Below are 115,343 nucleotides of genomic sequence, written 5' to 3' on the forward strand. Positions count from 1 at the left end.
GGCGGGGGCGGCAGCGGACTTCTCAGCGGGGGCGCTGGGAGCCTTCGCGGCGGGAGCCTCTGCGACGGGGGCCTCTGCAGGCGCGTCGGCGGCGGCCTGCGCACGGGCTGCGGCTGCAGCCTCCTGCGCGGCCTGGGCCTGGGCCTGGCGCTCGGCGACCGACATCGGAGGAGCCGGCGCCGGAGCGGGCGGCTTCGCCGGACCGGGGACCGGAGCGGACGGACGCGCGCCGGAGGGGCGCGGCGCGCCGGGGCGGGCGCTGGTGGCGGTCGGGGCCGGCGCGGCGGTTCCCGCGCTGCCCTGGAGTGCCTGGCGGAGCTTGCGGGCCACGGGGGGCTCGATGCTCGAGGACGGTCCCTTGACGAACTCGCCCAGTTCTTTCAGCTTTGCAAGTGCGACCTTGCTATCGACGCCGAGTTCGGCTGCGATCTCGTGTACGCGTGGTTTTGCCACTTCTCTCCTGTCTTGGGCCTGCGCCCAAGACGGGGCAGGCCATCACAAACGGACGGATCTCATTTCGAGCCGCTCATCAGTCGTTGCTCATGATCAGTTCACGGGCCGTTCTGCCTGTTCTCTCTGCGATGCGACCGTGCCCTGCGTCGATTCCCCGTGAGGAGGAACCGGGCCGGTCGGACCGCGGGTGATGTACCGCTCCAGCTCGCTCGAATCCACGCTCTCGCGCGTCTTGAACGCTCTGGGGAACGCGTGGCGCTTCACCGCGCGTTCATAGCAGTCGTACGTGTCGTGCAGCCACGCTCCCCGACCCGCACGAACAGCGCGCGGATCTACCGCGAGGGAGTTCGAATGGAGGACGAGCCTCAGAAGAGAGACCCGGGGGGCGCGCAGACGGCAGCCGACGCACGTTCTGACGGGTTCCACTCTACTCCCTCGACTCCGGGAGCGCTTCCCCGCACGGCCGATGCTCGGGGATCACTCCCCGTCCATCACCGAATCGGGCTGGATGTCGATCTTCGCGCCGGTCAGCTTCGCGGCGAGTCGGGCGTTCTGACCCTCCTTGCCGATGGCGAGCGAGAGCTGGTAGTCGGGGACGAGCGCCCGCACGGCCTTCAGGCTCTGGTCGATGACGAAGGCGCTGGTCACCTTGGCCGGCGACAGGGCGCTGGCGACGAAGGTGGGCAGATCGGAGGAGTAGTCGACGATGTCGATCTTCTCGTTGTTGAGCTCGGCGGTGACGGCGCGCACGCGCTGCCCGAGCTCGCCGATGCACGCGCCCTTGGCGTTCACTCCGGGCTCTGTCGCGCGGACCGCGATCTTGGTCCGGTGGCCGGCCTCGCGGGCGAGCGAGACGATCTCCACGACTCCGGAGGCGATCTCGGGGACCTCGAGCGCGAACAGCTTGCGCACGAGCGACGGGTGGGTGCGCGAGACCTGGACCGAGGGGCCCTTCGGCCCGCGGCTGACGCTGGTCACGTACACGCGGATGCGGCGGCCGTGGCTGTAGTCCTCGCCCGGCACCTGCTCCTCGGGAGCGAGGATCGCCTCGATCGAGCCGAGGTCGACGTGGATCATCCGGGGGTTGGGGCCCTGCTGGATGACGCCGGCGACGATGTCGCCCTCGCGCCCCTTGAACTCGCCCAGGACCTTCTCGTCGCCGATGTCGCGCAACCGCTGGTTGATGACCTGCTTGGCCGCGAACGCGGCGATGCGGCCGAAGTCGCGCGGCGAGTCCTCGGACTCGCCGATCACCGCTCCCTCCTCGTCGACCTCGGGCACGAAGACCGAGACGTGGCCGGTCTTGCGGTCCAGGTGCACGCGGGCGTCCACGGCGGTGGCCTTGTCGGCGTCGTCCGCCTGCCCGATGTGCTTGAGGTAGGCGGTGAGGATCGCCTGCTCGATGATCTGCACGAGTTCCTCGAAGGGGATCTCGCGCTCGCGCTCCAGGAGGCGCAGAACGCTCAGGTCGATGTCCACGGCGGGCCTTTCTCTCTATTCACTTGGCGTCGCACAGTGCGACCACGTCGAAGTCTCGCCCGACGCCGGGCGATCACCGGCCCCCGGAGGAGCCCGGCTCGCACGTCGGGACCATTGATCCTACCGGACCGCAGCGCACGGCGCCCCGGGGTCAGGCTCCGAGACGGCCGAGCGCCTCGGCGACGGGGAGCTGCTCCCGCTCCCCGGAGCGGCGGTCCCACAGCTCGACGATCCCCTCGGCGGCGCTGCGGCCGGCGATGACGATCACCGGCACGCCGATGAGCTCGGCGTCGCCGAACTTGACGCCCGGGGAGACCTTGGGCCGGTCGTCGATGAGCACGTCGCGGCCGGCGCTCTCGAGCGAGGCCCCGACCGACTCCGCGAGCGCGAGCGCCGCCGGGTCCTTGCCCGTGGCGATCACGTGCACGTCGAAGGGCGCGACGTTCCCGGGCCAGATCAGACCGCGGTCGTCGTGGTTGCTCTCGGCGATGATCGCGAGGATCCGGGTGACTCCGATGCCGTACGAGCCCATGGTGACGGTGACGAGCTTGCCGTTCTCGTCCAGGACCTTCAGCCCCAGCACCTCGGCGTACTTGCGGCCGAGCTGGAAGACGTGGCCGATCTCCATGCCGCGAGCGGTCTCGATCGCGCCGGAGCCGTCGGGTGCGGGATCTCCCGCGCGGACGTCCGCGACCTCGACCACGCCGTCCGCGGTGAAATCGCGTCCAGCGACCAGGTCGAGGACGTGCTTCCCGGCCGTGTTGGCCCCGGTGATCCATGCGGTGCCGTCGACCACGCGCGGGTCGAGCAGGTAGCGGACGCCGGTGGTCGATTCCTCGCCGAGCACGGCGCCCGCGGGCGACCAGGGACCGATGTAGCCCTTGACCAGGCCCGGGTGCTTCGCGAAGTCGGCCTCGGTGGCGGCCTCGACCTCGGCGGGGGCGAAAGCGACCTCGGCGCGCTTGAGGTCGATGTCGCGGTCGCCGGGCAGGCCGACGATGACGAGCTCGCGGGAGCCGTCGAGAGCGATCAGCGCGAGGACGACGTTCTTGAGGGTGTCGGCCGCGGTCCACGCCCGGCCGTCCGCGCGGGGCTCGCGGTCGTTCGCGAGGTCGACCAGGGTCTGGATGGTGGGGGTGTCGGGCGAGTCGAAGACCCGGGCCTCCGGCTGCCCGTCGATCGGCAGCGCCTCGGGGACGGGCGTGCGGTACGCCTCGACGTTGGCCGCGTAGCCCCCGGCCGAGCGCACGAAGGTGTCCTCGCCGACCGGGGTCGGGTGCAGGAACTCCTCGCTCCGCGAGCCGCCCATCGCGCCGGCGTCGGCCTGCACGATGACGTACTCGAGTCCGAGACGGTGGAAGATCCGCTCGTACGCGTCGCGCTGCAGCTGGTAGCTCGCCTCGAGACCGGCGTCCGTGTGATCGAACGAGTAGGCGTCCTTCATGGTGAACTCGCGACCGCGCAGGAGCCCGGCACGCGGACGCGCCTCGTCGCGGTACTTGTCCTGGATCTGGTAGATCGACAGGGGCAGGTCCTTGTAGGAGGAGTAGAGGTCCTTGACCAGGAGGGTGAAGAACTCCTCGTGGGTGGGGGCCAGCATGTAGTCCGCGTCCTTGCGGTCCTTCAGCCGGAACACGCCGTCGCCGTACTCGGTCCAGCGTCCGCTCGCCTCGTAGGGCTCGCGCGGCAGGAGCGCGGGGAAGTGCACCTCCTGGGCGCCGGCCGCCTCCATCTCCTCGTGGATGATGCGCTCGATGCGGCGCTTCACGCGCAGTCCGAGCGGGAGCCAGGCGAAGACGCCCGGGGCCTGGCGGCGGATGTAGCCCGCGCGCACGAGGAGGCGGTGGCTCGCGACCTCGGCGTCCGAGGGATCCTCTCGGAGGGTGCGGACGAACAGGTGCGAGAGACGGGTAACCACGAGGGACGATCCTATCCGCAGGCCGCGCGCGGGTGCGCGCGGTCAGTCGGGGATCCGCGAGAAGACGAGGCTGCCGCCGGTCCCCTCCAGCACGATGTCCTCGGGGGTACCGCCGATCGCGACGGGCGCCGACAGCAGTGCGAGCAGCCGGATCTCGGCGGGTCCGGGACGGTCCTCGCACTCGTCCCGCCAGGCGGGCTCCTCCTCGGGGACGAGCAGGGCGTCGTCGATGGTGAACGGCGCGGTCACGCTCGAGCACTCCGTGCCGACGACGAGCGTCTCGTAGCCGTCGACCCTCTCGGTGCGCAGGCGCACCCGCGCGTCCTCGACCCAGGCGGAGTAGGGCCCCTCCCCCGACGCCGCCGTCAGCACCCAGCGGTCGCAGCCGAACGGGTCGGCCGAAGTGGGGCGATCGGTGCAGCCGTCGATCCCGGCGGCCGAGGCGGGCCGGAGCGACGCGACTCCGGCCGCCGCGAGGCTGGCCGCGACGATGATCAGGGCGAGGCGGAGTGCGGGGCGGACCATCGCGATCCGCTCCCGCTCCGGCTCAGTTCGCGCCGACGGTGACGACCGGGGCGCCGGTCGAGGTGTCGTCGGCGGGCATCTCGGCGGCGAGGCGGTTGGCCTCCTCGATGAGGGTCTTGACGATCTCGGCCTCGGGCACGGTCTTGATGACCTCGCCCTTGACGAAGATCTGGCCCTTGCCGTTGCCGGAGGCGACGCCGAGGTCGGCCTCGCGGGCCTCGCCCGGTCCGTTGACGACGCAGCCCATGACCGCGACGCGCAGGGGGACGCTCATGCCCTCGAGACCAGCGGTCACGTCGTTGGCGAGCGTGTAGACGTCGACCTGGGCGCGGCCGCAGCTCGGGCAGGACACGATCTCGAGCTTGCGCTCGCGGAGGTTCAGGGACTGCAGGATCTGCAAGCCGACCTTGACCTCCTGGGCGGGCGGGGCCGAGAGCGACACGCGGATGGTGTCGCCGATGCCCTCGCCGAGCAGGATCCCGAAGGCCGTCGCCGACTTGATGGTGCCCTGGAACTCGGGGCCCGCCTCGGTGACGCCGAGGTGGAGCGGCCAGTCGCCGCGTGCAGCGAGCTGGCGGTAGGCCTTCACCATGACGACGGGGTCGTTGTGCTTGACCGAGATCTTGAAATCGTGGAAGTCGTGCTCCTCGAAGAGGCTTGCCTCCCACACGGCGCTCTCCACGAGGGCCTCGGCGGTCGCCTTGCCGTACTTCTGCATGAGGCTCGGCTCGAGCGAGCCGGCGTTGACGCCGATGCGGATCGAGACGCCCGCGGCCTTCGCGGCAGCCGCGATCTTGCCGACCTGGTCGTCGAACTTGCGGATGTTGCCCGGGTTCACGCGGACCGCCGCGCAGCCCGCGTCGATCGCCGCGTACACGTAGTTGGGCTGGAAGTGGATGTCGGCGATCACCGGGATCTGGCTCTTCTTGGCGATGATCGGCAGCGCCTCCGCATCGTCGCGGCTCGGCACCGCGACGCGGACGATGTCGCAGCCGGAGGCGGTGAGCTCGGCGATCTGCTGGAGCGTCGCGTTGATATTCGTGGTCGGGGTCGTGCACATCGACTGCACGCTGACTTGGGCGTCGCCGCCGACCAGGACCTTCCCGACCTTGATCTGACGGGACTTGCGGCGGGGGGCGAGGGTCTCGGGGACCTTGGGCAAACCCAGATTCACTGCTGGCACCCGCCCATCGTACGCGCGCCGCCCGACCCTCCGTCCGCTCGCCGCGTCTTCCCAGCCGCCGCCTCCTCCCCCGGCCCTCACCGAGGGAACCCCACCCCGTCGAGGGAGCCCGCTCCTCCTGGTTCCCTCGACCTTCCGAGGTTCCCTCGCGCCCCGGCGCGGTCGCGCCGGCCGGGACGCCGGGCGAGGACCGGCGTCACCGTCAAGGCGAACGGGCGAATCGCGTCCCAGCGATTCGCCCCAGCCGCCCGCACCCCGCTCCACGGAACGCAACAACCCCGAGGAGCCGACCGCGGAACGCCGGGCGAGGACCGGCGTTCCCTAGAAGAGCTGGATCGGCTTCACGATGTCGGCGTAGATGAGGAGGGCGCTCATGCCGCCCAGCAGCAGCACGACCGCGTAGGTGAGAGGGAGGAGCTTCGCGATGTCCACGGGTCCGGGGTCGCGTCGGCCGAAGAGCTTGGCGATGCGGCGGCGCAGTCCCTCCCAGAGGGCGCCGGCGATGTGGCCGCCGTCCATGGGGAGCAGCGGGACGAGGTTGAAGACGAACAGCGCGACGTTGAGCGAGGCGAGCACGCCCACCATGGTCTGCACCTTCGACACCACCGGCAGCTGATCGGAGGCGGCGATCTCGCCCGCGATCCGGCCCACGCCGACCACGCTGATCGGCCCGTTCGCGTCGCGCTCCTCCGGCCCGAACGCGGCCTGCGCGACGTCGAGGAGTCGCTGCGGGAGATTGAGAATCACGCCGACGACGCTCGTGACGTTCTGCCACACCGTCTCCGGCACCGCCGTGATCGGCTGCTGCACCAGCGCCTGGGAGGGCGAGATGCCGATGAAGCCGACGGTCTGCGTCCGGACTGCGCCGGAGTCGTCCAGGACCGCGTTCCCCGCGTCGTCCGTGACCGCGACCTCGTTCTCGGCGGGTGTGATAGTGAGGGTGAGGGGCGTGCCGTCCCGGTCGACCTCGACGGCGAGCGGCACTCCGGCCGACTCGCGGATGATCGGGGTCAGGTCGTTCCAGCTCGAGACCGCGGTGCCGTCGATCGACACGATGGTGTCGCCGGGCAGCAGCCCCGCCGCCGCGCCGGGCGCGAGCGGGTCGTCGGGCGAGCAGCTCTCGGCGCTCGTGTCGGAGGCGGGCACGACGCACTGCGAGACCGAGGAGATCGTGGACGTGTTCTGCGCCACTCCGATCCCGCAGAGGAGCACGGCGAAGAGCACGGTGGCGATCACGAGGTTCATGAACGGACCGCCGAACATCACGATCACGCGCTTCCAGACCGGCAGCCGGTAGAAGGCGCGGTGCTCCTCCCCCTCGCCGATCGTCTCGGCGCTGGCGGCCCGGGCCTCGTCGATCATGGTGGAGTAGGCGCCCCGGCGCGGCTCGGGAGCGGACTCGTTGCCGTTCAGGCCGTTGAAGAAGCCGGTGCTCGACTCGGCGACCCGGTCGCCGGGGTTCTTGGGCGGGTACATGCCGATCATCGCGATGTAGCCGCCGAGCGGGAGCGCCTTGATCCCGTACTCGGTTTCGCCGCGGCGCCGCGAGTAGATCGTCCGGCCGAAGCCGATCATGTACTGCGTGACCTTCACCCCGAAGAGCTTGGCGGGAACCAAGTGCCCCACCTCGTGCAGGGCGATCGAGAGGGCCACGCCCACGGCGATGATGACGACGCCGAGGACGAAGAGCAGCACGGATTCCACCGACACACTGTAAGCCGGTGCCGGTCGCCCCCGCTGGGCGGGCGCTGGAGGAACCCGATGAGCCGGGGGGCCGCCTAGGCCGTCGCGATCCGCTCGTCCGCGGTGCGCCGCGCCCACGTCTCGGCGGCGGCGAGCGACTCCCGGGTCAGCGCCCCGTCGACGGAGTGGGCGTCGACGACGGCCTCCACGGTCGCGAGGATGTCGAGGTAGCCGATCCGTCCGGCGTGGAACGCCTGCACGGCCTGCTCGTTCGCGGCGTTGAACACGGCGGGGTAGGACGCTCCCGCCGCTCCCACCTTCTTCGCCAGGCGCACCGAGGGGAACGCCTCCTCGTCGAGGGGCTCGAAGGTCCAGGAGTGCGCGCGGGTCCAGTCCAGCGGCACGCCGACTCCGGCGACGCGGTGCGGCCAGTCGAGCCCTAGGGAGATCGGCAGGCGCATGTCCGGCGGCGACGCCTGGGCGATCGTGGAGCCGTCGACGTACTCGACCATCGAGTGCACGACCGACTGCGGGTGCACGGTCACGTCGATCCGCTCGTACGGGATGTCGAAGAGCAGGTGCGCCTCGATCACCTCGAGGCCCTTGTTGACGAGGGTCGACGAGTTCGTGGTGACGACCAGGCCCATGTCCCACGTGGGGTGGGCGAGCGCCTGGGCCGGAGTCACGTCGCGGAGGGAGTCGCGGTCGCGTCCGCGGAAGGGCCCGCCGGACGCGGTCAGGACGAGGCGGCGCACCTCGCGGTGCTCGCCAGCCAGCAGCGCCTGGGCGATCGCGGAGTGCTCGGAGTCGACCGGCACGATCTGCCCGGGTGCCGCGAGCGAAGTGACCAGCTCGCCGCCGACGATCAGCGACTCCTTGTTGGCGAGCGCGAGGCTCCGCCCCTCCTCGAGCGCCGCGAGGGTCGGACCGAGGCCGACCGAGCCGGTGATGCCGTTGAGGACGACGTCGGCCTCGACGCCGCGCACGAGCTGCTCCGCCTCGACCGCGCCGAACGCGGTGTGCTCCACGCCGAAGGCGCGGGCCTGCTCGGCGACCGTCGCGCGGTTCGACCCGGCGGCCAGGCCCACGACCTCGAAGCGGTCGCGGTTGGCTCCGATGACGTCGAGTGCCTGCGTTCCGATGGACCCGGTCGAGCCGAGGATGATGACCCTGCGCATCCGCCCATCCTGGCACGCTGCGCAGGGCCGCTCCCGGGTCAGCTCACCGCGAGGATGTCGATCACGAAGACGAGCGTGTCGGTGCCCGAGATGCCGGCGTTCGCGTTGCCCGCCTCACCGTAGCCCTGGGCCGGCGGGATCACGACGACGACCTGCGAGCCGACGGTCTGACCCACGAGCGCCTTCTTGAAGCCCTCGATCACGTCACCGGTGCCGAACGACGCCGGAGTGCCCGTGCCCCAGCTCTGATCGAAGACCTCCCCGGTGCCCCACACGGTGCCCTGGTACTGCACGATCAGGCTGTCGCCGTCGGCCACGACGGCCCCGTCGCCCTTCTTCAGCACGCCCAGCTGCAGCTCGGCGGGCGGATCCGTCTCGGGGATCGTGACGGTCGGCGCACCGTCCTCGGCGAGCGCCACCGTCGGCAGCCCGTCGACGGGCGGCTGCGGCTCACCGGTGGCCGCGGTCGGCACGATCGACTCGACGTCGATGACCATGACGATGGAGTCCTCCGCCGCGATGCCGAAGTCGGCGCTGCCCGCGTCGCCGAACGCATCGGCCGGCGGCACGACGGCGACCACGCGGGAGCCGACGGTCGCGCAGTTCACGGCCTTGACCAGACCCGAGAGGTACTGCTCGGTGTCGACGGCGAACGCGGCGCGGCCGCCGGACGCGTAGGTGCTCGCCGAGAACTCGGCTCCGCTGGTCGCGTTGTAGAGCGTGTAGTCGACCAGCACCGTGTCGCCCTCCGCCACCTCCTCGCCCGTGCCCTCGATCACGACCGTGCGCTCGGTCTCGTCGACCTGGAGGGGGGACGGGAAGACGGTGATCGGCTTCGTCGCGAAATCGCCGCTCGTCTCGACGGTCGCCGAGGCGTCGCCCTCCGAGACGCAGCTGAGCGGAGTGGGCGACGCGCTCGGCTCCGCCTCCTCTGCTCCGCCGGTGCAGGCCGTGAGGCCCAGGGTCGCGCCGACGACGGCGAGGATCGCGAATGCTCTGCGCACGGGGGTGCCTTTCCTGCCCGGTGGAGCCGGACGACGTTCGAGGGACGCCTCCATGCTCCGTCACGCGCCTAGGGACGACCTGGACGCGCGGCGCCGGACCCCTCGTGCAGGAGCGCCGCCTAGCATGGGGGCATGCGTGAATTCTCGGTCCCCCAGTCCCGCGCGCTCGTCACCGAGCTCCCCGGCCCGCGCTCGATCGCCCTCCAGGAGCGCCGCGTCAAGAGCGTCTCGCGCGGCGCGGGCACCCTCGCGAACATCTACATGGACCACGCCTCCGGCGCCGTCCTGGTCGACGTCGACGGCAACCGCCTCATCGACCTGGGCTGCGGCATCGGAGTGACGACCATCGGCCACGCGCACCCCGCCGTCGCCGCCGCGGCCGCCGCCCAGGCCGAGAAGCTGACGCACACGCTCTTCACGGTGACCCCGTACGAGAACTACGTCCGCGTCGCGGAGAAGCTCGCCGAGATCACCCCGGGCGACTTCGAGAAGCACTCCATCCTCGTCAACTCCGGCGCCGAAGCGGTCGAGAACGCGGTCAAGATCGCCCGCAAGTACACGGGCCGCCGCGCCATCGCCTCGCTCGACCACGCCTTCCACGGCCGCACGAACCTGACCATGGCGATGACCTACCGCCCCTACCCCGAGCGCGCGGGCATGGGTCCCTTCCCGGGCGAGATCTACAGCCTCCCGATCAGCTACCCCTTCCGCGACCCCGAGGGCATGACGGGCGAGGAGGCCGCGGAGCGCTCGATCGACTACATCCGCACCCACATCGGAGCACAGGAGCTCGCGGCCCTCTTCGTCGAGCCGATCCAGGGCGACGGCGGCATCATCATCCCGGCGCCCGGCTATTTCCAGCGCCTCTCCGAGTTCTGCACCGAGAACGGCATCGTCTTCGTCGCCGACGAGATCCAGGCCGGCATCGCCCGCACCGGCACGTGGTACTCGATCGAGCACCACGGAGTCGTCCCGGACCTGATCACCACCGCGAAGGGCATCGCGGGCGGCTTCCCGCTCGCCGCCGTCACCGGCCGCGCCGAGATCATGGACGCCGTGCAGCCCGGCGGCATCGGCGGCACCTTCGGCGGCAACCCCGTCTCCACCGCCGCGGCGCTCGCCACCTTCGAGGCGATCGAGTCCGAGGGGCTCCTCGAGGAGGCGCAGCGCGTCGAGCGCGCCCTGTGGGCCCGCATCGGCGACTGGGCCGAGCGCTTCCCCGTCGTCGGCGAGGTGCGCGGCAAGGGCGCCATGTTCGGCGTCGAGCTCGTGCACCCCGGCACCAAGAAGCAGAACCCGGAGGCGCTCGCCGCGATCCTGAAGCACGCCACCGCCAACGGCGTCATCCCGCTCGACGCGGGCAGCTGGGACAGCGTCCTGCGCATCATGCCGAGCGTGGTCATCAGCGAGGAGCTGATCGACGACGCGATGTCCGTCATCGAGGAGGCGCTCGCCCGGCTGAGCTGAGCGCCGCTCCTCCCGCCGGTCGTGTCCCCGGACATGACCGGCGGGGCATGCGTCCGGCGGTAACGTCGTGCGAATGCGGACCGACGACGACCACGACGCGCCGACCCCTCCCGGAATCGGTCCCTCGGCGCGATTCGCCCGCTTCGCGATGGGCGGCATCGGACGGATGGTCTACCGGCCCATCATCGAGGGGCGCGACAACGTCCCCCTCACCGGTCGGGTGATCCTCGCGAGCAACCACCTCTCGTTCATCGACTCCCCCGTCCTCACGCTCCTGGCGCCGCGGCCGGTGCAGTTCCTGGCGAAGGCGGACTACTTCACGGGGACCGGCGCGCGCGGGGCTCTGTCACGCTCCTTCTTCACCGCCGTCGGCGCCGTGGCGGTCGAGCGCGGTGCGGGTCAGGCCGCGCAGGAGGCGCTCGACCTGGGCCGCGCGATCCTCGAGCGCGACGAGGCCTTCGCCGTCTATCCCGAGGGCACGCGCTCGCGCGACGGCCGCCTGTACCGCGGGCGCACCGGAGTCGCGTGGCTCGCGCTCACGACCGGCGCACCGGTCGTCCCCGTCGGCCTCATCGGCACGCAGGAGCTCCAGCCGGTGGGGTCGAAGATCCCGCGCCTGCACCGCATCACCGTGCGCTTCGGCGATCCGCTCGATCTCTCGCACCACGGATCGGCCGACTCGGGCCGGGCGCGCCGCCACGCCACCGACGAGGTGATGACGGCGATCCACGCGCTCTCGGAGCAGGAGGCCGCGGGCGTCTACAACGAGTCGCCGCCGACGACGACCGCCGAGCGCATCCGCCGCGCTCTGCCGCACGAGCGGCGCTGAGGCCGGGCGGACGGCTCCGTTCAGCCTGCGGCCACCGTCTCGGGCTCGTGCTCGACAGGGAAGGCGACGGAGTTGGCGATGAAGCACAGTCGCGCCGCCTCCGGATGCAGCGACCGGGCGAGCTCGATCATCGACGCATCCGCCACCGTCACCCGGGGGCGCAGCGTCACTGAGGCGAAGCGGCCGCCGTCGCCCTCCTGCACCATGCGGCCCACCGCGTCGTCGACGTAGTCGGTGACGACCACTCCGTTCTTCACGGCCACGTGCAGGTACGAGAGCAGATGGCACTGCGAGAGCGCGGCGAGGAGCAGCTGCTCCGGATTCCAGCGGTCCGGGTCCCCGCGGAAGGGCTTGTCGGCCGAGCCGAGGATCACCTCGCGCCCGTCCGCGCGCACCGTGTTCTGCCGGCCGTAGTCGCGGTACCCGCTCGTGCCGGTGCCGCGGTTCCCCTCCCAGACGACGGAAACCGCGTAGTGGTGATCGATCTGCATCGGATTCCTTCTTCCGTTCCCTGGATCGAGCCGGTCTCGTCCGTCTGGACCCCTTGCCGCGGAGGACCCGCGGGTAGGATCGCAGGACCATGACAGACACGCTCGCCCCCCAGGTTCCCACGTCGGCAGTCCCGCAGGAGAGGCTCGTCGCCACCGAGATCCCCGGGCCCCGCTCGAAGGCCCTGCACGAACGACGTCTCGCCGTCGTGCCCACCGGCGTGGGCACCGCTCTCCCCGTGTACATCGACCGCGCGCACGGCGCGATCCTCGTCGATGTCGACGGCAACCGCTTCATCGACCTCGGCGCCGGCATCGGAGTGACCACGATCGGTCACACCGACGACGAGGTCGTCGCCGCCGCGACCGAGCAGCTCGGCCGCCTCACGCACACCCTCTTCACGGTCACGCCCTACGAGCCCTACATCCGCGTCGCGGAGCTGCTCGGCGAGCACACCCCCGGCGACTTCGCCAAGAAGACCGTCCTCGTCAACTCGGGTGCCGAGGCGGTCGAGAACGCGGTCAAGATCGCCCGCAAGCACACGGGCCGGCCCGGTGTCGCGGTCCTCGACCACGCCTACCACGGCCGCACCAACCTGACCATGGCGATGAACTTCAAGGCGCTGCCCTACGGCCTCGGCTTCGGGCCGTTCGCGAGCGACATCCACCGCGCACCGAGCTCCTACCCGTACCACGACGGGCTCTCGGGGGCCGAGGCCGCCGAGCGCACGATCTCGTACCTCGAGAAGACGGTCGGGGCGTCCGCCCTCGCCTGCCTCGTCGTCGAGCCCGTGCAGGGCGAGGGCGGCTTCATGGTGCCCGCCGACGGGTACCTGCCCGCACTGCAGGAGTGGTGCACCGCGAACGGCATCGTCTTCGTCGCCGACGAGATCCAGTCGGGCATGGCCCGCACCGGCGCCTGGTTCGCCAGTGAGCACTTCGGTCTCGTCCCCGACCTCGTCCTGTCGGCCAAGGGCATCGCGGGCGGCCTGCCGCTCGCCGGGGTCACGGGACGCGCCGAGATCATGGACTCCGCCCAAGCCGGCGGGCTGGGCGGCACCTTCGGCGGCAACCCCGTCGCGGCCGCCGCCTCCGTCGCCGTCTTCGAGCGCATCGAGCGCGAGGGTCTGCTGGCCGAGGCCGACCGCATCGGCGCCCGCCTCGGTGCCGCGCTGCGCGAGCTGCAGGAGCAGTACGACATCATCGGCGACGTCCGCGGCATCGGCGCCATGATGGCGATCGAGCTCGTCCTGCCCGGAACGGCGACGACCACGAAGATCCCGAACGCCGCCGCGGTCACCGCGATCACCGAGTACGCGGCGTCGCACGGCGTCCTCGTCCTGAGTGCCGGGACCTACGGCAACGTGGTGCGATTCCTGCCGAGCCTCGCGCTCACCGACGACCTGCTCGACGACGCCGTGTCCGTCCTGCGCGAGGCCTTCGCGACGCTCTGACCCTCCGTCCCCGCACCCGACGGCCCGGGCCCCCGCACAGGAGGCGCCGGGCCGTCGGGCAAGATGGGGGGATGTCTGCAGGAACCTTCACCGTCGCGGAGTCCGTCGAGCTCGCCGTCGTCGAGCGCTCGGGCTTCGTCGAGTCCCGCCATGCCGGCTCGGCCGTGCTGCTCGACACGGACGGCCGGGTCTCCCGCACGCTCGGCAACCCGTCCGCTCCGATCCTCCCCCGGTCGTGCCTCAAGCCCTTCCAGGCCCTCGCTGTCATGACGGCGGGCGTCGAGCTGAGCGGCGCGGAGGCGGTCATCGCGACGGCGAGCCACGCGGGGATCCCGCAGCACGTCGCCCTGGTTCAGAACCTGCTCTTCCGTGCCGGGCTCGATCACACCGCGCTGCAGTGCCCCGCCGACTGGCCGAGCGACTCGGCCACCCGCGCGCAGCTCCTGCGCGCCGGCGCGACGCAGGATCCGCTCTACATGAACTGCTCCGGCAAGCACGCGGCCATGCTGCTGGCCTGCGTCCCGAACGGCTGGAGCACGGACGACTACCTCGAGCGCTCCCACCCCCTGCAGCAGCACATCGTCGACACGATCGAGCGGCTGACGGGCGAGCGCGTCGCCGGCACCGCGATCGACGGCTGCGGTGCTCCCGTGCACGCCCTGCCGCTGACCGCGCTGGCGAAAGGGATCTCCCGCATCGTGTCGTCCTCCGCGGCGTCGCCCTTCGGCCTCTACCGCCAGGCGGGCGTCCTCACGAACGCGATCCTCGAGAACGCCTGGGCCCTCGACGGCCCCGGCCGCGACAACACCGTTGTCATCGAGCGGCTCGGCCTGGTGGCGAAGCTCGGGGCGGAGGGCGTGCTGGTCATGGCCTCGCCCGACGGCACCACGGTCGCACTGAAGATCCTCGACGGGAGCCTGCGCGCGGCGACGGTCGTCGCGCTCAAGCTCCTCGTCGAGGCCGGTGCGGTGGAGCGGACGGCGGCGAACGAGGTCCTCGTGCGGCTGAACCCGGTCGTCACGGGCGGCGGGCGCCCGGTCGGCGCGATCCGCGCCTCCTACGTCTGACGCCCGCTCACTGCAGCCGGGCGATCCGCTTGGCCCTCGCGGCCGAGGACACCTGCGTGACGACCACGATCACGATCGCCAGGAGGAACACCGCCGACGCGATCACGTTCGCCTCGGCCGGGATCCCGCGGGCCGCCGCGATGTAGATGTACTTCGGGAACGTCGTGACGGATCCGGAGTTGAAGTTCGTGATGATGAAGTCGTCGAAGCTCAGCGCGAACGAGAGCAGGGCCGCGGCGAGGATGCCGGGCAGCAGGAGCGGGAAGGTGATCCGCCAGAACACCTGGCCCGGCGACGCGTAGAGGTCGCGTCCCGCCTCCTCGAGCTTGGGGTCGAGGCTCGCCACGCGGGCCTTGACCGTCACCACGACGAAGCTGATGCAGAACATCGTGTGCGCCAGGATGATCGTCACGAGCCCCTTCTCGGCCCCGACCGTGAGGAACTGCGCGGCGAGTCCGGCACCGAGCACGACCTCGGGGGTGGCCATGGGCAGGAACAGCAGCAGGCTGATCGCCGAGCGGAAGCGGAAGCGGAAGCGCACGAGGGCCAGGGCGATCATGGTGCCCAGGGCGGTGGCGAGCACCGTGGCGACGGCGCCGACGAGGAGGCTGTTGCCGAACGCGGTCATGACCTCCTCGCTCGTCCACGCCGAGATCCACTTGTCGAAGGTGAATCCGCGCCAGGCGATGTTGCTCTTGCCCGAGTCGTTGAACGAGAAGACGAACGTGTAGGCGATGGGGATGAGCAGGAAGATCAGCGCGAGGGCCGTGTAGACCCCGAGCCCGAGTCCCGTGAAGCGGCGCGGACCGCGGACGGGAGCCGGTGCGGGCGCACCGAGGGCCTCCTGGGCGCTGGCGACGGGCCGGTCGGCGGTGGCGGTCACAGCAGGTCCTCCGTTCCACTTCGCTTCACGTAGAAGCCCACGATGATCAGGATCACGGCCATCAGCACGATCGAGAGGGCTGCGGCGGCCGGGTAGTTCTCGAGTGTCAGGAAGTTGGCCTCGATCGCGTTGCCGACCATCGAGGTCTGCGAGGAGCCGAGGAAGTCGCGGCTGGCGTTGATGTAGTCGCCCGCCGCGGGGATGAAGGTCAGCAGCGTCCCCGACACGATCCCGGGCATCGACAGCGGCACGGTCACCTTCCAGAAGACGGACGCCGGATGCGCGTACAGGTCCGACCCCGCCTCCAGGAACCTGGTGTCGAGCCGCTCGAGCGTCGTGTACAGCGGCAGGGTCATGAACGGGATGAAGTTGTAGGTGATCCCGAAGACGACGGCGATGGGCGTCCCGGTCAGGTGCCCGTCCGCCGGCAGGATCGCGACGGCCTTGAGCCCCTGCACCAGCGGGCTCTCGTCGGCGAGGATCTGCTTCCAGGCGAGGGTCCGCAGCAGGAAGCTGATGAAGAACGGCGCGATGACCAGCGTCAGGAGCAGGTTCTGCACCAGCGGCCACGGCCGCGCCTTGACTCCGATGAAGTAGGCGAGCGGATAGCTGATCACGAGCGCGAGGACGGTGGCGATCAGGGCGTAGCCGAACGAGCGGACGGCGTGCGGCCAGTAGTCGGCCATCACGACGAGGTAGTTCTGCCAGGCGAAGCCGGGGGCGTACTCGCCGATGTCGCCGTCCGGGATCTCGGCCTGGAACGAGGTGAGCACGAGCGAGATCAGCGGCGCCAGGAAGAAGAGCAGCATGTACGCGATGCCCGGCAGCAGAAGCACCAGCGCGAGCGTCGAGCGCCTGCGGACGGGCGCGTCGAGCGGGTTCGCCGGACCGGAGGCGAACGCGGCGAAGGCCATGCCTACGCTCCCCCGGCTCGCCCGGCCAGCAGGCCGCGCTTCTGCAGTGCGATCGCCCGGGTCGAGTCGTCGGCGTCGAACCGCGGCACCGACCCCGGCTCGTCGGCGAGGCCGAAGCCGTGCTCGGTGCTCCAGCTGACCCACACCTGGGCGCCCTCGCCCACGACCGGTCCGAAGACCATGTTCTGGGCGAAGACGACCACGGGTCCGAGTCCCGGCATCTGGATCGTGTACTGGGTGCTGACCCCGCTGAAGGAGACGTCGACCACGATGCCCGGCCCGAGGACGTTCCGATCGGGCAGATCGCCGGGCGCCTCTGTCAGCAGCAGGAGCTTCTCGGGGCGGATGCCGATGGTCACCTCGCCGCTCGTGCGCGCCGAGCGGGCGGAGGGGACCGTGATCCGGTGCCCGCCGGCCTCGACAGTGAGGGCGCGGTCCGTCGACCCGACGACCTCGCCGGTGAAGAGGTTCGACTGACCGAGGAAGTTCGCGACGAAGGCGGTGCGCGGGAGCTCGTAGAGCTCCTCCGGAGCGCCCATCTGCTCGATCCGGCCCTTGTTCATCACCGCCACGGTGTCGGCCATGGTCATGGCCTCCTCCTGGTCGTGCGTGACGTGGAGGAAGGTGAGACCCACCTCCTCCTGGATCGACTTGAGCTCGAGCTGCATCTGCCGGCGGAGCTTGAGGTCGAGCGCTCCCAGCGGCTCGTCGAGCAGCAGGAGCGCCGGGCGGTTGACGATCGCCCGGGCGAGGGCGACGCGCTGCTGCTGCCCGCCCGAGAGGGAGGAGGGACGTCGCTGCGCGAGGTGGTCGAGCTCCACGAGGCGGAGCGCCTCGTGCGCCTTGCCGACCGGGTCGTCGATCCGCCGGCGCTTCAGGCCGAAGGCGACGTTCTCGAGGATCGACATGTGCGGGAACAGCGCGTACGACTGGAAGACGGTGTTCACGGGCCGCTGGTAGGTCTTGGTGGCGGTGACGTCCTCGCCGCCGATCAGGATGCGGCCGGCCGAGGGCTCCTCGAGCCCGGCCACCAGGCGCAGGGTCGTCGTCTTGCCGCAGCCAGACGGGCCCAGCAGCGCGAAGAACGATCCGGCCGGGATGGTCAGATCGAGCGAGTCGATGGCGGTGAAGCCGGGGTACTGCTTGCTGATCCCGACCAGCTGGAGGTCGGCGCCGCTCTCGGCGAAGGTTCCCGTCGCCATCAGATGCCCAGCAGCACTTTCTGGAACTCGGCCTGGTAGTCCTTCTCCTCCGACGCGCTGAGCGTGCGGAACACGTGCGCCTGCGACAGCGTCTGCTCGTCGGGGAAGATCAGCTGGTTCTCCGCCAGCTCCGGGTCGATGCTCTCCATGGCGTCCTTCGCTCCGTCGACGGGGGTGATGTAGTTGACCCAGGCGGCCACCTCGGCGGCAACCTCCGGCTCGTAGTAGTAGTTCATGAGGGCTTCCGCGTTGGCCTTCCGCTTCGAGCCCATCGGCACGACGAACGTGTCGTTCCACAGCGTGCCGCCGGAGTCGGGGAGTGCGAACTCCCACTTGTCGCCCGCCTCCGCGTTGATCAGGGTGATGTCCCCGGACCAGCAGATGGCGGCGAGGGTGTCCTCGTTCTGCAGATCGTTGAGGTAGGCGTTGCCCTTGATGTTGCGGATCTGACCGTCGTCGACCTGCTTCCGGAAGACGTCGATCGCGTTCATGAACTCGTCGTCGCCCCACGATCCGGCGATGTCGGTCCCCTGCGCCTGCATGATCAGGCCGATCGTGTCGCGCATCTCGCTGAGCACGCCGACGCGTCCGCGCAGCTCCGGATCCCACAGGTCCTCGACGCTCGCCAGCCCGTTCGGCAGCTTCTCCTTGTTCCAGCAGATGCCGGCGAAGCCCGCCTGCCAGGGGAGCGAGAGGTGGCGGCCCGGATCGAAGTCCGGGTTCGCGAGGGACGGGCTGAGGTTGGCGAGGTTGGGGATGTTGGCGTGGTCCAGCTCCTGGACGAAGCCGCGGCGGACGAGCCGCGAGACCATCCACTCGGTCAGGCACACGGTGTCGGCGCCGATGTACTGCCCGAGCGCCAGCTGGTCCTTGACCTTGCCGTAGTAGGAGTTGTTGTCGTCGACCGCGACGTTGTAGGTGACCGAGATGCCGCTCTGCTCCTCGAAGGCGAGGAGGGTCGGGTACGCGCCGTCGTCGTCCTCGTCGAGGTAGGCGGGCCAGTTGTCCCAGACGAGCCTGGGGTCGTCGGCGGATCCGTCGGCGGCGGCCGTGGGGGCCGGACGGCTGACCGGCGCGCACGCGGCGAGCGCGAGGGCGCCCGCCCCGAGACCGAGACCGCCGAGGACCGCGCGACGTGAGAGCATCGCGCGCCGCTCGCGCTCCCGGGAGCGGGCGACGGCGATCGCCTCGCGGAGAACGGGATCCCTCGGGAGGGGACGGGTCATGGCTGCGGCTCCTGACTTCGTCGGTGCGGCGGGAGGCTCACCGGCGTGAACGTGGGGAAATACTGGCACAGCGCTCGAGGCCTGTCGACGCGCAACAGACGAAACCGGACATTCGGAAACATGATCGTCACGAATTCCGCGCTTCGGAGCCCTCCTGACCACGGATTCCTCCGGTACGGCCGATCTCGGGCACAGCGTCGGGCCACCGCGCCCTGCGGACCTCCCCGTGCTGCTCGACGAGGAAGGATCCCGGAGCGCAGAGCGGAGGATCGGGCAGCGGTCCGAGGAGGATCCGCGCCTCCGTCGGCGGGACGTCGAGCACGACCAGCCCGCTCCGACGCGCCAGGGCGAGGAGTGCGCGAGCGGACGCCCACTCCGCGGCGGTCCCGACGACGACCCCGTCCGGGAGCGCGCCGTCCGAGGCGAGCGCCTCGGGCACCCTGCTGGTCGCGCACCACGCCAGCATCCGCGACCGCAGCGCGACCGGAGCGTTCGTGACCACGACCACCGGCGCCGCGTCGAGCGGGACGGGCTCCGGCCTCCGCCGCACCCGGGCGGCGTGCGGGGTCGACGGGGCGAAGACCTGGACCCGTTCCCCGTGCCACCACCCCCCTCCCGGCGGCAGGTCGGGACGGTACGGCTCCCCGTCCCCGGCGAGCAGCTGGTGCTCCTGCCTGCTCGCGGTGCGCAGCAGGAGGACGTCGTCGACTCCGCCTCGGAGCGCCGCGATCCCGTCCGTCGTCCGGCGCGCCGACAGCACGATCCTCCGTCGGCCCGAGCGCACCGCCGTCTGCAGGGCCTCGAGCAGTCGTCGCCTCCCCTCGTCGGCGCAGCGGCGCAGCAGCAGGTCGAGATCGTCGATGACGACGGGCCCCTCGCCTCCCGTGACCGAGTCCCACACCTCCTCGAGGTCGTCGGGACCGAGGACCGCCTGCCCGGGGATCTGCACGGCGAGCTGCCGAAGAGCGGTGGAGCGTCCGGAGCCCGCTGCCCCGAGGACGAGGAGCGAGGACCCGGTGAGCTCGACGACGTCCTGCCTCTGCTCACTCGGCCTGTCCACGACTCCGAGGAGCAGCCGTCCGGCCTCCGGCGCAGGAGCCGGCAGGAGGAAGGGCAGCGGATCCAGCCACGGACGATGCACCGGCACCTCCCGGTCCGCGGGCAGCGCGGCCCGGACCGCGTCGCCCGTGCGGGGCAGTGCCGCTTGCACGAGAGTGCTCCGTCCACCGTGCGAGACGATGCAGCGGCCCGGAGTGCGGTGCGGGATCCGGGCGGCGGCGTCGCTGCCCACCAGCGATCGCGAATCGGCGGCGTCGTGCACACGAAGAGCGATGCGGAGGCCGCAGTTGGCGGCGACCGCATCGCGCACGACGCCGACCGGCCGCTGAGTGCACAGCACGAGGTGCACTCCGAGCGACCGGCCTCGGGCGGCGATGTCGGCGAAGGCCCGGTGCAGATCGGGAGAGCGCTCGAGGACGACCGCGCACTCGTCCACGACCACGACCAGTCGCGCGAGCGCTCCCACGGGCAGCCGCGCGATGTCGGGAACCCCTCGCTCAGCCAGCAGCCGCTCGCGGCGGCGCAGCTCGGCGGCGACGCTGGCGAAGGCGCGGTCGGCGCCGTGCTGATCGAGATCGGTGATGACGCCGGTCACGTGCGGCAGCGTCGCCAGCGGAGCGAAACCCGCGCCGCCCTTGAAATCGGCCAGCAGGAAGGTCACCGCCGCCGGACCGTGCCGCGCCGCGAGGGCGAGGACCCATGCGACGAGGAGCTCGCTCTTGCCGCTCCCCGTCGTCCCGCCCACGATGGCGTGGGGCCCGTCCGCGACCAGATCGATCTCGACCGCTCCCGCGGGTCCCGTCCCGAGGACGACCGGCAGCCCGTTCTCGCCGCCCACCCGCTCGAGCGCACCGAGGTCCGACAGGCTCACGGACTCCGGTAGCGCTCGCTCGCCGGCCCGACCGGCCGAGCGGGCGAGGGCCTCCGCGAACCGCAGCGCCTCGCCGGCCGAGACGTAGGCCACCGCCAGCTCCTCGGCGCGACCCGCGCTCTCGCGGCCGACGACGCGGTCCGGACCGCGTCCACCGAGCTCCAGGACGCAGCGGCACGACGAAGGGAGTTCGGACGCCGACCTCGCGAGGACGAGCAGGTCCGCCCCTCCCGCGGGCGTCGCGTCGGCGCCCATCTCCCACACCTGCCACTGGACGACGGACGTCTCCCCTCGCACGTGAGGGGCGGACCGGAGGCAGTCCCACTCGCGCCCCGGAGGGAGGACGATCCCGAGCTCGTCCGGAGCCACCAGCTCCAGCGCCTGGAGCAGGAGCCCCCGCGCGACGGCCCGCGCGACGACGAGCGGCCCGACGATCCCGATGCCGGCCGAGAACGGGACTCGGAGCGGCGCGTCCGCGATCGACCGGATGTCCCCACCCTCCGCCGCGACGACCGTGCCCCGACCGAGGACCGGCTCGAACTCCCTCGCCCTCCGCCGCCAGCGGGCGTCGGCCGGAAGTCCGCCGCGCAGCACGGCTCTGGCGTCGGGGGCGGCGATCCTCATCGCCTCGAGCTCCTCCCGGGCCCGCGCCGCCTGCGCCGCGTCGTAAGCCCGCAGCTCCTGGTCGTACCGCTCCGCCTCCCGCCGCACCGTCCGACGCCGGACCCTCGCCGCGTCCAGGGAGGAGGCGATCACCACGACCGGGCCGAGCGCGGCGAAGGCGAGCATCATCGGCGAGCGGGTGACCGCGTACAGCACGACCGCCGAGAGGACGGGGGCGAGCGCCGCGACCCAGGGGAAGGACGGGCGCGCCGGAGCGGAGGGCCGTATCGGAGGGCGGGGTGCTGCCAAGCGGATCGGGAGGGTCATCCCCCCATCAGAACGGAGGACGCCCGCGCGTGGGAGGTCAGCGGGTGATCGGGGGACGGCTGGTGCCTGTGGAGGAGCCGTCGACCCGCTCGACGGCCATCTCGACGGAGGAGAGCAGCACCCGGCTGCCGATCTTCGCCCGGTAGCGGCGCCCCGCCTCCAGCGGGAGCGGTGCCTGCGTCGGAGCGACCAGCACCGTGCCGTTCGCCGACCACCGGTCCCTCACCCACAGCCCGCCCTCGTCGAAGCCGAACTCGAGGTGCGTCTTCGACAGCGACCGGGTCTCGTCGGGGATCGCGAGGATGTGGCGCACGTTCTCGCCGGGATCCGGCAGCGGCTGCCGTCCGACGAGTCCCGTGCCCGTCACGATCGCGTGATGACCGGTCCCGAAGGACAGGCGGACGAGGCCCTGGACCGGAGGGGCGAGAGGCGCGCCGGGTGCCGGTCGGCGGTGGCGCCCCGGCGCGAGCCCGGGCAGCCAGGCGCGGCGCGAGGGATCGAGCACCGTCGTGTCGCCGGACGACGTCGGGCTGGAGAGCCCGGGGGTCGCGTGCGTCGCCACCGGGCTGCCGCACTCGCCGCAGAGGATCGCGCCCGAGGCGAGGGTGGAGCCACACGTGCTGCAGATCACCGAGAACGCCCTTTCCGTCCTCCATGCTATCCGGCGTCCGCCGCCCACCGCCCGGACGGCGAGGATCAGCCCGGTTCGCCCGTGACGTCGAGCACGTCCACCACGATGACGGTGACGTTGTCCCGGCCGCCGTTCTCGAGCGCGGCGTCCATCAGAGCGTCGACCGCGTCCTGCGCACTCGTGGTCGAGGAGAGGAGGTGCTCGAGACCCGCGTCCGTCAGCTCCTTCGTCAGTCCGTCGGAGCAGAGCAGAAGCCGCGAGGGCGCGATCACCGGCACGAGCCGGTAGTCGGGGACGGGAGCCTCGTGGAAGCCGACGGCCCTCGTGATCACGTTGCTGTGCGGATGCACGTCGGCCTCGTCGCGCGAGATCAGCCCGGCGTCGACCAGTTCCTGCACGACCGAGTGGTCGACGGTCAGCTGCACCAGCGACCCCTGGACCCACAGGTACACCCGGGAGTCGCCGATGTTGAAGACCGACCAGTAGGGCTCGCCTCCGACGGCGGTCAGCGCCGCTCCGGTGACGGTCGTGCCGGTGCCGCGGTCGGCCGACTGCGACTGGCGCGCGATGTCGCTCACGGCGTCCCGCAGAGCCCGGTCGATCTCCTCGGCGCCGACCGTCGCTCCGGTCGCCGCCGTCGAGAGCCGGGAGACGACGGCGTCGCTCGCCACCTCGCCCGCCGCGTGGCCGCCCATGCCGTCGGCGACCGCGAAGAGCGGGGACTTCGCCAGGTAGCTGTCCTCGTTGCCGCTGCGGACGTGGCCGGTGTGCGTCCTCGCGGCCCAGCCCAGCGTCACCTCCGCCGACGGCGCATCGGAGCTCCACGCCGAGACGGGGACGGTGACGGAGGCGCGGCCGCGGCCGATCTGCGTCATCGCGTCTCCTCGTCTGCGCTGCACCGCCCGCGAGCGGCGGAGGACCCTCCGATGCTACTTGCTGACGACGGGGCGGCAGAGCGCTCTCCCGGCCGAGCGCGCGGCCGGAGGCGACCGCCCCGGGAGCGGGTCGCACTGCTTCTCCGGACGACGGTGGAATCCGTGCACGGACGGGGGCCGAGCGTGCGGATTCACTTGCCGCGGTACCTCTTGACTGCCAGGATCGTCGCATGAGCCCCAACCGTCCTCCTTCACAGCGCCCCGTCCAGCTCGACGACGTGTCGAAGGCGATCATCGAGCAGCTGCAGGCCGACGGGCGCCGCTCGTACGCCGAGATCGGCAAGGCCGTCGGTCTGAGCGAGGCAGCGGTCCGCCAGCGGGTGCAGAAGCTCACCGAATCCGGCGTGATGCAGATCGTCGCCGTCACGGATCCGATGCAGCTCGGCTTCTACCGTCAGGCGATGATCGGCGTCCGTGTCACCGGTGACACGCGCGACGTCGCCGACCGCCTCGCCGCGATCCCGGCCGTCGACTACGTGGTCCTCACCGCGGGCACCTTCGACATCCTCGCCGAGGTCGTCTGCGAGAACGACGACGACCTCATCGCCCTCCTCAATCAGGAGATCCGCTCGCTGCCGGGAGTCCTCTCGACCGAGACCTTCGTCTATCTCAAGCTCCACAAGCAGTTCTACAACTGGGGAACGCGGTAAGCCATGACCGATACAGCCTTTTCCACCGACGCCCTCGAGTCGGGCGACGCCGTCAGCGGCACCGACGCACCGAGCGGGGTCGACGACGCCGCGCTCCAGAAGAAGGCGAAGGACCACCTCTGGATGCACTTCACCCGGCAGTCCGTGATGGACTCGGGCGCCGGCGTCCCCATCATCACGCGGGGCGAGGGCCACCACATCTGGGACAGCACCGGCCGCAAGTACTTCGACGGCCTGTCCGGCCTGTTCGTCGTCAACGCGGGCCACGGGCGGCGCCGCCTCGCCGAGGCCGCCGCCAAGCAGGCGTCCGAGCTGTCCTTCTTCCCCCTGTGGTCCTACGCGACCCCCTCCGCCATCGAGCTGGCGGACCGTCTGGCCGACCACGCGCCGGGCGATCTCAACCGGGTCTTCTTCTCGACCGGAGGAGGCGAGGCCGTCGAGACGGCCTTCAAGCTCGCGAAGCACTTCTGGAAGCTCCAGGGCAAGCCCGGCAAGCACAAGGTGATCTCGCGCTCCGTCGCCTACCACGGCACTCCGCAGGGAGCTCTCGCCATCACCGGCATCCCCGCGATGAAGTCGATGTTCGAGCCGCTGGTCCCCGGAGGATTCCGCGTGCCCAACACGAACTTCTACCGGGCCCCGCAGCACGGGGACGACCTCGAGGCGTTCGGCGTGTGGGCAGCGGACAGGATCGAGGAGATGATCGAGTTCGAGGGTCCGGACACCGTCGCCGCGGTGTTCCTGGAGCCGGTGCAGAACTCGGGAGGCTGCTTCCCGCCCCCTCCCGGCTACTTCCAGAGGGTGCGCGAGATCTGCGACCGCCACGACGTCCTGCTCGTCTCGGACGAGGTGATCTGCGCCTTCGGCCGGATCGGGCACATGTTCGCGTGCGACGAGTACGGCTACGTCCCGGACATGATCACCTGCGCGAAGGGGATGACGAGCGGCTACTCCCCCATCGGAGCGACCATCGTCAGCGACCGCGTCTACGAGCCCTTCCGGCACGGCCAGGTGTCGTTCCCGCACGGCTACACCTTCGGCGGGCACCCGGTGTCGGCGGCGGTCGCGCTCGAGAACCTCGACATCTTCGAGGAGGAGAGGCTCAACGAGCGCGTCCGCGAGAACTCGCCCGTGTTCCGCTCGACGCTCGAGAAGCTGCTCGATCTGCCGATCGTCGGCGATGTGCGCGGAGCCGGGTACTTCTTCGGCATCGAGCTCGTGAAGGACAAGGCGACGAAGGAGACCTTCGACGAGGACGAGTCCGAGCGGCTGCTCCGAGGGTTCCTGTCGAAGGCGCTCTTCGACGCTGGCCTGTACTGCCGCGCCGATGATCGGGGCGACCCGGTGGTGCAGCTCGCGCCGCCGCTCACCGTCGGCCCGAAGGAGTTCGACGAGATCGAGCAGATCCTGCGCGGCGTCCTCACGGAGGCGTGGTCGCGGCTCTGAGCGACGAGCGCGCCGCGGAGTCACGCGGCGCGCTCCTGCCCGACCAGCCACGGTGAGCGCTCCCCGCGCCCGAGTGCCGCGAGCAGTCGCCGTGCGCTCTCCTCGTGCGGATCCGTCCGTCCCGCCTCCCCTGCCACGCGCGCGGCCTCCTCAGGATCGCCTGTGGACCAGTGCAGGACGGCGAGCAGGACGAGCACCGCGGCCCGCTCGGTCCTCGGAGTGAGCTCGGCCACCGCCGCGACGAGGGTGATGGCCGAGAGGAGTGCGGCCCGCGGCGTCACCGCACGCGGCTGGGAGACCAGCGAGAGGGCATGGCCGACCCAACCGGGACGCTGCGCACTGACGATCAGCGCGGCCGTCAGAGCAGGTCTCGGGAGGCGGGCTCCGCCCTCCGCGGTTCGCCGCAGCAGCCCGTCGACACTGCCCCGGAGACGCGCGGGCAGCTCCGCTCGAGGATGACGGTCGAGCAGCGCGTCGACGTGCTCCGAGACCGACCGCGCCTGCTCCGGCGCCTCCCCGATCGCACCGGTGGAGGATCCGTCGATCGGACCGTCGTCCGCGTCGAGGACCTGGACCACGTCGACCGACAGCTCCCGAGCCCGTCCCCGGAGCGCTGCCGCGACTCCCTCGCCTCTGCGCGCGCTCGAGGTGTAGACGACGGCGACGACCGAGTCCGCCCGACCGAACCGTCCGAGCGCCCCGAGGAACGCCCCGACCGAGGGAACAGGGTCTCCGCAGGGCAGGTCGAAGCGCATGGCTCCGGTCGTCGACCCGTCCCGCACCGGCAGCAGGACGACGCTCTCGCGAGGACGGAAGCCGACGAGTCGCGGCACCTGTGCGAGGGCTCGGCGGTGGAGGAAGGAGGCGGTGGTGTCGTGGAGAGTCATGGCTGCAGAGTGGCGGGCCGCACGCGGCGCCGCTCGTCCGCTCGGCCGCCTCCGAAGACGGCCGGGCCGAAGGCGCTCCTGTGGAGGAGTCCCGGCCGCCCGCTGCGCCCTCTTCTCCGATGAGCGCGTGCGGCGCCACACCGCACTCCCCTGGCTCCTCCCCACACGCCCTCCGCCCGACCTGTGCACCGATGTCCGATTCCCGCCGGTCGCGGCGGGGACCCGTCGGTACTCTCGTGGCATGAGAACGACTCCCCTCCTCGTCCGCCGCACGACGAGCCCCCTCGGCAGGATCGAGGTGGGCTCTGACGGCGAGTCCCTTGTGTCGCTCGCGATCGCGAGAGCCGACGAGCTCCCCCACGACCACCTCCGCGAGTCGGACGATCCCGTCCTCGACGCGGCCGTGACCCAGCTCGACGAGTACTTCACCGGGACCCGCACGACCTTCGATCTGCCTCTGAGCCTGCGCGGCACGGTCTTCCAGCTTGAGATCTGGCGGGCGCTGCAGGGTCTGGGCTGGGGGGAGATCACCTCGTACGGGGCCCTGGGCGCCGCCACCGGGCGGCTTCGAGCGGGGCGCCCGATCGGAGGAGCCGTCGGTCGCAATCCGATCCCGATCATCATCGGCTGCCACCGCGTGCTCGCGGGCGACGGGCGCATCACGGGCTACAGCGGCGGCGAGGGCGTGCCGACGAAGGCCTGGCTGCTCGATCATGAGGGGATCCCCCACCGATGACGACGGCCGACGGCGTCCTCGTCGGCGAGGACGGCCTCGCCCGCTGCGCCTGGTCGGGCGAGGACCCGGAGTACCGCCGCTACCACGACGAGGAGTGGGGGTTCCCGCTCCACGGCGACCGCCCGCTCTTCGAGAAGATCTGCCTGGAAGGATTCCAGGCCGGTCTGTCGTGGATCACGATCCTCCGCAAGAGACCGAGGTTCCGACAGGTCTTCCACGACTTCGAGCCGGACGCCGTGGCTCGGATGGACGGCGACGACGTCGAGAGGCTGATGGACGACACCGGCATCATCCGCAACCGCGCCAAGATCATCGCGACGATCGAGAACGCCCAGGCCGTCGTGGCGCTGCGCGAGCGCGACGGCGAGGGCGCTCTCGATCGCCTCGTCTGGTCGTTCCCGGACGAGCGCACGGCCTCGGCACCGGTCTCCCTCGATCAGATCCCCACGAGGACCGCGTCCTCGCTGGCTCTCGCCCGAGCGCTCCGGAAGGCCGGGTTCCGTTTCGTCGGCCCCACCACCATGTACGCGCTGCAGCAGTCGGCCGGCATCGTCGACGACCACGTGAGGGGCTGCTTCCGCGCGCTCGGCTGAGTCAGGCCTCGGGAACCACCAGATCCAGTTCGCCCGTCGACTCGTTCAGGGAGAGCTCGAATCCTCTGCCCGCCGACCACGCCGCGAGCTCCGAGAGCGAGTCGGTCTCGACGGCGTCCTCCGCGAGCGCCCGCACGAAGAGCCCTTTGCTCAACTTGTTGAAGTGGTTCAGGTTGCGGAGCAGCCCGTCGGCGCCGCGCGAACGCACCCGGACGAAGAACCGGCCCTCCCCGCTCGCCAGCGGGCCGAGGGCCGCGTAGGCCTCGCTCCGGAGATCGAGCACCAGACCTTCGAGCGAGGACAGCGCCGCGCCCGCCGACCCGGCCCACCACCTCTTGAGCGGCTTCCCCGGGATCCGGGAGTCGTGCGACAACCGGTAGGCGGGAATGGGGTCCAGCGCGGCGACCGGACCCCAGAGCGCCGACTGGATGAGAACCGTCCGCGCGAGGAACGATCGCGCCGCCCCGTCGAGGGTCTCCGCACCGAGCGAGTCGTAGAGGACTCCGTCGAACCGGTCGATCGCCGGCATCGCCGGAGCGAGGGGAAGCTCCGCGTTGCGCTCGATCTCCCCGCTCTGCCGCGGGCTGAGCTTCAGAGCCCGGGCCGACGCCTCGCGATCGGCCGAGAGCTCGACCAGCGCGTCGCGCAGCTCGCGTCGGAGCGACGAGAGCTCCGGGAACGCGAGCGCCTCGAAGGCGAACGCAAGAGCGCCCCCGGGGCGCTTGGTCTCGGACGGCGGCAGCAGGACGTGCACGGTGCTCCTTCGGTTGCTCGCGCCCCGCTGGGCGCACGACGGAGGGGCCGGGCGATCGTGATGATCGCCCGGCCCCTCCGGTGCCGCGGTGAGCGGCGGTGTCTCAGACGAGCGCCGCCTCGCGGGCGACGACGGTGACGACGTCGTTCTCGACGGACAGGAATCCGTCATCGGCCTGCGCGGTGATGCGCGAACCGTCGACCGCGGTGACGCGGACCTCACCACTGGCGAGGATCGCCAGCAGCGGCTCGTGCCCGGCGAGGATTCCGATCTCGCCCTCGACGGTGCGGGCCGTGAGCTGCTTCGCCTCTCCCGACCACACCTCCGCGTTGGCGGAGACGACGCTGACCTTCAGGGTCCCGGCCATGATCAGCCGTTCTCCTTCTGGATCTGGACCCACTTCTCCTCGACGTCCGAGATCGAGCCGACGTTGAAGAACGCCTGCTCGGCCACGTGGTCGAACTCGCCCTTGGTGATCGCGTCGAACGACTCGATGGTGTCCTTCAGCGGCACGGTCGATCCCTCGACGCCGGTGAACTTCTTCGCCATGTACGTGTTCTGGGAGAGGAACTGCTGGATGCGGCGCGCACGCGACACCGTGATCTTGTCCTCTTCGGAGAGCTCGTCGACACCGAGGATCGCGATGATCTCCTGCAGCTCCTTGTTCTTCTGCAGGATCTGCTTCACGTTCGTCGCCACGCGGTAGTGGTCGGCGCCCAGGTAGCGGGGGTCGAGGATCCGCGAGGTCGAGGTCAGCGGGTCGACGGCCGGGTACAGGCCCTTCGACGCGATCTCGCGCGAGAGCTCGGTGGTGGCGTCGAGGTGCGCGAACGTGGTCGCCGGCGCCGGGTCGGTGTAGTCGTCCGCGGGGACGTAGATCGCCTGCAGCGAAGTGATCGAGTGTCCGCGGGTCGACGTGATGCGCTCCTGGAGCACACCCATCTCGTCGGCGAGGTTCGGCTGGTAGCCCACCGCGGAGGGCATGCGGCCCAGCAGGGTCGACACCTCCGAGCCGGCCTGGGTGAAGCGGAAGATGTTGTCGATGAAGAGCAGCACGTCCTGCTTCTGCACGTCGCGGAAGTACTCCGCCATCGTGAGCGCCGACAGGGCGACACGGAGGCGGGTTCCCGGCGGCTCGTCCATCTGGCCGAAGACGAGGGCGGTCTTGTCGAAGACGCCCGCCTCCTCCATCTCGGCGATGAGGTCGTTGCCCTCACGGGTGCGCTCGCCGACACCGGCGAACACCGACACTCCACCGTGGTCCTGCGCGACGCGCTGGATCATCTCCTGGATGAGGACGGTCTTGCCGACGCCCGCTCCACCGAACAGACCGATCTTGCCGCCCTGAACGTACGGGGTGAGGAGGTCGATGACCTTGATGCCGGTCTCGAACAGCTCCGTCTTCGACTCGAGCTGGTCGAACGCCGGCGGCTTGCGGTGGATGGGCCAGCGCTCGGTGATCTCGAACGACTCGCCGTTGATCTTGCCATCGGCGTCGGCGTTGAGCACCTCTCCGATGACGTTGAAGACCTTGCCCTTGGTCACGTCGCCGACGGGGACCGAGATCGGCAGGCCGGTGTCGTGCACCTCCTGACCGCGGACGAGTCCGTCGGTCGGGTTGAGCGAGATGGCGCGGACGAGGTCGTCGCCCAGGTGCTGCGCGACCTCGAAGGTCAGCTTGCTCGAGACGCCCTCGACCTCGACGTGCGTGTAGAGCGCGTTGTAGACCTCGGGGATCGCGTCGTGGGGGAACTCGATGTCAACGACGGGGCCGGTGACGCGGGCGATGCGGCCGATGGCCCCGCCCGACGTCCCGGTCGCCGCCTCAGGTGCGGTCAGTGTCATTGCTTCTTCCTTCTTGGTCTCACCGCACCCGGGGCGCGGAGTTTCGTGTCTGGGGAGGAGAGCCGTCTACTTGGCGGACGACAGGGCGTCCGCGCCGCCGACGATCTCCGCGATCTGCTGCGTGATCTCGGTCTGGCGGGCGTTGTTGGCGAGACGCGTGTAGGTCTTGATCAGCGTGTCGGCGTTGTCGCTCGCCGACTTCATCGCCTTCTGACGCGCTGCGTGCTCCGACGCCGCCGACTGCAGCATCGCGTTGAAGATCCGGCTCTCGACGTAGACCGGGAGGAGGCGGTCGAGGACCGTCTCGGGGTCCGGCTCGAACTCGTACAGCGGGTAGAGGTCGCTGTTCTGGTCCTCCGCGCCCTCGACGACCTCGAGCGGCAGCAGACGGACGACCGTCGGCTGCTGGGTGACCATGCTGACGAAGCGGTTGTACACGAGGTGGATCTCGTCCACGCCGCCCTCTTCGTCATCGAGGTTGTACGACTCGACGACCGCGTCGGCGATCTCCTTCGCCGTCTCGAACACGGGCTGGTCGGTGCCTCCGGTCCAGACGCGCACGCTGGGGCGCTTCCGGAACGAGAAGTACGCGTTCGCCTTGCGGCCGACCAGGTAGAAGACGACCTCCTTGCCCTCGCTGCGCAGCAGCGAGGCCAGCTCCTCCGCCTCCTTGAGCACGCTCGAGGAGAAGGCTCCTGCGAGTCCGCGGTCGGAGGTGAAGATCACGATCGCGGCCGTGTCCAGCTTCTCGCGCTCGGTCGTGAGCGGGTGCTCGACGTTCGAGTAGGTCGCGACGGCCGACACGGCCCGCGTGATCGCGTTCGAGTACGGAGCCGCGGCGGCGACGCGGTTCTGCGCCTTCTGGATGCGCGAGGCCGAGATCAGCTCCATGGCCCGAGTGATCTTCTTGGTCGTCTGGGCCGAACGGATCTTCGACCGGTAGACCCGAAGTTGCGCTCCCATGTGTCTCCTGTAGTCCTTGTGTGACGAATCGCCGGGGTGCCGCTGTTAGCGACGGCCCTTGACGATCTTCTCCTGGCCGACCTCGTCGGCCGAGATCGCCTGGTGCTCTTCGCGCCCGACCGAGGCGAGGGGCTTGCCCTCACCGGTCTGGAACTCGAGCTTGAAGCCGTCGACGGCACGGGACAGCTCGGCGACGACGTCGTCCGAGAGCACGTTGGTGTCGCGCAGCGTGGAGAGGACCTGCGTGTTGCGGCCCAGGTAGTCGAGCAGCTCGCGCTCGAAGCGCAGCACGTCGGGGACGGGCACCTCGTCGAGCTTGCCGTTCGTGCCGGCCCAGATCGAGACGACCTGCTCCTCCACGGGGTACGGCGAGTACTGCGGCTGCTTGAGCAGCTCGGTCAGGCGTGCGCCGCGGGCGAGCTGACGACGGGACGCCGCGTCGAGGTCGGACGCGAACATCGCGAAGGCCTCGAGCGAGCGGTACTGGGCGAGCTCGAGCTTGAGCGTTCCCGAAACCTTCTTGATCGACTTGACCTGAGCGTCACCGCCGACTCGCGAGACCGAGATGCCCACGTCGACCGCGGGACGCTGGTTCGCGTTGAAGAGGTCGGACTGCAGGAAGATCTGGCCGTCGGTGATCGAGATCACGTTGGTCGGGATGTACGCCGAGACGTCGTTCGCCTTGGTCTCGATGATCGGGAGGCCCGTCATCGATCCGGCGCCGAGCTCGTCGGACAGCTTCGCGCAGCGCTCCAGCAGACGGGAGTGCAGGTAGAAGACGTCACCCGGGTACGCCTCGCGCCCCGGCGGGCGGCGCAGGAGGAGCGACACGGCGCGGTACGCCTCGGCCTGCTTCGACAGGTCGTCGAAGATGATCAGGACGTGCTTGCCGCCGTACATCCAGTGCTGGCCGATGGCCGAGCCGGTGTAGGGGGCGAGGTACTTGAAGCCGGCGGGGTCGGAGGCCGGGGACGCGACGATCGTCGTGTACTCCATGGCTCCGGCGTCCTCGAGCGCGCCCTTCACCGAGGCGATGGTCGAGCCCTTCTGGCCGATGGCGACGTAGATGCAGCGCACCTGCTTGTTGGTGTCGCCCGACTCCCAGTTGGCCTTCTGGTTGATGATCGTGTCGATCGCGATGGCCGTCTTGCCGGTCTGGCGGTCGCCGATGATCAGCTGACGCTGACCGCGGCCGACGGGGATCATCGCGTCGATGGCCTTGATGCCGGTCTGCAGCGGCTCGTGGACCGACTTGCGCGACATGACGCCGGGAGCCTGGAGCTCGAGAGCGCGGCGGCCCTCGGAGGCGATCTCGCCGAGTCCGTCGATCGGGTTGCCGAGCGGGTCGACCACGCGGCCGAGGTAGCCGTCGCCGACGGGGACGGAGAGGACCTCGCCGGTGCGGGTGACCTCCATGCCCTCCTCGATGCCGGAGAACTCGCCGAGGACGACGACGCCGATCTCGTTCTCGTCGAGGTTCTGGGCGAGGCCCAGGACGCCGTTCGAGAAGCGGATGAGCTCGTTGGCCATGACGCCGGGGAGTCCCTCGACGTGGGCGATGCCGTCGGCGGCGTCGATGACGTAGCCGACCTCGGTCGTGGAGGCCTTGCCCGGCTCGTACGACGAGACGAAGTCCTTCAGCGCGTCGCGGATCTCATCCGGGCTGATGGTGATATCTGCCATGGGAATTCCTATTCGTTGGGTCCGTGCGAGCCGAAGAGGTCGTCGGGGCCTGACCTGGATGGTGCGGGGAGCGGGAGTGGCGCGAGCCGCCCCCTGAGGATACGTGCGCCCGTCAGGACGCGAGCTGGAGCTTCAGGTCGGAGAGCCGTGCGGACACGGTCCCGTCGATGACCTCGTCGCCGACCTGCAGCCGCATCCCGCCCAGGAGGGAGGGGTCGACGAGCATGTTGACGGAGACCGGACGGTCGTACTGCCGCGAGAGGGCGGTCCGCAGCCGGTCGAGCTGGTGCGGAGCGAGCGGCGAGGCGACCGAGACCGTGGCGATGGTGAAGCCGCCCTGGTCGGCGACCACGCCGGCGGCGAAGCGGACGAGCTCCGGCACGCGGCGACCGCGCGGGTGCGCGATCAGCTGCCGGAGGATCGCCAGCGTCTCGGCCGACGCCTTGCCCTCGAGGAGCCGCTGGATGAGCGACACCTTCGAGTCGGCGGCGGCGAGCTTGCTGCCGAGTGCCAGCTCGAGTCCGGCGTCGGACGAGACGACCGCGCCGAACATCTGCAGCTCGCGCTCGATCGAGACGCCCTCGGGTGCGGAGGAGGCGATCGCACGGACCCCCACCTCCTCGATCCCGGCGACTAGGTCGCTCGGGCTCGACCAGCGGTGTCCGGCGATGACGGTGAGCAGGCGCTTGGCAGCGACGTCGAAGGGGGCGAACACGCGGGCCACGAGGGCACGCTTGCTCGCCGCCTCGACGCTCGGGTCCGAGAGGGCCGAGCGAAGCTGCGCCTGCGAGTCGATGACCCGGGCCGCTTCGAAGAGCTGCTGAGCCGCCTCGAGCGACACGTGGCCGTGGAAGGCGGAGAGCTCCGCCTTCGCGGAGGCCAGAGCCTGTCGTGACGCGCTCCCCATCAGCTGTTCGCCTTCTCCGAGGCCTCGAGGTCGGCGAGGAAGCGGTCCACGATGGCGGACGCCTTCGCGTCGTCGTTGAGGCTCTCGCCGATCACGCCGGAGGCGAGATCGATGGCGAGCGTTCCGACTTCGGAGCGCAGGGCGACGACGGCGGACTGGCGGTCCGCCTCGATCTGGGCGTGCGCGTTGTGCAGGATGCGCTCGGCCTCGGCCTGAGCCTGCTCCTTCTTCGCCGCCACGATCGCGTTGCCGTCGGCGTTGGCCTTCTCGCGGATGACTCCTGCCTCGGCACGCGCTTCCGCGAGCTGAGCGGTGTACTTCTCGAGAGCGGCTTCCGCCTGGCGCTGAGCCTCGTCGGCCTTGGCGATGTTCCCCTCGATGGCGGCGGACCGCGCGTCGAGCATCTTCTGGATGCGCGGCAGAACCAGCTTCCAGAAGAAGAACAGGAGGATGAGGAAGATCACCCCCGACCAGAAGAAGTCGTAGAACTCCGGGATCAGAATGACCGCGGGGACGTCACCTTCTTCCGCAGCGATGTTCACAGCGGTGCTGAACACGACTACGCCGCGAAGATGAAGTAGGTGGCGAGGCCGATGAGGGCGAGCACCTCGGTGAACGCGATGCCGAGGAACATCGTGGTCTGGAGGCGGCCGGCCATCTCGGGCTGGCGCGCCATGGCCTCGACGGTCTTGCCCGCGACGATGCCGACACCGATGCCGGGGCCGATCGCTGCGAGGCCGTAACCGACCGTCGCGATGTTGCCGGTGAGTTCGGCGAGAACGGTGACTGAGTCCACGAGTGGGTCCTTTCAGTGGGGTGATCGTGTGAACGGGTGGGAGCCCGTGAGTTGTGGTGTCAGTGCTCCTCGGCGACGGCCAACTGGATGTAGACCGCTGCGAGGAGAGTGAAGATGTACGCCTGGAGGACGGCGACGAGCAGCTCGAAGAGCGTGAAAGCGCCTCCGAAGGCGAAGGTCACGACACCGAAGAGCTTGAAGCCCGGGTCGACCTGCGAGCTGAAGAGGAAGAACTGCGTGGCCGAGAAGCACAGCACCAGCAGGAGGTGTCCGACGATCATGTTCATCACGAGTCGGAGGGCGAGCGAGAGCGGACGGATGATGAACGTCTGCAGGAGCTCGATCGGCGTGAGGATGAAGTAGATCAGGAACGGCGCTCCGGGCGGGAACAGGGCGTTCTTGAAGAAGCCCATCCCGCGGTCCTTGATGCCGGCGTAGATGAACGTGACGTAGGCCACGAGACCGAGGAAGAGCGGCATCCCGACGACCGACGTTCCCGCGATGTTGAGGAACGGCACGATTCCCGTGAGGTTCATCGCGATGATCGCGAAGAAGATCGTCACGAGGATCGGGAGGAAGCGACGGGCGTCCTTCTCACCGAGGATGTCCTTGGCGATCGTGACGCGCACGAAGTCGAAGGCCATCTCGACGACGCTCTGGAAGCGTCCCGGCACGATGCGCATCTTGCGCGTCCCGAGCCAGAAGAACAGCATCAGCGCGATGACCGCGATGAAGCGGACCAGCATGACGCGGTTGATCTCGAAAGGGGTTCCCTCGAAGAGGAAACCGGGCGGGAAGAACTCCGAGATCGACGGGGTGTGGAAGTCACTCTCACCGGTCGAGGCAGAGACCAACAGGGTCACAGCGTTAGCAAACAGCGCTAGCTCCTGGAATTCGGGGCGTGGCACGCGGCAGCCGGATGATCTTCATCATTCGGACACAACGCTCTCGCGACGACGAAAGGTGGGGGTCTTTCCGCTCGGACGGCGTTCGTACTCGACGACCGACATCAACGATGAGACGACCTGAGGACGGGCACACGTTCGCCTGCGGATTCGTTCCTACTGTAGCAACAGAACGGCCTGAGAGCCGAATCGTGTCGCTCTCAGAAAGCGCACGGGTGGCGCTCACCTGGCGATGTCGCTCACGTTCGGCATCCGCGAGCGCGACACCACGAGGACGTCGATCGCGAGCGAGCCGAGCACTGCGACGATGATCGTCACGAACATGGCCGTGCTGTTCAGCCACGGCTGGTCGCGGAGGACCAGTGCGGCGATGACGAACAGCACGAACTTCGCCAACCACATGCCGAGCACGACGGCGAAGAAGCCGCCGATGTCGAGCCGGTTGGCGACCAGGATGCTGACTGCCGTGAGCGCGACCATCACTCCGCCGATGACCGCTCCGACGAGCGCGCCGATCGCGCCCTCTCCCCCGGCGACGAGGGCGCCGATGATCGCACCGACGACGGCGAGAGCGGCGATGAACGCGCCGCCGAGCACGAGGGTGCGGCGCAGGATCGGCACCGAGGCGGGCTGGGGGCGGGTGGTGGCCGGGATGTCTCCGGTCATGATGCTTCCTTCCGCGCCGTCGAGGGCGCTGCGGTGTCCCGGCCGAGCGGCAGGCCGACCGGAGGGTCGACCGGGTCCGCTGCGGACGCGCGGTCGAGGGGATCGAGGACGGGCGACGCCTCCGCCGACTGGGCGGCGGCTTCGAGCCGCTTGCGCCGGCTCAGCGGAGCGAGGGTGACGACGGTGCAGGCGACGAGGCCGACGCCGAGGAACGCCAGCGGGATCCAGATCACGTCGACGACGAAGATCAGGAGGCAGCCGAAGGCGATGACGGCGGTCCAGGAGTAGAAGATGAGGACCGCGTGCAGGTGCGAGTGGCCCATGTCGAGGAGCCGGTGGTGCAGGTGCTTCCGGTCGGCGCTGAAGGGCGACTTGCCGGCGCGGAGCCTGCGGAACACGGCGAGGCCGAAGTCCATCAGCGGCACGATCAGGATCGCGAACGGCAGGATGATCGGGATGAACGCCGGGAGCAACTCCTTGGCCTTCAGCTGCGCCGGGTCGATCTGACCGGTGACCGCGACCGCCGCCGTGGCCATGAGCATGCCGACGAGCAGCGCTCCCCCGTCGCCCATGAACATGCGCGCGGGGCGCCAGTTGATCGGCAGGAAGCCGGCGCACGCGCCGACCAGCACCACCGCGATGAGCGACGCGAGGTTGAAGTAGTCCGTCGGCGAGGTGCGCTGGACCAGGAGGTAGCTGTAGAGGAAGAAGACGCCGTTCGCGATCAGGGCGACTCCGGCCACGAGTCCGTCGAGCCCGTCGATGAAGTTGAGGGCGTTGGTGACGAGGACGATCGCCAGCACGGTGATGATCAGCGACATCCAGGGCGAGCCGACCGTGAGGCCGCCGATCGGCAGCGAGACGATCTGCACGCCCTTCCAGGCGATCAGCCCGGCCGCGATCAGCTGCCCGGCGAGCTTCGTCGTCCAGTCGAGGTCCCAGATGTCGTCCGCCACGCCGATCAGCACGATGAGGAGGCTGGCCCCGAGGATCGCGAGGATCGGCTCGGGATTCGCGAAGACGAGACGGAAGTACGGCACCTGCGAGGCGATGCCGAACGAGACGACCATCCCGAGGAACATCGCGATTCCGCCGAGGCGCGGCGTGGGCCGCGTGTGGACGTCGCGAACCCTGATCTTCGGGTAGAGCTTGAACCTGAGCGCGAGCTTCCAGATGATGAACGAGAGCGCGAAGGTCACGCCCGCGCACGCGAGCGAGACCAGGACGAAGGCGATCACGGGCTACTCACCCGGGGCGGAGTCGGGGCGCGCGGTGCCGCTCGCCGCCGGCTCGTCCTGCAGGCGCGCGCCCGAGGCCCAGTCGGGCCGGGCGGAGGGAGCGGGCTGCTCGACCTCGGGCTCCATCGGCAGCGAGGCGTCGAACGACTCCCCCGTGGGCTCCGCCTCGGCGACCACCGGAGCGGGGGTGACCTGCGCCGACTCGTCGGGCAGCAGGTCCCCGACGACGTCGCGGATGCTCTGCGCCGAGACGACGCCCTGGCGCAGGATGCGCAGCGTCCCGCCCTCGAAGCTCAGAGCGGTGGCGTCGATGATCGTCGACGACTCGCTGGCTCCGGCCGGGCGCTCGGTGTAGCCGGTGCCCGCGGCACCCGCGTCGAGGTAGACGTCGACCGCGTCGCCCAGCTGCTCGAAGGCCTCCTGCGCGGTGGTGGCGGAGGGACGGCCCGTCTTGTTCGCTGAGGAGACGGCGAGCGGACCGGTCTCGGCGAGCAGCTCGAGCGTGACGGGGTTGTTCGGCATCCGCAGCGCGACGGTGCCCTTGGTCTCCCCCAGGTCCCAGACGAGCGACGGCTGAGCGTGGAGGACGATCGTGAGCCCGCCGGGCCAGAAGGCCTTCGCGAGCTCGCGCACCGGCTCCGGCACGTTCTCGGCGAGAGCGTCGAGCGCGGCGACATCGCCGATCAGGACGGGCGGAGGCGACTGCCTCGTCCGCCCCTTCGCGTCGAGCAGGCGCTGCACGGCCGCGGCGTCGAAGGCGTTGGCCGCGACTCCGTAGACCGTGTCGGTCGGCAGCACGACGAGCTCACCGCGTCCGATCGCCGTTCGCGCGAGCCGGGTGCCGGTGAGGAGGTCCGTGTCGACGGAGCAGTCGTAGATGCGTGCCATAACGCGGCAATGATACTCGGCAGCCCCCGTCCCGCCGCCCCGTCCTCGGCCGAGTCGGCGCTCGTCACGCTCTCCTCGTGGCGACGGCGAGGTCATCGAGGCGCGATCCAGGAGGTGCTCGAGCCGTGCCGACCGCGGGGGGAGGCAGTGCCGACCCGCTCCGGCAGCCGTCGAGCCGCCGACTCGCGCCGACGTCGCACCACGATCGGTGCCGGGCTCCTGAGCTGCTGGACAGCAGACGTCCGCTGCGGGAGCGCTGCTACCAGGAAGAACAGGACGCCGGGGAACGGCGCGAGAAGGAGGTCGAACGAGAACGTCAGCACCAGGAAGAGGATGAGGAGCGATCGCCGCGTCGAATCCCCCGTCGCGAGCAGCACCGCGCACAGTGCCGCGAAGAAGCCGAGCCCGACGACCCCCTGAGTGGCGAGCAGGTAGACGATCCAGTTGTCGACGACCTGGAAGTTGTAGGGCGAGTACAGGATCCCGGATGTGTAGAGACTGATCTCCGATCCGACGCCGGAGCCGAACAGCACTTCGACGTCGGAGCGCCCGAGGACCGTCGGCAGTGATCCCCAGGACGAGGCGCGCTGCTCGTACGAACCGGAGTCGATCGTCGCTGCGACGATCGACCCGAGATAGGAGGAGAATGTGAGGGCGGCTCCGACTGCCGTGAGGAGTACGGCGGCGTTCCTGACCAGACCGCTGCGCTTCGACTCGGCGATCAGCCAGAACCCGCACGAGATCAGGACGGCCGCGATCACACTCCGCGTTCCGGACATCGCCAGCCCCGTCACGAGAACGACTCCTGACGCGATCCGCGCCGCGGGTCCGAGCCGCACGGCATCGGTCACCACGACGAGCAGCCCGACCGCGCAGGCGACCGCGAAGAAGATGGGGTGGCCGAGAGTGCCCTGCCCGCGCGGGAAGGCCCCGTCGAAGAGGGGGTTCGGTCGCGGATCGTCGTTGCGGTACCCCCACACCGGCTCGATCGAGTTCACCGCCCAGTAGGAGCCCAGCGCTACTTCGACGAGGACGAGCACGAGGACGATCCGGAGCAGCAGAGCGACCTCGTCGGACGAGAACGAACCGACGACGACAGCCACGAGAACGCAGGCGAGGCCGTAGCTCGCGATCCTCACCAGCGGATAGGTCTCGGCGATGAGCACCGAGCCGACGAGCACCACCGACCACCACGACGCCGCCAGGAGGTAGGCGCGTGATCGCCTGCCCGGCAGGGCGGGGACCCGGACGAGGGAGATCATCGAGGACGCGCTGAGGAAGGCGAGAGCGTAGGACAGCATCGCGCCGGACTGGTTGTCGTTCGAGAACACGAAGAAGACGGCGAGCGCCGCACCCAGGACGATCGGTCGGGCGACGGCGCGCGGGATCAGGAGCGCGAGGATCAGCCAGACGACGGCCGCGACCAGGACAGCGAGGAGGGTGTCGGCGCTCATCGTCGGGCTCGTCGCTCGAGTTCACCGAGGAAGCACTCGAACTCGCTCGTCACGTACTGCTCGAGCGACGCGCTCGCACCCGTGTAGTCCGACGGCTCCTCCGCGAGCAGTCGGCGGAGCTGGGAGGCGAGGCGGAGCGGATCCTCGGGCGGCACGGTCCTCAGTTGATCCCCGACGAGGTCGCGGATCTCATCGAGAGCCGGACTCTCCCGAGTCACCACGACGCGCCCGGCGGCGAGGCCCTGCCAGACCTTGTTCGCGATCACGGAACCGGCCTTCTCCGATCCCCCGAAGACGCCGAGCACCACGTCGTGCTCGGCGAGCAGCCGGTCGAGCTCCATCACAGGGACGGCGTCGAGGAAACGGCACAGGTGCGCCGCTCCGCCCTCGTCCGCGAGCCGCCGCATGTCCTGGACGCCCCCGTCGTGCTGGGCCGTCCCGACGAAGGTGAACCGCACGTCCTCGTCTCGAAGCTCGATCAGAGCTCGGACGATCGTGGGGACCCCGTGGAGGGGCAGGTACGAGCCGTAGAAGAGCACTCGGAGCGGTGACCCCTCGGAGTGAGGGCTCGCGGAGACCCAACCGGGAGCTCCGACGGGCAGCGACAGCGCCACCTGCCGACGTCGGCCACCGCTCCGGATCCTGGCTGCACGGACCCGCGTGTCGACCAGGACGACGTCCGCCAGGGCGACCGACCACCAGTCGATGAGCCGGTAGATCCACGCGCGCAGGGACCTCGGCGAGCGCGCACCCCAGTCCAGCACCGTCGTCTCGTATCTGAAGACGAAGCAGTCGACGACCAGGACCGCGCGACGCGCCTTCGCGACCGCCCAGGCGAACGGGACGAAGGGCAGGGAGAACTCGGAAACGACGATGACGTCGGCGCCCCTCGAATCGATGATCAGCGATCGCAGGTCGACGAGTGCTCGGCGGACGAGCGAGGTCGCCCGCGAGCGATCGTGCACTGCGACGCGGTGGCCCGCGGAGCGCAGGGAGGACCTGATCCGCGAGTTGCGCGGGTAGGAACGGTCGTCGACGCGGTACTGCAGTATCGAGAGCGGCTTCACTGTTTCTCCTCAGGGGTCGGGTGTTCGTCTCCGGGGACACGGCTCTGCTCCGCGCGCATCCGCACGAGTCGCCGTCGCAGGACGACCACCTGTACGAGGAGGACGGCGGCTTCGGCCGACGCCTCCCCGAGGACAGCGCCGAGAGCCCCGTGCGAGGCCGCGAGGAGCGGCACGAGAGGTAGTCCGAGCGCGGCGCCCGCCAGCGCGCTCCAGGTGATCCCCGAGACCCGCCGCACCGCGACGAGTGCGAGGCCCCCGGTTGCTCGCGACACGCTGACGAGGAGGATCAGCGCTCCGCCGACGGTCGTCTCGCGGTGGGTCAACTCGACGACCCCGGAGAACAGCATCTCGGCGAGAGCCGGGCCCGCGAGCGCGAAGAGCAGACCCGCGACCGCACCGATGCCGGCATTGATCGCGATCGCCCGAAGAGACCGCGACACCCGGATGTCGCGGGTGGCACCACCGCCGACCCAGCCCTGCATCGCGTTGGGGAAGGCCTGCAGACCGGTCAGGAGCATGCGCTGCGACCTTTCCAGCGCTCCGAAGACCGCGACGGTGCCGGCGGGTGCGACGGCGCTGACGAGGGCGACCGGCAAGGCGATGTAGACCGCGCTCAGCGCTCGCGCGCTGAGCGCGCTGAACTGAGCTCGTGTCGCGCGGAGCACGTGCCTCCAGCCGAAGGAGCGCAGGTCCCTCCACCGTGTGCCGACGACCCTCATGCCGAGCAGTGGGCAGCAGACGGCGGGAAGCACGGAGGCGGCGACGTACAGCCAGAACGGCCCGCCGAGCGCCATGCCGACCGCCGAAGCGAGCAGGAGCGAGAGGCGTGGGAGGGACTCCACGAGGAGGACCAGCGACGGACGGCCCATCCCGATGAAGACCCAGACGGTGTTGAGGCTCCCGAACGCACCGGAGACCGCGATCAGGGCGGCTTCGACCCTGTGCCCCGGCTCGACCAGCGCGACGGCCGCGACGACGAGGAGGAGGGATGTCGGCAGGAGGACGAGCGCTTTGGTCAGCGTCGAGAGCGCGACCGTGCGGGCCCGGTTCCGCGGCTTCTGCCGGGAGACGCGCTGGGCTCCGTTGACGCCCCAGCCGAGCTCGACCAGCACCGCCCCGGCCGAGCCCAGCGATTGAGCAACCACGAGCGCCGCGAACGTCTCCTGTCCGAAGCGGCCCGTCACGATCGGCAGCACGAGGAGCGGGGCGACAGCGTTGAGCAGCGGCAGCAGGACGAAGCCCAGCACCCGACGCGCTGTCGCACGGCCGACCGGCCGACGGCGACGGGCCGACGCGGTGCTCACGTCCTGTCGCCCGGGGAGGAGGGACTGCGGTGGTGCCGACGGACGATCCGGAAGCGCGCCAGAGCGATCAGGCTCGGAGCGATGAGGATCGCGTCCGTCGCATAGCGCCGGCCGAGCCGCCGAGGCTCGGATACCAGCCGGTGCAGCCATTCCAGACCGAGCTTCTGCAGGATCATCGGCGCACGGACCGCCGTGCCCGCGAGGAAATCGACAGCGGCTCCGACCCCGAGGGAGACGGCCCCGCTCCCGCCTGCGCGCAGAAGTGCCGCCTGGACCTCCTCCTGCTTCGGTGAGCCGAGGCAGAGTGCGAGGATCTGGACGCCCTCTGCGCGGAGGCGGGCTGCGAGGGCTGCCAGATAGGCCGGATCGTCGAGGTCGCTGCTGCTCGGGCCCTCCGCCAACCTGATGACGATCCCGGGGAACCGCTGACGCAGAGCATCCGCGGCTCGCGCCGCTACTCCCTCCCTCCCGCCGATGATCGCGAGGGCCAGGCCCTCGACGGCAGCTCGTCGGCAGACCTCCGTGAACAGGTCGATACCGGTGACGCGGGTGGCATCGGAGTGGCCGTAGCCTCGCGCGAGCCACACGAGAGGAGCGCCGTCGAGGACCACCAGCGCCGCGCGTCCGTAGTGCCGCCGGAACGCCTCCGAGTGCTTCCACCGCACGAAGTGATCGGTGTTGGGCGTGACGACGAGCTCGTCCCGGCCGCCCCTCGCCAGCTCGAGGACGGCGTCGGCGGCCTGATCGAGTGACGTGATGCTGGCGGGCATCCACTCGAGACGGCCGGTGATGTAGGAGGTCATCGGTGCGTTCCTCTGCGATCGCGAGTACTCACGGGAGCGGCGGGCGCGACGGCCGGGCGGATCATCCGTCACCGCCGCTCCGGCTCGCCACGCGGCGAGCGGTGTCGTGGATGCGGAAGAGCGCTCGACTGAGCGCGGCGAAGAGCACGGGTGCGTGCTTGAGCACGAGCGCGAGGAGCAGGAGTCTGGGCCGACGGGCGGAGCGGAGGAGATGGACGTCCTGCAACGCCGCTGAGCCGAGGGCGACGCCACGGCGGACGAGCTCCGCATCGGAGTTCTGGCGGATGGGAGTCAGCGCGACGGGGATCGCGTAGAACCAGGTCGTGAACCAGTCGCTCAGCCGAGTCGGCACCTCGTCGAAGACCCTCTCGAGCGCGGCATCCATCTCGTGAGCGCACGTGAGCAGATTCCCGAGGTCCGGGTTCCGGCGGCGGGTGATGGACGAGGCGGTGTAGAGGTAGGAGTAGAGGACCTCGGGGATGAAGAGGACCCGCTGCGCCTCCTGCACGGCCCGCAGGACACCCACGAAGTCGGACTGCGACGACAGCAGCGGGAACTGCTGCTCGTGGAGGATGCTCCGGCGGAACAGCTTGTTCCAGAGGAAGCCGTGCATCCTCCCGAGCGCCATCCGCTCGAGTGCGGTCTCGGACGAGACGAGCTCTCGGCGCGCGAGACCGTCGATCACCCGTCCCGACCGGTCCGCTCCGATCCTGTAGAGCGCACGGCAGACGACGATGTCCGCCGACGCCCGCAAGGCCTCCTCGCGCAGGGTCCGCAGGATGCGCGGTTCCCACTCGTCGTCGACGTCGACGAACCAGACGAAATCGGTCGTGCTCTCGAGGAGAGCCCGGTTCCGAGCAGCCGCGACGCCTCCGTTGGACTCGAGGCGGATGAGCGTCGCTCCGCTCCGACCGTCGACCCACTCCCCCAGCAGACGGTGGGTGCCGTCCGTCGATCCGTCGTCCACGAGCACGACCCGGTCGCCGATCCCGAGCGTCTCGCCGAGTCGGACGAGGAAGGAGGGCAGGCTCTGCTGGGCGTTGTGGCACGGAGCGATGACGGTGACGCCTCCGAGCGCTGTCATCGTCGCCGTCCGATCAGCCGGTACGCGGTGAGGATCGGAGCGAAGACGACGTCCTGGGATGCACTGTCCTCGACCCAGCGCTCGGCTCGGGCGGCGGAATCCAGGAGGGCTTCCGGATCGGCGAGGACCTCGTCGAGCAGATCGCCGATCTCGGAACCCGATGCGTCCGGCGAGAACGTCACTCCACGCCCGTCCCCGAGGAGGGCGGGCACTCCGCCGACCGCTGTCGCGACGACCGGACGTCCACGAGCCATGGCCTCGAGGAGCACGAGTGGGGTCCCCTCCCACTTCGACGTCGACAGGAGGAGGTGCGCGCGGTCGAGCTCGCCGACGATGTCCGCGCTCGCTCCCGCGAGTTCGACGATGCCGGCCGCCCGCACGCGTTCCCTGAGGCGCTCCTCGAGCGGACCGTCGCCCACCCACCGCCCGACGACGCGTCGACGGGCGGCCAGGTGCTCGACAGCACTGATGAACCGTTCGGGGTCCTTCTGCTCCGTCAGCCGCCCGATCCCGAGGATGCGCAGCGGCTCGGCAGCGAAGTCGGCAGCCGCCGAGCTCTCGGTCGACAGGTGGGCAGGAGCATTCCCCGTGGCGACGACTCGTGATGCCGGACGGTGGAAGTCGGTCACCACCATGGTGCGGATCGAATCGGAGACAGCGAAGACGCGGCGGGAGCGATACGAGAGGAATCGGTGGTCCCGCGTCGGAAGGTCGGTGTGCGCGTGCTCGACGACCGGAACGCGCCTGACCGTGCCGACGAGGTGGGCGAGGAGCGCCTGCCGCCGCTGGTGCGCGTGCAGAAGATCCGGCGAGAAGGCTCGGACTGCTGCATCGAGGGAGAGGAGTTCCCTGACGAACGAGGAGCGGTGCTGCGGCACGACGAAGGTCGGGGCTGTCAGACCGGCGGCGAGCGGGCCGTCCGCTCCCCAGAATCCGGGTCGGCAGTCGTGCTTGCTGCTCCACAGTCCCAGAGAGAGCGCGACGCGCTGCGCTCCGCCGTTCTCGAACGTGTCGAGGACGTGGAGGATGCGCAACGGTCGGCCGCCGCGGGGCGTCACCGTCCTCCTCCTGTCGACCGAGGCGCGGCCGTCGGGAAGTACCGGGCCAGATCGGCCACGAAGTTCTCGACGTCCTCCTCGATGAGGTGCGGGTCGATTCCGAAGACGCCCGAGAGGTCGCGGACGATGGCAGCGCTCGACTCCCCGTGCACGAGGGCTCGGCGCCAGATCTCGTAGCCGCTGCTGGAGAGGACGACCGGAGCCTCGTCGGGACGGCCGAGATCGAGCACGTAGACGTCGTCACCATCGGATTCCACGACGAAACCCGCCGACGGCGCCTGACCGTCGTTCGACCGAGGCGACCGCGGGTCGTCGACGGCTGCCGCCGGGGCTGCGACGGCTGTCTCGCCGAGGTGCTCCGCGGGCGGGATCACGGTTCGGTCTCCGCTCCGCTCGTCGGCCCGTCCGAGCCGGGCGACCTCGCGCAGATCGGCGACCGCGGAGGGCAGGCGCCGGAGGCCTCGGAGGGAGCGCTCGGCTCTGATGCGCAGACGGACGATCGATCGGGGGCGCTCGACGAGGGCAGGGTGGCTGGCTTCCAGGTCAGCGCGAGTAGGGAAGACCGCGCGTGCGATCAGCAGGCCCTTCAACCGCCACGGAGCGATCGCGATCGCATGCAGCCAGTTGAAGGTGTGGCGGTCCGACCGACGGCGCACCTCCCAGAGGGACTGACCTGTCCGATGCGCGGGGTCGGCGTCCGCCGGCACTCCCCATTCCTCGAGCAGCACCGCCAGGGGGCCCTGGGCGCCGAGCTCGACGGAGGCGTCCCGCACCGCCTCTCGATCCGCCGCGGACCAGCCGCCCACGAGGACCGCGAGCCGCTCGACGGCGGCGCGCGAGTCCGCCGAGCGGCCGCTGCGCAGGTGGTGGAGCGCATGGACGACGACGTGATGGGCCCGGTCGGGAACCGGAACCGCCGACTCCTCGTACGGCATGAGGACTCGGGACGCCCAGATGGACTCGAAGACGGTGCTCTCCGCGGACAGCGCACCGGGGAAGGATCGGTGCACGTCGATGTCGCAGGGCCACCAGGGGTGAACGAGAGTCACCGAGTGGTCGATGAAGAGCGTCCAGCTCAGAGCTTCGGGACGACGAGCCCACCCTGCTGCGCGGAGAGCGGCGAGCGCGGCCTCGAATCGCCTCGGGTCGACCCAGAGATCGACGTCGGCCGAGCTGCGCGGCGCGCGGATGCCCTGCCACGCGAGCGCCTCGCCTTTCACGATGAGCCCCCTGACTCCGGCCGATGCCGTCAGATGCAGTGCGAGGACTGCGGCGAGCCGGAGCGCTACGCGCTGCGGCAGAACATGGTTGCCGGGTCGGTCGTCACGCATGGACGATCTCCAGGGCTGCGGTGAGGACCTCGTCGGCGTGGTCAGCCCACGTGCGCTCCGCGGCGATCTCCTGCGCACGCCGGGACAGCAGACTCCACTCGGCCGCCACCCTCGCGAGCGCGGCCGAGTAGTCGTCCGCTGTCGCGTCCGCCTCCACGACGACACCGGCGCCGTCTTCGCAGAAGGCCCCCAGTCCGGTCTCGCGCGTCACGATGATCGGCAGGCCGGCGGCCATCGCCTCCATCCCGGCGCGCTGCTGCCCCTCCTCCCTGCTGAGGAGGACCATCGCGTGCGAGCGGCGGAAGATGTCGGCCACGCCGCTGGGACTCTGCCGTCCCACCGACCGCAGCTTCGCGTCGAGGGAGTCGAGCGATCGTCTCCTCTCCGCGACGAGAGTGATGTAGTCGACGTCCTCCAGCCTCGCCAGACGGTCGACCCGATCGATCCCCGTCCGCCACTCCGGCTCGCCCAGCGTCACGAGCCGGAGGGGTCCGTCCGGACGTTCGGGGAGGTCGACGGACACAGGAGGGAACCCGTAGCCGCTCACGACGACCGGGACCGAGCCCCAGGCGGGGTCGGCCGCGATCGCCCGGGTCGGAACCGTCACCGGGAAACGGGCGTACTCCTGCTGCCCCCGCCGGACGGCGGACGCAGAGGGGCGCCAGGAGCCGGGAGGCGAGTCGACCAGCAGCCGGGCCTGCGTGCGCACATGGGGGCCGCTCCTGACGAGGACGGTCGCTCTCGGGAGCCGGGTGCGTGGTCCGAGCTCGTGAGCCGCTCCGGCCCAGACGACGAGGACGTCGGCGTCCGCACCGGCGACGACGCGGGCCGCGAGGCGACTGAAGAGAGCGAGCCGCGCCGTCTGGAAGGCACCGTGGGACGACGTTCGCCCTGCGATCCCGACGTGGACCGGCCGGACGTCCGCTCCCGGGAAGGCCTCCGGCTCCGACGTCACGACGACCACCCGGTGGCCCTGCTCGCTCCACGCACGCTCGAGTTCCGGCGCGTGCCACGAGCCGGGCACGACCAGGAGGATCGTCAGGGCCGGCCTCGCCGTCGTCGCGGTCACGCCGCGACCGCCGAGCGGATCCGGGCGAGCCTGGAGCCGAGGTACCGCCGCTCGAGCGGCCGCAGGACGCGGACGGAGGCCTCGACAGCGTCGAGCTGCTCGGTGACGTGCTCGGGGGCCCCTCCCCTCGGAAAGCCGGCGCGACGCCAGGCGAACCAGGACGGGACGAACCTGAGCGTCTGCGCGCCGAGCCGGCCGAACGCCTCCTCGACGAGCGAAGTGTCGCTCTTCGAGCGGTTCCAGGTCGGGTCGACCGTGATCTGCCCCGAATGGCGGAGGTAGAGCACTGTGGGGACCGCGTCGCGGATCAGACGGTGCCCGGCGGTGCACGCCCGGAGGTAGAGGTCGAAGTCCTCCGCCGCGACCGCCCGGTACCCTCCGAGGCCCCTGACCACGTCCGTCCGCGCGGTCATCGTCGGATGCATGAAGGGGTTCTCGAGGAGAAGAGCGAGGGGCACCGCGGCCGTCGAGAGCGCGGGGAAGAGCTGCGGCCGCAGGATCGGGAGGGGCGGCTTGCGCACCACGACAGGAGAGAAGACCGCATCCACGCCGGTCGCGAGGAGGCCCAGCTGACGTCGGAACCTCCAGGGGAACGCGCGATCGTCCGCATCGAGAACGGCGAGGACCGGGGTCCGCACCTCGTCGAGCAGGGCGTTGCGGGAGCCCGGGATGCCCAGCGGGGAGCTGTCGTCGAGGAGCCGCACGCGAGGATCGCCCGCTCGTCGGACGATGTCACCCGTCCGGTCCGAGCTCCCGTCGTCGCGGACGAGGATCCTCCCGCTCGATCCGAGCGCACGGAGCAGGCTCCGGATCGATCCCCCGATGGTCGCTTCCGCGTTCCGGGCGGTCATGCAGACGGTCACAGCATCCACGCGGCCAACGCCTCCTCCTGACTGCGCTCAGGCGGAGAGCGCAGACGAGGGGACGCTAGGGCCGAGCGTCCCGCAGTCGAATTCCTGGCGTGAATCGCGACGCGGAAAGAAGCAGCAGGAGCTGCCGACGGAACGACCGGGCGCGGAGGTCCGTCCCGCCCCGCGACGCCGAGGACGACAAAAGGTGCCGAATCGGCTCACGAGCATCGGGAAACGCGTCGTGCGTGCGATTCTTCGCGACGGACAGGGTGCAGATCCCCTCGGAAGGCGTGGCATGCGAATCCTCCACCTCAACGACACGCTGACGAACTCGGCGAACGGCATCAACAACGTCGTCGTCGATCTCGCGATCCGACAGGCGCAGCAGGGGCACACGGTCCACATCGCCTCTGCGGGCGGTGACTTCACCCCGCTCGTCGAGGCGTACGGGGTGGAGACCTCCGTACTGGACTTCCGGCGCCGGTCTCCTCGTGCCCTCCCCCTCCTGATGCTGCGGTTGCGCACGCTCCTGCGGGCGTTCCGAGCGGACGTCGTCCACTCGCACACCCTCACTCCCGCCCTCCTCGCTGCGCTCGCAGCCCCGCTGACGCCCCGCGTCGCCACCGTGCACAACGAGTTCCAGCGCGGGGTGGGCGTGATGGGGCTCTCCCACGTCGTCGTATGCGTGAGCCGAGCGAACGAGCGGGACTTCGGACGTCGGCTGCTCTGCTGGGGTCGCACCACGACCATTCAGAACGCGCCGCTCGGATCCCCCCGCCGGGAGGGAGCGGTCGCCCCTGCACCGCTCGAGGGGACCGCCGTCATCGCGGTCGGATCGATCACACGCCGCAAGGGATCGGATCTCGTGGTCGAGGCGTTCGGGCGAGTGGCCTGCACCCGACCAGACGCGCACCTCTACTTCGTCGGCAACCTCGACGAACCCGACGTACTCGCTCCTGCGCGCGGCCAGGAGTGGGAAGACCGCATCCACCTGGCGGGCTCGGTTCCCGATCCTCGCGCCTACATGCTCGGCGCATCGATCGCCGTCGCCGCCTCTCGGCGCGAGCCGTTCGGGCTCGTCGTCATCGAGGAGCGCGAAGCGGGACTCGCCTGCGTCGTGAGCTCCGCCGACGGCCTGCCCGAGGTCGCAGGCTTCGGCGCCGCCGCTCGGATCTTCCCCTCGGGCGACGTCGACCGGTTGGCCGCCGAGCTCGCGCTGCTCCTCGACGACGAGGAGGTCCGAGAGGAGTACGCCGCTCGCGCAGTTCTCGACCTCGATCATTTCGACGTCTCACGGATGACCCGCGAGTACCTCGATGTCTACGGTGCGCTCCTCGAGCGCCGCTTCCCGCGGCGGCGTCCGTTCGAGAACAAATCGAGACGCACCTAAAGAAAAGCACTGTCAGCGCGCTCAACCTGCCGGTTTCTCGCTGGAGGCCACGCCCAGCCGAAGTCGAGCCCGACGCACCTTTTCGGCACCTGCTCGGATGGTTCCGGTCGAGTGCTGCAGCTGCCTTGCTGCAACCCGGCGCGCTCCTCCGGACGCCGCCCAGGCGGCCTCGATCCCCCCGGTCGTCGCCCCGCCGCTCCGCCGATGACTCGCTTGTGAGCGGATCCTGCTCGTCACGACCGGCTGCAGGACCCCTCTGAAACGGCTTCCTGAACGCGAGTCGGCGCCCTTCGGGGAGTGACACCTCGCTGCGGGCCGTACCTGCGCTAGCGTCGATCCCGAGCGAATCCGCCTCCCCCTCCCCCTCCTTTCTTTCTCCACAACGTGCAGGAGTACTCGTGCGAATCCTCGTCACCGGCGGCGCCGGCTTCATCGGCAGCAACTTCGTCCACCTCACCCTGAGTGAGCGTCCGGACGTCCAGATCACGGTGCTCGACAAGCTCACCTACGCGGGCAACCGCGACTCCCTCGCTCCGGTCGCCGACCGCATCACCCTCGTCGAGGGCGACATCATCGACGCGGAGCTCGTCGACCGGCTCGTCGCCGACTCGGACCTGGTCGTGCACTTCGCCGCCGAGTCGCACAACGACAACTCGCTGAACGACCCGAGCCCGTTCCTCGAGACGAACATCATCGGCACGTACACGCTGCTGCAGGCAGTGCGGAAGCACGACATCCGCTACCACCACATCTCGACCGACGAGGTCTACGGCGACCTGGAGCTCGACGACCCGGCGAAGTTCACCGAGCAGACGCCCTACAACCCCTCGAGCCCCTACTCCTCGACCAAGGCCGGCAGCGACCTGCTCGTGCGCGCGTGGGTCCGCTCCTTCGGCGTCAAGGCGACGATCTCGAACTGCTCCAACAACTACGGGCCGTACCAGCACGTCGAGAAGTTCATCCCCCGCCAGATCACCAACGTGATCGACGGCATCCGCCCGAAGCTCTACGGCGCCGGCGAGAACGTGCGCGATTGGATCCACGTCGACGACCACAACAGCGGCGTCTGGGCGATCATCGAGCGCGGCGAGATCGGCGAGACCTATCTCATCGGCGCCGACGGCGAGAAGAACAATCTCGAGGTGGTCAAGCTGATCCTCGACGAGTTCGGCCTCGCCGAGAACGCTTTCGACCACGTTACCGACCGCCCCGGCCACGACCTGCGCTACGCGATCGACTCGACGCGCCTGCGCACCGAGCTCGGCTGGCAGCCGCGGTACACCGACTTCGAGTCGGGGCTCGCGGCGACCGTGAAGTGGTATCGGGAGAACGAAGCGTGGTGGCGTCCGCAGAAGGCGGCGACCGAGGCGAAGTACGCGGCCGGGTGACCGAGCGCGCGGAAGATCGCGAGGCAGCGATTCATCGGACGCGTCTTCTGATCATCTGCGGCGCATCAGTGGCCACACTCCTCCTCATCTTCGTCCTGTTCGACCCTCTCGGCTCGAGCTCGGCGCTGCAGTTCCTCCGCATAGTCGAGGCACATGATCCGAGTGGAATAGCGAAGGCGGTAGGCGGAGCCACGATCGCCGCGCTGACGCTCGCCTCCTCGTCTGCAGCAGCGACAGGGACACTCTGCGCCGCGGGTGCCCGACCGATGCGTACTGCCCCCTTGCTCGTCTTCTTCCTGCTGAGCGCCGGAGCAGCCGAGGCAGTAACTGCTCGATCATCTCCTGGCGGGGTTCTCCTGGGGATGTCGTCCCTCCTCGCCGGTTCGGTCCTCGGTGGTCTGATCGGTGCATCCACGGGAGCGTGGTTGCGCAGACGTCCTACTTTCGGCTTGTTCCGCACGCTGTGGCGAGGCTGGCTCGTCTCGACCATCAGCACCACCGCGGGGCTCGCACTGATTGCTGCGACTGCCGTGCCGCTCTTCGTGCATCCGGCGCTCGACGATGTCGGCGATGTGAACGCCATCGTCGTCCTCGGGCCGGTGACGGACCGCCGGATGGACGGTGCGCTCGCGCTGCTGTCAGAGCATCCGGGTGCGGTGCTCGTCCTCTCGACGACACGAGATGGAGACGGCTCCTTCGCGCGCCCCGAATGCGCGGCGCGGAACGGTAAGCGCGTCCTGTGCTTCACGCCGTCCCCCTTCACTACGCGCGGCGAGATCGCGGAGGTCAAGGAGCTGACCCGGGAGTACCGCTGGAGCTCGATCGCGCTCCTGACGTCGACGCCACACGTGGCTCGCGTGAGGGTGATCGCCTCGATGTGCCTTCCCGCGCCGGCGAGTGTCGCATCGGTCGAGGGTCCTCGCACGACGAGCGCGTGGACGCTCGCGGTCGCTTATCAGACGATCGCCTTCGTCAAGCTGCTCCTCGTGCGTTCCTGCTGAACACAACAGGTCCTCGGCCTGCAGCCGCGAAAGAGGAACCCGCAGGAGAAAGTATGCGCCGCGATGCCACTGATCCTGGGGGTCGACAGCAAAGAAACCGTTGCGGCAGTGAAAGGAGTGAGCACTGCTCCGGTTCGCTTGTCCCACTCGGGGGCCATGCCTCGCGGTCACCGACGACCGCCGAATCCTAGCGTTGAAGAGTGGACACAAAGACGAAGTCAGATTCGGGTTCTCGCCGTTCCTTCCTTCTCTATGGAGGAGTAGCAGCAGCTACAGCCGTCGTGGCAGCTCCTGCAGCATCGGCTCTCGACGAGACGATTCCGGCGACCCGTGTCAACGGGATCCACAACTACTTGGAATTCGCGGGGACGACGGATGAGGACAAACTCCGCGCGGCGATCGAATACTTCGTCGCGGCCAGGCAGGAAGTCACCATCACGGTTTCGAAGAGCTTCAAGATCACCCGGACCCTCGTGGTGGACTCTTCCTACATCTCGCTCGAGTTCACTTGCGGGCCGCTCAACGCAACGGCGATCACGAACGGTCCGGCCATCGTGGTCGTCGGCAGCGCCACGTCGGGATACCCGAACACTCGAGCGGCGATCACTGGCCTGCGGCTCCTCGGGCCGGGGTCCGCCGCCGCCAGCAGCGTCGGCATCCTCTTCAACACGGACAGCACGACTGCCGCAACCACCCGCGGGCTCGGGCTTTGGGGCCTCGAGGTGACGGGTTTCGGGACAGGTGTCTCGTTCGAGAACGACGCCTTCCTCATCAGCTTCTACAATTTCCACATCTACCGTTGCAAGACGGCGGTCTCGATGCCGGCCGGCAAAGTGAATTACGGTGAGAACATCAAGTTCATCGGTGGCGGAATCGGGACCAGTACCGTCGGTGTCTATAACGCGAATCCCGACGGAGAGCTGCATTTCGTCTCCACGTCGATCGACTTCTGCGTGCAGGCGGTGAAAGTCGACGCTGGGCGTGTAATTCTCCATCAACCTCACATCGAGATCAATGAGAGCGGATCGAGCTCGACTCTTTCGCAATTCGTGACCGGAACGAACACCGCCGCGCAGATCTCGATCTCCGGAGGACATCTGTTCTTCCATCAGACACCGATGGCGAACTTCTTGTTCGAGACGAACGCAGGAGGCTGGGGCGGCGGGATTCAAGTGCACCAGCTGTCCCTCTTCAACACCCAGATGAAGTCGGGATATCTGGTAGGCGGCACGGGCAAAGTGCGAATCAGCCAGCACATCACGTCCGACGGGAATGGAAGCGGATCAGGTCAGGGCTCGATCCTCCATTCGAAGGCAGCGAACAAGCTTGTGGACGGTACCTTCACACTGGGTTCGTCGGTCGATGCCTTCATCAACAGCACCGACGCCACGACAAGGACGACCAGCCCGTACATGACGCTGACGACAAACGGGAATCAACTGCTGATGACCCGGATCACCGGCGGTCTGGGACCCTCCGTCGCCATCGACGTGCCTGTCACCGCGGGGCTACTCTACGGCGTAGATTTCACAATCGCCGGCTCATCATCGACCGGCACCATGTACGTCTCGGAATCATTCGTGGCAGTGACGGGAACGTCCCCGATCGGCATACCCGTGGTCGCCCGCAGCAACGCCAGACCGGTGTCGAACTTGGATCTTACTGGCGCGAATTCGCAGGCGCCGTTCCGGAAGACTTATCCGCAGACGACGTGGAACCGGGTCGCGCCCGCCTGGGCGACCCATTTCCGGCTGCGGTTCACGTTCGGGTCGGTGACGGCTGGAGTGACGCGCTTCTCTGAGATCGTCATCACCGAACTCTGAAGGGGGCCACTTCCGACCCTGTCGCTGCAGGTCGGGCTGGTAGGATCGATTATCCTCGTCGCCGCCGATCGAGGCCGCCCTCACCGCACCGTCCGCCGCGCACTGGCCGGACCTGGAGGTGGATCGGAGCGCCCAGCCCTCGTCGAGGCATCGGACCGCACCCAGGACGACATCCGACGACGACTTGGCCCAAGGAGAAGCAGACCTATGGTTCGCACCCTGTTCTCGGTCAAGAGCTTCTCAGGCTCGAGCAATCCCTACGTCCGACTTCTTGTCGAGTCGTTGCCGACCGACGTCGTAGCGACGCCATTCTCGTGGCGCACCGCGTTGCTCGGCCCGTATGACGTGCTGCATGTTCACTGGCCTGAGTATCTCTTCCGCTCTCGGCGCGGCGCGCGCCGTGTCGTGAAGTCGGCGCTAGCACTCGGACTGATCACGCGAATCATCATCCGCCGTACTCCTGTCGTCCTGACGGTACACAACCTGCGCCCGCATGAGACGGGAAGCTCAATCGAGGCCCTCCTCGCGCAATGGCTCGAGCGCCTCACCGACATCCGCATCTACTTGAACGAGTCCGAGGAGAACGATCTGGCGCGCGGCGTCGTCGTCTTGCACGCCGCGTACCCGGAACGGCCCCGCGCCGACGAGGAACGGGACGCCGCACGGAAAATCCTGTTCTTCGGACAGCTCAGGCCTTACAAGGGTCTCGAGGATCTTCTCGCGGCGTTCCGAGAGGTGAGCGACGGCGAATTGGTCATCGCTGGTGCGGCGGCTGTGCCGGAGTATGCATACGACATCGAGCGAGTAGTGACGGCCGATGAGCGCGTCGAGCTCCGGATTGGGCATCTGAGCGACGACGAATTGGCAGAACTCCTTCACTCGTCCGACCTGGTCACGCTGCCCTACAAGTACCTCTACAACTCGGGAGCCGCGGTGATGGCACTCGGAGCGGGAAAGACGATCCTCGTGCCATCTAGCGGGTCAACGCGAGCACTTGCACGAGAGGTCGGAGGAGAGTGGGTCTCGCTCTTCGATGCTCCGTTGGCGGCGGCCGATTTGGAGGCGGGCCTGGCATCAGCTGCCTCCCATGGTGGATCCGATCGTCCGAACCTGTCGAAGCGTGAGAGCTCGCTCGTAGGCAACCTGCACGCCGCGGTGTACGAGGCCCTCCTCGCCGCAGGACGCGGAGGTCCGGGACGGTCTCGCCGCCGGGCTGACGCACTGCGCCGCATCCGTGCGGACCGCCGGTTTCGCGAACACTCCGAGCTCAACCGTTGACCGGCGGAGAAGACGCTTCATGAGTGTCGGCAGGACCGCCGCGCGTGGCGCCAAAGTCACGCTGATCGGTCAGTGGTCCAAATTCGTCCTCCAGACAGGAAGCACCGTCGTCCTCGCTCGCCTCCTGGCACCGGATGATTACGGTCTGTTCGCCATGATCGTCGCGCTCGCGGGCCTGGCGACGCTGCTCGGAGACTTCGGACTGTCAACGGCTTCCATTCAGGCAAAGGAGATCACGCAGCATCAGCGGAGCAATCTGCTCTGGTTGAACATCCTCGTCGGCCTCGTCATCGCTACCGCGTTCTTCTTCGCTGCCCCGGCCATTGCCAACTTCTACGGCAGGCCAGAGCTGGCCGACATCGCACGCGTTCTCTCGGCGAATTTCATCCTGCAGTCGGTAACCACGCAGTTCGTGGCCAATGCCTCTCGAAATTTGCGATTCAAGCTCTTGGCCATCGCCGATGTCGTCGCCCAGGCCTTGGCGTTCGCCGCGGCCGTCGCGATCGCAGTCCTGGGAGGCGGGGTGTGGGCCCTCGTCTTCCAGCAATTGACGATCTCAGCAGTGCTCCTCGCCGTCGTGGTATCCACCTCTCGCTGGCTCCCGAGCCTTCCGCATCGCGCGCCCATGCGGCCTCTCCTGACGTTCGGACTCAATACCTTTGGCGTTCAGGCGATCAACTACGTCAGCGCCAATGTCGACACCGTCCTTCTCGGGAGGTTCTGGGGGCCTCAGGCTCTCGGTTTCTACACCACCGCCTACCAGCTCTTCCGGCTTCCGGTGCAACAGATCGCGGCCCCGATGTCGCGCGTTGCATTACCGGTTCTCTCGCGGAGCCAAGACGATCTACCCGCGATGAATCGCTATCTCCAGCGCGCTCAGACCTTCATCGTCTACGTGCTTGGCGCGGCGTTCTTCCTTGCCGCTGCGCTGGCTCCACCACTCGTTGAGCTCGTGCTCGGACCGCAGTGGGGCCTCTCCGCGACACTTTTCGCCATACTCGCGATCGGCGGCCTATTCCAGTCGATGGGTTACGTCTACTACTGGGCATTCGTGTCACTCGGCTTGACGGGATTGCAGCTGCGATACTCCCTCATCACGCGCACTTTCATGGTGTTGCTGATCGTCGCGGGCGTTGCGTTCGGCTCGGTCGGCGTAGCAGTCGCCGTCGCCCTTGGACTTTTCCTGAACTGGCTCGTGCTGAGCATCTTCCCGATGCGCAAGACCGGTCTGGATGTTGGGGCTCTCATGCGACGCGCCGCACTGCCGATGCTCGTTCACGTCACGGTGTTCGCCGCCGTCTTCAGCGAGCGGTGGTTCCTGACCGCCGGCCTCATCTCGCCCGCTCAACTCGCTATCGGAGTGATGACCGGAATCGCCTGCTATGCGATCTGGTTCCTGCTCTGCAAACCAGTCCGCCGCGGTGTCCTCGAGACCGTCGCCGTCGTCAGGAAGGCTCTATGACCCGCCTCCGATCCGTTCCCGTGTACAGCTGGAATCCAGGACGCAACACGCTCCCCTTCTTCGAGCGGTATCCGATTGGCCGGCGTGTGAACAACTTCGGCGATCTCCTCGGCCCCGTTGTGGTCCGTCGGATCCTTCAGGAGCGCAAGGTGGGACCGGCACTGCTCCGGCCCGGCCGCGGCACAGTGCTCGCCGTAGGGTCCGTGATGCACAAGGGTCGCGACGGTGACATCGTCTGGGGGACGGGCGTGAACGGCAAGGTGGCGGTCTCCACCCACCGGTTCCATCGACTCGACCTCCGCGCCGTGCGCGGTCCTCGTTCGCGGACATGGCTGCAGGAGAACAAGGGGTTGGAAGCGCCTGCCGTCTACGGTGATCCCGCATTGCTCCTCCCCCAGCTCTTCCCTCGTCTTCGAGCCGCAGCGACGACGAAGCGGCACAGGCTCGCCGTAGTCCCGAACCTCAACGAGATCGACCGCTTCCGCGCACATCCCGATTTCGTCGACCCGCAGCGACCTCTCTGGCAAGTGCTCGAGAGGATCGCGAGCAGCGAGGTCGTCGTCGGCTCGTCCCTGCATGCGATCGTCGTCGGCGAGGCGCTGGGGATCCCCGTCGGGCTGATCTCATCCCGCGAGGAGCCTCCCTTCAAGTACCAGGACTACTTCGAGGGGACGGGGCGGACTGAGCGGGAGTACGCGATGTTCGAGGACTTCGACGGCGCGCTCGCTCACGCGTCGAGTATCCGCACCGATTCGTACTCTCCACTTGCCTCATGGGATGCGCGGCCACTGCTCGAGGCGTTCCCGATCGACCGCTGGCGTCGGAGCTAACCGTCTGAACGGCCCGGTGCGCCCATTACGCCGTCGAGGAAGGCGAGGAGGTCGCCAGCTCGACGGTGCCATCCATAAGCCTCGGCGAAGGCGGATCCTGACTCATTGGGACCGGCGAGGGCGGCTTCGAGCGCCGCCCGGAGTCCAGCTTCCGCCTGAGCGACGTCGTCATAGAGCCAGACTCCTGGAGCCGCTCGCGAGCGGAGGGCAGGAGAGCTCGACGAAACGATCCGAAGACCGGCCGCGAGGTACTCGAAGTACTTCATCGGGCTTCGGCCGGCATTTCCCGGATCGTCTGACAACGGAAGCAGCCCGACGCTCGAGTGCGCCAGCAGATCGGGAGCGTCCGCGTACGGCACAGGCCCGAGCAGTTCGACGTTCGGGGGCATCGGCCCAACGTCTTTCGGCGTCGGTCCCGCGAGTCGAAATGGAACGCTTGGGAACGCCGACGCCAGAGTGCGCACAGCGTTCCAGTCGAAACGGTGGTCGAGTGCGCCGAGGTACACGACGCCTGCTCGCGCTGTTTCGCCGCTCACGAACCGCTCGAACTCCACCCCGTTCTCGAGGATCAGAGTACGCAGCGGCGCATCGGCCCCCTCCGAGACAGCGTCCAGCACGGGCTCCGAGGTGGCGACGAGCGCGTCCGCCCGCCGTAAGACGTCGAGCTCGGCCTCTCGGAGCACGGGATCGAAGTGCGCATCCGTCGGACGGTAGACGACTCGGCGGGGCGCAAGGAGTTCGATGAGCGGTGGTCCGAGCAAGGGCTGATCGATGATGAGCACGTCGGGCCGCTCCGGCACGCTCGACGAGCGCCACGGACGCAGAGCAAGCTTCAGAGCCCGCGCCCGCAAGCGCGGGGGAACGACGCCCAGCGGCGCGGCGAGAAGCGGTTCGACGTGAACGACACCTGCTGCATCCGTTGCCGGCCCGCGAAGGGAGAGCTTCAACCGACTCCGAATCTGGGGGTCCTTTGCTCGCGCAAGATGCAGCACGGAGGTAGGAGTGGACAGGTGCGTCACCGAGTGACCCCGCCGGGCGAGCTCTCGGGCCAAATGATGGCTGCCCACTCTGAAGACGCCCACTTCGGCCGTGTGACTGGCGAAGACGATCCTCATGACCGCGAGTCGACTCGATCGACGGCCCGCGTGAGAACAGCCGAAAGATTGCGACGCTGCTCTGCTAGGGGTTCGACAGCGTTTCCCACTCGGCGCCAGTAGTCCGCGGGGTCCTCACTGAGTTCGATGATTTGGTCCCGGACGAGAGATGGATCGAAATCGAAGGCGTTGTGGACGTATCGGTCGATGCCCAGATCGCCGTAAGCCCCCCATCCCTTGCGCTCATAGCTGAGATGGATGCTCGGCACGCCGCTACGGATGGTCTGAATGCTGCCGTGCAGTCGCACCGAGACGACGACACTCGGTCGCCTCGCAGCAGAAGAGCTGACCGCATCGCGGAGAAGGCGGAACGGTCCTCGATAGCCAAGCCGCTCATAGAACTCAGGATCGTTGTTGCCTCGTGCCGTCGCCTGCGCGAGGAGTTCGGTGTTCGGCTCGCTCGCCAGCTCATTGATCCGCGCCTCGTAGGAGCGGAGGCGGGAACGGCTCGACGACAGTGCGCGCGCTACGATGCCGACCGGTCCAGCCGCGCCGGCCGCCACCGTCGTGCTGAGGTCGAGTTCGTCGGGCAGTCCAAGCAGCGCCATGTCCGGTGCGCGATGAACATTGGTCAGACCGGAGAGTTGCTGGACCGACCTGTCGTCCCGCGCGAACACCCCCACTGCCCGTTTCAGACGTGCCGCTATGAGGCGGCGAGTGCCGAGGTTCAGCGGACCGATGCTCTGAGGCAGATAGACAAAGGCCGCACGATCACGCCGTCGAGGCATCTGCACGAAATTCGTACACATCATCTTGATGACTTCCACCGGACCCTTGGTTCGGAGGTATCCGCCACCGACCCCGACCACGAGGTCGGCCTCCTCGATGACACGCGCGTAGTCCGGGCTCCGCCGACCGGTAAGCAAGGCCGTCCCTCCGCGCCGCAGGGTTTCCAGGCTGCCAATGCTGCGCGTGCCACCTGCCAGAGGGTGAATGACCTGCTCGTAGCGGTTTGCATCGAAGCTCTCAGGATCCAGAGCCACGAGGGTGATGATCGCTCCTGGCACAGCCGAGAGCACGAGTGCCCTGGCTTCTTCGACCAGAAGGCCGTCGCCCGAGTTCGTCGTGCTGTACGCGTGGATGATAGCGACCTTCATCGAGCAGCCTCCTCGAAGACGCGCGCGTGCGCCGCGATCGACCCGGACCATTGGAACCGCTGGGCGTTCGCGATCCCCCGCCTCCGCAGATCGTCGCGGAGCCCTGAATCGCCGACGACACGACGCATCTCCGCGGCGATCGCGTCCGCATTGATGGCGGACAACACGAGGGCGGCATCGCCCGCTACTTCAGCCAGGGAACCGCGGTCGCTGCAGATCACCGGGACACCGCAGGCCATGGCCTCCACGACCGGGAACCCGAAGCCTTCGTACGTGGACGGGAAGCAGAAAGCAAGAGCGCCTCGCAGGAGCGGAACGAGCGCTTCGTCCGACACGCGCCCAAGGTATGTGACACCTCGCGTGCCCTTCACGGTGCGAAGGATCGCCTCGCTATCCCAAGCAGGTGCGCCGGAGACGACCAGCGGAACGCCCGTCTCGTCGAACACCTTCGACGCTGCTCTGCAGAGCTCGATCACGTTCTTCCGCGGGTCCAGATTTCCCATGTAGAGGAAGTACGGACCTTCGACTCCCAACTGCGCGCGCTCGACACTGTCGCGCTCGCCGGCGCGTGTGTTGAAAGTGTTGTGATCGATGCCGTGCGGGATGACGACGGTCTTCGCTGCAGCTTCAGGAGCGACGACGGCGATATCCCGAGCAGAGGACTCGGAGACAGTGATGATCGTTGTCGCGACTGCAGCCAGGCGACCTACCCGAGCACGCCACACTCGGTCCGAGTTCTTCTTGCGCACGTCGGCAACGTGCAGCGTCGCCAGTCCGTGAATGGTCCCAACGATGGGGAGACGCCCGGGGACCAGCGGTCCCGTGTCGGCGGGGAAATGGAGCACGTCGATGCCCGAGGGTTTCAGGAGTGGCATCGCCAGTCCCTCGAAAAGACCGTAAGCGGCGCTGCGCGCCTTACCACCTTCGAGAGGGGGGCGAGCGAGCACATGACTCACTCCTTGCTCCGCCAGCCCGCCGTATACGGTGCGGGCGTAGCGGGTGTTACCGCCCACCTGCTTGTCGAGGACGCGTGCGGAGACGAGAACTGTGGTCATGACTTCCTTCCACGAGGGGACGCGGACGATTCGCCGCGGTAGAGCTGTTCCAGAGCCCGGGCTTGAACGTTGCGGGAGTTCTGAGCGAGCGCAACTCCCGCTCCGGCGATCAGGCGGGACCGTCCTGCCTCGTCAGCGAGAACCGACCAGTGCGCGGTGAGATCCTGCGGTGACTGGACGACAAGTGGGAGCTGCAGCCCGTCGAACGCAGGGATGTTCCGCACGACCAGGGCCAGCCCCATCGCGTGCGCTTCGAGCACCGCCATCGGCATCCCTTCCCACTGCGCCGAGTGCAGGTAGACGTCCGACTCGCCAAGACGCTCAAGCGTTTCCTCACGACTCAGCCAGCCGGTCAGTCGAACGCCTGCCGCGTCGAGAGCCGCGCGCTCGGGCCCATCCCCTCCCCCGACCCACGTTGCCTCGACCGGGTGGCCGGCCGCCCGGAGCGCCTCGACGGCGTTCGCGAAGAAGATCGGATCCTTGTGGCGCGACAACCGACCGGCTCCCACCAGCCGCACAGGGGCACCCACGCTCTGTCGACGGACCGGACCGGGCACCGGTGGCACGGCGTTCGGGACGTGCACCACACGAGCGCTGCCGAGGGACCAACGACTCAGTCGCGCCTCGCGGGGCGAACATGCGGCGAAGGCCGACGTATTGAGAGCGAGTGCCGCCTCGACGAGGCGGTACATGATCCGAGCGGGCAACACCAGATCACGGCGCTCGAACCCGTAGCAATGCGGGGTGTAGACGATCGGACGCCGTCGGGTGGCCCGAACGGCGAGGCGTGCATAAGCCCCCCCGAAACTCGAGTGCGCGTGGACGATCGCGTCGGGTGTCTCGTGAAGCGCAGACCGGAGTGCCCGTATTCGCGCGACGTGCCCCGCGGGCAGGGCGGTCACTCCTCCGAACGGCGCGAACGCCCGGTCGGGAACGGGCGAGTCCTGCCGTGGCGAGTAGACGAGGCGGTGGTCGAACATCGGAGTGGCCGCCACATAGTCGGCGATGGCCGAGGCGGTACCCGCGCCGAAGCTCTCCGTCACATGGACGACTATCGGCCGCTCTGGTCGGCCGTCGTCCGCTGGAGTGGATCGGCTCGTCACGTTCTGCGCCCTTCCGGCTCGCCCGAGCCGTTAGAAGCCCCGGTCGGTGTCGACGGGAGTGGTGGAGTGAGAGCCCCGACCACTCACACGACCCAACAGCAGGTCTGCGAGAGCGATCATAACCGACCGCCCGACGCATATCTCGGACCACCTCCGGGGGACGGCGACCCCCTGGCTACACTGAGAGCCAGGCTGGCCTGGTAGCCGCCAGCGGGAGTGATCGGCGGACGATCAGGTCGGAGACTGGGCACGCATGGGTAGAGCGAGCACGATGATCGGCGGAGGATCGGCAGGCAGAGCGCCCCTGGGTAGGACCTCCTTCGCGCGGGCGACGACCGGTAGAACGTCGAGCGAGGCCGTGAGATTCGACGCCGTGCAACGCTTGCTCTTCCTCGCGATCGTTTTCATGCCCTTCCAGCAGGCGCTCACCATCAGGGTGGGCTTCCCCCTGAAGATCACCGAGATCGCTGCGGTGCTGGCGGTGGGGCTGTCGGTCGTGACGGTTCCGAAGGCGAGGCACTCTCCCATAGGCCGCGAGATCGTGTCCTGCATCGGCGTTCTGGTCGTGCTGGCCACCGGCTGGGCGCTTGTGTTCAAGCGGCCCGAAGTGGCGACAGCCTACGGTTACGACCTCGGGTTCACGAACGACATGCTCCTTTATTGCGGCTACGCCCTCCTCGCGCTGACAGTTTGGTGGTTCATCGGCGGGCGATTGGCCCCCAGCGACATGGAGCGGGCACTCGGACTCGCCGTCCGCCTGGCTTTCGTGTACTGCCTGGTGCAACTGGCGCTCCACTTCGCTGGCGCGCCGTTCCCCTCCTTCCTCAACTCGACCACGCAGAACGGGGCGACTTTCGGCGTCAGCCTGCCTCGCAATGGACCGTTCCTCGAGGGCAACTACCTCGGCTTCTTCGCGGGTGTCGCGCTCTTCGCCTGCCTTCGCCGCCGAGACAAGCTCGGTAGTGTTCTTGCGGTCGCCTGCCTCATCTACTCGCAGTCGACCTCGGCCCTGATCGCCACCGTAGCGGCGGCGATCCTGACAGCGACGTTCCGTCCACAACGCGGGGTGGGAGTTCAGATCTTCTCTGTCGCCGCGCTCGGCACACTGCTCGTCCTCGCCGTCCCTGATCTGCAGAGGTTCATCCTCGCGCAGCTCTCGAAGCTTGGCTTCGTGAGCGATGCGGTGGACGTTGGCACGAGGTCGCTCCTTGCACGATCCCAATCGACCAACACAGGCTTCGCAATGGCGCTCGACAATCCTCTCTTCGGTGTCGGTCCCGGGCGCTTCGGGTTGTGGAAGGACGACTACTCGGAGGTCGTGCAGGGGCTGACCTCCCTCCGCGCTTCGCGAGGACTGGCGAACAACGCCTACGCGCAACTCGGTGCCGAAACGGGCGTGATCGCCCTGTCGGCGTTCGTACTTCTCCTCCTGATCCTCATCCTGCGCGGCTATCGGCGCAGCGGGGTCGCGCTGGGCTTGGGCATCTTCCTCGCCGTAGCCCTGACCTCCGCTCCCTCGTGGACGGCACTCACCGTGTGGATCGCGCTCGCCTACGCGGCCTCCCTCGCCTCCGAAGCCGTTCCTGGCGCAGCGGACTTTGCGAGGCCGCGTCGCCAGCCGTTTAATCGCACGCCGCGAATCGCTCGATCGTGAATGCGCCTACTCGGACGGTGGACCTGACGGTCGACGAGGCAGTCCATCTCGCACACGCGCTGGCCGCTCATCTCGCCGAGTCGCAAGGGGTGCGCGCGCTGTTCATCAAGGGACCGACCGCTCATGCTCAGGGGATCCGAGAACGGCGTGTCTCGAGTGATGTCGATGTGATCGTCCACCCCCTTGATGTCGATGCCTTCGTGACGGCGCTGACCGGCCACGGTTGGAGAGTTCGCCCGGAGCGCTTCGCGCCGCGAGCCTATCCGGTGCACTCGATCACACTGTTCCACCCTCGGTGGCCCTGCGATATCGATGTCCATGATCGGTATCCCGGGTTCTTCGCAGATCCGGAGCGCGTCTTCGACGTCCTGTGGGAAGCGCGCGAGTCGGTGGAGATTGCTCACCGAGGAGTGACCGTGCCGTCCCCGATGGCCGGCGCCATCATCGTCGCGCTCCATGCACTCAAGGATCCGCTCCTCGCTCGCAGCGCCTCGGAGGCTCGTGGTGTGATCGCGTTGCTGGGCTCGCTCGATGAGCCCTCGCGTGACGACCTGATTCGGCTGGTCGAGCGAACCCGTAGCGTCTATCCGCTCCGGACGATTCTCGACGCCGTGAACATCAGGGCGACCGACGATCTGACGGCGGCGGAGCGCCGCATCTGGGAGCTTCGAGTCGCAGGGACGGGACGGTCGAGTTATCACTGGGCGCTCGCGCTCGCTGAGGCGTCTGCAATGCGGAAACTCGGTCTAGTCTTCTCTGCGCTCGCCACCGCCCTTGCTCTGCGCCAAGATCCTGCCGAGACGGCGCCCCTCTCCACGAGCGGTGTCGAATCAACGGCCGCTCGCCGGTCGTGGAAGGAAGCGCTCGACTTCGTGCGCCTCGTACGCTCGCTGAGCACTGATGCGGCACGACGTAATCGAAATGCCCGGACGAAATCATGAAGAGCTCCGAGCGGTCGCTGCGAGCCGATGAGACATGGTCGAGATCGAGCAGCATCGCGTATGTGGAGAACGCGACACGCGTGGTCCTCCTAGAGCTCACCACGGATCCACCGGTTCCGCTCGTGCTCGAGGACACCGCTCTGGCCATCTGGCAGGATCTCGAGGACCGCCCTACGACGCTGATTCTTCTCGAGCGGCTCGCCGAAAGGTTCGGTCAACCAGTGAATGTCATCGAACAGGACGTCCGCCGATTCCTGAGCGAGCTGCTCGACTCGAGAGTCGTCGTGCGCTCCTCTGCGACGAGCTGAGGGATTCTTCACGTCCGCGCACCGTGCGTGAGGTGCGTCGCCCCATAGTGACGGCAGCGACCGTTTCGTACTGTTCGACCATGGGTGCAACGGCAGGGCAACGAGACAGAAGAACACTCCTGAAGCTGTCGACCGCAGTCGGCGCGAGCGCCGTGCTCGCCGTCTCGGGATCCGACTCAGCGGCCGCCGCCAACGCGTTCCCCTCGGAACGTCTTGACGGCATCCGCGATTCGACCGAGTATCCGGGTGCGACTGCGGAAGATCGTCTGCGTGCGGCGCTTGCTGCGTTGAGCGGTCTCGGATCGGAGGGGACACTGACGGTCTCCGAACTCGTCGTCCTCACCTCTGCCGTGACGATCGACGTCTCTCTGGTTTCGGTCGAGTTCGTCTGCGGGGTGGTCGACGCGACAGCCGTGGTCGGCGCCGCTCTCGTCCTCACAGCGAGCACGGCTTCGGACGACGCGCCCAACACCCGCGCGAGCCTCCGAGGCCTCCGCTTGCGAGGTCCAGGCCGTTCCACCGTCGGCTCCGTCGGCATCGACATCACCTCTCCTGCAGGGGTGCGCGGAATCGGTGTCTTCGGTCTCGAGGTGATGGGCTTCGAGACCGGGATCCGAATCGGTGCGGGTGCCGAGCACCTGCGCTTTTTCTCCCCCGGCGTCGAGGACTGCGGCACAGGCATTCAGATCTCAAGTGCAGGCGCTGGCACCAATGTCGCGATTGTGGGAGGTTCGGTGCGCGGATGCGCGACAGCACTCTCCTCCTTGGCATCCACAGGAGAACTCCACACCACCTCGCTCGCGATCAGCGGCTGCGACCGCGCAGCTATGGCTGCAGATGGCGTCATCACGCTGCACTCCGCGACTGTGCGCCTCGCTCCGCTGAGCACGTCGAGCCCGTTTTCGACGGGACCCGTCAGCACCGCGAGAATCAGTGTCAACGGAGGAACCGTCTCGTCGACCGGACCGTTGTCGGCACCTACAGTCTTCGATACCGCCCATACGAAGTGGGGCGGCGGGATTGTCGTGACCGGAACGTCCTTGCGGAGCGTCGCCTCGTCGTCGGGCTACCTTGTCGGAGGAAGCGGCGCCGCGCGTCTCGCTGAGGTCGCGGTCCTCGATGATGCGTCCTCGCCTTCGACTTCACTCCTCGTCCACCGCGCCGCGAATCGTCTGGTGGACGGCCTCTTCGACCTCGCCTCGGTCGTGGACGCCTACTTGGACGGCCTGGACGCCACTAACCGAACATCGAGCCCGTCCGCCACGCTGATCACGGCGTCGGGACGGCTCGTCATCCGGCGTTCAGGGGGCGGCGCAATGTCCGTCTCGTTCGACGTGCCGTGCAGACCCGCTCGCATCCTGGCAACGGACATTGTGATTGGGCAGATCACCTCCGCCGGCGCGGCGACGATCCGTGAGTCGTTTGTCGTCGCGCCGGGAAAAGACACCCGAGGTATCCCGGTCACACGTCGCTCGGTCGAGGTATCGGAGCAACGAGTCGATCTTCCGACTGCCGCCGCAGCTATCCCGTTTCGGGTACCTCCCGTCGCAGGCGTCGACCGTCGCGCGCCCTCGTGGGCATCGCATTTCCGCGTCACGATCGTCCTGGACGAGACGGGACTCGGGACGCTCGGCCTCACTGAGGTCGTGATCACCGAGCTGTGATCGTCGGTCGCAGCCAAATCCTGGCGCGAGCCCTCACTTCGCCTCGAAGTGCGCGGCCTTGTCAGTGAGCGTCGTCGCCGGGGGCGACGACCGCCTGTACGGTTCGAGCGAGCAGCGCCAGATCGCCCGTGAACGACCAGTTCTCGACGTAGTAGAGGTCGAGCCGGATGGCATCCTCCCACGACAGTGTGGACCGGCCACTCACCTGCCACAGTCCGGTCATGCCCGGCTTTACGTTAAGTCGACGACGAGCCACATCGTCGTACAGCTCGACTTCGCCCGACACCTGTGGACGGGGCCCCACGAGGGACATCTCACCGCGGAGGACGTTGAAGAGCTGGGGGACCTCGTCGATGGAGTACTTCCGGATGAACCGCCCGATGCGGGTGATTCGAGGATCGTCCTTGATCTTGAACAGCGGCTTGTCGGAAGTGCCCTGCTTGGCCAAGAGATCGGCGAGCATCTCGTTCGCGTCCACGACCATCGACCGGAACTTGATCATTCCGAACGGTTGCCCGTTCATCCCGATTCGGGTCTGACGGTAGAAAAGAGGGCCCGGACTCGTCAGTTTGATGGCGAGAGCGACGGCCGCGATGAAAGGCAGGAGGAGGAGGATGATCCCGAGCGAGCCCACGATGTCCAGAGCGCGCTTGCTGGCGCGCTTGCTTCCCTCATAGCGGGGCGTCTCGATATGCACGAGGGGGAGTCCGGCGACCGGTCGTGTATGAATTCGTGGGCCGCTGATGTCAGTCAGGCTCGGCGCCATGACGAGGTGATGGCGGCCGGGCTCCAGGTTCCAGCTCAGCCGGCGGATCCGTTCGGGTGGTAGGTGATCGCTGCTCGTGATGATGACCGTGTCGGCACCCGTAGCGTTCAGGACCTCCGGCACCGCGTCCACGGTGATGTTGTCGAAAACCGGCACTCCGAGCTCGTTGAGCTCCGCGCTTCCGATGCCCTCGGGGATGCAGACGCCGACCACCCGGTAGCCCGCACCTGGTGTCCGCACGAGTTCGCGATAGGTGTGCTCGACTGTCCGTGGCGAGCCCACCAATACCACTGACGAGGAGTAGTCACCGGTGGCTCGCTGACGACGGAGCCAAATCCGCCACAACCCTCGGGTCAGCCAGAGGAGCAGGAGGCCGAGAGGGAGAGCGGTGATGATGTAGCCGCGCGCGAAATCGATCTTGCCGAGATACGCGACGCACGTAATGACCGCGAACAGAAGAAGAGTCGCATCCAGGATCCGCTTGTACTCGGTCACCTCCGCGCCGAGCACCCGATCGTCACGGGTCGCGTAGAACTTCAGCAACGCCGTCCAGACCACGACCAGGACCGCGGACACGATCCAATAGTTGGCGAGCAGTTCGGCGATGTCGGACTGATTTCCCGCGACGTACAACTCGTGGCTGTCGATGCCGAGCCAGAAGAACTGGCTGCTGAACACCGACACGACGATCACGAGCACGTCTGTGACCACGAGCCGACGGGCGAAGGCTCGGGACCACGAGACGCGGCTCTTGAGGAGTGGGGTCGAAACTGATGGCATCGTCCGCGCCTGGTCCAACAATGCGACCGTCCGTTTCTCTGCTGGGTCGTGGGAGGAGCTCAGAGCAGTGTCGAGGATAAGCAGTTGACTGTGTCCGACCGCCTGGGCCTACACCACTGTAGCCAGCAACCGCTAGCGGTAGCGCGAATTGAGGCTTCGTCAAGCGCGGTTCCCCTCATGCGGGCGACGTCATCTCTCCGCGTCCCACAATCGATGACGGTCGGACAGCGTTGTCTCCACCAGAACGGGCCCCCTCGTTCACTCCGCGGTGGGCGGGAGCTGCGTCAGCGCACCGCCAACGTCGAGCGGTCCCGACCGGTCAGGTCGCGCTGCGTAGTCGCTCCGCGCCACCCGTCCGCCGTCAGGAGCGCCCGGATCTCCGAACCCTGCAACTCCCCGTGCTCGATGACGAGCACTCCCCCGGGGCGCAGGAGACAGCGCGCGGAGTTCGAGAGCTGGCGCACGACGTCCAGGCCGTCCTCTCCCCCGTACAGGGCCGCCGGCGGATCGTAGAGCCGCACCTCGGGGTCCCGCGGGACCGCCGCGGCAGGAATGTACGGCGGATTGGAGACGACGACCGACACCGTCCCGTCGAGTTCAGGCAGCGCCTCCGCCAGATCCGCGAACACGATCCGCGCGTTCTCGAGGCCCAGCCGGTCGCGGTTCCCGCGCGCCCAGATGAAAGCCTCGACCGAGTTCTCGACCCCGATGACGCGGGCGTGAGGCACCTCGTGCGCCAGAGCGAGCGCGAGCGCACCGCTGCCGGTGCCCAGGTCGACCGCGAGGGGTGACGGGTCGGCGACCGACCGCAGGGCGTCGATCGCGAGCTGTGCGACTCCCTCCGTCTCGGGGCGCGGCACGAAGACGCCGGGGCCGACCGCGAGCTCGATGCTGCGGAACGGGGCGACTCCGGTGATGTGCTGGAGCGGTTCGCGGGCGGAGCGGCGCTCGACGAAGCGGTCGAACGCATCGACCGTCGTCCCGTCGAGGGAGAGGCCGGTGATCAGGCGCGCCTGCAGCTCGCCCCGGCCGAGGCCCAGGAGGTGGCCCAGCAGGAGCTCGGCGTCGATCTCGGCGTTCGGGACGTGCGCTCGGGTCAGGCGCGAGACCGCGTCGGCGAGCAGGGCGCGGGCGTCCACGGAGGTGGTCACCGCAGTCACGACTCCTCGGAGCCGATCTCGGCCAGGCGGGCCTCCTCGTCGGCCTGGATGGCGCTCTCGACGACGGGATCGAGCGCTCCGTTCATGACGCCGTCGAGGTTGTACGCCTTGTAGCCGGTGCGGTGGTCGGCGATGCGGTTCTCGGGGAAGTTGTAGGTGCGGATGCGCTCGGAGCGGTCCATCGTGCGGATCTGCGTCTTGCGGGCGTCGGAGGCCGCCGCGGCGATCTCCTCCTGCTGGCGGGCGAGGATGCGGGCGCGCAGCACGCGCATGCCGGCCTCGCGGTTCTGCAGCTGGCTCTTCTCGTTCTGCATGGAGACGACGATGCCGGTCGGGAGGTGCGTGATGCGCACCGCGGAGTCGGTCGTGTTGACCGACTGTCCGCCGGGGCCGGATGAACGGTAGACGTCGATCTTGAGGTCGTTCTGGTTGATCGCGACCTCCTCGGGGGCGTCGACCTCGGGGAACACGAGCACACCGGTCGTCGACGTGTGGATGCGGCCCTGCGACTCCGTCACGGGGACGCGCTGCACGCGGTGCACGCCGCCCTCGTACTTGAGGTGCGCCCACACGCCCTGCGAGGGGTCGGTGGCGTTGCTCTTGATCGCGACCTGCACGTTCTTGTAGCCGCCGAGGTCGGACTCGTCGCGGTCGAGGATCTCGGTCTTCCAGCCCTTCGCCTCGGCGTAGTGCAGGTACATGCGGAGCAGGTCGGCGGCGAACAGCGCGCTCTCGGCTCCGCCCTCTCCGCCCTTGATCTCCATGATCACGTCGCGGCCGTCGTCGGGGTCCCGCGGGATCAAGAGGCGGCGCAGCTTCTCCTGGGCGACACGGAAGGCCTCCTCGAGCTCGGGGACCTCCTCGGCGAACGCCTCGTCCTCGCGGGCGAGCTCGCGGGCGGCCTCGAGGTCCTCCCCCGACTGGATCCACGCGGCGTGGGCCGCCTTGATCTGGCTCAGCTCGGCGTAGCGGCGGTTGACCTTCTTCGCTCGGGCCGCGTCGGCGTGCAGTGCCGGGTCGGAGAGCTGCGTCTGCAGATCCTCGTGCTCGGCGAGGAGGACGCTGACGGATTCGAACATGAGGGGCCTGGCTTCCGGAGAGTGGTGGGAGAAGTAGGTCTCGATACGCCGCCTTCGGCGGCTACTCGACCAGCAGGAACGGTGTCGGTACGTCCGTTTCGGCGGACGTGCCGACACGCCCCCGGGGACGCGAAAACGTCCGCGGCCGCCCCGGGGTGGGGGCGACCGCGGACGTCGGGGCGCTAGTGGTGGCCGTTGCCGTGACCGGCGGTGGTCGGGCCGACGGCGGACTTCGAGACCTGCATCAGGAACTCGACGTTCGAGGACGTCTCCTTCAGGCGGGACAGGATGATCTCGAGCGCCTGCTGCTGGTCGAGGCCGGCGAGGGCGCGACGCAGCTTCCAGGTGATCTTGACCTCGTCCTGGCTGAGCAGCATCTCCTCGCGGCGGGTGCCCGACGCGTTGACGTCGACCGCCGGGAAGATCCGCTTGTCGGCGAGGTGGCGCGAGAGGCGGAGCTCCATGTTGCCGGTGCCCTTGAACTCCTCGAAGATCACCTCGTCCATCTTGGATCCGGTCTCGATGAGCGCGGTGGCGAGGATGGTGAGCGAGCCGCCGTTCTCGATGTTGCGCGCCGCGCCGAAGAACTTCTTGGGCGGGTACAGCGCCGAGGCGTCGACACCACCCGAGAGCACGCGGCCCGAGGGCGGCGCGGTGACGTTGTAGGCACGGCCGAGGCGGGTGATCGAGTCGAGCAGCACGACGACGTCGTGGCCCAGCTCGACGAGGCGCTTCGCACGCTCGATGGCGAGCTCGGCGACGGTCGTGTGGTCCTCGGCCGGGCGGTCGAAGGTGGAGGCGACGACCTCGCCGCGCACGGTGCGCTGCATGTCGGTGACCTCCTCCGGACGCTCGTCGACCAGGACGACCATGAGGTGCACCTCGGGGTTGTTCTGCACGATCGCGTTGGCGATCTGCTGCAGGACGATGGTCTTGCCGGCCTTGGGCGGCGCGACGATCAGGCCGCGCTGTCCCTTGCCGATCGGAGCGACGAGGTCGATGATCCGCTGGGTCAGCTTGCCCGGCTCGGTCTCGAGGCGCAGGCGCTCGGTCGGGTACAGCGGCGTGAGCTTCTGGAACTCGACGCGCGCGGCGGCCTCCTCGACGGTCTGGCCGTTGATCGAGTCGACGCGGACGATCGCGTTGTACTTCTGGCGGCCGCCGCCCTCGCCCTCGCGGGGCTGGCGGATGGCGCCGACGACCGCGTCGCCCTTGCGCAGGTTGTACTTCTTGACCTGGCCGAGCGAGACGTAGACGTCGCTGACACCGGGCAGGTAGCCGGTCGTGCGCACGAAGGCGTAGTTGTCGAGCACGTCGAGGATGCCGGCGACGGGGATGAGGACGTCGTCCTCGCCGATCTCGGGCTCGAAGTCGTCTCCGACGGTGGTGCCGCGGCGCTTGCGGTCGCGGTAGCGGCTGCGGCGGCCGTCCTCGCCCTCGGCCTGCTGGCCGTTCTGCGAGTTCTGGGCCGGGCCGTTCGACTGCGCGGGAGCGGCCTGGTTGCCCTGGCCGCCGTTCTGCGGCTGGTTGCCGCCCTGGCCGTTCTGGCCGTTCTGGCCCTGCTGGTCGGCGCCCTGGCGGTCCTCGCCGCGGTTGCGGTTGCGGTTGCGGCGGTTGCGGCCGCGGCCGGTGCCCTGCTGGTCGCCGTTCTGCTGGTCGCCCTGGTTCTGATCGGAGTCGCCCTGCACGTCGGTCGATTCGTCGGAGGACGACTCGGCGGCGTCGGACTGCTCCGGCTGCTCGTTCTGGTCGGCGCTGCCACCGCGGCTGCGGCGACGGCCGCGACGCTCGCGCTGACCGCCCTCGCGGTTCGAGTCGTCGGACTCGGGCCCGTTGGGGAGCTCGATCTCGATGACCGGCTTCGCGGCCTGCTCGGCCTCGGTGGCCGGCTCGATCACGGGGAGGTCCGGGATGAGTGACTCGACGCCGGTGCCGCCGGGGATGTTCAGGTGCTCGCCCGCGGCGACCGTGCCGCTGGACGCGCGACGCGAGCTGCGGCGGCGAGGGGTGCGCTCGGCGGGCTCGGCGACCGGCTCGGCGGCCGCGGGCAGCTCGATCTCGACCGGAGCCGACTCGACGACGGGCGCCGGCGCCTCGTCGGCGGTGGGAGCGGCCTGCTCGAGCACGTCGGCCGTGTCGGCCTCGGTGCTCTCGACGGGCGGCTCGAGCTCGGCCGGGGCCTCGACGACCGGAGCGGCCTGCTCGGCCAGGTCGGCGGGCTCGGCCTCGACGCTGGCGGCGTCGACGACGGGCTCATCGGCCGCCGCGGCGGCGCGGAGGTCGGTGATCGCCTGGACGAGCTCGCCCTTGCGGAGCTTGGAGGCTCCGCCGAGACCGAGGCTCGTGGCGAGCGCCTGGAGCTCCGCGACGCGGAGTGCCGACAGGTCGGCATTGAGTTCCACGGTGGAGCCGTGGGTGTTGACATCTGTCACTGGAGAGGGTTCCTTCCCCCCGGGAACGACTGCTCACCGGGAGAGCTCATCGACCGTGCGGTTCCATCGCGTGTTCTGATCCACGCGATGCTCTCGGTCGAACGCGCGAACCCCCCTCGGTACTCGCAGAGGGGGCACGATCGACCGGACGCTCAACTGCAAGAGAAGCAGGAGGACGCCCTTCACACGATGTGATGGCCGTGATTATCGGGACGATCCCTCGGACAGATTCCGCTCGTTACGCGGTTCCTCGGGATGCAATGCCCACTGTAGCACCCTTGAAGTCGACGGCCAGCATGTGGGCGCGCCACGGCGAGTGCGCCTCCTTCTCGACCAGTTCGGCCGCCTCGAGGCGCTGCGCGGGGTCGCTGCAGAGCACGAGGACGCTCGGGCCTGCACCCGAGACGACGGCGGCGTAGCCGTGCGAGCGGAGGAGCGCGATGAGCTCGGACGTCTGCGGCATCGCGGCGGCGCGGTAGTTCTGGTGCAGCTTGTCCTCGGTGGCCGCGAACAGCAGCTCGGGGCTCTGGATCAGCGCGGCGATCAGGAGCGACGAGCGCGACACGTTGAAGACCGCGTCCTCGTGCGGCACGCTCTGCGGCTGCAGGCTGCGGGCGAGCCGGGTCGACATCTGGTGCTCGGGCACGAAGACGACGGGCGACACTCCGCGGTGCACCATGAGTCGCTTCGAGCGCGGCCGCAGCGGGGCGTCGTCCGCGCCCGAGGGCTCGACCCACGCGATCGTCAGACCGCCGAAGAGGGCGGGCGCGACGTTGTCGGGGTGCCCCTCCATCTCGGTCGCGATACGGAGGAGGTCGTCGGCGTCGAGCTCGACGACACCGTCGAGCAGGCCCTTGGCGGCCATGATGCCCGAGACGATCGCGGCGCCCGAGGAGCCCATCCCGCGACCGTGCGGGATGATGTTCCGCGCCGTCACATCGATGCCGGGCATCTCCTGCTGCTGGTCCTTGAACGTGTAGGCGATCGCCTGCACCACGAGGTTGGTCTCGTCGGTCGGGACCTCCCCCTCGCCGACACCGTGCACGGTCACCCGCGCGCCGGTGGCGGAGACCGCCGTCACGTCGAGCTCGTCGTACGACGAGAGCGCCAGCCCGAGCGTGTCGAAGCCCGGCCCCAGGTTCGCGGAGGTCGCCGGGACCTTGACGTGGACGGTGCGGCCGACGGGAACCGCCGAGGTCATGCGCCGGCCAGCCCCAGCACGTCCGCGATCGCGGCGGTGTCCACCGGCACGACGGTCGGAGTGATGTCGGAGCCGTCGGCGGTGCGGAGGGCCCACTGCGGGTCCTTGAGTCCGTGGCCCGTGACGGTGAGGACGACGGTCGCGTCCTTCGGGATCGCGCCGGCCTCGGCGCGCTCGAGGAGGCCCGCGACGCTGATGGCGGAGGCCGGCTCGACGAAGATCCCGACCTCGCCCGCGAGCAGGCGGTAGGCCTCGAGGATCTTCTCGTCGCTGATGGCGCCGAAGTAGCCGTCGCTGACGCTGCGCGCGTTCAACGCGAGCTCCCACGAGGCCGGGTTGCCGATGCGGATCGCGCTGGCGATGGTCTCGGGGTGGCGCACGGGCGCGCCGTGCACGATCGGCGCGGAGCCCTCGGCCTGGAAGCCGAACATGCGGGGCAGCTTCGTCGCCTCGCCGCGCTCGAGCTCCTCGGAGTAGCCGCGGAAGTACGCGGTGTAGTTGCCCGCGTTGCCGACGGGGACGATGTGGAAGTCGGGCGCGTCGCCCAGGACCTCGACGACCTCGTACGCGGCGGTCTTCTGACCGGCGATGCGGTCGGGGTTCACCGAGTTGACCAGGTGCACGGGGTAGTTCTTCGCGAGGTCGCGCGCGATGTCGAGGCAGTCGTCGAAGTTGCCCTGCACCTGGAGCAGCTGCGCGTTGTGCGCGATCGCCTGGCTGAGCTTGCCGAGCGCGATCTTGCCCTCGGGCACGAGCACCGCGGCGGTGATGCCGGCGTGGGTCGCGTACGCGGCCGCGGAGGCGGACGTGTTGCCGGTCGAGGCGCAGATGACGGCCTTCGCACCGTGCTCGACGGCCTTCGAGATCGCCATGGTCATGCCGCGGTCCTTGAAGGAGCCGGTAGGGTTCATGCCCTCGTACTTGACCCAGACCTTCGCGCCCGTGCGAGCCGAGAGAGCCGCTGCCGGGATGAGGGGCGTGCCGCCCTCGCCGAGCGTGATGACGGGGGTCGCCTCGGTCACATCGAGGCGGTCCGCGTACTCGTGCAGGACTCCGCGCCACTGCTTCGCCATCTCAGGCTCCTTCAACTCGTAGAACTGACGTCACGGCGCCGACGAACCCGTGGGACTGCAGCGCGGTGACGGTGGCCGCGAGATCGGACTCTGCCGCCGCGTGCGTGCCGATGACCAGGGTAGCGGTCGGCTCGATGCGCTCCGCACCGGCCGGCGCCTCCTCGAGCGGGTCGCTCGTGGGCGGGGTCTGCACGAGGGTCTCGACCGACACCCCGTGGTCGGCGAACACGCCGGCGATCTGGGCGAGCACTCCGGGGCGGTCGAGCACCTCGAGCGTCACCTGGTAGCGCGTCGTGACGTGCCCGATGGGGAGGACGGGCAGCCCCGAGCTCGCACTCGTGACCAGCCCAGGGCCGCCGACGACGTGGCGGCGCGCGGCCGAGACGACGTCGCCGAGGACGGCCGAGGCGGTCTCGATGCCGCCGGCTCCGGCTCCGTAGAACATCAGGCTGCCCGCGGCCTCGGCCTCGACGAAGACGGCGTTGTTCGCGCCGTGGACGGCGGCGAGGGGGTGCGAGCGGTGCACGAGCGCCGGGTAGACGCGGGCCGAGACGCCCTCCTCCCCCGTCTTCGCATCGATGAGGCGCTCGCAGATGGCGAGCAGCTTGACGACGTAGCCGGAGTCGCGCGCCTGATCGACCTGCTGCTTCGTGATCCCGGTGATGCCCTCGCGGTGCACCATCGTGACCGGCACGTCGGTGTGGAAGGCGAGGCGCGCGAGGATCGCCGCCTTCTGCGCGGCGTCGTAGCCCTCGATGTCCGCGGTGGGGTCGGCCTCCGCGTAGCCGAGCTCGGTGGCGCGCGCCAGCGACTCCTCGAGCGTGGCGTGCTCGGTGTCCATCCGGTCGAGGATGTAGTTCGTCGTGCCGTTGACGATGCCGAGGATGCGGTGGACGCGGTCTCCGGCCAGGCTGTCTCGCAACGGCCGGATGATCGGGATCGCGCCGCCGACGGCCGCCTCGTAGTTGAGCTGGGCGCCCACCTGGTCGGCCGCCTCGAAGAGCTCGTTGCCGTGCGCGGCGAGCAGCGCCTTGTTGGCGGTGATCACGTCGGCTCCGGACGAGATCGCCTTGAGGATGTAGCTGCGCGCGGGCTCGAGGCCGCCCATCAGCTCGACGACGATGTCGGCACCGAGGATGAGCGCTTCGGCGTCGGTCGTCAGGTACTCGCGGGGGATATCGGCGGTGCGGGGTGCGTCGAGGTCGCGCACGGCCACTCCGGCGAGCTCCAGCGGAGCGCCCACGCGCTGGGCGAGCTCGTCGCCGTGGTCGAGGAGGAGGCGCGCGACCTGGGCACCGACGGACCCGGCACCCAGGAGGGCGACCCGCAGGCTGCGGTACTCGATCATCGGGTGGTGGCCTTTCGTTCGATGCCGGCATCGCGGCGGAGGAGGTCCTCCTCGGTCTCGCCGCGCACGATGACGCGGGCCTCCCCGTCGCGCACGGCGACGACGGGAGGGCGGCCGAGGTAGTTGTAGTTGCTCGAGAGCGACCAGCAGTAGGCGCCGGTCGCGGCGACGGCGAGCAGGTCGCCGGGGTGCACGTCGGCCGGCAGGTACTCGTCGTGCACGACGATGTCGCCCGACTCGCAGTGCTTGCCGGCCACGCGCACCAGCGCGGGCTCGGCGTCGGAGGCGCGGTTCGCCAGGCGGGCGGAGTAGTCGGCACCGTAGAGCGCGGGGCGGGCGTTGTCGCTCATCCCGCCGTCGATGCTGACGTAGCGGCGGACGCTCGTGGAGTGCTCGCCGCCGACGACGACGTCCTTGATGGTGCCGACCTCGTAGAGGGTGAGGCCTGCGGGTCCGATCAGCGAGCGGCCGGGCTCGATCGCGATGTGCGGCACGGGGATGCCGCGGGTCGCGCACTGCTCGGCCACCGCGTCGGCGATGGCGGCGGCGATCTCCTCGATGGGGGTGGGATCGTCGGCGCTCGTGTAGGCGATGCCGAAGCCGCCGCCCAGGTTCAGCTCCGGCACGGGACCGTCGGCGAGCAGCGCCGCGTGCACCTCGAGGAGCCGCGAGGCCGACTCGGCGAACCCGGCGGAGCCGAAGATCTGCGAGCCGATGTGGCAGTGCAGGCCCAGGAAGCGCAGGCTCGCGTGCGCCCGGATGCGGGCGACGACGGCGGGGCAGTCGGCGAGCGAGATGCCGAACTTCTGGTCCTCGTGCGCGGTGGCGAGGAACTCGTGGGTGTGCGCGTGGACGCCGCTGTTCACCCGGAGGCGCACGTTCTGCACCCGGCCGTGCCGCTCTGCCGCCGCAGCGATGCGCTCGATCTCGATGAGGCTATCGATGACGATCGTGCCGATGGCCGCCGCGACCACGCGGTCGATGTCGGCGACGGACTTGTTGTTCCCGTGGAGACCCATGCGCGCGGGGTCGACACCCGCGGCCTGCGCGACGGCGAACTCGCCGACGCTGCAGGCGTCGATGTTCAGGCCCTCCTCGCGCATCCAGCGCGCGACCTCGGTCGAGAGGAAGGCCTTGCCCGCGTAGTAGACCGTGACGTCGGTGCCGATGCGGCCGAGCTCGCGCTCGAAGGCCTCGCGGGTCCGCACCGCTCGACGGCGGGCGTCGGCCTCGTCGACGACGTAGAGGGGCGTGCCGAACTCCTCGGCGAGCCGATCGGCCGTGACTCCCGCGACCTCGAGGACACCGTCCAAGCGGCGCCGCGCGTTGTCGGACCAGACCGCCGGCGCGAGCGCGTTCGCATCGTCCGGCTGCTCGAGCCACTCGGGCGCGAGCGGATGACGCGGGGCACGGACGTGCGCGTCGTCGTTTTCCACGGGTGAGACCTCACAGGAGAGAGTGGGAGCGTCACTGCGTGGCGAGCGAGTCCGGATTGACCCCTGAAGCCAGCAAGTTCGTTGAGTGCTGTCGGTGTTCGCCCGCAGGAGACGCGGGCACAGGGCTCCGATCCTACCGGGCGGGTGCGCCCGCCCGAGTGCGACCGGGCCGTCCGCTCAGGGGCAGACGCCGTTCTCCTGCTGCTCCGGGTCGCTGAGGAAGGTCGGAGCGAGCGCGAAGTCGGCGTTCAACGACTCCGCAGCGACCTGCACGCCCGTGAGGGTGAGCCCCTGCGGGACGGAGTCGGCGATGCAGACGGAGCGAGGGCCGAGGAGGCCGTCGGCCACTCCCCCGAAACGCTGCTCGACATCGGCGGCGGTCAGCGTGGTGCCCGCGACGGTCACCTCGGACGGAGTGAGCTCGATCGCCCCGTCCGCCGCGCCGAGCTCGATGCCCACTCCGGCCGCCAGCGAGAGTCCGAGCACCTCGACCGAGGTGTTCACGCGAACGAGCGGTGCGTCGAGGGTCACGGAGTCGATCGGCACCTCGCTGCGCGCGGAGACGAGGGAGGTGACGGAGGCGGGATCGAGGGCGACGGTCGCGGTGCCGGAGTCGAGGGCGCCGGTCCCGCTCGCGGGGACGCCCTCGAGGGTCACGTCGATGTCGCCGTTCAGCTCGCCGAAGGCGACGTCGTCGCTGCGGACGTCGAGGCGGTCGAGCGTCCCGGAGACGAGCTGCGGCAGCACCGCCCATCCGGCGACGTGGACCTCGACCGGGTGGTCGGCCGGCAGCGACAGCGCATCGCGGACGCTCGCCGCCGCGGTGTCGGCGACCGCGCGGCGGGCGAGCGCGTCGCCCACGACCGCCGCGACGACGAGCAGCACGAGCACGACGGCCACGACCACGACGGCGAGGAGTCCCCGACGTCGTCGGCGGGGGCTCTCCGAGGCGCTCACATGCGGTCCGGAGCGGTGACGCCCAGCAGCGAGAGCCCATTGCGCAGGACCTGGCCCGTGGCCTCGTTCAGGCGCAGCCGCGTCGAGTGCACGGCCTCGATCGGGTCCTCGCCCTGGGGCACCACGCGGCAGTTGTCGTACCAGCGGTGGTAGAGCCCTGCGATCTCCTCGAGGTAGCGGGCGATGCGGTGGGGCTCCCGCAGCTCTGCGGCGTGCGCGACGATCCGCGGGAACTCCTGCAGGCCGCCGAGCAGGGCCGACTCGGTCGCGTGCACCAGCGTCTCGGGAGAGAAGGGCTCGCGCGGCACTCCGGACGCCTCCGCCTTCGCGGCGACCTGGCGGGTGCGCGCGTGGGCGTACTGCACGTAGTAGACGGGGTTGTCGTTGCTCCGCTTGGTCAGCAGATCGAGGTCGATGTCGAGCGTCGAGTCGGCGGAGGAGCGCACGAGCGAGTAGCGCGCGGCATCGACGCCGACGGCCTCGACGAGGTCCTCCATCGTGACGACCGTGCCCGCGCGCTTGGACATCCGCATCGCCTGACCCTCGCGCAGCAGGTTGACGAGCTGGCCGATCAGGATCTCGAGGTTGACCCCCGGAGTGTCGCCGAAGGCCGCGCACATCGCCATCATGCGGCCGATGTAGCCGTGGTGGTCGGCGCCCAGCATGATGATCGCCCGGTCGAAGCCGCGCTCGCGCTTGTCGAGGTAGTACGCGAGGTCACCGGCGATGTAGGCCGCCTCGCCGTCGCTCTTGATGATGACCCGGTCGCGGTCGTCGCCGAAGTCCGTGGTGCGCAGCCACGTCGCTCCGTCGGCCTCGTAGATGTGGCCGAGGCCGCGCAGCCGCTCGATCGCGCGCTCGACGGCACGCGACTCGTGCAGGGAGTTCTCGTGGAAGTAGACGTCGAAGTCGACGCCGAACTCGTGCAGGCTCTGCTTGATCTCGCCGAACATCAGCTCGACGCCGATGGAGCGGAACGTCTCGTGCAGCTCCTCCTCGGGCAGGACCGAGAGGTCCCCCGGGTAGGCGGCGACCACGCGGTCGGCGATGTCGGCGATGTATGCGCCGCCGTAGCCGTCCTCGGGAGTGGGCTCTCCGCGGTGCGCGGCGAGGAGGCTGCGGGTGAAGCGGTCGATCTGCGCTCCGTGGTCGTTGAAGTAGTACTCGCGGGTCACCTCCGCGCCCTGCGCGAGCAGGACGCGGGCGAGGCTGTCGCCCACCGCGGCCCAGCGGGTGCCGCCGATGTGGATCGGGCCGGTGGGGTTCGCCGAGACGAACTCGAGGTTCATCTTCACGCCGGAGTAGAGGGAGCCGGTGCCGTAGGACTCCGCGGCGTCGACGATGACGCCGGCGAGGGCACCGGCGGCAGCGGCGTCGAGCCGCACGTTGAGGAAGCCCGGTCCGGCGACCTCGACGGTGGCGACGCCGTCGACGGCTCCGAGGCCCTCGGCCAGTTCGGCGGCGAGCTCGCGCGGGTTCGCCCCGACCTTCTTCGCGAGCTTCATCGCGATGTTCGACGCCCAGTCGCCGTGGTCGCGGTTCTTCGGGCGCTCGAGGACGACGTCCGAGAGGGCGACCTCGGCGTCGCTCCCTCGTCGCTGCACGGCGTCGAGGACGAGGGCGTGCAGGGAGGCGGCGAGCTGTTCGGGAGTCACGGGGGTCGATTCTACCGGCCGGGTCCCGGGCCCACGGGGCGCCCCCGGCCCGGCCCGGCGAGCGCTTGCTAGGGTGCGACGCATGCGCCGCCCCGCCGCCCTCCTCCTCGTCGCCGCCGTCGGCGTCCTGGCGGGCTGCTCGGGAGCGCCCGAGCCCGCGCCGAGCGCCTCGACCGCGATCAGCGGCACCCCGGTGCCCCTGACCTGCGAGGAGCTCGTGCCCTCCTCGGCCCTCACCGGTCTCTGGTCAGGATTCGCGCCCGACGACTCCGTCGAGCGGACGGACGTCTCGAACGAGATCGCGGGCTACGACGGTCTGGTCTGCGGATGGTCCGACGATGCGGGGGCGGACTTCCAGGTGGCCGTGGCGCACCTCGACGTGTCGCTCATCGAAGCGCTCAAGAACGAGTTCTTCCGCACGAGCAACGCGGTCCCGACCTACGGCAAGCCGCCCGCGGTCGAGGGCTACTACGAGGTCGCGTCCGGCCGCGGAGTGGCGGATGTGCTGCTCGACGAGCACTGGATCGAGACCTCGAGCGCCTCGTTCATCGAGCCGGGCGATCCGGAGCCGCTCGTCCGCGCGGCGGTCGCCGCGATCGCCGGCTGAGCTCAGCCCAGCCGGACGGGCGAGACGTGGTCGTCCTCGACGACCTCGTCGCACTCGGCGTCGACGCTCATGCCCGTGAGGGAGAGGTCGGTCAGGTAGCTGCTGAGGAACGCGGTGTCGGCCGTGTCGCGGCCCGACGAGATCCGGAGCATCGAGCCGCGCGGAGCGAGCCGCGTCGCGTCGATCACGTGCCAGGCGCCACCAACCCAGGCCTCGGTGACGGCGTGGAAGTCGCGCGGCTCGAGGCCGGGGGCGTAGACGGCGGTGACGCGCGCCGGGATGTCGAGCGCGCGGAGGAGCCCCGCGCAGGTGTGCGCGAAGTCGCGGCACACGCCCTGCCCGCTCTCGATCACCTGGGCCGCTCCCCCGGTGGCCACCGTCGACCCGTAGACGTACGAGAGGTGCCCGTTGACCCACGCCTCGACCGCGGTGAGCGCCTCGAAGCCCTTGGCGCGCCCGAACTCGCGCCGCGCGATGCCGCCGAGCGCATCGGCCTCGGCGTAGCGGCTGGGCCGCAGGTACTCGACCAGCTCGAGCTCGCTCGGCTCGTCGGGAGCGCCCCGGCCGGTCACGCTCGCGCGGTACTCGACCCGCATCTCGCCCTTGTTGGCCTCGACCCGATGCACGCGGGCGCCGTGCCGTGCGGGGAACTCCCGAACGGGAAGCTCTTCGCCGTCGAGGCGGACCGAGAAGGAGTCGTCGAACGACTCGCCCGTCGCCGTCGCGGCCACGAGGAAGATCAGGTCGGTCGGCCCGTTCAGACGCAGGTCCATCGAGGCGGAGACGGTGCGCAGCATGGCTCCATCGTGGCACGTCGTGCGGCACGTTCCGGCGTCGGATCGGGCTCCGCCCGGGTGCTAATGTGGTCAGGCACTCCTGGCCCCCATAGCTCAGGGGATAGAGCACTGCCCTCCGGAGGCAGGGGCGTAGGTTCGAATCCTACTGGGGGCACTGTTTTCCTCCGTCAACGAAGCGAGCTGCTTCGGACGGCGTCAGGCCTCATGGAAGCTGTGGCGGCATTCGCAGTCAAGCGCGCTCAGCCCGGAATAGTCCTCCACAGGTACCCGACAGCATGCAAGACGAATCGAGAGCCTGAGGGCCCGCCGCACCTGGGCCTCGACCCGACCCATCGTCTCGAAAGGATGGTCGCAGGACGGACATGCCGCCGGGGAGGAGCTGATAGGAACCGGAATCGGCGTCGCTGCCGAGATGTTGACGTGCGCTGTCATGGCCGAACCCTGCCATGCCGAGGTCCGCAGAGTGAACCCTCATCAGTAACGGATCGATAACCCTGGGGTGATGATTCGATCTGCCGAGGTGGCCTCGGACCGTTTGGGCGCGATCCTGAGCCGTCAGGCGGGCCCCGGTGCCGGGTCCGCAATCGATGTGTGGCTGATCCGTCTGCGCACGCGCTCCAGGGGCTTCTCCACTACGAGGTGCAGGCAATGCGCGAAGACAAGCGAGGCGAGCACGGCGAGCACCACTCCGGCGCCTCCTGGCACGAATGGGTGGACGACCTCGAGGAGCGGTCGATGGATCAGGTAGAGCGTGTAGGAGAGCACTCCGATGTACGCGACCGGACGCGCGTTCAGCATGCGGCCCACCCAACCGTCCGGCGCGGTGATGACAGCCACGAAGACCCCGAAGAGACTCAAGCTCTGAACGGTGTACCCCAGCGTCATTCCGAACCAATCAGGGGTTCTGCTCACACCGATGAAGATCGCAACCGAGATCAGTAGCAGCGGTAGCGCTACCCACGGTCTCCTCGTCACGATGCGGGTCTCGCCGTACATGGGATTGGCGGCGATCGCCATCACCGATCCCCAAAGAATCGCGTCCGCGCGAGTGTCGGTCGAAAGGTACAGCCTGTCCCACGACACACCGCTGGAGGACAGGTACACCCGCCATGCGGCGATCACCAGGCAGACCGCGGCAAGAAGGGCCGCCTGGTGCCGAGCTTTCGGCATGACGGATCGGAGGACCACGTAGACCAGGGGGAACAGTAGGTAGAAATGCTCCTCGACAGCTAGCGACCACAGTGCGTTCATAGCCGGCGGGAGTCCTTCGCGCCCCTGGAAGACGATGTAGTAGTTCGCCCAGAATGTGCTGGCGCTTGCGAGACCTGCCCCGGTGATGGTGTCGACCAGAGCACCTGCAGCGACCAGCAGGAGAACGACCGCCAGAACGATGTAAAGGGGAGGGAAGATCCTGTAGACGCGTCGGAGGTAGAAGTCCTTCAGCGCGATCCGGCCGGTACGCTCTGATTCCACTCTCATGAGGTGAGTGATCAGGTAGCCGCTCAGGAAGAAGAACAGGGTCACACCGATCGATCCCTTGACCGGAATCGGCAGACCGGAATGGCCCCAGACGACCAGCACGATCGCGACAGCACGCAGACCGTTCAACGAGGGGATGCGTCCGGGGAGGAGACCGACCGGGTTCTGCATGCCGATCAGCGTAGCCAGTCCATGTTTCGGTCAGTCGACGGCACGACAAAGATCCGTTCGTTCCGCGTCAGGAGGAACAGTCGGATGCGGTGAAGAGGTCAGCGTCTCATTGCGGTTGCATCGCCGTCCACGGTCTGATCGACGCCCAGCGCCTTCCAGAGCTGCTGCGCACCGAACGGAGTGATCTGAGCCTCGAGGAGGAGCTCCGTGACCAGCGCCGATAGGCGGAGCTCGTGCGGCGTCATGCACGTTGTCCGACGGCGATGGCTGGGATGAGAGGACGGCCATCGACTGCCTCGAGGACAGGCCGATGGGTGTGAAGACGGTGATTCAGGGTTGGTTCGAGCATCGATGCTCCTGGGTACAGCGCCGTGAACTCCGTCTGCACGGTCGGCTTCGGGTGCCGTTCGTCCACTCTGAGAGCGCCTATCGCTAATGTACCTTCGGTTCGCCCTCACGTCACCGTACGAAGACTGCAGATTTGCCGCGCTCGCACGGTGATCGGGCGACGACGACGACCAGGAAAATGCGGCGTGCAGCCCCGACTCCGCCGCGAGTGGCGGCAGGAGTTTGAGGCGCCTCTGAATTTTGCCCTAAAACCGCCCTCGCGACGTCGATCGATGGGCACCCGACGGGGTCCGGGTGGAGCGTCGGGGTTCCCGATAATTAGGCGGTTCTCGATAATCACCGGCCGTCCGCGAATGCCGAATCACTGTCCCTCAACATCCGCTTCACCCTTCCGGACGCGGGCGTCGGCATGCACCTCAGATAAGTCCTCGTTCTCGCCGAGGCGGCCTGAGCACAGCCTCGCCGTCACCGCTCCCACCCTGAACATCCCTCGAATCGCTCTCAGGAACCGCCGTTCCTGAGAGCCGAGCCGTAGGGTGATCGGCGTGAAGATCCTTGTCGTGGAAGACGATCCGGCCATGGGCGAAGCTCTCGTGGGAGGCCTCGGCGACGCCGGCTACGAAGCCGTGCTCACCACGAACGGGGTGGACGCGCTCGTCGCGTTCACGAACGCCGAGTTCTCGGCGGCCATCGTCGATGTGATGCTGCCTGCGATGTCGGGCTTCGAGATCTGCCGCCGCATCCGCGAGCTCGGCCGGTCGACTCCGATCATGCTGCTCACCGCCCGGGACGCGATCGAGGACCGGGTGTTCGGCCTCGACGCGGGCGCCGACGACTACCTCACCAAGCCGTTCGCGTTCACCGAGCTCAACGCCCGGCTGCGCGCGCTGCTGCGCCGCAGCCCGTCGCTGATGTCGACGTCGATCGAGGTCGGCCGCATCACCGTCGACGGCTCGAGCATCAGGCGCACCGCCGACGGCAGCCGCATCCACGTCAGCCCGAAGGAGCTCGAGCTCCTGAAGCTCCTCATCACCCCGGTCGGCTCGGTCGTCACGCGCCAGCGCATCCTGTCCGAGATCTGGGGCGGCGGCGAGATCGTCGACAACAACATCGTCGACCAGTACGTCAGCTACCTCCGCAAGAAGCTGCCGACGGAGGAGACCGGAGTCGGCATCGTGACGGTGCGCGGCAAGGGCTACTTCCTCCGCCCGGTCGAGTAGCCGTGACCGCACCGGCGCAGCCCGCGGGCCCTCGCCAGACCGCCCTCTCGATCCGTGCGCGCATCACGATCGGCAGCGTGGCCGTCGCCACGGTGCTCTTCGCTCTCGCGGCGCTCCTCTTCTACCAGGTCGTGTCGGGGATCGTGGAGCGCAGCGAGCGCACCATCCTGACCTCGATCGAGGACGAGATCCGCCGCGACATCTCAGCGGGGAACGTGCCGCGCGCCCAGGGCTCCTCCACCGGACAGCTCTACTTCGCTCTCGACCCCGACCGCGCGGTGAGCGCGACGACCATGCCGACCGCCCTCGGCGACGCCGTCGTCGACGATCTGCGCGAGACGGGCGCCGACGCGACCGCCCGCTACACGAACATCACGACGGGCAGCACGAGCTACCTCGTCCGCGTGGCCGCGGTCGACGACGACGGAGCGACGTGGTCGGTCGTCACCGCGCGCGACCAGGCCGCCTCTCAGCTGGTCCTCGACGACTTCGCGCACGTGCTCGTCTACGCCGCGATCTTCCTCGTCGTGACCTTCGGCCTCGCCTCGTGGATCCTGACCGGCACTGCACTGGCTCCGGTGCGGCGGATGCGCGCCCGGGCCGACGAGATCGCGGCCGACCCGGGTCAGGGTGATCAGCTGCCCGTCGTCGGCACGCGGGACGAGATCGACGAGCTGGCCGAGACGCTCAACGCGTTCCTGCAGAAGCAGACCGCCTCCCTCGCCCGCGAGAAGCAGATGGTGTCGGATGCAAGCCACGAGCTGCGGACACCCCTCGCCGCGCTCTCGGCGCAGCTCGAGATCGCGCACCACCGCGTCGATGATGCCGCCGCGGTCGATCGGGTCATTCTGGACGCGCGCAAGAGCGTCGACCGCCTCGTGCGCCTCGCCTCGGCACTGCTCGACATCTCGCGGATCGAGAGCAGGTCGGTGCGACCGACGTCCGCCTTCGCCGATCTCGTCGACGAGCTGGTCGGCGCGGTCGACCGCACCCGGCTCCTCGCCTCGGAGTCGGACGTCGAGATCGACTACGAGATCGACGAGCGGGAGCCCGCCCGCCTCTACGGAGTCGCGGCGCAGGACTTCGGGCGCGTGATCGACAACCTGGTCCGGAACGCGATCCAGGCGCTGCCCCGCGGCGGGATGGTCGTCGCAGCGCTCTCGCAGCAGGACGGACGGCTGCTCCTGTCGGTGTCGGACGACGGGCCGGGCATGCCGGACGAGTTCATCCCGGTGGCGTTCGACCGGTTCTCGCGGCCCGACGACTCCCGCACCCTCGCGTCGGGCGGCAGCGGCCTCGGGCTCGCCCTCGTGCACACGACGGTGCTCTCGGCGGGCGGCACGGTGGGGCTGCGGAACCGTGAGCCGCACGGGCTGGTCGTGGAGATCGTGCTGCCGCCGGTGGGGTCGGCGGCGAAGTAGAGGCGCCTCCTGCTGACCGAGTAGCCCTCAGCGCGAGCGTCTCGAGATCCGCAGCACCCGCAGGCGCGGGGTCTCGATACGCACCTGCGGGGCTGCTCGACCAGCAAGGGAGGGGGACGATGAACGCCCCCGGCCGGAGCCGGGGGCGTTCGAGGTGGATCAGCGCTGGTCGTCCTCGGGGCGGACGGGCACCGGGTCGCCGGCGTTGGCAGGCGGCGGGGCCCAGCTCGCCTGAGGCGCCTCGGCGGCGGCGCCCTGCCCGTCGAGCAGGTTGCGGCCGCGGTTCACGACCTCGGGGTCGGCGAGCACGGAGTAGCTGGTCGCGATGACCTGCATCGTCGACGTGAAGTCGCGGCGCCGGCGGTTGACCGCGTACGACGCGAGGCCGAACAGCATGCCGAAACCGGCGCCGAGCAGCACGGCCGCGATCAGGAACGAGAACTGCGTGGTCGGGGAGAAGATGATCAGGAGCAGGCCCAGGAAGATTCCGAACCAGGCTCCGGAGGCGGCTCCCGCCAGCGCCACGCGCCCCCAGGTGAGCTTGCCGGTGACGCGCTCGACGCTCTTGAGCTCGTTGCCGATGATCGCGAGCTGCTTCACCGGGAAGTCGGCACGGGCCAGCACGTCGACGGCGGCCTGCGCCTCCTGGTACGTGTCGAAGGTCGCGAGGATCTCGCCGCGCGGGATGGTCGGGAAGACCGCCTTGCGGCCGTTGAACGGCGTCTGCTGAGTCACCCGCTCAGACTGGCACAGGGGTCTTGGAGGACTCTGGGCGGCGATGGTGAGCACGCCGAACGTCGGTCGGGAACGCTCGGCGGACATCCCGGTGGGCGGCACTAGGTTTGTAGCCGTGAGTTCCGCCAGAGTCTTCGTCGCGCGCTTGGTCGGATGCACCGTCTTCGACCCCGCCGGCGACCGCGTCGGCAAGGTCCGCGACGTGCTCCTGGTCTACCGCCAGAACGATCCGCCCCGCGTCGTCGGGCTCGTCGTCGAGATCCCCGGACGCCGCCGCGTGTTCGTGTCGATCGGACGCGTCACGAGCATCGGCAGCGGCCAGATCATCACCACCGGTCTGATCAACGTGCGCCGCTTCGAGCAGCGCGGCGGCGAGGTCCGCGTCATCGCCGAGCTGCTCGGCCGCCGCATGACGTTCGTCGACGGATCCGGCGACGCCGTCGTCGAGGATGTCGCGATCGAGGAGGTCGGACCCGGGGAGTGGCAGCTCGCGCAGCTGTTCGTCCGCCGTCCCAAGACGAGCCCCTCCCCCTTCGCCAAGGGAGCGACCGCGTTCGCCGGCTGGCGCGAGGTCCGCGAGACCGTCTCGGGAGAGGCGCAGTCGGCCGAGCAGTACGTCGCGAGCCTCGCCGAGCTCAAGCCCGCCGACCTCGCGAGCACCCTGCTCGACCTGCCGACCCAGCGCATGCTCGAGGTCGCGGGCGAGCTCTCGGACGACCGCCTGGCGGACGTTCTCGAGGAGATGCCCGAGAGCGAGCAGGTCGAGATCCTCGGTCAGCTCGACGACGACCGCGCCGCCGACGTGCTCGACCAGATGCAGCCCGACGACGCGGCCGACCTGATCGCCCAGCTCTCGGACGAGCGCGGCGAGGCCCTCCTGGGCCTGATGGAGCCGGAGGAGGCGGACGACGTCCGCATGCTCCTCAGCTACGCACCCGAGTCTGCCGGCGGCCTGATGACGACCGAGCCGATCATCGTGTCGTCCGAGGCGACCGTGGCCGAGGGCCTCGCCCTCATCCGCCGTCACGAGCTCGCTCCCGCCCTCGGAGCCGCGGTCTGCGTCACCCTGCCGCCGTACGAGCCGCCGACCGGCCGCTTCCTCGGCATGGTGCACTTCCAGCGGATGCTCCGCTACCCGCCGCACGAGCGCCTGGGCACCCTGCTCGATCAGAGCTTCGACCCGATCACGCCGGACACGTCCGCCGCCGAGGTCGCCCGCATCCTCGCGAGCTACAACCTCGTGTCGGTGCCCGTGGTCGACGAGACGCACCGGCTGGTCGGCGTCGTCACCATCGACGACGTGCTCGACTACCTGCTCCCCGAAGACTGGCGCAGCCACGACGGCGACGACGAACCCCGCTCACCGGTGAGCACGACCACGCGGGGCATCCCGCTGGTGCCGCCGCCCGCGAAGGCGGCGAACGGCGGACGACGACGAGGATGGAGGGGCGCGCGTGGCTAAGGACGCGAAGCAGGATCGGCGGCTCGACGCCCCGAAGGGACTGCGCACACGCGTGCTGCCCCTGCGCAACCGTCAGAGCAGCGACCGCTTCGGGCGGCTGACCGAGTCGTTCGCCCGCGGCATGGGAACCCCGTGGTTCCTGTTCGGCATGACGATCTTCTGCGTGTTCTGGCTGGTCTTCAACACCTACGGACCCGAGGACGCGCGCTTCGACTCGCAGGCGCTGGGCTTCACCGTGCTGACGCTGATCCTCTCGCTGCAGGCCTCCTACGCCGCTCCCCTGCTCCTGCTCGCGCAGAACCGGCAGGACGACCGCGACCGCGTGCAGATCGAGCAGGACCGCCAGCGTGCCGAGCGCAACCTGGCCGACACCGAGTACCTCGCCCGCGAGGTCGTGGCCCTGCGGCTCGCGATCCGCGACATGGCGAGCAAGGACTTCATCCGCTCGGAGCTGCGCACCCTCGTCGAGGAGCTCGAGAAGGACCGGACGGAGACGAGCAGGTCCGAGCGCGGCGATGTCTGACCCGACTCCCCTCGAGGGCGCGGTCCTCGCGTCGCTCGCGCGGGTCGTCGATCCCGAGATCCGCAAGCCCATCACCGAGCTCGACATGGTCGAGTCCGTGACCTCGGCCCCGGACGGCTCGGTGGACGTCGCGATCCGGCTGACCATCGTGGGCTGCCCGGCGGCGTCCGCGATCGAGCGGGACGTGACGGAGGCGGTCGCCGGCACCCCCGGTGTGACCGGTGCCCGCGTCTCGGTCGGCGTCATGACCCCGGCTCAGCGCACCGCGCTCACGAAGCGCCTCCGCGGCGCCAAGCGCAGCATGCCCTTCGGGCCGGACTCGCTCACCCGCGTCTACGCCGTCACCAGCGGCAAGGGCGGAGTGGGCAAGTCGACGGTCACCGCGAACCTCGCCGTCGCCCTGGTGCAGCAGGGACTCTCGGTCGGCCTGATCGACGCCGACGTGCACGGGTTCTCGATCCCCGGACTCCTCGGCCTGATGCACGACGGGCACGTCGACGGCCCCACCCGGGTGGGCGAGCTGATGCTTCCGCCCGTGGCGCACGGGGTCAAGGTCATCTCGATCGGGATGTTCCTCGAGGGCGACACGCGCGGAGCGGCGGTCTCGTGGCGCGGTCCCATGCTGCACCGGACGATCTCGCAGTTCCTCACCGACGTCTACTTCGGCGATCTGGACGTGCTGCTGCTCGACCTGCCCCCGGGCACGGGCGACGTCGCGATCTCGATCGGCCAGCTCCTTCCGCACGCGGAAGTGCTGATCGTCACGACGCCGCAGCCCGCGGCCGCCGATGTGGCCGAGCGCAGCGGCGCTCTGGCGCGCCAGTCGGGTCAGACGATCATCGGCGTCGTCGAGAACATGGCGGGTCTGCCGCAGCCCGACGGGTCCGTGCTCGACCTGTTCGGCACCGGTGGCGGGGCCGAGGTGGCGCGCCGTCTGAGCGCCTCGGGGAGCGAGGTGCCCGTGATCGCGTCCCTGCCGATCAGCGTCGCGCTGCGCTCCGGCGGGGACGTCGGCGTCCCGGTCGTCGTCGGGGCAGCGGAGGATCCGGCCGCGGTGGCGATCACCGCGTTGGCGAGGACGCTCGCGGCTCGGCCGCGGGGCCTGACGGGGCGACGACTGCCGATGAGCGTCGGCTGACCCTCTGACGGGACCGGCCGCTCACCCGTCGCCGTCGGGAACCGCTCGGGTCAGGTCGCCTCGGAATCGATGGGCGGCGGAGCGACGGTCGACAGCTGCCCCTCGCCGTGCGAGCGCTTCATCGTCGTGTAATAGCTGTCCTGCGTCGAGGCCCGGCTGCCTGCCCCCGTCGTGATGGGCGCGCCGACCTTCGTCGGAGGCTTCACGGTGGGCACGGGGTCGTCCTCGAGGAGGGCGTCGCGGATGATGCGACGAGGGTCGTACTGGCGCGGATCGAGCTTCCGCCAATCGACCTCGTTGAACTCCTCGCCCATCTCGTCCTTGACCCGCTCGCGCGCCTGCGTGGCGAATCCGCGCACCTTGCGCACGAGCTGACCCAGCTGCGCGGCGTAGTGCGGGAGGCGATCAGGGCCCAGCACGAAGACAGCGATCACTCCGATGATGAGGAGCTTGTCGAACGTCAAACCGAACACGGGACAAGAGTAACCCGCCGCGCCTGCGGCACCGACCCCGCGCGCCACCGTAGCCTTGCCCTGCGCGGACGCGATCCGTCCACCGCACCGACAAGAGGAGCTCGACCGTGTCCGACAAGGATGCCAATTGGAAGTACGCCGAGGACGCGGTCGTCGAGCCCGAGGCCATCGCCTCCGCCCGCCGCCTCTCGGTCGAGCTGGGCATCGACGCCGTCTCGCCGTCCATCGGGGCGCAGTCCTCGCTCATCGCGGCCGCGGCGCGCGCCTCGCAGATCATCGAGATCGGCACCGGCACCGGAGTGAGCGGCCTGTGGCTGCTCGACGGCGCCCCCGAGGCGATGCTGACCTCGATCGACTCGGAGGCGGTTCACCAGCAGCACGCGCGAGCGCAGTTCCACGAGGCCGGCGTGTCCCCCAACCGCCTCCGCCTCATCCCGGGCCGAGCGCTCGAGGTGCTGCCCCGGATGAACGAGAACTCGTACGACATCGTCTTCGTCGACGGCGATCCGCTGCAGGTCATCGAGAACGTCGAGCACGCGCTGCGGCTCGTGCGCCCGGGCGGAACCGTGCTGATCCCCCACGCCCTCTGGCGGGGACGGGTCTCGAACCCGGCTCAGCGCGACGAGATCGCGTCGGCGTTCCGCACCCTGGTCGCCGAGATCAGCGCGTCCCCCGCCGTGGTGAGCATCCTCTCCCCCATCGGAGACGGACTGCTCCAGGCCAACAAGCGCCGGGCCTGACGCGCCGATCCGTCCTGGAACGAGGGAACGCCCGCCGCACGGTGTGCGACGGGCGTTCTCGACGGTGCTGGTGGTGCCGCCGTCAGGCGGGGGTCACCACCGATGCGAGAGCATCGTGCAGCTCTTTCGCCTCTGCATCGTTGACCGAGACGACGAGTCGTCCGCCTCCTTCGAGCGGAACGCGCACGACGATGAGTCGACCCTCCTTAACAGCCTCCATCGGTCCGTCTCCGGTCCTGGGCTTCATGGCCGCCATAGAGTTCCCCTTTCGTGACGTATCCCCCTATTATCGTGCATCCGCGGTGTTCGAGAAATCGCGCTCTCCGGCGAGCCCGCGGGACGTCGATCACGGGGGCGTCCAGTCGTAGCCGTCGACGGCCCAGCAGGCGGAGATCCAGAGGATCTGACCGCCGATCCCGGCCAGGACCAGTGCGACCCGGAAGAGCGGCGATCGGGGCACGGCGAGTGCTCCGACCAGCGGGAACATCGGCCCGAGCAGCCGGAACGTGCTCGACTGCGGGAAGAAGAACGCGAACAGGTACACCGCGTAGCCCGCGATCCACGCGCGGCTGACGAGGTCGAGCCGGCGCACCCACGGCGAGGCCATGACGCCGACGAAGGCGGCCACGAGCAGCACCACCAGGACGATGCCGATGGCCGGCGACTGGAACCACCACTGGCCCCACCACGCCCCGCCCTGGAACCACGAGGTGAAGGGGAAGAGCTCCTGGTAGCCGATGTAGGAGGAGCGCCAGGCGAGCTCGGTGTCGGTGTAGGCGGTGATCGACCCGGTGACCGCCCAGGCCGCGATCGGCCAGAGGAAGCCGACCACGAGGCCCCAGACCGTCAGCGCCACGGTGGGCAGCCAGTCGCTGCGCTCGAAGGGCTCGCGCGAGCGTCGGAGGAAGCGGACGAGGACGTAGAGCCCCATCGCCGCGGCGAAGGCCAGCCCGCTCGGCCGGGTGAGGCCCAGCAGCAGGACGACCGGGAAGACGAGCGCGTACCGCCCGCGCACGAGCAGCAGCAGGGTGATCGCGGTCAGCATCATCGCCGCAGACTCGGCGTAGGCCAGCTGCAGCAGCGGCGAGGTGGGAGCGACGCAGAAGAGCAGCACCGCGACCAGCGACTGCGTCTCGCTGAGCGAGTGCCGGAGGAGGCGGTAGAGGACCAGGGAGGTGACCGCTCCGCAGACGACCGAGACGGTGACGGCGGCGGGCGCCCATCCGAGGCCCGTGACCAGCATGAGCAGGCGGACCACCGCGGGGTAGAGCGGCATGAACGCCCAGGCGTTCTCGCCGATCTCGCCCGCCTCGGTGACCGGGAGGGTGGAGGGGTAGCCGGAGAGGGCGATGATCTCGTACCAGCGCCCGTCCCACATCGAGGCGAAGGCGGAGTAGGAGGGGGACGGGCCGGTCCAGGAGTTGGCGGCCTGGTTCGCGGCGAACTGCAGAAGGATCACCGTGGTGACCAGGCGCGTGAGCACGAAGACGGCGAGCACCCGCGCCCACCACGGGACGAGTCGGAGCCGGGCCCGTCGACGCGCCGTCGACGCCGGAGCGACGGCGGTCACGCGGGGGTGCTCAACCAGCCGCGGAGACCGTCGGCGCAGGCCGTGATCTCGTGCACCGCGACGCGCTCGTCGTCGGCGTGGGCCTTGAGGGGGTCGCCGGGGCCGTAGTTCACGGCCGGCACTCCCATCGCCGAGAAGCGCGCGACGTCCGTCCATCCGTACTTCGGCTTCGCCTCGGCGCCGACGGAGGAGAGGAAGGCCTGAGCGAGCGGCGCGTCGAGGCCGGGGCGGGCGCCCTCGGCGAGGTCGACGACCTCGACCTCGAAGCCGTGGAAGAGCTCGCGGAGGTGCTCGACGGCCTCGGCACCGGTGCGGTTCGGAGCGAAGCGGTAGTTGACGTGGACCGTGCAGAGGTCGGGGACGACGTTGCCGGCCACTCCTCCCGAGATCCGCACGGCGTTGACGCCCTCGCGGTAGACGAGGCCCTCGACCTCGACCTCGCGCGGCTCGTAGGCGGCGAGCCGATCGAGGATCGGTGCGGCCGCGTGGATGGCGTTCTCGCCGACCCAGCTGCGGGCGGAGTGGGCGCGGAGTCCGCGGGTCACGATGTCGACGCGCAGGGTGCCGTTGCAGCCGCCCTCGACCTCGCTGCTCGTCGGCTCGCCCAGAACGGCGAAGTCGGCGGCGAAGAGGTCGGGGCGGTGGCGGGCCAGCCGTCCGAGGCCGTTGAGGTCGGAGGCGACCTCCTCGTTGTCGTACCAGATCCAGGTGACGTCGACCGCGGGCTCGACGAGCTCGGCGGCGAGGACGAGCTGCACGGCCACCCCCGCCTTCATGTCGACGGTTCCGCGCCCGACCAGGTACTCGACTCCGTCGATGCTCTCGTCGACGACGGGCAGGTTGCCGTTGATCGGGACGGTGTCGAGGTGGCCGGCGATGACGACGCGCTGCGCTCGGCCGAGCGAGGTGCGCGCGACGACCGTGTCCCCGTCGCGGATCACCTCGAGGTGACCGCAGGCGGACAGCGCCGCCTCGACCGCGTCGGCCAGTGCCGACTCCTCCCCCGAGACGGACGGGATGTCGCACAGCGCCCGCGTCAGCGCGATCGGATCGGACGCGAGATCCAGCCTCACGAGGGGCGGAGCGGCGGGGGTCGGAGCGGCCATGGCACCCAGGGTAGCGGCCGCGGGCCGCGCGCTACCCTGGGTGCCATGACCCCCGAGCACTCCGCCGACTCCTCCGCGCCCGCCTCCGCCTGGGGCTACGGGCTCGCCACGATCGCCTCGGACGGCACCGTCCTCGACACCTGGTTCCCGGAGCCGCGCCTGGGCACGATCCCCGCCGGCCGCGACCCGTGGATCGTCCCGGCCGAGTTCGAGTCGCTCGCGGGAGAGGACCCCCGGCGCGAGGTGCGCATCGACGTGGTGACCCTGCAGATCGACCTCTCCTCGCCTCCGGCCTCGACGTCGGACGCCTACCTGCGCCTGCACCTGCTGTCGCACCTGCTCGTCCAGCCGAACACGGTGAACCTCGACGGCGTGTTCGCGCACCTGCCGAACGTGGTCTGGACCAACGCCGGACCGGTGTCCCCCGACTCGTTCACGCGACTCCGCCCGTCGCTGCGCCGGCACGGCATCCAGGCCGCCGGGATCGACAAGTTCCCCCGGCTGACCGACTACGTCACTCCGGCCAAAGTGCGGATCGCGGACACCTCGCGCGTGCGCCTGGGCGCGCACCTCGCTCCGGGCACGACCGTGATGCACGAGGGCTTCGTGAACTTCAACGCCGGGACGCTCGGCAGCTCGATGGTCGAGGGCCGGATCTCGCAGGGCGTCGTCGTCGGCGACGGCTCCGACATCGGCGGCGGTGCGTCGATCATGGGCACGCTGTCGGGCGGAGGCACGCAGCGGATCTCGATCGGCGCCCGCGCCCTGCTCGGGGCGAACTCGGGCATCGGGATCTCGATCGGGGACGACTCCGTCGTCGAGGCGGGGCTGTACGTCACGGCGGGCACGAAGGTCGTGGTCGTCGGAGGAGCGCCCCGGGCCGACGGGCGCCCGCAGACCGTGAAGGCGGTCGAGCTGTCGGGCGTGCCGAACCTGCTGTTCCGCCGCAACTCGCTGACGGGCGCGGTGGAGGTGCTCCCCCGCACCGGTGCGGGCATCGAGCTGAACACGGCCTTGCACGCCTGAGGTCCGGCGGCGGGGGTCTCGATACGCCCGCGAGCGGGCTACTCGACCAGCAGAGAGTCCTCCCGCTGCTGACCCCCGCTGGTCGAGCAGCCGTCGCAGACGGCGTATCGAGACCACCCCTCCCGGAGACCGGGGTCTCGATACGCCCGCGAGCGGGCTACTCGACCAGCAGAGGGGGGTGAACGGACGATGCCGCCTCCGCGGGGCGGAGACGGCATCGGGGCGGCGGGTCAGCTGCCGGTGGGCCAGTGGCGCTCGGGGGCGCCCATGTACAGCTGCTGGGGGCGGCCGATCTTGGTCTGCTTGTCGATGTTCATCTCGCGCCAGTGGGCGATCCAGCCGGGCAGGCGGCCGATCGCGAACAGCACGGTGAACATGCGGGTCGGGAAGCCCATCGCCTTGTAGATGACCCCGGTGTAGAAGTCGACGTTCGGGTAGAGGCGGCGCTCCTTGAAGTAGTCGTCCTCGAGCGCGAGGGCCTCGAGCTCCATGGCGATGTCGAGCAGCGGGTCCTTCACTCCGAGGGCCTGCAGCACCTCCGAGGCGCTCTCCTTGACGAGCTTCGCGCGCGGGTCGTAGTTCTTGTACACCCGGTGGCCGAAGCCCATCAGGCGCACGCCCTCCTCCTTGTTCTTCACCCGCTCGACGAAGGTCTGGACGCTCTCGCCCGACTCGCGGATGCGGCCGAGCATCGTCAGGACGGCCTCGTTGGCTCCGCCGTGCAACGGGCCGAAGAGCGCGTTGATGCCGGCGGAGACGGACGCGTAGAGGTTGGCCTCGGTCGAGCCGACCAGGCGCACGGTCGAGGTCGACGCGTTCTGCTCGTGGTCCTCGTGGAGGATCAGCAGACGGTCGAGCGCCTTGGAGAGGACCGGGTCGACGTCGTACCGCTCGGCCATGGTGCCGAAGTTCAGTCGGAGGAAGTTGTCGACGAAGCTCAGCGAGTTGTCGGGGTACAGGAACGCCTGGCCGATGCTCTTCTTGTGCGCGTACGCGGCCATGACCGGCAGCTTCGCGAGCAGGCGGATCGTCGTCAGCTCGACGGCCTCGGGATCCTTGGGGTTCGAGCTGTCCTCGTAGTAGGTGGACAGGGCCGAGACTCCCGCGGAGAGCACCGACATCGGGTGCGCGCTGTGCGGGAGCGCGTCGAAGAAGCGCTTGAGGTCCTCGTGCAGGAGCGTGTGGCGGCGGATGCGCTCGTCGAAGCCCGCGAGCTCGTCGGCGGTGGGCAGCTCACCGTAGATGAGGAGCCAGGCCACCTCGAGGTACGTCGCGTTCGTCGCGACCTCCTCGATCGGGTACCCGCGGTACCGCAGGACGCCCTTGTCGCCGTCGATGTACGTGATCTGCGACTTGGTCGCCGCCGTGTTGACGAAGCCGTAGTCGAGCGACATGAAGCCGGTCTGCTTCGTCAGAGTCGAGAAGTCGATGCTCGAGGCGCCGTCGACGCTGCGGAGGATCGGGAAGTCGGCGGTGCGGTCGCCGAAGGTGAGCGTCACCTTCTCGGGCTGGGCCTCGGCCGCAGCCGGCGCGCTCTCCGTGGCGGGCTCCGGTGCCTCCACCGTCGCGGTTCCGTCGCTCTGCGTGCCGGATTCGGTCACAACGCCTCCCAGGTCGTCACGGTCGCTCCCCGGGCAGCGCGCTCGCACGGAGCAGGCGGCGCCGGGTGTGGGCGGTGCAGTCGGCGCCGTTGTGTGGCGACATCGACCGAACCTCCTACAGCCTAAGGGCACAGCAGGGGACCTGCTGCACCGGCCAGTGCTCCGGGGCGCGCGTTGTGGGATACCGCCAGGACCCGCCCTCGGAGGGGAGCGGGACGCCCGCGGCGGCGGTCTAGGAGAGGCCGGCGGAGAGGCGCGACGCGGCCGCGGCGATCCGCTCGTCGCTCGCGGTCAGCGACAGCCGCACGTGCTCGGTGCAGTGGTCGCCGTAGAAGACGCCGGGCCCGGCGAGCACGCCGATCCGCGCGAGGCGCTCGATCGACTCCCAGGCGGGCCGCCCCTCGGTGGCCCAGAGGTACAGGCCGGCCTCGCTGCGGTCGATGCGGAAGCCGGCGGCCTCGAGCGCAGGGCGCAGGCGGTCGCGACGGGAGCGGTACCGCTCCTTCTGCTCGGCCACGTGCGCGTCGTCGCCCAGGGCGGTGATCATCGCCTCCTGCAGCGGACCGGGCACGATCATGCCGGCGTGCTTGCGCACGGTGACGAGGCGGGCGATGAGAGCGGAGTCGCCCGCGACGAACGCGGCGCGGTACCCGGCGAGGTTCGACTGCTTGCTGAGCGAGTAGACGCCCAGCACGCCCTCGCGGCTGGCGCCGACGACCCGCGGATCGAGGATGCTCGGGATCGGCTCGTCGGCCCAGCGGCCGTCCCAGCCGAGTTCGGCGTAGCACTCGTCGCCGGCGATGACGGCGCCGAGCTCGCGGGCACGGGCGACGGCCCTCTGCAGAGCGGGGACGTCGAGCACCGCGCCGTCCGGGTTGCCGGGAGAGTTCAGCCAGACCAGGCGGGTCCGCTCGGGCCACTCGGCGGGGTCGTCGGAAGCCAGGACGGAGGCTCCCGCGATCGCGGCGCCCATCGCGTAGGTGGGGTAGGCCGCGCGGGGATGGACGACGACATCGCCCTCGCCCAGGCCCAGCAGGAACGGCAGCCAGGCGACGAGCTCCTTGGAGCCGATGGTCGGCAGGATCTCGTCCACTCCGAGGCCGGGTACCGCCCGGCGACGCCCGAACCATGCCGCGATCGCCTCGCGCAGGGCCGGGGTGCCGACCGTCGTCGGGTACGAGTGCGCGTCCGTCGCCCGCGCGAGGGCGTCGCGGATGAGCGGGGGCGTCGGGTCGACGGGCGAGCCGATCGAGAGGTCGACGAGGCCGTCGGGGTGCGACGACGCGAGCGCCGTCGCGGGACCCATCAGGTCCCAGGGGTAGTCGGGCAGGGCTCCGAGCGCCACCGGAGGGCCGCTCAGTGGCCCTGGGGCGGGAGGACCGCGATGACCGGGTGGTCCTTCGCGATCACGCCGACCTTCGCCGCTCCGCCCGGGGAGCCGATCTCGTCGAAGAACTCGACGTTGGCCTTGTAGTAGTCGGACCACTCCTCGGGGAGGTCGTCCTCGTAGTAGATCGCCTCGACGGGGCACACCGGCTCGCAGGCACCGCAGTCGACGCACTCGTCGGGGTGGATGTAGAGCGAGCGCTCGCCTTCGTAGATGCAGTCGACCGGGCATTCGTCGATGCAGGCGCGGTCTTTGACATCGACGCACGGAAGTGCGATCACGTAGGTCACGGTCGTGGCGTCCCTTCGAACAGAGGCTTCTATCGTACGCGGAGCGACGGGGCGTCGAGTCCCGCGGCGGGCTTCCGCGGCTCCGAGAGCGCTGGGGACGCGGGACCCAGCCGCGGCCAGGCGATCACCACGAGGGCGATGAGCGCGGGGACGAAGGTCCACGCGATGCCGAGGCCGTTCGCGGGCACCAGGACGGATCCTCCGGCGCTGCGCAGCGCGAGCAGCCCGATGACCCCCAGCAGCCCCATGGCCGTGCAGAAGGCGACGAAGCGGTCCACCATCACGATCCGCAGGCCCAGGAGCAGCAGCAGCACCGCGGCGAGGGAGGCGGCGAGGCCCACGGGCAGCACTGCGTCGCCGACGACGACGGTGCTCTGGTGGGCGACGGTGGTGATCGCTCCGACGACCGCGCCGACGAGCACCGAGAGGGCGCCGGACACGACCCGCGAGCGCAGATCGGGGCGCTCCTCGGCCACCGGCTCCTCGACCGCGGCCGCGGGGGCCGGGCGGAAGCGCTCGACACGGGCGATGGGGAACGCGGGACCGCTCGAGAGCCTCGCCGTCCCGTCCTCGACGACGATCTGGGTGCCGTGGGCCTCGAGCGCGGCGCGCTTGCGTTCCCAGTCGTCGGCGCTGAGCTCGAGGACGACGTCCCCGGGTGCGGGCGGAGCGTCCTCGGGCAGGACGGCGAGGAAGCGCAGGCCGAGCAGCTCGGCCGCCTGCCGGGCGATCGCCGCGGTGCGGACGTGGTCCGGGTGCCCGTAGCCGCCCCCCGCGTCGTACGAGAGGACGACCTCGGCCCGGGTCTGCTGCAGCACGGCGATCAGGTCGGCGATCTGCTCCTCCTCCGAGCCGGCGGTGAGGGCCGCCGGGTGCACGGGCTCGAGCGGCTCCGGGACGCGGCCGGGCCCCCACTGCATGCCGGAGTCGCGGTAGACGCGCGGCGAGAGGCCGCGCGCCCGCGCACCCTCGGCGCCGAGGAAGCGGTGGTCGGCGACTCCGAGCGCCGTGAGTGCGACGACCAGCTCGGTCGTGCGGTGGGAGGCGAGATCCTCGGAGCCCTCGAGTGACGCGAGGTCCTCCGGGATCACCTCGCCGCACTCCCCGCGCGTGGCGGTGACCACCGTCACCGAGGCGCCCTGCGCCACGAGGTGCGCGAGAGTCCCGCCCATGGTGATGCTCTCGTCGTCCGGATGCGCGTGGACGGCCACGATCCGCTCGTCCGCTCCGACTGGGCTCGCGTCCACACTCCTACCTTCCGTTCGGCGCGCCGGTGCGTCCCGCGCCGCTTCTGGACAGGCGATCGGGCAGAGCACTACAGTCGACTCCGGTAAGGCAAGGCTTACCGAAGGTTCGGGCCCGGGGCGGGGGTCGTCCCCGTCCCTCCCCGCGATCGACCGAGAGAACACGCGTGCTCGCAAATTACCTCATCGGCCTCCGCGAAGGCCTCGAAGCGGGTCTCGTGGTCGGCATCCTCGTCGCCTACCTGACCAAGCTCGGGCGCCGCGACGTGCTGCCGCGCCTGTGGACCGGCATCGCCGCGGCCGTCGCGATCTCGCTCGTGACCGGGGCGATCCTCACGTGGGGACCGTACGGTCTGTCCTTCCAGGCGCAGGAGCTGCTCGGCGGCGGGCTCTCGATCCTCGCGGTCGGGCTCGTCACCTGGATGATCTTCTGGATGGGCGCGAACGCCCGCAGTCTGAAGGGCGAGCTGGAGTCGCGGCTCGATGCGGCCGTCGGCGGATCCGCCCTCGGCATCGTGGTCCTCGGCTTCGTCAGCGTGGGTCGCGAGGGCATCGAGACCGCCCTGTTCGTCTGGGCGAGCGTGTCCTCGAGCAGCGCCTCCTCGGGGGCGGACGCCTGGATCGGCACGATCGGCGCACTCCTGGGCATCCTCTCGGCGGTCGTCATCGCCTACTTGATCTTCCGCGGCTTCGTCCGGATCGATCTCGGCCGGTTCTTCACCTGGACCGGCGGCTTCCTCATCCTGGTCGCCGCAGGCGTGCTCTCGTACGGCGTCGGCGACCTGCAGGAGGCGGCCCTGCTGCCCGGCTGGGGCGCTCCGCTCTTCAGCCTCGGCCCCGTGGTTCCCGCACCGATCGCCGCGATCCTCGGCGGGCTCTTCAACTACACCCCCGAGCCGACCGCGCTGCAGTTCGCCGCATGGCTGCTCTACCTCGCCGTCGTCGGCCTGCTCTTCGTCCGCCAGGTCCGGCTCCGCCGACCGCGTCGGGGCAGCGCGGCCCCGGTCGCGACCCCCGCTCCCACCTCCGTCTGACTCCGGCTCCGCCGGTGCGTCCTGCCCTCTACTCCAGGAGAACCATGCCCTCGCGCGCACTCCCCCGTCGCTCCCCGCTCCCCCGCGCCCTGTCCGGCCTCGCCGGCGCCGGTGTCCTCGCGCTCGCGCTCTCGGGCTGCGTCCCGAACACCGCCGCCTCCTCGTCCGCGGCTCTCGGCGTCGCGATCAGCGACGAGTCGTGCGATGTCTCGGCCGCGACCGCCGAGGCCGGCGCCGTCACCTTCTCGCTCGCGAACGACGGCTCCGACGTCAACGAGTTCGAGATCCTCGCTGACGACAAGCTGCGCATCGTCGGCGAGAAGGAGAACGTCACTCCCGGCCAGACGGTGTCGTACGTCGCCCAGCTCGAGCCGGGCACCTACTACACCGCGTGCAAATTCCAGCAGGTCGGTGCTCCCGTGGGACTGGCGGAGTTCACGGTCACCGGCGAGGCGACCGAGCAGTCAGCCGACGAGAAGGCGGCGACCGAGGCGGCCGTCACCAACTACGTCGCCTACGTGAAGTCCCAGGCGGGCGAGCTCCTTCCCGCTGTGCAGGCCTTCGCCGACGCCTACACCGCCGGCGACGACGAGACGGCCCGGGGCCTCTTCGCCTCGACCCGCGTCTTCTACGAGCGCATCGAGCCGACCGCGGAGGCCTTCGGCGACCTCGACCCGAAGATCGACTACCGCGAGGTCGACGCGGTCGCGGAGGGACTGGACTGGACGGGCTTCCACCGCATCGAGAAGGACCTGTGGGTCCCGGCGCAGGACGCGCTCAACTCCGACGGCACCAGCGCGTACCTCGACTGGGCTCCGTCGACTCCCGAGCAGCGCGCCGAGTTCGGCCGGGGTCTCGTGGACGACGTGCAGAGCCTCTACGACCTCGTGAACGCCGACGACTTCACCGTCACGGTGGGCGACATCTCGAACGGCGCCATCGCGCTGCTCGACGAGGTCGCCGCCGGCAAGATCACCGGCGAGGAGGACTGGTGGTCGGGCACCGACCTGATGGACTTCGCCGCGAACGTCCAGGGCGCCGAGGTGGCCTTCGGCAACGTCGAGCCCATCGCCACCGCGTCGGGCGACGAGGGCGCCGACCTGACCGCCGACATCACGGCCCAGTTCACCGCCCTCGACGCGCTGCTCGCCCAGTACGGCTCGATCGACGCCGGCTTCGTCTCCTACTCCTCGGTGACCGACGAGCAGAAGAAGGAGCTCTCGGACCAGGTGAACGCCCTGTCCGAGCCGCTCTCGCAGCTGACCCACACCGTGCTCGGCGTCGAGGAGCCCACGGAGTAGATGGACGACGAGCAGAACGCCGCGGCCGACGTCGACTCCGACACCGCCGACCCCGTCGAGCAGCCCCGCCGCCTGTCGCGGCGCGGGCTGCTCGGCCTCGTCTCCGCGGGGACGGCCGGCATCGCGGCGGGAGTGGGCGGTTCCGTCGCCGTCGCCTCCGCGACGAGCGCCACCGCCTCCGGGGCGTCGAGCACCGTGCCGTTCTTCGGCGCGAATCAGGCCGGCATCACGACCGCGGCGCAGGACCGGCTCCACTTCGCGGCCTTCGACGTCGCCTCGGGCACCTCGCGCGAGGACCTGATCGAGCTGCTGCAGGACTGGACGCTCGCGGCGTCGCGCCTGACACGCGGGCTCGACGTCAGCGAGGAGGGCGCCGTGGGCGGCCCCGACACCGCCCCTCCGGACGACACGGGCGAGGCGCTGGGGCTCGACGCGACAGCTCTGACCATCACCTTCGGCTTCGGCCCCGGCCTCTTCGCGGACGCGGACGGCGTCGATCGCTTCGGGATCGCGGACCGGCGGCCGCCCGCCCTCGAGACGCTCCCCCGGTTCCGGGGCGACGCGCTCGTCCCGGCTGCGAGCGGCGGCGATCTCTGCATCCAGGCCTGCGCGAACGACCCGCAGGTCGCGGTGCACGCGATCCGCAACCTCAGCCGCATCGCCTTCGGACGGGCGTCGCTGCGCTGGTCGCAGCTGGGCTTCGGCCGCACGTCCTCCACGTCGACGGCGCAGGCCACTCCGCGGAACCTGTTCGGGTTCAAGGACGGCACGGCCAACGTGAAGTCGGAGGAGACCGATGCGGTCCAGGAGCACGTCTGGGTGCAGGAGTCGGACGGGCCGGACTGGCTCGTCGGCGGCAGCTACCTCGTGGCGCGCAAGATCCGCATGATCATCGAGACGTGGGACCGCAGCCAGCTCGGCGAGCAGGAGCGCGTGATCGGCCGCAGCAAGGGCTCGGGAGCGCCCCTCTCGGGCGGCGACGAGTTCGCCGAGCCGGACTTCGCCGCGACCGGCGCCACGGGGGCGCCGCTCGTCGACGAGGCCTCCCATGTTCGCCTCGCGCATCCCTCCGTCAACAACGGAGCGCGGCTCCTGCGTCGCGGCTACAACTTCGTCGACGGCAACGACGAGCTCGGGCGACTGAACGCGGGGCTGTTCTTCCTGTCGTTCCAGCGGTCGCCGGAGCAGTTCGTCACGGTGCAGCGCTCGCTCTCGGAGGACGCGCTGAACGAGTACATCAAGCACGTCGGCTCGGCGGTCTTCGCGGTGCCGCCCGGCGCGCGGGGCGAGGGCGACTTCGTGGGGTCGGCGCTCTTCGCCTGACGCAGAGGGGGCGCCCCTCCCCGCTGATCGAGTAGGCCGCGCAGCGGCCGTATCGAGATCCGCGACCCCCGGAGCACGCGGGTCTCTAGACGCCGCTGCGCGGCTACTCGACGGGCAGGGGGGACGAGACGCAGAAGACCGGCCGGAGGTGGACCTCCGACCGGTCTCGAGCCGAGCGGGCGCGCAGGGCGCCCGACCGGATCAGCCCTGCTTCTTCAGACGGCTGGTCTGACGGGCGCGCGCGTTGGCGTCGAGCTCGACCTTGCGGATGCGCACGATCTCGGGGGTGACCTCGACGCACTCGTCCTCGCGGGCGAACTCGAGGCACTCCTCGAGCGTCAGCTGACGCGACGGCGTCATCGACTCGAACGTGTCGGAGGTGGACTGACGCATGTTGGTCAGCTTCTTCTCCTTGGTGATGTTCACGTCCATGTCGTCGTTGCGCGAGTTCTCGCCGATGACCATGCCCTCGTAGACCTCTTCCGTGGGGTTCACGAAGAAGGTCATGCGCTCCTGGAGCGCGATGATGGCGAACGGAGTGACGACACCGGTGCGGTCGGCCACGATCGAGCCGTTGTTGCGGGTGACGATGGCGCCGGCCCACGGCTCGTAGCCGTGCAGGATCGCGTTCGCGATGCCGGTGCCGCGCGTGGTGGTGAGGAACTCGGTGCGGAAGCCGATCAGACCGCGCGAGGGGACGATGAACTCCATGCGGACCCAGCCGGTGCCGTGGTTCGCCATGTTCTCCATACGGCCCTTGCGGGCGGCGAGGAGCTGCGTGATGGCGCCGAGGTACTCCTCGGGGGCGTCGATCGTCAGGTGCTCGAACGGCTCGTGCGTCTTGCCGTCGACCTGGCGGGTGACCACCTGGGGCTTGCCGACGGTGAGCTCGAAGCCCTCGCGGCGCATCTGCTCGACGAGGATCGCCAGCGCGAGCTCGCCGCGGCCCTGGACCTCCCACGAGTCGGGGCGGCCGATGTCGAGGACCTTGAGCGACACGTTTCCGATGAGCTCGCGGTCGAGGCGGTCCTTGACCATGCGCGCGGTGAGCTTGTGGCCCTTGACCTTGCCGACGAGCGGCGAGGTGTTGGTGCCGATGGTCATCGAGATCGCCGGGTCGTCGACCGTGATGGCCGGCAGCGGGCGGATGTCCTCCGGGTCGGCGATGGTCTCGCCGATGGTGATCTCGGGGAAGCCCGCGATCGCGACGATGTCGCCGGGGCCGGCGGACTCGGCCGGGTAGCGGTCGAGCGCCTTCGTGATCAGCAGCTCGGTGATGCGGGCGGTGGTGTGGGTGCCGTCGTGGTGGACCCAGGCGACGGTCTGGCCCTTCTTGATGTTGCCGTTGAAGACGCGCAGCAGGGCGAGGCGGCCGAGGAACGGCGAGGCGTCGAGGTTCGTGACGTGGGCCTGGAGGGGCGCCTCGTCGTCGTAGGTCGGCGCCGGGATGTGCTTGAGGATCGCCTCGAACAGCGGCTCGAGGTCTTCCGCGTCGGGCAGCGTGCCGTTCTCGGGCTTGTTGGAGGAGGCGCGGCCCGCCTTGCCGGATGCGTAGACGACGGGGACGTCGAGGATCGCGTCGAGGTCGAGGTCGGGGACGTCGTCCGCCATGTCGGAGGCGAGGCCGAGGAGCAGGTCCTGGCTCTCGGCGACGACCTCGTCGATGCGCGCATCGGGGCGGTCGGTCTTGTTGACCAGCAGGATCACGGGCAGCTTGGCCTCGAGCGCCTTGCGGAGCACGAAGCGGGTCTGCGGGAGGGGGCCCTCGGACGCGTCGACGAGGAGGCAGACGCCGTCCACCATCGACAGGCCGCGCTCGACCTCGCCGCCGAAGTCGGCGTGGCCCGGGGTGTCGATCACGTTGATCGTGATGGGGCCCTCGGTCGCGTGCTTGCCGCGGTACGAGACCGCGGTGTTCTTCGCGAGGATCGTGATGCCCTTCTCGCGCTCGAGCTCGTTCGAGTCCATCGCGCGCTCGTCCACGTGGGCGTGCGCGTCGAAGGAGTTCGTCTGCTTGAGCATGGCGTCGACCAGGGTGGTCTTGCCATGGTCGACGTGGGCGACGATCGCGACGTTGCGCAGGTCGGAGCGGGTGGCACTTGCCATGTGAACGGACTCGTCTCGTGTTCTCGTGCATGAAGGGGGACCCTCCATCGTACCGCAGGCGCGCCGCGGAACGACGGAGGGCCCCGATCCGGTCCGATCACCCCGCGGAACACGGGACTCTCGGGCGCGGAACGGGGCCCTCGCGGCGGCGGATCAGACGGCGAACTCGATGCCGGCGCCGGGGATCGCCGCGAGCAGCTCGCGGGTGTACTCCTGCTGCGGCGAGTCGAACACCGTGTCGGTCGGGGCGTGCTCGACGATGCGGCCCTTCTGCATCACGCAGACGTCGTCCGCGATCACGCGGACCACGGCGAGGTCGTGCGTGATGAACAGGTAGGTCAGCCCGAGCTCGGCCTGCAGATCCGCGAGAAGGCGGAGGATCTGCGCCTGCACGAGCACGTCCAGCGCCGAGACGGCCTCGTCGAGCACGACGATCTCGGGCTTGAGCGCGAGTGCCCGGGCGATGGCGACGCGCTGGCGCTGACCACCGGAGAGCTCGTTCGGGTAGCGCCCGGCGATGACGCGCGGGAGCGAGACCTGGTCGAGCAGCTCGAAGACTCGCTCGCGCTGCGAAGCGCGGTCGCCGACCTTGTGCACCCGCAGCGGCTCCGAGATCGTGTTGCCGATGTTGTGCAGCGGGTCGAGCGAGCCGTACGGGTCCTGGAACACGGGCTGCATCGAGCGGCGCAGCGCCAGCATCTCCTTGCCGCGGAGCTTCTCGGTGCGACGACCGTCGATCGAGATGGCCCCCTTGGTGGCGGTCTCGAGACCGAGCACGAGGCGCGCGATCGTCGACTTGCCCGAGCCCGACTCGCCCACGAGGGCGGTGGTGGTGCCCTTGGGGATCGAGAACGAGACGTCGTCCACGGCCGTGAAGTCCTCGGCCTTCAGCCCGCCGCGGCGGATCTTGAAGACCTTGGTCAGGTTCTCGACCTCGATCATCGGCTTCGTCGTCGCGGGGGCGCCCGTGTGGGTGCCCGCCGCGCGGACGAGGTCGACCTCGGCGACGGCGGCGGACTCGCCGGGCACCGACTCCTTCGCGGCTCCGGCGGTCGACTGGATGCGGCGCGAGGCGAGGCTCGGAGCCGCGGCGATCAGGCGCTGCGTGTAGGGGTGCTGCGGGTTCTGCAGCACCTCGACCGAGGCGCCGGACTCGACGATGCGGCCCTTGTACATGACGATGAGCTTCTCGGCGCGCTCGGCGGCGAGGCCGAGGTCGTGCGTGATGAAGAGCAGCGCGGTGCCGTCGGTCTTCGTCAGCGTCTCGAGGTGGTCGAGGATCCGCCGCTGGACCGTCACGTCGAGCGCCGAGGTCGGCTCGTCGGCGATGAGGAGCTGGGGCGCCGCGGCCAGGCCGATGCCGATCAGGACGCGCTGCCGCATGCCTCCGGAGAACTGGTGCGGGAACTGCTTCAGCCGCTTCTCGGCGTCGGCGAGACCGGCGTTCTGCAGCACCTCGATCGCCTTGGCGCGCACCTCCTTGCGGCCGGTCGCGAGACCGTTCGCCCGGATGGTCTCCTCGACCTGGAAGCCGACCGACCACACGGGGTTGAGGTTCGACATCGGGTCCTGCGGCACGTAGCCGATGCGGCGGCCGCGGATGTCCTCGAGCTCGGAGCGCGTCGCCTTCGCGAGGTCCTTCCCGTCGAAGAGCACGGAGCCGCCGGTGACCTTGCCGGAACCGGGGAGCAGGCCGATGATCGCCGCGGCGGTCGTCGACTTGCCCGAACCGGACTCCCCCACGATCGCGACGGTCTGGCCGTGCTCGATCGTGAGGCTGACGCCGCGCAGGGCGGGCACCAGGCCGCTGCCGGTCTGGAAGCCGACCTCGAGGTCGGTGACCTGGAGCAGGGGCCCCTTCGGAGTGGTCGAGTCGGTCATCGGAGGGCCCTCGCCTTCGGGTCGAGCGCGTCGCGCAGGGCCTCGCCCATGAGGATGAAGCTCAGCACGGTGATGGTCAGCGCGGCGGACGGGTAGATCAGCGTCTGCGGGTTGGTCCGCAGGTCGCGCTGGGCCTGGCTGATGTCGTTGCCCCACGACATCACGGAGCCGGGGAGGCCGACGCCGAGGAACGACAGGGTCGCCTCCGCGGTGATGGCTGCGCCGAGCGAGATCGTCGTGACGACGATCACGGGGGCGATGGAGTTGGGCATGACGTGGCGGAACAGGATCGCCATGCGGGACAGACCCGTGGCGGTCGCCGCTCCGACGAAGTCCGACTGCTTGACCCGCAGGACCTCGGACCGCAGGACGCGGGCCGTGGTCGGCCACGCGAACGCGCCGATCGCCAGGGCGATGACGAACACGTTCCGGTGGGCCGAGAAGACCGACATGATGACGACGGCGGCGAGGATGTAGGGGATCGAGAAGAAGATGTCGCCCGCGCGCATGATCACGGTGTCGACCCAGCCGCCGAAGAAGCCGGCGAGCGCGCCTCCGATGACACCCGTGATGGTGGTGATCAGGATGACGATCAGACCCACCGTGAGCGACGTCGACGTGCCGTGGACGATGCGCGCGTAGACGTCGCAGCCCTGCTTCGTGTAGCCGAGGAGGCTGCCGTCGCCGGGGCCCTGGTTGCTGAAGCCGAGGTCGCAGGCGCGGGGGTCGATCGAGGTGAAGAGGTTCGGGAGCAGCGCGACGGCGACGATCAGCACGATCAGGGCGCCGGAGATCCAGAACATCGGCCGGCGGCGCAGGTCCTGCCAGGCGTCGGTCCAGAGGTTGCTGGGCTTCTCGTCGAGCGAGACGGCGTCGACCGAGGCGATCGGGGTCTCCTCGAGCGGTGCCACGAAGTGATCGATGCGACGGGGGGCGTCGCGGTTCATCTCATTTGGCATAGCGGATCCTCGGGTCGAGTACGGCGTAGAGCAGGTCGACGAGGATGTTCACCACGAGGTAGAACAGCACCATGACCGTGACGAAGGAGACGACGGTCGGCCGCTCCCCTCGGATGATCGCCTGGTAGAGCGTGTTCCCGACTCCGGGAACGTTGAAGATGCCCTCGGTGACCGTGGCGCCCACGATCAGCAGGCCGAAGTCGGCGCCGAACTGGGTCGTGACCGGGATCAGCGAGTTGCGCAGGATGTGCACGGGCACGACGCGCTTGCGCGAGAGGCCCTTGCTGTACGCGGTGCGCACGAAGTCGGAGCCCGCGGTCTCGATGACCGAGCCGCGGGTGAGCCGGATGGCCGAGGCGACGACGAACAGGGCGAGCACGATGGCCGGGAGCAGGAGCCGCTCGAATGTCGGCGAGCCGCCCACCGTCGGTGAGAACCAGCCCAGCTGCACCGCGAAGAAGGACTGCGCGATGAAGCACAGCACGAAGATCGGCACCGAGACCAGGAGGAGGCTCACCACGAGCGCGCTGGCGTCGAAGAACGAGCCCTTCCGCAGACCGCTGATGAGGCCGATCGTGAGAGCGACGACGATCTCGATGACGATCGCCATCATGGCGAGGGTGAGCGTGACCGGGAACGTGCGGGCGAGGATGTCGTTCACCGACTGGCCCGAGAAGGAGATGCCGAAGTCGCCGCGGACGACGCCGCCGAGGTAGTAGAGGTACTGCACGATGAACGGCTCGTTCAGGTGGTACTGCTCCTCGAGGCGCGCGAGCAGCGCGGCGTTCGGGGTCTTGTCGCCGAAGAGGGCGAGGAGGGGGTTCCCCGGCATGGCGAAGACCATGAAGTAGATCAGGAACGTCGTCCCGATCAGGACGGGGACGGCTTGCAGGATGCGTCGGACGATGTAGGCGAGCACGTCAGCCCTGCCTGTTCCGGTGTCGCATGGTGGACCTCATTCGATCGTGACCGAACAAGGCGCTCCGCCCGCGGGAACGGTCGTGCCGTCCCCGCGGGCGAAGCGCCCGTCGTGTCTGATGTCAGCTCTTGGTGATCTGGTAGAACAGCGGAACCGAGTTCCATCCGAACTCTACGTCGGACACGGTCTCGCTGTAGCCGCCGGTCACGTTGGCGTACCAGAGCGGGATCGACGGGAGGTCCTGGAGCAGGACCTCCTGAGCCTTCTGGTAGTCCTCGTTCGCGGTCGCGAGGTCGGTCTCGGCCGAGCCGTCGGCCAGGAGCTGGTCGAACTCGGCGCTGGAGTAGTCACCGTCGTTCGACGAGGCGTTGGTCGCGTACAGCGGGCCCAGGAAGTTGTACAGACCCGGGTAGTCGGCCTGCCATCCGGTGCGGAACGCGGTCTCGATCGAGCGGTCGACGATCTTGGTGCGCGCCTCGGCGAAGGTCGGGTAGGCCTCGCCCACGGCCTCGATGCCGAGCGTGTTCTTGACCGCGTTCGACACGGCGTCGACCCAGCCCTGGTGTCCACCGTCGGCGTTGTAGGCGATCGAGAAGGTGCCCGTCCACGGGGAGATCGCGTCGGCCTCGGCCCACAGCTTCTTCGCCTCGTCGGGGTTGTACTCGAGCACCTCGGCGCCCTCGAGGGAGTCGCTCCAGCCGTCGATCACCGGGGAGGTGAAGTCGGAGGCGGGGGTGCGGGTGCCCTCGAAGATGACGTCGGTGATCTGCTCGCGGTCGAAGGCCATCGAGATGGCCTGGCGGCGCAGCTTGCCCTCTTCACCGCTGAAGTGCTCGAGGCGCTCCGGGATGGTGAAGGACTGGAACACGGCGGAGGCCTGGTTGACCGCACGGTCGCCGAGGTCGCTCTCGAAGGTGCCGAACGCGGAGTCCGGGATCTGGTCGATGACGTCGACGTTGCCCGCGAGCAGGTCGGCGTACGACGCGTCCTGGGTCGCGTAGAACGTGATCGTGATGCCGCCGTTGACCGGGACGCGGGGTCCGTCGTAGTCGGGGTTCACGATCAGGTCGATCTGGACGTCGTGCTGCCACGCGCCCTCGCCGTCGAGCATGTAGGGGCCGTTGCCGATCGGGTTCTCACCGAAGGCGTCCATGTCGTCGTAGGCGACGCTGGGCAGCGGGTAGTAGGCCGAGTAGCCCAGGCGCTGCGGGAAGTCCGACTTGGGAGCCGAGAGCGCGACGGTGAAGGTGGTGTCGTCGACGACCTTCAGACCGGTGAGCTCGGTGTCCTCGTCGTAGCTGAAGCCCTCGATGTCCTCGAAGAAGTAGCTCTGGAGCTGCTCGTTCGAGTACTTCGCGCCGTAGTTCCAGGCGTCGACGAAGGACTGGGCCGTGATCTCCTCACCGTTGGTGAAGGTGCGACCGGGCTCGATCGTGATGGTGTAGTTCTGCGCGTCGTCCGACTCGACCGACTCGGCCAGGTCGGGCTGCGCCGCGCCCTCGGCGTCGTAGTAGTAGAGACCGGCGAAGATCTCGTCGAGGATCTTGCCGCCGCCGACCTCGTTGGTGTTGGTCGGGACCAGCGGGTTCTGCGGCTCGGAGCCGTTGGTGAGGATGATCGCGGCCGAGTCTCCGGCCGCATCTCCCCCACCGTCGTCGTTCGAGCTGCTGCAGCCGGCGAGGACCAGGGTGCTCGCGGCGACGAGCGCCAGAGCTCCGAGGCCGAAACGTCTGATTTTCACTATTCCTCCAGTGGTGTGAGGGCGCACGGGAAGTGATTTCCCGGATGCTGTGGTCGCCGCGCGCGTGGCGACGGCCTCGGCGCACGGGAGACTGTTGGCCCCCGCGCAAGTGCCATCGACGAGACTATGTATCGGCTCGCTATCTGCACAAAAGCATGTGGAAACCGTTACACAGCGGTAACCGGGAGGTGGAATCCTTGCGCGATTCCGCACGAAACCTGCGTGATGGGCCGTCTTCGCGCAACGCATCGATTCAGAGGAGCTCCACGCAGTGTCCACCACGCTGACAGGATCCATGCAGCCACGAGGGCGGATCCGGACAGAGATCCTGCTCGTCCTGGGCCTCTCGCTCGGCGCCTCCGCGATCTACTCCGTCGTGTCGATCACCAACCGGCTGACGCGTGACGTCGCTCTCTCGGAGCAGACGGCGACGCTGAACGGAGCGCTCAGCGACCGGCCCGCGTTCGACCTGATCTACCAGCTGCTGGCGCTGTTCTTCGATCTGGTCCCGGTGGCGCTCTGCGCGTTCCTGCTCTGGCAGAGCTCCGGACGGCCTCTGGGGCGGCTGGGGCTCGACCTCCGGCATCCGCTGCGCGACCTCGGTACCGGGACCGTGCTCGCGGTCGCGATCGGTGCGCCGGGGATCGCGCTCTACGCCCTCGGCCGCGCGCTCGGAGTGACCGTGGCGGTGGTCGCCTCACCGCTCGACACGTACTGGTGGACCGTGCCCGTGCTCGTGCTCTCGGCGATCCGCGCCGGGATCCAGGAGGAGGTGATCGTCGTCGGCTACCTCTTCGCGCGACTCCAGGATCTGGGCTGGGGGCGGTGGCGGATCCTCTTCGCCAGCGCGCTGCTCCGGGGCAGCTACCACCTGTACCAGGGCATCGGGCCGTTCATCGGCAACGTGATCATGGGCGTCGTGTTCGGGCTGTTCTACCAGCGCTTCGGCCGCACGCTGCCGCTCGTGATCGCGCACTCGATCATCGACATCGTGTCGTTCGTGGGGTATCCGCTGGCGGTGGCGCTCTGGCCGGAGCTGTTCGCGGCCCCGGAGCCCGCTTCCTAGCTCGAGCCTGTACGCAACCGAGGGCCGGAGCTTCGAAAGGAGCGTTGTCCCGGCTTCTGCCGCCGATCGACCTCGGTCACCGACGCTCTCCGTGGCGCCGGCCGGTCCAGAGGTGCGGCTTGCGCTGGACGAAACCCCTGATGACGGCTTCGGTCCGCTCCCACGAGGTGATGATCTGACGGGTCGAGAGTCGGATGCAGAGGTACCCCTGAGCCGCCAGCTCGAGGCTCCGCCCGTAGTCCTCCTCCAGCTGGTGCGAGCGGGAGTGGAATGCGCGGCCATCGGGTTCGAACACGAGCCGCTCCCCCAGGAGGACGTCCACCCGCCCCACCCGGGGGATCGGCACCTGCGACCTCACGCGGACCCCCGACCGGCGACCGCATCGGCGCACCCTCGTCTCCAGACCGGACTGGGACGAGGGGTCCACCTCGTCGAACACCCACTGCTTGCCGGTGGGCGCGAGACCGCGGAGTGCGAGGAGATCGTCGAGAGCGATCGCGCCGGAGTTCACAGCGCTGTCGAAGGTCATGAGGGCGTCCTCGCCGTCGATGCAGGCGAGCAGATGGAGAAGCGAGGAGCGGAGGCCGTCGAGCGACGACGTCTCAGGACCGCACCCTTCCCACGCGCGCCAGTGCAGCACCAGGCCGTCGCTCCCTCGGCGCTCCGAGGAGTGGGGCGGGACGGCGACGTGCAGTCGGCCCGTCTCGACCACCCAGAGGCCGCGAGCGTCCAGGCCCGATGCGCAGCTGAGCACGCCGCCGGCCGCGACGGCGCGGCGCTGGTCGAGCGGAAGGGTGGGAAGCGCGAACCATCCGCGTCTCAGCCGGAGGACGGCTCCGGAGTCCACCGCCGCTCGCACAGCGCGCGCCGCGACTCCTGCGCGAGCGAGCTGCGCCGTCGTCGCGACTCCGTCGAGTCCTGCCAGGACATGCATGAGGCGTTCCACGGCATCACGATCCCCCGATGCGAGATCACCTCAGCGCGTTCGGCGACGATTCGTGGACTGCACGCCACAGCGACGTCGTGTGGAGGACCGTGCGTGTTCGCAACCGAGGGTGGTCGAGGCGGAAGACGGGCAGGACGCCCCTCTCCCGCATCTCAGCCTCGGTTGCGAACACGCACCGCCGGGCCGATCAGGCGAAGGCCTCGATCGGCGGGCAGGCGCAGACCAGGTTGCGGTCGCCGAAGGCCTGGTCGACGCGGCGGACCGGCGGCCAGTACTTGCCGCGCACGAGCGAGCGGACGGGGTAGACCGCCTCCTCGCGCGAGTACGGGTGCGTCCACTCCCCCGTGACCAGGCACTCCGCCGTGTGCGGGGCGTTGCGCAGCGGGTTGTCGTCCACCGGCCACTCCCCCGCACCGACGCGGTCGGCCTCGGCCTTGATGCCGATCATCGCGTCGATGAAGCGGTCGATCTCGGCGAGGTCCTCGCTCTCGGTCGGCTCGACCATCAGCGTTCCCGCGACGGGGAAGCTCATGGTCGGGGCGTGGAAGCCGTAGTCGACGAGGCGCTTCGCGACGTCGTCCACGGTCACTCCGGTCGCCGCGGTGAGCGGGCGGATGTCGAGGATGCACTCGTGCGCGACGAGGCCGTTCTCGCCCGTGTAGAGCACCGGGAAGTGCTCGCGCAGGCGAGCGGCGACGTAGTTGGCCGAGAGCACGGCGGCGCCGGTGGCGGCCCGCAGGCCGTCCTCGCCCATCATCCGGGCGTACGCCCACGAGATGGGGAGGATGCCGGGGCTGCCGTAGGGGGCCGCCGAGACCGGGACGCCGCCGTGCACGACCGTCTCCCCGTTCTGGCCCAGGGCGTGCTCGAGGCGCTGGGCGAGCGGGTGCCCGGGCAGGAACGGCGCGAGGTGCGCCTTGGCCGCGACGGGTCCGACTCCGGGGCCGCCACCGCCGTGCGGGATGCAGAACGTCTTGTGCAGGTTGAGGTGCGAGACGTCGCCGCCGAAGTCGCCGAAGCGCGCGAAGCCCAGCAGCGCGTTGAGGTTGGCACCGTCGACGTAGACCTGCCCGCCGGCCTCGTGGACGAGGCGGCAGATCTCGGAGACCTCGTGCTCGTAGACGCCGTGCGTCGACGGGTACGTGATCATGAGCGCCGCGAGGGCCGGGGCGTGCTCGCCGATCTTGGCGCGCAGGTCGTCGAGATCGACGTTGCCGAGCTCGTCGCAGGCGACGACGACGACCCGCATGCCCGCGAGCACCGCGCTGGCGGCGTTGGTGCCGTGCGCGCTCGAGGGGATGAGGCAGACGGTGCGCTCCAGGTCGCCGTTCGCGCGGTGGTAGCCGCGGATCGCGAGCAGTCCTGCGAGCTCCCCCTGCGAGCCCGCGTTGGGCTGCAGCGAGACGGAGTCGTAGCCGGTCAGGTGCGCGAGCCAGCGCTCGAGCTGGTCGATGAGGGCGAGCGAGCCCTGCACGTCGGCCTCGGGGGCGAACGGGTGCAGATTCGCGAACTCGGGCCAGCTGACCGCCTCCATCTCGGCGGCGGCGTTGAGCTTCATCGTGCAGGAGCCGAGCGGGATCATGCCGCGGTCCAGCGCGTAGTCGGCGTCGGCGAGGCGCTTGAGGTAGCGCATCATCGACGTCTCACTGCGGTGCGTGTTGAACACCGGGTGCACGAGGAACGGCGTGGCGCGCTCGAGCGCGACGGGGATCGAGCGCGAGGAGGCGGCGAGGAAGCCGTGCGCCGAGTCGAGGTCGCCGATCGCGACGGCGAGTGCGACGACCTCGGCAGTCGTCACGGTCTCGTCCAGCGAGACCGCCACGGTGTCGGCGTCGACGAGGCGCACGTCGAAGCCGGCGTCGCGGGCGCGGGCGACCGCCGCCTCCGCGCCGTGCGGCACGACGACCGCGACGGTGTCGAAGAAGTCGGCGTGGCGGAGGGAGTGGCCCCGGTCGAGCAGGAGGCGCGCGAGCAGCGCGGCCCGCGAGTGCACCTGCTCCGCGATCCGCGCCAGGCCGTCAGGACCGTGGTAGACCGCGTACATGGCCGCCATGACGGCGAGGAGGACCTGCGCCGTGCAGATGTTCGACGTGGCCTTCTCGCGGCGGATGTGCTGCTCGCGGGCCTGGAGCGACAGGCGGTAGGCAGGGTGGCCGTCCGCGTCCTGGCTGACGCCGACGAGGCGGCCGGGCAGCTGGCGCTCGAGTCCCTTGCGGACGGCCAGGTAGCCGGCGTGCGGTCCGCCGAAGCCCATCGGGACGCCGAAGCGCTGCGAGGTGCCGACCGCGACGTCCGCCCCGAGCTCGCCCGGCGAGCGGACGAGGGTGAGGGCGAGCA

102 protein-coding genes, 1 tRNA gene and 1 pseudogene (1 of these 104 running past the window's edge) are annotated in these 115,343 nt (G+C 69.6%); 32 read left to right on the forward strand and 72 right to left on the reverse strand.

Going from position 1 to position 115,343, the window contains the following annotated elements; all coding sequences use genetic code 11:
* From IOC53_RS03100 to IOC53_RS03140, 9 genes are all read right to left on the reverse strand, one after another.
* Window positions 1-453 (reverse strand): translation initiation factor IF-2 N-terminal domain-containing protein (locus tag IOC53_RS03100; protein WP_207402929.1); only part of this gene is annotated, 453 nt, incomplete at its 3' end.
* Between the two features lie 93 nt (window positions 454-546).
* Entirely contained in the window at window positions 547-879 is a 333-nt protein-coding gene (locus IOC53_RS03105) for a YlxR family protein (RefSeq protein WP_207402930.1), read from the reverse strand.
* 51 nt (window positions 880-930) lie between these two features.
* Window positions 931-1,932, reverse strand: coding sequence for a transcription termination factor NusA (gene nusA / locus IOC53_RS03110; protein ID WP_207402931.1), 1,002 nt, complete (start codon window positions 1,930-1,932; stop codon window positions 931-933).
* Between the two features lie 151 nt (window positions 1,933-2,083).
* Entirely contained in the window at window positions 2,084-3,850 is a 1,767-nt protein-coding gene (locus IOC53_RS03115; RefSeq protein ID WP_207402932.1) for a proline--tRNA ligase, read from the reverse strand.
* 42 nt (window positions 3,851-3,892) lie between these two features.
* The gene (locus tag IOC53_RS03120) at window positions 3,893-4,375 is read right to left on the reverse strand and encodes a hypothetical protein (protein WP_207402933.1); all 483 of its coding nucleotides are present in this window, start codon (window positions 4,373-4,375) and stop codon (window positions 3,893-3,895) included.
* 22 nt (window positions 4,376-4,397) lie between these two features.
* On the reverse strand, window positions 4,398-5,558 hold the full coding sequence (gene ispG, locus IOC53_RS03125; protein WP_207402934.1) for a flavodoxin-dependent (E)-4-hydroxy-3-methylbut-2-enyl-diphosphate synthase: 1,161 nt from the start codon (window positions 5,556-5,558) through the stop codon (window positions 4,398-4,400).
* A 321-nt stretch (window positions 5,559-5,879) separates the two neighbouring features.
* A complete protein-coding gene (locus tag IOC53_RS03130) occupies window positions 5,880-7,262 on the reverse strand; it encodes an RIP metalloprotease (RefSeq protein WP_207402935.1) in 1,383 nt (460 codons plus the stop codon).
* A gap of 74 nt (window positions 7,263-7,336) precedes the next feature.
* A complete protein-coding gene (locus tag IOC53_RS03135; protein WP_207402936.1) occupies window positions 7,337-8,419 on the reverse strand; it encodes a 1-deoxy-D-xylulose-5-phosphate reductoisomerase in 1,083 nt (360 codons plus the stop codon).
* Between the two features lie 38 nt (window positions 8,420-8,457).
* Window positions 8,458-9,423 carry an FKBP-type peptidyl-prolyl cis-trans isomerase gene (locus tag IOC53_RS03140; protein WP_307786052.1) on the reverse strand — a complete coding sequence of 322 codons (966 nt, stop codon included), beginning with the start codon at window positions 9,421-9,423 and terminating at the stop codon, window positions 8,458-8,460.
* A gap of 132 nt (window positions 9,424-9,555) precedes the next feature.
* On the opposite strand from IOC53_RS03140, the gene gabT (IOC53_RS03145) reads away from it, so the two are divergent.
* Both gabT (IOC53_RS03145) and IOC53_RS03150 read left to right on the forward strand, forming a co-directional pair.
* A complete protein-coding gene (gene gabT, locus IOC53_RS03145; protein ID WP_207402938.1) occupies window positions 9,556-10,890 on the forward strand; it encodes a 4-aminobutyrate--2-oxoglutarate transaminase in 1,335 nt (444 codons plus the stop codon).
* A gap of 73 nt (window positions 10,891-10,963) precedes the next feature.
* Window positions 10,964-11,719, forward strand: a complete 756-nt coding sequence (locus IOC53_RS03150; RefSeq protein ID WP_207402939.1) for a lysophospholipid acyltransferase family protein — start codon at window positions 10,964-10,966, stop codon at window positions 11,717-11,719.
* Window positions 11,720-11,739: 20 nt separating this feature from the next.
* Here IOC53_RS03150 and IOC53_RS03155 read toward each other — a convergent pair whose 3' ends face one another.
* Complete coding sequence (locus IOC53_RS03155; protein ID WP_207402940.1) at window positions 11,740-12,210, reverse strand: OsmC family protein; 471 nt, start codon at window positions 12,208-12,210, stop codon at window positions 11,740-11,742.
* Window positions 12,211-12,299: 89 nt separating this feature from the next.
* Between IOC53_RS03155 and gabT (IOC53_RS03160) the strand changes: the two genes are divergently transcribed.
* Together gabT (IOC53_RS03160) and IOC53_RS03165 are read left to right on the forward strand one after the other, a co-directional pair.
* On the forward strand, window positions 12,300-13,661 hold the full coding sequence (gene gabT / locus IOC53_RS03160) for a 4-aminobutyrate--2-oxoglutarate transaminase (protein ID WP_207402941.1): 1,362 nt from the start codon (window positions 12,300-12,302) through the stop codon (window positions 13,659-13,661).
* Window positions 13,662-13,732: 71 nt separating this feature from the next.
* Window positions 13,733-14,728 (forward strand): asparaginase, encoded by a 996-nt coding sequence (locus tag IOC53_RS03165; RefSeq protein WP_207402942.1) that lies wholly within the window; start codon window positions 13,733-13,735, stop codon window positions 14,726-14,728.
* Between the two features lie 7 nt (window positions 14,729-14,735).
* On the opposite strand, the gene IOC53_RS03170 is transcribed toward IOC53_RS03165, so the two are convergent.
* From IOC53_RS03170 to IOC53_RS03200, 7 genes are all read right to left on the reverse strand, one after another.
* Window positions 14,736-15,485 (reverse strand): ABC transporter permease, encoded by a 750-nt coding sequence (locus IOC53_RS03170; RefSeq protein ID WP_242682855.1) that lies wholly within the window; start codon window positions 15,483-15,485, stop codon window positions 14,736-14,738.
* Window positions 15,486-15,607: 122 nt separating this feature from the next.
* Complete coding sequence (locus IOC53_RS03175; RefSeq protein WP_207402944.1) at window positions 15,608-16,525, reverse strand: ABC transporter permease; 918 nt, start codon at window positions 16,523-16,525, stop codon at window positions 15,608-15,610.
* A gap of 2 nt (window positions 16,526-16,527) precedes the next feature.
* A complete protein-coding gene (locus IOC53_RS03180; RefSeq protein ID WP_207402945.1) occupies window positions 16,528-17,727 on the reverse strand; it encodes an ABC transporter ATP-binding protein in 1,200 nt (399 codons plus the stop codon).
* Window positions 17,727-18,953, reverse strand: a complete 1,227-nt coding sequence (locus IOC53_RS03185) for a PotD/PotF family extracellular solute-binding protein (RefSeq protein ID WP_207402946.1) — start codon at window positions 18,951-18,953, stop codon at window positions 17,727-17,729. The genes IOC53_RS03180 and IOC53_RS03185 overlap by 1 nt, the downstream gene beginning before the upstream one ends.
* A gap of 127 nt (window positions 18,954-19,080) precedes the next feature.
* Window positions 19,081-21,813: an FtsK/SpoIIIE domain-containing protein gene (locus IOC53_RS03190; RefSeq protein WP_207402947.1), complete on the reverse strand. Its 2,733-nt coding sequence runs from the start codon at window positions 21,811-21,813 to the stop codon at window positions 19,081-19,083.
* A 37-nt stretch (window positions 21,814-21,850) separates the two neighbouring features.
* Window positions 21,851-22,444, reverse strand: a complete 594-nt coding sequence (locus IOC53_RS03195) for a hypothetical protein (RefSeq protein WP_207402948.1) — start codon at window positions 22,442-22,444, stop codon at window positions 21,851-21,853.
* A 65-nt stretch (window positions 22,445-22,509) separates the two neighbouring features.
* Window positions 22,510-23,319, reverse strand: a complete 810-nt coding sequence (locus IOC53_RS03200; RefSeq protein WP_207402949.1) for a PP2C family serine/threonine-protein phosphatase — start codon at window positions 23,317-23,319, stop codon at window positions 22,510-22,512.
* Window positions 23,320-23,549: 230 nt separating this feature from the next.
* On the opposite strand from IOC53_RS03200, the gene IOC53_RS03205 reads away from it, so the two are divergent.
* Window positions 23,550-24,029: an Lrp/AsnC family transcriptional regulator gene (locus tag IOC53_RS03205; protein ID WP_207402950.1), complete on the forward strand. Its 480-nt coding sequence runs from the start codon at window positions 23,550-23,552 to the stop codon at window positions 24,027-24,029.
* A gap of 3 nt (window positions 24,030-24,032) precedes the next feature.
* Window positions 24,033-25,475 (forward strand): aspartate aminotransferase family protein, encoded by a 1,443-nt coding sequence (locus tag IOC53_RS03210; protein ID WP_207402951.1) that lies wholly within the window; start codon window positions 24,033-24,035, stop codon window positions 25,473-25,475.
* Window positions 25,476-25,495: 20 nt separating this feature from the next.
* On the opposite strand, the gene IOC53_RS03215 is transcribed toward IOC53_RS03210, so the two are convergent.
* Complete coding sequence (locus IOC53_RS03215) at window positions 25,496-26,362, reverse strand: DUF4192 family protein (RefSeq protein WP_207402952.1); 867 nt, start codon at window positions 26,360-26,362, stop codon at window positions 25,496-25,498.
* Window positions 26,363-26,603: 241 nt separating this feature from the next.
* Here IOC53_RS03215 and IOC53_RS03220 point away from each other — a divergent pair, with 241 nt between their 5' ends.
* Entirely contained in the window at window positions 26,604-27,098 is a 495-nt protein-coding gene (locus IOC53_RS03220; RefSeq protein ID WP_207402953.1) for a methylated-DNA--[protein]-cysteine S-methyltransferase, read from the forward strand.
* Window positions 27,095-27,691, forward strand: coding sequence for a DNA-3-methyladenine glycosylase I (locus tag IOC53_RS03225; RefSeq protein WP_207402954.1), 597 nt, complete (start codon window positions 27,095-27,097; stop codon window positions 27,689-27,691). The genes IOC53_RS03220 and IOC53_RS03225 overlap by 4 nt, the downstream gene beginning before the upstream one ends.
* Before the next feature lies 1 nt (window position 27,692).
* Here IOC53_RS03225 and IOC53_RS03230 read toward each other — a convergent pair whose 3' ends face one another.
* From IOC53_RS03230 to IOC53_RS03330, 21 genes and pseudogenes are all read right to left on the reverse strand, one after another.
* Window positions 27,693-28,445 (reverse strand): YaaA family protein, encoded by a 753-nt coding sequence (locus IOC53_RS03230; protein WP_207402955.1) that lies wholly within the window; start codon window positions 28,443-28,445, stop codon window positions 27,693-27,695.
* Between the two features lie 103 nt (window positions 28,446-28,548).
* Window positions 28,549-28,812 carry a F0F1 ATP synthase subunit epsilon gene (locus IOC53_RS03235; protein ID WP_207402956.1) on the reverse strand — a complete coding sequence of 88 codons (264 nt, stop codon included), beginning with the start codon at window positions 28,810-28,812 and terminating at the stop codon, window positions 28,549-28,551.
* A gap of 2 nt (window positions 28,813-28,814) precedes the next feature.
* Window positions 28,815-30,290 carry a F0F1 ATP synthase subunit beta gene (gene atpD, locus IOC53_RS03240; protein ID WP_055794692.1) on the reverse strand — a complete coding sequence of 492 codons (1,476 nt, stop codon included), beginning with the start codon at window positions 30,288-30,290 and terminating at the stop codon, window positions 28,815-28,817.
* A 66-nt stretch (window positions 30,291-30,356) separates the two neighbouring features.
* The gene (locus IOC53_RS03245; RefSeq protein WP_077223375.1) at window positions 30,357-31,253 is read right to left on the reverse strand and encodes a F0F1 ATP synthase subunit gamma; all 897 of its coding nucleotides are present in this window, start codon (window positions 31,251-31,253) and stop codon (window positions 30,357-30,359) included.
* Window positions 31,254-31,298: 45 nt separating this feature from the next.
* Window positions 31,299-32,936: a F0F1 ATP synthase subunit alpha gene (gene atpA, locus IOC53_RS03250; protein WP_207402957.1), complete on the reverse strand. Its 1,638-nt coding sequence runs from the start codon at window positions 32,934-32,936 to the stop codon at window positions 31,299-31,301.
* Between the two features lie 112 nt (window positions 32,937-33,048).
* Window positions 33,049-33,843: a F0F1 ATP synthase subunit delta gene (locus IOC53_RS03255; protein ID WP_207402958.1), complete on the reverse strand. Its 795-nt coding sequence runs from the start codon at window positions 33,841-33,843 to the stop codon at window positions 33,049-33,051.
* The gene (locus tag IOC53_RS03260) at window positions 33,843-34,400 is read right to left on the reverse strand and encodes a F0F1 ATP synthase subunit B (protein ID WP_307786053.1); all 558 of its coding nucleotides are present in this window, start codon (window positions 34,398-34,400) and stop codon (window positions 33,843-33,845) included. Before IOC53_RS03260 ends, IOC53_RS03255 begins: the two co-directional genes overlap by 1 nt.
* 2 nt (window positions 34,401-34,402) lie before the next feature.
* Window positions 34,403-34,639, reverse strand: coding sequence for an ATP synthase F0 subunit C (locus IOC53_RS03265; RefSeq protein WP_055794702.1), 237 nt, complete (start codon window positions 34,637-34,639; stop codon window positions 34,403-34,405).
* A 59-nt stretch (window positions 34,640-34,698) separates the two neighbouring features.
* Window positions 34,699-35,502: a F0F1 ATP synthase subunit A gene (gene atpB / locus IOC53_RS03270; RefSeq protein ID WP_207402959.1), complete on the reverse strand. Its 804-nt coding sequence runs from the start codon at window positions 35,500-35,502 to the stop codon at window positions 34,699-34,701.
* Window positions 35,503-35,766: 264 nt separating this feature from the next.
* Window positions 35,767-36,210 (reverse strand): hypothetical protein, encoded by a 444-nt coding sequence (locus tag IOC53_RS03275; protein ID WP_207402960.1) that lies wholly within the window; start codon window positions 36,208-36,210, stop codon window positions 35,767-35,769.
* Window positions 36,207-37,448, reverse strand: a complete 1,242-nt coding sequence (locus IOC53_RS03280; RefSeq protein WP_207402961.1) for an MraY family glycosyltransferase — start codon at window positions 37,446-37,448, stop codon at window positions 36,207-36,209. The genes IOC53_RS03275 and IOC53_RS03280 overlap by 4 nt, the downstream gene beginning before the upstream one ends.
* Window positions 37,449-37,649: 201 nt before the next feature.
* A pseudogene (locus IOC53_RS03285) lies at window positions 37,650-38,336 on the reverse strand (L-threonylcarbamoyladenylate synthase); the annotation flags it as partial.
* Window positions 38,337-38,428: 92 nt separating this feature from the next.
* Window positions 38,429-39,790, reverse strand: coding sequence for a hypothetical protein (locus IOC53_RS03290; protein WP_207402963.1), 1,362 nt, complete (start codon window positions 39,788-39,790; stop codon window positions 38,429-38,431).
* A complete protein-coding gene (locus IOC53_RS19390; protein WP_207402964.1) occupies window positions 39,787-40,857 on the reverse strand; it encodes a glycosyltransferase in 1,071 nt (356 codons plus the stop codon). Before IOC53_RS19390 ends, IOC53_RS03290 begins: the two co-directional genes overlap by 4 nt.
* A complete protein-coding gene (locus tag IOC53_RS03300; protein ID WP_207402965.1) occupies window positions 40,854-42,104 on the reverse strand; it encodes an oligosaccharide flippase family protein in 1,251 nt (416 codons plus the stop codon). Before IOC53_RS03300 ends, IOC53_RS19390 begins: the two co-directional genes overlap by 4 nt.
* Window positions 42,105-42,157: 53 nt before the next feature.
* Window positions 42,158-42,964, reverse strand: a complete 807-nt coding sequence (locus tag IOC53_RS03305; RefSeq protein ID WP_207402966.1) for a WecB/TagA/CpsF family glycosyltransferase — start codon at window positions 42,962-42,964, stop codon at window positions 42,158-42,160.
* Window positions 42,965-43,025: 61 nt separating this feature from the next.
* Window positions 43,026-44,048 carry a glycosyltransferase family 2 protein gene (locus IOC53_RS03310; RefSeq protein ID WP_207402967.1) on the reverse strand — a complete coding sequence of 341 codons (1,023 nt, stop codon included), beginning with the start codon at window positions 44,046-44,048 and terminating at the stop codon, window positions 43,026-43,028.
* Window positions 44,045-45,106: a glycosyltransferase gene (locus IOC53_RS03315; protein ID WP_207402968.1), complete on the reverse strand. Its 1,062-nt coding sequence runs from the start codon at window positions 45,104-45,106 to the stop codon at window positions 44,045-44,047. The genes IOC53_RS03310 and IOC53_RS03315 overlap by 4 nt, the downstream gene beginning before the upstream one ends.
* On the reverse strand, window positions 45,103-46,437 hold the full coding sequence (locus tag IOC53_RS03320) for a PqqD family protein (RefSeq protein WP_207402969.1): 1,335 nt from the start codon (window positions 46,435-46,437) through the stop codon (window positions 45,103-45,105). The genes IOC53_RS03315 and IOC53_RS03320 overlap by 4 nt, the downstream gene beginning before the upstream one ends.
* Window positions 46,430-47,506 carry a glycosyltransferase family 4 protein gene (locus IOC53_RS19395; RefSeq protein WP_207402970.1) on the reverse strand — a complete coding sequence of 359 codons (1,077 nt, stop codon included), beginning with the start codon at window positions 47,504-47,506 and terminating at the stop codon, window positions 46,430-46,432. Before IOC53_RS19395 ends, IOC53_RS03320 begins: the two co-directional genes overlap by 8 nt.
* On the reverse strand, window positions 47,503-48,378 hold the full coding sequence (locus IOC53_RS03330) for a glycosyltransferase (protein WP_207402971.1): 876 nt from the start codon (window positions 48,376-48,378) through the stop codon (window positions 47,503-47,505). Before IOC53_RS03330 ends, IOC53_RS19395 begins: the two co-directional genes overlap by 4 nt.
* A 274-nt stretch (window positions 48,379-48,652) precedes the next feature.
* Here IOC53_RS03330 and IOC53_RS03335 point away from each other — a divergent pair, with 274 nt between their 5' ends.
* The 7 genes from IOC53_RS03335 (at window position 48,653) to IOC53_RS03365 (ending at window position 57,529) form a co-directional block, all read left to right on the forward strand.
* Window positions 48,653-49,747 (forward strand): glycosyltransferase family 4 protein, encoded by a 1,095-nt coding sequence (locus IOC53_RS03335; protein ID WP_207402972.1) that lies wholly within the window; start codon window positions 48,653-48,655, stop codon window positions 49,745-49,747.
* A 398-nt stretch (window positions 49,748-50,145) separates the two neighbouring features.
* The gene (rfbB, locus tag IOC53_RS03340) at window positions 50,146-51,135 is read left to right on the forward strand and encodes a dTDP-glucose 4,6-dehydratase (RefSeq protein ID WP_207402973.1); all 990 of its coding nucleotides are present in this window, start codon (window positions 50,146-50,148) and stop codon (window positions 51,133-51,135) included.
* Window positions 51,132-52,136: a YdcF family protein gene (locus IOC53_RS19400; RefSeq protein ID WP_207402974.1), complete on the forward strand. Its 1,005-nt coding sequence runs from the start codon at window positions 51,132-51,134 to the stop codon at window positions 52,134-52,136. The genes rfbB and IOC53_RS19400 overlap by 4 nt, the downstream gene beginning before the upstream one ends.
* Before the next feature lie 200 nt (window positions 52,137-52,336).
* Complete coding sequence (locus IOC53_RS03350; RefSeq protein ID WP_207402975.1) at window positions 52,337-53,959, forward strand: hypothetical protein; 1,623 nt, start codon at window positions 52,337-52,339, stop codon at window positions 53,957-53,959.
* Between the two features lie 207 nt (window positions 53,960-54,166).
* On the forward strand, window positions 54,167-55,237 hold the full coding sequence (locus tag IOC53_RS03355) for a glycosyltransferase (RefSeq protein ID WP_207402976.1): 1,071 nt from the start codon (window positions 54,167-54,169) through the stop codon (window positions 55,235-55,237).
* 19 nt (window positions 55,238-55,256) lie between these two features.
* Entirely contained in the window at window positions 55,257-56,699 is a 1,443-nt protein-coding gene (locus tag IOC53_RS03360; RefSeq protein ID WP_207402977.1) for a lipopolysaccharide biosynthesis protein, read from the forward strand.
* Window positions 56,696-57,529 carry a polysaccharide pyruvyl transferase family protein gene (locus IOC53_RS03365; RefSeq protein ID WP_207402978.1) on the forward strand — a complete coding sequence of 278 codons (834 nt, stop codon included), beginning with the start codon at window positions 56,696-56,698 and terminating at the stop codon, window positions 57,527-57,529. The genes IOC53_RS03360 and IOC53_RS03365 overlap by 4 nt, the downstream gene beginning before the upstream one ends.
* Here the strand turns inward: IOC53_RS03365 and IOC53_RS03370 are convergent.
* Genes IOC53_RS03370 through IOC53_RS03385 form a run of 4 tightly spaced genes read right to left on the reverse strand, consistent with a single transcriptional unit; the run spans window position 57,526 to window position 61,878 of the window.
* The gene (locus IOC53_RS03370; RefSeq protein WP_207402979.1) at window positions 57,526-58,644 is read right to left on the reverse strand and encodes a glycosyltransferase; all 1,119 of its coding nucleotides are present in this window, start codon (window positions 58,642-58,644) and stop codon (window positions 57,526-57,528) included. The genes IOC53_RS03365 and IOC53_RS03370 overlap by 4 nt on opposite strands.
* Window positions 58,641-59,780, reverse strand: a complete 1,140-nt coding sequence (locus IOC53_RS03375; RefSeq protein WP_207402980.1) for a polysaccharide pyruvyl transferase family protein — start codon at window positions 59,778-59,780, stop codon at window positions 58,641-58,643. Before IOC53_RS03375 ends, IOC53_RS03370 begins: the two co-directional genes overlap by 4 nt.
* Entirely contained in the window at window positions 59,777-60,835 is a 1,059-nt protein-coding gene (locus tag IOC53_RS03380; RefSeq protein ID WP_207402981.1) for a glycosyltransferase family 1 protein, read from the reverse strand. Before IOC53_RS03380 ends, IOC53_RS03375 begins: the two co-directional genes overlap by 4 nt.
* Entirely contained in the window at window positions 60,832-61,878 is a 1,047-nt protein-coding gene (locus tag IOC53_RS03385; protein WP_207402982.1) for a glycosyltransferase, read from the reverse strand. The genes IOC53_RS03380 and IOC53_RS03385 overlap by 4 nt, the downstream gene beginning before the upstream one ends.
* Window positions 61,879-62,296: 418 nt before the next feature.
* Here IOC53_RS03385 and IOC53_RS03390 point away from each other — a divergent pair, with 418 nt between their 5' ends.
* The 4 genes from IOC53_RS03390 to IOC53_RS03405 all read left to right on the forward strand — a co-directional run bounded on the left by IOC53_RS03390 (window position 62,297) and on the right by IOC53_RS03405 (window position 66,505).
* Window positions 62,297-63,592 (forward strand): O-antigen ligase family protein, encoded by a 1,296-nt coding sequence (locus IOC53_RS03390; protein ID WP_207402983.1) that lies wholly within the window; start codon window positions 62,297-62,299, stop codon window positions 63,590-63,592.
* A gap of 17 nt (window positions 63,593-63,609) precedes the next feature.
* Window positions 63,610-64,533 (forward strand): nucleotidyltransferase family protein, encoded by a 924-nt coding sequence (locus IOC53_RS03395; RefSeq protein WP_207402984.1) that lies wholly within the window; start codon window positions 63,610-63,612, stop codon window positions 64,531-64,533.
* The gene (locus IOC53_RS03400) at window positions 64,530-64,841 is read left to right on the forward strand and encodes a PqqD family protein (protein ID WP_207402985.1); all 312 of its coding nucleotides are present in this window, start codon (window positions 64,530-64,532) and stop codon (window positions 64,839-64,841) included. The genes IOC53_RS03395 and IOC53_RS03400 overlap by 4 nt, the downstream gene beginning before the upstream one ends.
* Window positions 64,842-64,921: 80 nt before the next feature.
* A complete protein-coding gene (locus tag IOC53_RS03405) occupies window positions 64,922-66,505 on the forward strand; it encodes a hypothetical protein (RefSeq protein WP_207402986.1) in 1,584 nt (527 codons plus the stop codon).
* A gap of 61 nt (window positions 66,506-66,566) precedes the next feature.
* On the opposite strand, the gene IOC53_RS03410 is transcribed toward IOC53_RS03405, so the two are convergent.
* From IOC53_RS03410 to argS, 10 genes are all read right to left on the reverse strand, one after another.
* Complete coding sequence (locus IOC53_RS03410) at window positions 66,567-67,982, reverse strand: sugar transferase (protein WP_307786054.1); 1,416 nt, start codon at window positions 67,980-67,982, stop codon at window positions 66,567-66,569.
* Window positions 67,983-68,335: 353 nt separating this feature from the next.
* Window positions 68,336-69,211, reverse strand: coding sequence for a peptide chain release factor N(5)-glutamine methyltransferase (prmC, locus tag IOC53_RS03415; protein WP_207402988.1), 876 nt, complete (start codon window positions 69,209-69,211; stop codon window positions 68,336-68,338).
* Window positions 69,208-70,290 (reverse strand): peptide chain release factor 1, encoded by a 1,083-nt coding sequence (gene prfA / locus IOC53_RS03420; RefSeq protein WP_207402989.1) that lies wholly within the window; start codon window positions 70,288-70,290, stop codon window positions 69,208-69,210. Before prfA ends, prmC begins: the two co-directional genes overlap by 4 nt.
* Before the next feature lie 182 nt (window positions 70,291-70,472).
* Window positions 70,473-72,722: a transcription termination factor Rho gene (gene rho / locus IOC53_RS03425; RefSeq protein ID WP_207402990.1), complete on the reverse strand. Its 2,250-nt coding sequence runs from the start codon at window positions 72,720-72,722 to the stop codon at window positions 70,473-70,475.
* Between the two features lie 238 nt (window positions 72,723-72,960).
* A complete protein-coding gene (thrB, locus tag IOC53_RS03430; protein WP_207402991.1) occupies window positions 72,961-73,923 on the reverse strand; it encodes a homoserine kinase in 963 nt (320 codons plus the stop codon).
* A complete protein-coding gene (gene thrC / locus IOC53_RS03435) occupies window positions 73,920-74,996 on the reverse strand; it encodes a threonine synthase (protein WP_207402992.1) in 1,077 nt (358 codons plus the stop codon). The genes thrB and thrC overlap by 4 nt, the downstream gene beginning before the upstream one ends.
* A 1-nt stretch (window position 74,997) precedes the next feature.
* Complete coding sequence (locus tag IOC53_RS03440) at window positions 74,998-76,344, reverse strand: homoserine dehydrogenase (RefSeq protein ID WP_207402993.1); 1,347 nt, start codon at window positions 76,342-76,344, stop codon at window positions 74,998-75,000.
* On the reverse strand, window positions 76,341-77,780 hold the full coding sequence (gene lysA / locus IOC53_RS03445) for a diaminopimelate decarboxylase (RefSeq protein WP_207402994.1): 1,440 nt from the start codon (window positions 77,778-77,780) through the stop codon (window positions 76,341-76,343). The genes IOC53_RS03440 and lysA overlap by 4 nt, the downstream gene beginning before the upstream one ends.
* Window positions 77,781-77,957: 177 nt before the next feature.
* Window positions 77,958-78,737, reverse strand: coding sequence for a DUF2993 domain-containing protein (locus IOC53_RS03450; RefSeq protein ID WP_207402995.1), 780 nt, complete (start codon window positions 78,735-78,737; stop codon window positions 77,958-77,960).
* A complete protein-coding gene (argS, locus tag IOC53_RS03455) occupies window positions 78,734-80,392 on the reverse strand; it encodes an arginine--tRNA ligase (protein WP_207402996.1) in 1,659 nt (552 codons plus the stop codon). Before argS ends, IOC53_RS03450 begins: the two co-directional genes overlap by 4 nt.
* Window positions 80,393-80,474: 82 nt before the next feature.
* On the opposite strand from argS, the gene IOC53_RS03460 reads away from it, so the two are divergent.
* Window positions 80,475-80,999: a hypothetical protein gene (locus IOC53_RS03460; RefSeq protein WP_207402997.1), complete on the forward strand. Its 525-nt coding sequence runs from the start codon at window positions 80,475-80,477 to the stop codon at window positions 80,997-80,999.
* Between the two features lie 2 nt (window positions 81,000-81,001).
* Here the strand turns inward: IOC53_RS03460 and IOC53_RS03465 are convergent, their stop codons facing one another.
* Entirely contained in the window at window positions 81,002-81,796 is a 795-nt protein-coding gene (locus IOC53_RS03465) for a transglutaminase family protein (protein WP_207402998.1), read from the reverse strand.
* 82 nt (window positions 81,797-81,878) lie between these two features.
* Here IOC53_RS03465 and IOC53_RS03470 point away from each other — a divergent pair.
* A tRNA-Arg gene (locus IOC53_RS03470) sits at window positions 81,879-81,950 on the forward strand.
* A 401-nt stretch (window positions 81,951-82,351) separates the two neighbouring features.
* Here the strand turns inward: IOC53_RS03470 and IOC53_RS03475 are convergent.
* Together IOC53_RS03475 and IOC53_RS03480 are read right to left on the reverse strand one after the other, a co-directional pair.
* On the reverse strand, window positions 82,352-83,446 hold the full coding sequence (locus IOC53_RS03475) for an acyltransferase (RefSeq protein WP_207402999.1): 1,095 nt from the start codon (window positions 83,444-83,446) through the stop codon (window positions 82,352-82,354).
* Between the two features lie 98 nt (window positions 83,447-83,544).
* The gene (locus IOC53_RS03480) at window positions 83,545-83,691 is read right to left on the reverse strand and encodes a hypothetical protein (RefSeq protein WP_207403000.1); all 147 of its coding nucleotides are present in this window, start codon (window positions 83,689-83,691) and stop codon (window positions 83,545-83,547) included.
* 663 nt (window positions 83,692-84,354) lie between these two features.
* Here IOC53_RS03480 and IOC53_RS19405 point away from each other — a divergent pair.
* Both IOC53_RS19405 and IOC53_RS18760 read left to right on the forward strand, forming a co-directional pair.
* A complete protein-coding gene (locus IOC53_RS19405) occupies window positions 84,355-85,014 on the forward strand; it encodes a response regulator transcription factor (protein WP_307786057.1) in 660 nt (219 codons plus the stop codon).
* Window positions 85,015-85,016: 2 nt separating this feature from the next.
* Window positions 85,017-86,435: a HAMP domain-containing sensor histidine kinase gene (locus IOC53_RS18760; protein WP_207403002.1), complete on the forward strand. Its 1,419-nt coding sequence runs from the start codon at window positions 85,017-85,019 to the stop codon at window positions 86,433-86,435.
* A 159-nt stretch (window positions 86,436-86,594) separates the two neighbouring features.
* Here IOC53_RS18760 and IOC53_RS03495 read toward each other — a convergent pair whose 3' ends face one another.
* Window positions 86,595-87,170, reverse strand: coding sequence for a general stress protein (locus IOC53_RS03495; protein WP_307786055.1), 576 nt, complete (start codon window positions 87,168-87,170; stop codon window positions 86,595-86,597).
* 115 nt (window positions 87,171-87,285) lie between these two features.
* Here IOC53_RS03495 and IOC53_RS03500 point away from each other — a divergent pair, with 115 nt between their 5' ends.
* From IOC53_RS03500 to IOC53_RS03510, 3 genes are read left to right on the forward strand one after another with little or no spacing between them, the layout of a single operon-like run.
* A complete protein-coding gene (locus IOC53_RS03500) occupies window positions 87,286-88,632 on the forward strand; it encodes a magnesium transporter MgtE N-terminal domain-containing protein (RefSeq protein WP_207403003.1) in 1,347 nt (448 codons plus the stop codon).
* Window positions 88,625-89,155 (forward strand): DUF1003 domain-containing protein, encoded by a 531-nt coding sequence (locus IOC53_RS03505; RefSeq protein WP_207403004.1) that lies wholly within the window; start codon window positions 88,625-88,627, stop codon window positions 89,153-89,155. The genes IOC53_RS03500 and IOC53_RS03505 overlap by 8 nt, the downstream gene beginning before the upstream one ends.
* A complete protein-coding gene (locus IOC53_RS03510; protein WP_207403005.1) occupies window positions 89,148-90,293 on the forward strand; it encodes a P-loop NTPase in 1,146 nt (381 codons plus the stop codon). Before IOC53_RS03505 ends, IOC53_RS03510 begins: the two co-directional genes overlap by 8 nt.
* A 50-nt stretch (window positions 90,294-90,343) precedes the next feature.
* Here the strand turns inward: IOC53_RS03510 and IOC53_RS03515 are convergent, their stop codons facing one another.
* Window positions 90,344-90,766: a twin-arginine translocase TatA/TatE family subunit gene (locus IOC53_RS03515; RefSeq protein WP_207403006.1), complete on the reverse strand. Its 423-nt coding sequence runs from the start codon at window positions 90,764-90,766 to the stop codon at window positions 90,344-90,346.
* 107 nt (window positions 90,767-90,873) lie between these two features.
* On the opposite strand from IOC53_RS03515, the gene IOC53_RS03520 reads away from it, so the two are divergent.
* Window positions 90,874-91,506 carry a class I SAM-dependent methyltransferase gene (locus tag IOC53_RS03520; RefSeq protein ID WP_207403007.1) on the forward strand — a complete coding sequence of 211 codons (633 nt, stop codon included), beginning with the start codon at window positions 90,874-90,876 and terminating at the stop codon, window positions 91,504-91,506.
* Window positions 91,507-91,588: 82 nt separating this feature from the next.
* On the opposite strand, the gene IOC53_RS03525 is transcribed toward IOC53_RS03520, so the two are convergent.
* The 3 genes from IOC53_RS03525 to dapE form a co-directional block, all read right to left on the reverse strand.
* Window positions 91,589-91,762 carry a DUF3117 domain-containing protein gene (locus IOC53_RS03525; protein WP_077221916.1) on the reverse strand — a complete coding sequence of 58 codons (174 nt, stop codon included), beginning with the start codon at window positions 91,760-91,762 and terminating at the stop codon, window positions 91,589-91,591.
* Window positions 91,763-91,852: 90 nt separating this feature from the next.
* Window positions 91,853-93,076, reverse strand: a complete 1,224-nt coding sequence (locus IOC53_RS03530) for a hypothetical protein (protein ID WP_207403008.1) — start codon at window positions 93,074-93,076, stop codon at window positions 91,853-91,855.
* Complete coding sequence (gene dapE / locus IOC53_RS03535; RefSeq protein WP_207403009.1) at window positions 93,073-94,182, reverse strand: succinyl-diaminopimelate desuccinylase; 1,110 nt, start codon at window positions 94,180-94,182, stop codon at window positions 93,073-93,075. The genes IOC53_RS03530 and dapE overlap by 4 nt, the downstream gene beginning before the upstream one ends.
* Window positions 94,183-94,227: 45 nt before the next feature.
* Here dapE and dapD point away from each other — a divergent pair, with 45 nt between their 5' ends.
* Entirely contained in the window at window positions 94,228-95,208 is a 981-nt protein-coding gene (gene dapD / locus IOC53_RS03540) for a 2,3,4,5-tetrahydropyridine-2,6-dicarboxylate N-succinyltransferase (RefSeq protein WP_207403010.1), read from the forward strand.
* 230 nt (window positions 95,209-95,438) lie between these two features.
* On the opposite strand, the gene IOC53_RS03545 is transcribed toward dapD, so the two are convergent.
* From IOC53_RS03545 to IOC53_RS03560, 4 genes are all read right to left on the reverse strand, one after another.
* Window positions 95,439-96,707, reverse strand: a complete 1,269-nt coding sequence (locus tag IOC53_RS03545; protein ID WP_251943062.1) for a citrate synthase — start codon at window positions 96,705-96,707, stop codon at window positions 95,439-95,441.
* 334 nt (window positions 96,708-97,041) lie between these two features.
* A complete protein-coding gene (gene dapC, locus IOC53_RS03550) occupies window positions 97,042-98,154 on the reverse strand; it encodes a succinyldiaminopimelate transaminase (protein ID WP_207403011.1) in 1,113 nt (370 codons plus the stop codon).
* 11 nt (window positions 98,155-98,165) lie between these two features.
* Window positions 98,166-98,486 (reverse strand): ferredoxin, encoded by a 321-nt coding sequence (fdxA, locus tag IOC53_RS03555; RefSeq protein ID WP_056866806.1) that lies wholly within the window; start codon window positions 98,484-98,486, stop codon window positions 98,166-98,168.
* Between the two features lie 29 nt (window positions 98,487-98,515).
* The gene (locus IOC53_RS03560; RefSeq protein ID WP_207403012.1) at window positions 98,516-99,733 is read right to left on the reverse strand and encodes a PIG-L family deacetylase; all 1,218 of its coding nucleotides are present in this window, start codon (window positions 99,731-99,733) and stop codon (window positions 98,516-98,518) included.
* Between the two features lie 164 nt (window positions 99,734-99,897).
* On the opposite strand from IOC53_RS03560, the gene efeU reads away from it, so the two are divergent.
* Genes efeU through efeB form a run of 3 tightly spaced genes read left to right on the forward strand, consistent with a single transcriptional unit; the run spans window position 99,898 to window position 103,388 of the window.
* A complete protein-coding gene (efeU, locus tag IOC53_RS03565; protein WP_207403013.1) occupies window positions 99,898-100,764 on the forward strand; it encodes an iron uptake transporter permease EfeU in 867 nt (288 codons plus the stop codon).
* Between the two features lie 44 nt (window positions 100,765-100,808).
* The gene (gene efeO, locus IOC53_RS03570; protein WP_207403014.1) at window positions 100,809-102,065 is read left to right on the forward strand and encodes an iron uptake system protein EfeO; all 1,257 of its coding nucleotides are present in this window, start codon (window positions 100,809-100,811) and stop codon (window positions 102,063-102,065) included.
* A complete protein-coding gene (gene efeB / locus IOC53_RS03575; protein WP_207403015.1) occupies window positions 102,066-103,388 on the forward strand; it encodes an iron uptake transporter deferrochelatase/peroxidase subunit in 1,323 nt (440 codons plus the stop codon). It begins immediately after the preceding gene.
* Between the two features lie 201 nt (window positions 103,389-103,589).
* On the opposite strand, the gene typA is transcribed toward efeB, so the two are convergent.
* The 5 genes from typA to IOC53_RS03600 all read right to left on the reverse strand — a co-directional run bounded on the left by typA (window position 103,590) and on the right by IOC53_RS03600 (window position 110,994).
* Window positions 103,590-105,494, reverse strand: a complete 1,905-nt coding sequence (gene typA, locus IOC53_RS03580; protein ID WP_207403016.1) for a translational GTPase TypA — start codon at window positions 105,492-105,494, stop codon at window positions 103,590-103,592.
* A 153-nt stretch (window positions 105,495-105,647) separates the two neighbouring features.
* Window positions 105,648-107,375, reverse strand: a complete 1,728-nt coding sequence (locus IOC53_RS03585) for an ABC transporter ATP-binding protein (protein WP_207403017.1) — start codon at window positions 107,373-107,375, stop codon at window positions 105,648-105,650.
* Window positions 107,372-108,334 (reverse strand): ABC transporter permease, encoded by a 963-nt coding sequence (locus IOC53_RS03590; protein ID WP_242682847.1) that lies wholly within the window; start codon window positions 108,332-108,334, stop codon window positions 107,372-107,374. The genes IOC53_RS03585 and IOC53_RS03590 overlap by 4 nt, the downstream gene beginning before the upstream one ends.
* Complete coding sequence (locus IOC53_RS03595; RefSeq protein WP_107574894.1) at window positions 108,324-109,253, reverse strand: ABC transporter permease; 930 nt, start codon at window positions 109,251-109,253, stop codon at window positions 108,324-108,326. Before IOC53_RS03595 ends, IOC53_RS03590 begins: the two co-directional genes overlap by 11 nt.
* A 121-nt stretch (window positions 109,254-109,374) precedes the next feature.
* A complete protein-coding gene (locus tag IOC53_RS03600) occupies window positions 109,375-110,994 on the reverse strand; it encodes an ABC transporter substrate-binding protein (RefSeq protein WP_307786056.1) in 1,620 nt (539 codons plus the stop codon).
* Window positions 110,995-111,289: 295 nt separating this feature from the next.
* On the opposite strand from IOC53_RS03600, the gene IOC53_RS03605 reads away from it, so the two are divergent.
* Window positions 111,290-112,060, forward strand: a complete 771-nt coding sequence (locus tag IOC53_RS03605; protein WP_207403019.1) for a CPBP family intramembrane glutamic endopeptidase — start codon at window positions 111,290-111,292, stop codon at window positions 112,058-112,060.
* Window positions 112,061-112,136: 76 nt separating this feature from the next.
* On the opposite strand, the gene IOC53_RS03610 is transcribed toward IOC53_RS03605, so the two are convergent.
* Window positions 112,137-112,994, reverse strand: a complete 858-nt coding sequence (locus IOC53_RS03610) for an endonuclease domain-containing protein (protein WP_207403020.1) — start codon at window positions 112,992-112,994, stop codon at window positions 112,137-112,139.
* A gap of 199 nt (window positions 112,995-113,193) precedes the next feature.
* Window positions 113,194-115,343, reverse strand: partial view of an aminomethyl-transferring glycine dehydrogenase gene (gene gcvP / locus IOC53_RS03615; RefSeq protein WP_207403021.1) — the 3' portion only. The gene runs 739 nt beyond the window's last position; the window shows 2,150 of its 2,889 coding nt (coding positions 740-2,889); its start codon lies off the right edge, out of view; the stop codon is at window positions 113,194-113,196.

The sequence above is a fragment of the Rathayibacter sp. SD072 genome, from assembly GCF_017355185.1.
GTDB lineage: Bacteria > Actinomycetota > Actinomycetes > Actinomycetales > Microbacteriaceae > Rathayibacter.

Coding starts and splice junctions, on each gene's coding strand:
- IOC53_RS03120 (WP_207402933.1), bottom strand. CDS start 4,375: ATGGTCCGCCCCGCACTCCGCCTCGCCCTGATCATCGTCGCGGCCAGC.
- IOC53_RS03135 (WP_207402936.1), bottom strand. CDS start 8,419: ATGCGCAGGGTCATCATCCTCGGCTCGACCGGGTCCATCGGAACGCAG.
- gabT (WP_207402938.1), top strand. CDS start 9,556: ATGCGTGAATTCTCGGTCCCCCAGTCCCGCGCGCTCGTCACCGAGCTC.
- IOC53_RS03150 (WP_207402939.1), top strand. CDS start 10,964: ATGCGGACCGACGACGACCACGACGCGCCGACCCCTCCCGGAATCGGT.
- IOC53_RS03155 (WP_207402940.1), bottom strand. CDS start 12,210: ATGCAGATCGATCACCACTACGCGGTTTCCGTCGTCTGGGAGGGGAAC.
- gabT (WP_207402941.1), top strand. CDS start 12,300: ATGACAGACACGCTCGCCCCCCAGGTTCCCACGTCGGCAGTCCCGCAG.
- IOC53_RS03165 (WP_207402942.1), top strand. CDS start 13,733: ATGTCTGCAGGAACCTTCACCGTCGCGGAGTCCGTCGAGCTCGCCGTC.
- IOC53_RS03175 (WP_207402944.1), bottom strand. CDS start 16,525: ATGGCCTTCGCCGCGTTCGCCTCCGGTCCGGCGAACCCGCTCGACGCG.
- IOC53_RS03180 (WP_207402945.1), bottom strand. CDS start 17,727: ATGGCGACGGGAACCTTCGCCGAGAGCGGCGCCGACCTCCAGCTGGTC.
- IOC53_RS03185 (WP_207402946.1), bottom strand. CDS start 18,953: ATGACCCGTCCCCTCCCGAGGGATCCCGTTCTCCGCGAGGCGATCGCC.
- IOC53_RS03190 (WP_207402947.1), bottom strand. CDS start 21,813: ATGACCCTCCCGATCCGCTTGGCAGCACCCCGCCCTCCGATACGGCCC.
- IOC53_RS03200 (WP_207402949.1), bottom strand. CDS start 23,319: ATGACGCAGATCGGCCGCGGCCGCGCCTCCGTCACCGTCCCCGTCTCG.
- IOC53_RS03205 (WP_207402950.1), top strand. CDS start 23,550: ATGAGCCCCAACCGTCCTCCTTCACAGCGCCCCGTCCAGCTCGACGAC.
- IOC53_RS03210 (WP_207402951.1), top strand. CDS start 24,033: ATGACCGATACAGCCTTTTCCACCGACGCCCTCGAGTCGGGCGACGCC.
- IOC53_RS03215 (WP_207402952.1), bottom strand. CDS start 26,362: ATGACTCTCCACGACACCACCGCCTCCTTCCTCCACCGCCGAGCCCTC.
- IOC53_RS03220 (WP_207402953.1), top strand. CDS start 26,604: ATGAGAACGACTCCCCTCCTCGTCCGCCGCACGACGAGCCCCCTCGGC.
- IOC53_RS03225 (WP_207402954.1), top strand. CDS start 27,095: ATGACGACGGCCGACGGCGTCCTCGTCGGCGAGGACGGCCTCGCCCGC.
- IOC53_RS03235 (WP_207402956.1), bottom strand. CDS start 28,812: ATGGCCGGGACCCTGAAGGTCAGCGTCGTCTCCGCCAACGCGGAGGTG.
- atpD (WP_055794692.1), bottom strand. CDS start 30,290: ATGACACTGACCGCACCTGAGGCGGCGACCGGGACGTCGGGCGGGGCC.
- IOC53_RS03245 (WP_077223375.1), bottom strand. CDS start 31,253: ATGGGAGCGCAACTTCGGGTCTACCGGTCGAAGATCCGTTCGGCCCAG.
- atpA (WP_207402957.1), bottom strand. CDS start 32,936: ATGGCAGATATCACCATCAGCCCGGATGAGATCCGCGACGCGCTGAAG.
- IOC53_RS03255 (WP_207402958.1), bottom strand. CDS start 33,843: ATGGGGAGCGCGTCACGACAGGCTCTGGCCTCCGCGAAGGCGGAGCTC.
- IOC53_RS03275 (WP_207402960.1), bottom strand. CDS start 36,210: ATGACCGGAGACATCCCGGCCACCACCCGCCCCCAGCCCGCCTCGGTG.
- IOC53_RS03290 (WP_207402963.1), bottom strand. CDS start 39,790: ATGAGCGCCGACACCCTCCTCGCTGTCCTGGTCGCGGCCGTCGTCTGG.
- IOC53_RS03305 (WP_207402966.1), bottom strand. CDS start 42,964: ATGACCTCCTACATCACCGGCCGTCTCGAGTGGATGCCCGCCAGCATC.
- IOC53_RS03310 (WP_207402967.1), bottom strand. CDS start 44,048: ATGACAGCGCTCGGAGGCGTCACCGTCATCGCTCCGTGCCACAACGCC.
- IOC53_RS03320 (WP_207402969.1), bottom strand. CDS start 46,437: ATGCGTGACGACCGACCCGGCAACCATGTTCTGCCGCAGCGCGTAGCG.
- IOC53_RS03335 (WP_207402972.1), top strand. CDS start 48,653: ATGCGAATCCTCCACCTCAACGACACGCTGACGAACTCGGCGAACGGC.
- IOC53_RS03355 (WP_207402976.1), top strand. CDS start 54,167: ATGGTTCGCACCCTGTTCTCGGTCAAGAGCTTCTCAGGCTCGAGCAAT.
- IOC53_RS03360 (WP_207402977.1), top strand. CDS start 55,257: ATGAGTGTCGGCAGGACCGCCGCGCGTGGCGCCAAAGTCACGCTGATC.
- IOC53_RS03365 (WP_207402978.1), top strand. CDS start 56,696: ATGACCCGCCTCCGATCCGTTCCCGTGTACAGCTGGAATCCAGGACGC.
- IOC53_RS03370 (WP_207402979.1), bottom strand. CDS start 58,644: ATGAGGATCGTCTTCGCCAGTCACACGGCCGAAGTGGGCGTCTTCAGA.
- IOC53_RS03375 (WP_207402980.1), bottom strand. CDS start 59,780: ATGAAGGTCGCTATCATCCACGCGTACAGCACGACGAACTCGGGCGAC.
- IOC53_RS03380 (WP_207402981.1), bottom strand. CDS start 60,835: ATGACCACAGTTCTCGTCTCCGCACGCGTCCTCGACAAGCAGGTGGGC.
- IOC53_RS03400 (WP_207402985.1), top strand. CDS start 64,530: ATGAAGAGCTCCGAGCGGTCGCTGCGAGCCGATGAGACATGGTCGAGA.
- IOC53_RS03405 (WP_207402986.1), top strand. CDS start 64,922: ATGGGTGCAACGGCAGGGCAACGAGACAGAAGAACACTCCTGAAGCTG.
- prfA (WP_207402989.1), bottom strand. CDS start 70,290: ATGTTCGAATCCGTCAGCGTCCTCCTCGCCGAGCACGAGGATCTGCAG.
- thrB (WP_207402991.1), bottom strand. CDS start 73,923: ATGACCTCGGCGGTTCCCGTCGGCCGCACCGTCCACGTCAAGGTCCCG.
- thrC (WP_207402992.1), bottom strand. CDS start 74,996: ATGGCGAAGCAGTGGCGCGGAGTCCTGCACGAGTACGCGGACCGCCTC.
- IOC53_RS03440 (WP_207402993.1), bottom strand. CDS start 76,344: ATGATCGAGTACCGCAGCCTGCGGGTCGCCCTCCTGGGTGCCGGGTCC.
- IOC53_RS03460 (WP_207402997.1), top strand. CDS start 80,475: ATGCGCCGCCCCGCCGCCCTCCTCCTCGTCGCCGCCGTCGGCGTCCTG.
- IOC53_RS03465 (WP_207402998.1), bottom strand. CDS start 81,796: ATGCTGCGCACCGTCTCCGCCTCGATGGACCTGCGTCTGAACGGGCCG.
- IOC53_RS03475 (WP_207402999.1), bottom strand. CDS start 83,446: ATGCAGAACCCGGTCGGTCTCCTCCCCGGACGCATCCCCTCGTTGAAC.
- IOC53_RS03480 (WP_207403000.1), bottom strand. CDS start 83,691: ATGACGCCGCACGAGCTCCGCCTATCGGCGCTGGTCACGGAGCTCCTC.
- IOC53_RS03510 (WP_207403005.1), top strand. CDS start 89,148: ATGTCTGACCCGACTCCCCTCGAGGGCGCGGTCCTCGCGTCGCTCGCG.
- IOC53_RS03525 (WP_077221916.1), bottom strand. CDS start 91,762: ATGGCGGCCATGAAGCCCAGGACCGGAGACGGACCGATGGAGGCTGTT.
- dapE (WP_207403009.1), bottom strand. CDS start 94,182: ATGGCCGCTCCGACCCCCGCCGCTCCGCCCCTCGTGAGGCTGGATCTC.
- dapD (WP_207403010.1), top strand. CDS start 94,228: ATGACCCCCGAGCACTCCGCCGACTCCTCCGCGCCCGCCTCCGCCTGG.
- efeO (WP_207403014.1), top strand. CDS start 100,809: ATGCCCTCGCGCGCACTCCCCCGTCGCTCCCCGCTCCCCCGCGCCCTG.
- efeB (WP_207403015.1), top strand. CDS start 102,066: ATGGACGACGAGCAGAACGCCGCGGCCGACGTCGACTCCGACACCGCC.
- typA (WP_207403016.1), bottom strand. CDS start 105,494: ATGGCAAGTGCCACCCGCTCCGACCTGCGCAACGTCGCGATCGTCGCC.
- IOC53_RS03585 (WP_207403017.1), bottom strand. CDS start 107,375: ATGACCGACTCGACCACTCCGAAGGGGCCCCTGCTCCAGGTCACCGAC.
- IOC53_RS03590 (WP_242682847.1), bottom strand. CDS start 108,334: ATGCCAAATGAGATGAACCGCGACGCCCCCCGTCGCATCGATCACTTC.
- IOC53_RS03605 (WP_207403019.1), top strand. CDS start 111,290: ATGCAGCCACGAGGGCGGATCCGGACAGAGATCCTGCTCGTCCTGGGC.
- IOC53_RS03610 (WP_207403020.1), bottom strand. CDS start 112,994: ATGCATGTCCTGGCAGGACTCGACGGAGTCGCGACGACGGCGCAGCTC.